This window comes from Vibrio intestinalis, assembly GCF_025195085.2.
GTDB classification, from domain to species: Bacteria; Pseudomonadota; Gammaproteobacteria; order Enterobacterales; family Vibrionaceae; genus Vibrio; species Vibrio intestinalis.
Genome location: NZ_JANAVY020000007.1, coordinates 57,672 through 150,477 on the forward strand (window position 1 = coordinate 57,672; position 92,806 = coordinate 150,477).

Sequence of the window (92,806 nt, forward strand, 5' to 3'; positions counted from 1 at the left end):
CTAAACTCAAATCGGGCGAGATTGATGCCATTAGCTTCAGCGCTGCAGCTCGTACCGGTGAAGATGCCTTGTTTAGTATCCCGTTTGCATACACTGGCGCTGCTTTGTATGAACGTATTGGTGATCGCCATAAAGGCCGACCAGTTGCTCTTGATATCCCTTCCTCTCTTCTTCCTAAAAACTTTAACTATTCTCAGCATCTGGTTTATCACAACAACGATCTCGATGGCACTTTAAGTAATGCGCGCTACGTGAACTACATTTACTCGTGGAGCACGGATCTGATCGCGCAAAAGCTTAAAGAGCGAGGCTTAGAAAATAGCTTCATTCTAGAACAGCAATATCACGGTGTTCCGCTACGAGTGAAAACACTGGCTAAGCAACGTTCGTTAATGCGTGATATTAACCGTGGTATCCGAATGACGTCACAATCGGTGGTGAGCGAAATTTGGCAAGGGGTGAATAAAGGCCAACACAACAGCATTCAAATGGTGATTGGTCACTACCACCAAAAACTGACAGAGGAACAAGAGTGGTTATTGGTCGATAAGCCGTTTCTAACTTATGCCTATATTGAAAACGGTGAAGAGCCATATTTCATTAGCGATAACTTTGAGCTAGAAGGTTACACCATTGATGTGCTTAACCTGATTTCAGACCGCTTGGGCATTACGTTTATTGGTCGGCCTTATCGCTCTTTCCAAGAAGCACTCGATGCAGTGAAAAACCACGAAGTGGATCTCTTCCCTGGCGTGTTCAAAACCGAATCCCGCTCGGTGGCGCTCGACTTTACCAGTGATATTGATAAAGCCTCAATCGGCATCATTAGTGAAACGGACTATTACGCGATCTCAGAACTGCTTGGCCTACGCATAGCGTTAGTACGCGGTTTGCATGAAAACGATATCGTTGCGCGTATCTTGCCAAGTAGCCCAATCATCTATGTTGATACGGCTGAAGAAGCGATTCAGGCGGTTGCCGAAGGGCGAGCGGATGCCTTTGTGGGTAAACTGCTCAATAGTATTTATCTGGTCGACAAGAAAAACCTTTATGGTTTGAAAATTCATATCGCCCAAGATGTGAAAGAAGAATTGTGGCCACGTATCGCTCTACCAAAAAACCAACAAAGCTGGCGCGATTTTCTTAATCTCGGCATTCATGTGCTTGGTGACAACTTTCAACAAGAAATTGGCCAAAAATGGCAACGAGCGGTGGAAGCCAATTATCAAGATCAACAAAGACAGCGTCTTGTGCGCCAGTCATTGTATGTGGGTGTTTCGTTCGCAATTCTAGTGATGATTGCGCTCGTGTTTTATCGCAATCAGTTAAAGAAAAGAGCCAAGGCGCAGGCCATTTTAGAAAAAGCGCTGCAAGAAGCAGAAGCTGCCAAACGCCAAGCGGAAGACATGGCATCAGCTAAATCAGACTTCCTTGCGCGCATGAGCCACGAGATTCGTACACCAATGAATGGTGTATTAGGTATGGCGGAAGCCTTGTCATTTACCAAGCTAGACCAAGAACAGGCGGATCTACTGCATACCTTGAATGGTTCGGCGCGTAACTTAATGGCGCTGCTGAACGACGTACTCGACTTCTCTAAAATGGACGCAGGTAAGCTGACGCTAGAAAGTATCACTTGTGACCTTACCACGCTGCTCTCTGGCGTTGAGGGTAACTTCCGCCATAAAGCGCAGGCGAAAGAGTTAGTGCTGCATAGCCGACTCGATTCTCAGCTCAACTCTAGCTACTACTGTGATTCCACCCGCTTGATGCAAGTGCTGAATAACTTAGTCTCCAACTCAATTAAGTTTACCGAGCAAGGTTATGTGGAGCTAAGTGCGCAGATGATTGCGGAGAACTACCGTCAAGACGAGTTTGGCAATCAATACGACTTACTTAGCTTCCAAGTTCGCGATAGCGGCATTGGTATTTCTAAAGAAAAGCTTGATAGCCTATTTGACCCATTTGTTCAGGCTGATGGTGATATTACCCGTCGTTTTGGTGGTACTGGTCTTGGTTTGAGTATCAGTAAAGAAATCGTCGATGAGATGGGCGGAGAAATCAAAGTCAGCTCGGTGCTTGGCCATGGCAGTTTGTTCAATATTATGCTGCCCGTGCAGCGAGTGGTGGTAGAGGCCGCCAATGGTGAAGAAGAAGTGCCTTCACCGCAAAACTTTGCTCGCAAAGACTTAACGACTCTTCGTGTGCTGTTCGCTGAAGATAACGAAGTAAACCGTAAAGTTATCGGCGGGCAGTTAAAACGTTTAGGGGTCGAGTTTGATAGCGCTGAAAATGGGGCAATCGCCTACAAGATGTATCAGTCGGGTACGCATTATGATGTCGTGCTCTCTGACTGTCACATGCCGGAGATGGATGGCTTTACCTTAGCTGGAAAGATTGCCGAACAGCGAATTGATGGTAAACCTCATCTTATTGCGATTACCGCAGATGCACTCAGTGGTGCGGCCAAGCGCTGTCTATCAGCAGGCTTTGATGACTACATTTCTAAGCCGTGTCCGTTGGATGTGTTAGAGGCCAAGCTTAATAGTGTTGCAGCGACATTAGATACTGCTGAAGTGGCTGATTTCGGCAAAATAGACTTAACCACAGAGCAAGATGATGACTTGAGTTGGTTAGATGAGTTTGAGTCTGTGACGCCACAAGTGAGTGAGCAGCAAGATGTTGAGCCAGCGGAGCAGATTGATATCGAGTGGCTTGATGGCGGAGAAGCGGTTAGCCCGCAAACTGACTATCAAACCGCCTCTCAGCAGCCGCTTGAAAACATTGAGTGGGATGACGAGTTCACAACTGACGATCAGTCGAGCAACGATACCGTTCCTGATAGTTCACTGGAAAGCTTGTTGGCTGAGTTGGAAAACATCAGTAGCGCTGCGCCTGATCCGTTAACTAATGACGTTAGCGACGTATTTGATGCGTTTGAAGAGTTTGAGGAATTAGAGAATCAGGCGCCGAGCCAGTTCCCAGAATACATAGCATTTACACCAACTGCGGTACTTGCCATGAGCGGCGAGGATATGGATATCGCCAAGGAAATATTGGAGTCTTTCTTGTCTAACTATCAAAAGGATATTGATGAGCTCAACGATGCTTGGCATAAACAAGATATTCCAGAGCTCAAAGATGTCGCGCATCGAATCAAAGGCAGTGCGCTTTATCTCGGGAGCGAGCCAATCGCAGAAGTTGCGAGGGATTTAGAACACGCCAGTGCTGACAACAACACAGAGCTTGCGGCCGAACGGGTGGAGTACATTTCACAGCATCTTGTCGTGCTTGCCAATGAGGTGGAGCAATACTGCGAGACGGTAGCAGTATGAAAATTCGCTCCTCACTCGATGTAACGATTCGCTGGGTTATCTACTCAGTAGCCGTGGTGGTGGCGTTTGTCGCAGGGGCAACGGCGTTAATGGCGCTAAATGGTGAGCGTGAATACTGGAAAAATCAAATTGCCGAAAACTACAAATACCAAGTGCTTGGCTTGGTTAAAGATGAGTTTTTTAAAATCAACGAGCAGAGCGAATTCTTACGTACCAGCAACACCGTGTATAGCTACACCAAGTACCGCAATCTCTATGGTTTAAGCCGTGTAATTGAAAGCCGCCATTTGGAGCAAAATGATATTACCGGTGTGCTAGTGCAAGACGTAGGTGGCAGAGAGGTGTACTCCAACTCTAAAACCGCCAACAACCTGTTTAAATCCATGGTCGATATGTTTGTACCGGTGATGGATAGCCCGTATGAAATGTCTCGCGACCATGGCTTTATTTTTGTCGATGGCCGAGTATTTCTCTATAGCTCGTACGAGTTAAGTGGTGTCAATCGAGACGGTCCATCAGGTCAACTAACCATGTTTAAAGAGGTGACTTCGCACCATGTCTCCAAGATTAGCCAAAAGCTAGGTCGCAGATTCGATATTCAATACACTTCGGCAAGTCGCCGTTTAATGCGCGTGAGTTATTCAAGCGGAGTAGAAATTTCGGTGCACGATATCGTCGCGACAACACGAGACATTAAAATTGAATACCGAGCCATATTGCCAAGTGGGGTGGTTCAACCAGCGAGTTTTGTGGTGTATTTCCCACTTGAAAAACAGATCAGCGATCATTGGATAGTGGCTGTCAGTGTCTGCTTGTTTATTTTCGCTACGATTCTGGTGGCGTGGGTGATGATCAGGCAATTTGTTATGATTCCGGCGTCAAAAGTGGCAGAAATGATCACTGATGAATCGGGATTCAAAAATGAAGAGTTGACCAATCTACCTACTGAGCTAGACGAGATTTATAAGCGCTTTAGGCTCCTTTATGACAACATTGAAAGGCAAAATCGATTTAGCGAACAATTGGTAGATGCGATTGGTGACGTGATCATCACAGTCAATATTGATGGTGAAATCGAATACTTAAACCCTGCAGCGTGCGAATGGCTAGGCTTTGAAGAGAAAAAGCTGCTCGGTGAGCCAATTGAAATGTACATCACCACACGCGATAAGCAGCATGAAACCTTCTCTAGCTGGCTATACAAAACCAATATTATGGGCCACCGCGTTGAGCGAACGTTAAGGTTGAATGTTTTGGGGCGGAAGAACGTTTGTTACTCGTGCGATATTATTTGCCAGCCAGTGGATTTGAATAAAGCTGGGGGCAGTGAATCGACTTCTGTAGTGGTCATCCGTATTAACAGCACTAAACGTTGTAACCGTGGTATGAAAGCGTGCAAGTTGTGTGATTGACTTGTTTGATTGACGTTTTCCAAACATTAAAAATCAAAAAGGGCGCTTAGCGCCCTTTTGCATGTCTGGAACATTCAGATTCCGACATTGAATATCGATTTATTCGCCCGCCATTGCTTGGCGTTTACCTTTGATGCTCGCAAGTAGCATGTAGATGCAAGTCGCCAGTAGTGCAGCAAATAAGTAACCTAGTAGGCCTTGAGTGCCGAGCATAAAGCCATCTGCAATCACTGGGCCTGCAACTGAGCCAATGCTGTAGCTAAATAGCATTACTTGAGTCACCGAAACAATGTAGCTCGGGTCAAGTTTGTCACAGCCTAGGTTGATCGCAACAGGGTAAATTGCGAATACCGCCATACCCAACACAAACAAGCTGATACCTAGTAGGTAGATGCTGCTGTCTGAAGCCGCTAAGCTAATCGAGCCAACGCCCAGTAGGCAGAATAGCGCCATGAGTAGTGTGCGACCTAGAAACTTAGACAACCAAGGCACAATAGGTTGTACCGCCATACCACCTAAGATAATCAATGCCATTAGACCGCCTAGGTCATCGTTAGCAATACCGCGATTGCTCAGTTCTACAGGCATTAGGCCGTAAATCGCACCTAAAGTTAAACCTGAAACAATACAGCCAATAATTGCAGCGTGGTTTAGCTTGGTCATTTGTTTTAGAGACAGTGAAGCGCTATGGCCTGATTCAGGTTGATCAGAACGGCCAAAAAACAACACCACAATCGCTAAGCTAAGTAGCAAGAAAATCGCGATGAATGGCACGCTACCTGTGATACCTAAGAACCCGATACCAAGTTGGCCTAGTGAGCTACCACCGTATAGAGAACCCATGTACAAACCCAAGCGTTTTGCTCGTGCGCTTTCGTCACCGTGAAGCAACCAAGATTCAACAATCACGAACACGCCTGCAACCGCAATACCCGCGATAAAACGAGCCACTAACCACGCCGATGCCGAAGCAATGGTAGGCAATACTAGAATGGTCGAAATAAACGCCAATAGGCAGTAGATGAACGCATTGCGGTGACCCACTTTATTTACTAAAGGTTCGATCACCATTGCTCCAACTAGAAGACCGGCATAGAACACACTGGCTAGCCAACTCGCTAAACTGCCGTCCAAACCGTAGTGTGGAAGCATTAGCGGAATCAAGCTCATTAAATAGCCAGATGCTACCGCATATAGAGCTAACGCGATAACAGGAACTGCGATGCGAGCTTTAGGTGCAGGAGCTAGAGTGTTTTCCAATGTCTTTGCCTCAAGTTGAATATAATTTAGGGGGGATTTGCGGCGACTATGGACAATTGAGAGGTTTTGGTAAAACGAAAAGTTTTACTCCTGACGATTAATGATTTTTATCGTAGGAATTGCTGAGTATTTATATGAAAAAGCCGACAAAATAAGCAATCTGTCGGCATTTATTTGTTTGATATGGGAGGTGGTTTATTTGGTCAAAGCATCATTTAGCCATTGATTAAACTGGCCTTTGGGTAGCGCGCCATTAATGACATCAACTCTTTTACCATTTTTGAATACCATAACGGTTGGAATGCTCCTAATTTGATGTTGCATCGCCAAATTCTGCTGGTTTTCAGTATTTATTTTTACGAATCGAACATTTCCTGTACGCTCGCTGGCGGTATCTTCAAACACGGGCGCAAATCCCACACAAGGGTTACACCACGGAGCCCAAAAATCGACCACAACAGGTTGGTCACTGTTTAGTAGAGCAGCAAAATTAGACTCTGTACCCTCGATAGGCGCACCGTCGAGCAGTGGCTGTTGGCATTTACCACAGTTAGGGCTTTCAGATACGCGTTCTAATGGAACTCGGTTAACCCCTGAACACGATGGGCATCGGGTGTTGAATGTTGACATGACTTCTCTCTTCTAATTGCTTATACGATGGTGTTGAGCATTACCATCTGTTGTTGAATATTGTTGTTAAGTTATTGTTTGTACTTATGTAGTAAATCTAGCGGGATATGGCAGTAATCGTTAGGGTGTAACGTCAAACGGTCTTGATGCTCAGGATCGCTCTTTACATAGTTGTTGAGTGATATGACTTCAACCGCAATCTGTTCGCTGTCTTTGCGATTGGCAATAAACTGCTTTGCGCTCTCTAAGTGCTGAGCGTTTTGGCTGTAAATACCTGTACGGTATTTTTCGCCGATATCATCACCTTGTTTGTTGATGCTATGAGGATCGATGATCTCGAAAAAGTAGCCGATCAGCTGTTCTAGTGTGACTAGGCTGGGGTCAAAAACGGTTCGTACACACTCCGCATAACCATCATAAGGCGTATTGGTTGCGGTGCTGCTTCCGTTTGCGCGGCCAGCTTCTGTCTCAACAACGCCAGGGACGTGGCGCATAAACTCTTGCACTCCCCAAAGGCAGCCGCCAGCAAAATACACTTCTTCCATTACCACTTCCTATTCTCTGTTTTAGTGACTACGCGAGCTTGTACTAATATTGCAGTAGCGGTGAATATTGCCATGCACCACGCGGATATATACTATTTGGGGATAAATGAAGAAAAATAAAGGCTCTCAATGACCAACTACTACGCTGAAATTACTGGTTGGGGGAAATGTGTTCCGCCAGCAACGCTCTCTAACGATGACCTAAGTACCTTCCTTGACACTTCTGATGAGTGGATTCGCACTCGAACGGGGATTGAAAATCGTCGTATTAGCCATGTAGAAACGTCAGATATGGCGACAGTTGCTGCTAAGCACGCGATTGCCTGTGCGGGAATTACCGCTCAAGACGTTGATGTAATTATCGTGGCGACCTGTTCACCAGATTCTCTTATCCCTAACATCGCGTCTAAAGTGTCGCAAAATCTTGGTATTCAAGGTGCGACGGCATTTGATTTGAACGCAGCTTGTACTGGCTTTGTGTATGCGCTAGAAACCGCGACACGTTTAATCCAAGCGGGTAACTACCAAAACGCACTGATTATCGGTGCTGAGCGTCTATCGTTTTATATTGATTGGACACAGCGTGATACCGCAGTTTTATTTGGTGATGGTGCAGGCGCAGCCATCTTAAGTAAGACAGAGCAGCCAGTTGGTCTGCAAAACGCGCAGCTAGGTTGTGATTCGCAAGGCCGTGATATTTTGGCCGTGCCCAAATTTGGTACTTCGATGGATCGCTTTGCCGCTGATAATGGCCATTGGGATTTCAACTTCGTAGGTAAAGAAATCTTCAAACGTGCGGTAAAAGGCATGGGTGCTGCGGCGCACAGCGTGTTGACTCGTAGCCAACTGACTACCGATCAAGTTGATGTTGTAATCCCGCATCAAGCGAACATTCGCATCATCCAAACTTTGTGTGACCTCGCGGGGATTGCTCAAGAGAAGGCGTTTGTAAACATCCAAAACTACGGCAACACTTCTGCGGCGACTGTGCCGATTGCACTGTGTGAAGCTTTAGAACAAGGTAAAGTAAAACCGGGTGATAACCTGCTTTTGGCTGCATTTGGCGCGGGTTTAACTTGGGGCGCGGGTCATGTTCGTTGGGGTCAACGTGTAACGCCGATTGAAATGAGCGACGCGCAGCTTCCACCATGTGAGCAAACCGCCTTAGAACTGCTAGAAAATGCGATTACTCAGTGTAAAAGCCGATAGTTAGCTCAATTCTACAATGTTATTATTGCGCCCTTAACGATAAGAATAAGGGCGCAAATGAAGTTCCTTCACACCTCAGATTGGCACCTAGGCCGTCAGTTTCATAACGTCTCACTGCTTGATGATCAGCGAGCCGTACTCGAACAGATTATCCAATACATTGATGAAAATCCGGTTGATGCGCTGGTCATCGCTGGTGATATTTATGATCGTTCAGTACCCCCAACCGCAGCCATTGAATTGCTTGACCAATTTGTTGAAAAGGTGTGCTCACAGCGCAACCTACCGATTATTCTTATCTCAGGTAACCATGATGGTGCGCAGCGCTTAGCGTTTGGCGCAGGGCAAATGAAAGGCGCAGGCCTGCACATCATTGCTAACTTTGACGATATGCTGAAACCCGTGGTGCTAAATAGTGAAATCGGCGAGGTAGCATTTTATGGCATGCCTTATAACGACCCTGAGTTAGTGCGTCATCACTACCAGCAAAGCGTGTCAGACCATGATCAAGCCCATCAATATCTAGCCAATTTGATCCTAGAGCAGCGAAATATCAAGCAAAAGAACGTACTCATTAGCCACTGCTTTATGGATGGCGCGATAGAATCTGAATCAGAACGTCCGCTCTCTATTGGCGGCTCTGAGCGCGTCAGCCATCAACATTTCGTTGATTTCGACTACGTCGCATTAGGTCATTTGCATCAGCCACAAAAAAAGGGTGAGGAGTATATCCGTTACTCTGGCTCTTTAATGAAATACAGTTTTTCTGAGCAACACCACAACAAGGGTATGAGCCTTGTAGAGCTGGATGAAAACGGCTTCAAATCGGTTACCCATATCCCGCTTGTCGCACCGCATCAAATGCGCATTGTTGAGGGGGAGATGGATGAGATCTTGCAACAAGGTAAAACCGACCCTAATGCCCACGATTATCTATTGGTTCGTTTACAAGACAAGCACGCCATCTTAGACCCAATGGAAAAATTGCGTAAGGTCTATCCAAATGTCCTGCATCTCGAGAAGCCGGGCATGCTGGTGGGCGTCGATCAAGATATTGGCAAGGCGAGGCTAGCGCGTGGTGAGCTCGATATGTTTAAAGACTTCTTCTTAGAAGCGAAAAAGGAGCCACTGACTGAGCAACAAGAAACGGCGATATCAGACATTATTCAGCAGCTTTCTGCTGACAAGGAGGCTAAGTAATGACGCCGCTAAAGTTAACCATTCAAGCGTTTGGCCCGTTTGCGGGTAAAGAAGAAATCGACTTTACCGCGCTTGGGCATGCTCCGCTATTTCTGATCAATGGCCCAACAGGGTCGGGTAAGAGCTCGATTCTTGATGCGATCTGTTTTGCCTTGTACGGCGAAACGACAGGCAGCGAACGTACTGGCGATCAAATGCGCTGTGACCACGCCAGCGCCGATGCAGTAGCTGAGGTGAGCTTCGATTTCAGCTTAGGACCAAACCAATATCGAGTGGTGCGCTCTCCTGAGCAGCAAGTGCCAAAAAAACGCGGTGAAGGGACAACCAAAAAAGCCCATAACGCCACCTTGTTTAAATTGGTCGACGGCGAAGAGCAGTTGATTGCCAATAAACCTACTCCCGTGGCGAAAGCCGTGGTGGAGTTGATTGGCCTAGATGTAAAACAGTTTCGTCAGGTGATGGTACTGCCACAAGGTAAGTTCCGTGAACTATTGATCGCCAACTCCAAAGAGCGAGAGCAGATTTTCGGTCAGCTTTTCCAAACTCACATTTATGTTGCGATTGAACGTGCGTTGTTTGATAAAGCCGCGCATATTCGCCGGTCTAAAGATGAGTTTGATAACCAGATTAAAGGCGCGCTTGATGTAGCAAGTGTGGCAACGGAAGATGCGCTCAAACAGCAACTGCAAGAGTTAGCTCCGCAGTTGGAGTCAGCGCAGCAAGCCACAGACAGCAAGGCTAAAGAGCTAGAGCAAGCGCAGGCAGCGCATAAATCAGCGAGCGATCTGCAAGCAAAATTCGTCCGCCGAGAACAACTGACTCAGCAAGTACAACAACTTCAGGCCAAGCAGCCTGAGATGGACAACTTAACATCCCAGCGTAAACAAGCTTTGGCCGCTCAAGAGTTAAAGCTACCTTATAATAATCAGTTGCAAGCTGCGCAAGGCGCTAATCAGCTCGCTCAGCAAGTAGAGCTGTCAGCGGCTAAAGTGGTTACCGCGCAACAAGCTCATCAAGTAGCGCACGCCAATCTAGAGCAAGCGACACAAGCCGCTCAAGCTGTCCCTGCTTTGCAGCAACAGTTGTTCAATTTACAGGAAGTGGCAAAGCGCTTGGCTGAGCGCGACAAGCAGCAAGCGCATTTAGTGGCGGCTGAAAGTGCCTGCCAGCAGTCAGAGTTGGCAGTAACACAAGGGCGTGGTCAACTTGAGCAATTAGAGCGGCAAATAAAAGTGCAGCAAACGAACTTACAAAGCAGTAAAGAGCAAATTGCTGCGTTGCCAGCCATGCAGCAACAGCGCCTAACGGTTGAAAAGCAGATTCAAGCATGTAACGAACTGGCCAACACCCAACAAGCGGCGCAGCAGTTACAGCAAATCCATCAGCAAAAACAAGGCGAACATCAGTTTGCGGTGCAGCAAACTGAATTGGCTAAGCGCAATGCTGATCAGCTCGAATATACATGGCACTCAGCGCAAGCGGCGGTGCTTGCTCAAACATTGCAGCTTGGTGAGCCTTGTCCTGTGTGTGGCAGTAAAGAACATCCCAAGCCTGCTGAGTTTGTGGGGCAAGCGATCACTAAACAAAAAGTTGATGATGCACGTGCTGAGCAGCAGCTTCGCCTAAATGAGCAAGAGCAAGCTAATCAAGCATTGCAGCAAGCGCAGATGGATGTGGCTAAAGTTGAGCAAGCCGTAAAAGGTTGGCAGCAACAGCTAAGCGATGTGAGTAAATCGGGCGAGCAATGGCAACAGGAGTTAGCAAAGCTATTAACGGAGATTGCCAAGTTAGAGCAGCTCAATATCGAGCAGCTTAACGCGCAGTTAAACAGCCTAGAACAGCAGTTTACACAGCTTAAGCAGCAGCTGGTTTTGATGGAGCAGAAACAGACTCAAGACAAACAGCAATTAGCCACTGTGCAATCTGCGTTGCATACCTTGATGCAAGATGTGGATTTAAGCCAGCAAGATAGCCAGTTTGTGCAAGCAGAGCAGCACAAAACTCAACAGCAGATTCACTCTTTGCAACAGGCAGAAGCGGCGGCGAAAACCACGTTTGAGCACACTCAAAGCCAACTGCTGACCAGCCAAACCCAAGCGGATGCCTTTAACAAACAGTTGGAAGAGGCGAAGCAAAAGCTCGAAGCGGTGCAACAAACGTGGCAGCAAGCCTTGAGTGCCAGCCAGTTTGCCGATGAAGCCGCATTCATTAGCGCCGAGCTTAGCCAAATTCAAGTAGAGCAGATAGAGCATCAGTTACAACAATATTCCGAGCAGCTATCTAGCTTAAGAGGCGCGCTTTCGGCACTAGAGCAAGATCTAGCCGAGCAGCCATTGCCAGATCTTGATGCTTTGGAGCAAATCTTACTTGGCGCTCAGCAAGCGCATCAAAAGGCGCTAAATGCGCTTAGCCAGCTAAAATCCCAGTACGACAACCTACATAAAGTAGAGCTGCGACTGACCGAACTCTACAAACAAAATCAAGCGCTTGAACAAGAGTATCAAGTGATTGGTACGTTAAGTGATATTGCTAATGGCCGAACGGGCGCCAAGGTAAGCCTGCATCGTTTTGTGCTTGGCGTACTGCTCGATGATGTCTTGATTCAAGCCTCTCAGCGTTTGCGCAAGATGAGTAAGGGGCGCTACGAATTACGCCGTAAGGAGGAGCGAGCAAAAGGTAATGCGGGTTCTGGCCTTGATTTGCTGGTGGAAGATGGCTATTCAGGTAAGTTGCGTGATGTTGCGACTTTATCAGGTGGTGAGTCTTTCATGGCTGCATTGGCGTTAGCGCTTGGCCTCTCAGACGTTGTGCAATCTTATAGCGGCGGTATTCGTCTTGATACCCTGTTTATTGATGAAGGTTTTGGTAGCTTAGACCCAGAGTCGCTCGATTTGGCCATCCAAACACTGATTGATTTACAGCAAGGTGGCCGAACCATAGGTTTGATCTCACACGTGAGTGAGCTTAAAGAGCAGATGTCACTTAGAGTGGATGTTACCGCTGATCGTAGCGGTAGCCGTGTCTCGCTGCATGGAATGGCTTAGAGTTAACGGTACATGATATCGGTTGTATAAAATTTCCCAAATATCCCATTATTAAGTAAAATGTAAATTATAAATAAGCCCTATTTTTATAGGGCTTTAAATTTTTAACGTGAGTATGGTTATGGATGCGGTACGCAAGGTTTACCAAAATGCGGAACCTAATTTGACATTAATTGGCTGGATGGGCTTCTTTGGCTTTCCGGTTTATTATTATGTCTGGACTTATATGTTCCCTCAGCCTTATGAGTCGCTCGGGCTGCGTATCTTTTGCTCATTGCTGTTCTTAGTTATTGCGTTACGTCATCACGTTCCTAGTTATATTAAGCGTTATTTACCGCTCTATTTCTCTATCAGTATATCTATCTGTTTGCCGTTCTTTTTCGCCTACATGATGTTCAAAAATGATTGGTCGACGGTATGGGTAATGTCGTTTATGGCCTCAACCCTAATTCATATATTACTGGTTTGCCGAACATCGATTGTGATAATGCAGGCAGTTATTGCGGTTTTGGTCGCTATGCTATTAGTCTACGGGCCACACGCAGAAACGTTGGAACAATCAGTACTTTGGCAATATGTGCCTATATTTATCTTTAACTACATGTTTGGCACTGTGTTTTATCGCCGTAATCAGAGTGAAAGTGAAAGCCGCGTATCTATTGCAAAATCGTTTGGTGCGGGCATTGCCCATGAGATGCGTAACCCGCTCAGTGCGTTAAAAGCGACCATCGATGTACTTGACTCTTTATTACCTGATCCAAAGGAAAAACATCAGCCAATTGCCTTGTCGAACGAGTCGGCGACGCTTGCAAAAGAGGTGATTGCCGATGCCAATGAAGCGATTCGAAGTGGTACAGAAACCATCGATTTGCTTCTGACATCGATTGATGAAAATCGCATTACCAATGCCAGTTACCGTAAACACTCGATGCGTGAAGTAGTACAGAAATCCCTCAACAGTTTTTCTTATCAAAGCCCACAACATCGCCAAAGTGTGCAAATGGATCTTAAACAAGATTTCTCGTTCTTTGGTAGTGATACACTGCTTAAGTACGCGTTATACAATTTGCTTAAGAATGCTTTTTACTACGGAAAACGCGATCAATTTAGAGTGGAAGTGGAGCTAAAACATTGTGGCCACTACAACGAGCTGATTTTCCGTGATAACGGAATCGGTATGAGTAGCGATGTTCGTAACCAAATATTCGAAGATTTCTATACCTATGGTAAAAGTGGAGGCTACGGGCTTGGCTTACCGTTTTGCTACAAGGTAATGCAAGCGATGGGCGGTAAGATCAGTTGCCGATCAGAGCTCAACCACTTTACCGAGTTTACCCTATGCTTCCCGCTGTATAGTTCTGATACCGTTGCTGGTATTAAGTCCGATCTGTTGAAATCTAAATCGGCACTTTATGTTGGCCGTTCGATGGCCATCTCTCGCGTGCTTGATGATACCGCTTTCTACAAAGGGTATAAGTTTATTCACTTAGAGGTAGAAGAGGCGCTAGAGCGAGGCGAGTATGAGTTTGAGTACGATATCATCTTCATCGACATTAACTGCGAGCTAGCGGATAACCAATACCTTGAGCAGTTAGAAGTAAAACTTGGTTTCACCGAAGCGAGAATTGTCTATCTGTTTGATAAGCAATGGTGTTACTACCATGGCCAAGAAAGGCCTATGGCTTTCTATCCTTTGGAAAAGCAACGCTTGATGAAGTATTGCAACCGAGTGATTGATGAGTTGTTCTTTGAATCGCCAATGATGAGTCGACAACTGGTTTCTGATGAGCGCCGCCAGAGCGATGAAATCACGTTTCAAGGTAAGCGCGTGTTGCTGGCTGATGATAACCACTCGTTTAGAGCTTACACCGCCATTTTATTGCAGCAACATGGCTTTGAAGTGGTACAAGCAAAAAATGGCCAAGAAGCCCTTGAATGTTTGTCAGAGCCAAATTTTGACTTGGTGCTGATGGATATTGAAATGCCAATATTAAATGGCTTAGAGGCAGCGACAGCGATTCGCGCGATGCAGACGCAGGTTAGCCAGTTGCCCATCATTGGCTATACCGGTGATTCAAGCACCGAGTTAGTTGCTTCGCTCTCAAATGCTGGATTCAACGACTATTTGGTTAAGCCTGCCAACACCGATACCATCTTACAGAAGATTCGTCAGTGGCTTTAATGCTGTTAATGTCTTGAACGGCCGTTATTGAGCTTTACGTCTTAAGCGTTGAGGCCAGTACATTTTTACATAGCCCGCCGATACCCATATCACCAAAATGGTAGCGATAGAAAGCTCAAACAGACCAAAATCATGCAGCCAATGCCAGCGAGGATGGTATTGCTCAAAAAACGTGGTCAGGCGATGCATTGCTACCGCGCTGATCACTGATGGAAAGGTGACTGCTGCAATGGATGGCTGAAACTTGAGTCGCATTAAGCGAAAGTAGCAGAGATAAATCATTAGCGTCATGGTGATGGCAATTCCCGCCAATGCACCGGTCAGAATTGGATCTGGTTGTTTAAAGTTAACTAGGTAGGTCGCAAGCGTCAGGTTTATCGGTGCCGCCATGATAGCCAATGTTGGTCTAGCGCGGCGCGGCAGCATCCCCTCAAATACTAAGCGGTACAACACCAAAGGCAACATAAAGAAATAGATCGTAATGCACACATTCACTAAGGTTTCAGAAAACAGTGTGTGGCCGAACTGCGTCCCCGCCAACGAGCTACTGATAAGCCCAACAGGGTATAAAAACCAACTCGGTACAATATTCGACATTTTAAAGTTGGAGAGCTGGAAAGTGAAAAACAGCACCATCATGGTGATGTGGAGAAAGAGTGCAGCAAACCAAATTGGATAAGCGATGATCGGCGAGATTACCGCTAGATAGTCACATAAAATCAGTAGCGCCATACTCATTGGCGCCATCAAACTGCCGCTTAATGGGTGACGCAAGTCGGCGATAAAGGTTTCTAAATTGGTGAGATATTTTATCAGTACAGGGGCGAGCAGTATGGCGCCAAGCCCAGCAAGATAAGGTCGAATAAGCACGCCAATTTCTGGAATGTAAAGTGACCATGCGTGTCCCAAGCCAATAATACCCAATGCGAGTGCAGCTTGTGATGGTGGTACATTTTGAAATTGCGTCAGTCTTCTCCAATTCAAGAAGGCGCTCCTTTTTGCCCTTAACAGTGTGAGTCGATAAGCGTTCATGAAGTGGTTAAGGTTGGAATTGCGACAATAAATGCAATTTCCGCCATAAATTCATGAAATTGGGCGCAAATGATAGCAAGTTGATCGGTTGCGTGGCAATTATCAATTTGCGTCTGGTGGTAAATCTTGCTGTCTTAATTTCTCATTTTTCAAGGTACGATGAAGGAGCTGACTGTATATGGGTTGTCCACCCAGCATTTGAGCGAAAATAACCGCACCGAGGCTAGTAATAATGAGTGGCAAGATCAGGTAATAATTATTGGTCATCTCGATCACCAATAAAATACCTGTGATAGGCGCGCGTACAGTGCCCGCAAATAACGCACCCATACCTGCAATGGCGAACATACCTGGGGTTATCGGCAAATCAGGGAAAAGTTGCTGCGCGATTAAGCCAAAAGCATATCCAAATAGGGTACCTAGCGCCAACATAGGGGCAAAGATACCACCTGGTGCACCAGAGCCAAAGCAGAGTAGCGTCGTGAAAATGCGCCCAGCAAATAACAGCAATAGGAAATCTGCGCCGTAGCCGCCATTGGTAATATTGGGGATAAGCCAAATGCCGCCGCCGGTAAGTTCTGGCATATAAAGCAGCATTAAACCAAAGCAGCCACCGATCATTGAACCTGTCAGCAAATAACGTTTACGGTCGTTTTTGTGCAGCTTAACAAACATGTCTTGTGCGAAAGTGACAAGGCGATTGAACACGACGCCAAAGATGCCAAATAGTGCGCCAAGTAATAGGAACAACCATAAGGTATTCAATTCTGGCGGCTGATATTGCGGCATGGTGATCACCGCATCTTGGCCATTGATGTAGCGAAACACGATGTTGGCTGAGATAGCAGAGATGATGACTGCTCGAATGGAAATCAGTGAGTAACGAAACTGCGGACGCATTTCTTCAACGACAAACATGATGCCTGCAAGTGGGGCATTGAAGGCAGCGGCCAAGCCACCGGCAGCGCCAGAAGCCAGTAATGAATGACGCGTGTCTTCACTTTTCACACGGAAAATATCCGTGACCATTCGGCCAATTGCACCACCCATTTGCACTGTTGGCCCTTCGCGGCCAAGCACCATGCCTGACCCAAGTGCGCCCATACCACCAAAAAATTTAACCGGTAAAACACGCCACCAACGAACGGGGCGAATACCATCCATTGCACCTTCTATTTCTGGAATACCAGAGCCTGCGGCTTCAGGTGCAAAGCGATGTACTAAGTAGTAACCAATAAAAGCCAACAGGGCGCTAATTAAGAATGCCGCGAGCCATAATGGCAGCACACTGCCAATCTCACTCTTCAGCCATTCGGTACGAGTTTCGGATACAAGGTGAACGGCGTGCTCAAAATAGGTGCCAACTAAACCAGCTAATACCCCAACAATAAGCGACATAAACAGCACAGATAGCGGTGTTTTGTCTTTGGAGAGAAATTGGTTAATCGCATCCTTAGGCATCTTGGCTAGGAAAGATTGTTTAATTTTCTCTCGTTTGGTCATGGGGATAGGGGCCTCTAAGTTAGTTGCGCGGAAGGCTGAAATTATACGCCCCTGCCTATTTAACTATAGCGACAAGAATGGAATATTGATTTTCATATTTGAGTAATTCAGTTTATCGGCTTTCTTATCTCGAACCGAGGTTAAATAGAGGGTCTCTTGATGGGTAAAGATAGAGTCGTCAGTGCTATGTTGAAATGTTGAAAACTGGCTCGAGGAATTTTTATCCAAAACTTGCACTTTTACTGTTTTGAGCCATATTTAAGTTGTAAGGCAATCTGAACCGACTCGCATGGAGGAATAACTGTCTTACCTACAATTTGGATGGAATCAAGTAATCATTTCCAAAGCCTCGTTTAATATCGAAATGCATCTATAGACATTTCGATTCGCAGACTCACGATTGAGTAACGAGGGATTAAGGCGCGCTCAAGTAGTGCGCCTTTTGTCGTTTATTGGCTTACCCCTCAAATAGGTACAGGTACTCTTCATATCCCTCTTTTGCCATGTTCTCTTTGGCGACAAAACGCATAGCGGCCGAGTTCATGCAGTAACGTAACCCAGTTGGCGCAGGGCCATCTTTAAACACGTGGCCTAAGTGTGAATCAGCAAATCGGCTTCGCACTTCGGTACGTGGGTAAATCAACTTGTAGTCAGTTTGTGTTACCACGTAGACATCGTTGATTGGCTGAGTGAAACTCGGCCATCCTGTGCCTGAACGGTACTTATCTGTTGAAGAAAACAGAGGCTCACCAGAGACAATATCCACATAAATACCGGCTTGTTTATTGTCCCAGTATTTGTTTTTGAATGGGCGTTCTGTGCCATCTTCTTGCGTTACGTAGTATTGCAATTCAGTCAGCTTTGATTTGATTTCCTTTTCTGAAGGCTTTGAATACGCTTTGCTTTGGCCTTGTGCTTTACTGTCATCAATCAGTTGGCGTAACGTTTTCGGGTTCTTTTCTCGATCGTCCCCAAAAATGTCATCCAAATACTGGTCACGTCCTGATGCATAGCGATAGTAGTTGTAACGAACTTTGCTGCGCTTGTAGTAGTCTTGGTGATAATTTTCTGCCGGCCAGAATTTCTCGAACTTAATCAATTCCGTCATCAGCGGCTTTTTGAAAACGCCCAACTGCTCAATCTCAGACATGAAGTTAGACGCAATCTGTTTTTGCTTCTGGTCGTGATAGAAGATGGCTGGTCTATATTGTGGCCCTCTATCCACAAACGAGCCTTTACTATCTGTTGGGTCAATATGACGGAAAAACTGATCCAGCACTTGCTCATAAGTCAGTTCATCGGTGTCATAAGTGACTTGAATGACTTCAATGTGGCCAGATTTACCGGAAGAGACTTGCTTGTAGGTTGGGTTTTCTTGCTCACCTCCAGAATAGCCAGAAATCACATCGATAACGCCTGGAAGTTTTTCAAGATCAGATTCTGTACACCAAAAGCAGCCGCCCGCTAATGTGGCGATAGCCGTATTGTCTGCGTTGATTGCGGTTTTCATATCACTATCGGCTTGGCCAACAAAAGATGCGGCAATTGCTGCAACAGCGGCGATAGGAGCGAACCATTTAAGCTTTACTTTCATTCCAACCTCTTTGAGTTGTGTTTGTGTTAAAGATAAGGAAAGATGATTGAGCTGAAAAATTGCATTCGATACAAAAAATATACGTTTATCAGGCTAAGGAGAGCACCGATGGTTAGAAAATTATCAGGTGGCTGTTGCTGCGGTGAAGTTCAGTTCGAAGTGAAAGACGAGTTCAAACACTTCTTTTTTTGTCATTGTGAACAGTGTCGTAAGTTAACGGGGGCGGCACATGCAACTAATCTGTTTACTGCACCTGACAATATTAAATGGCTTAAAGGAGAAGAGCATCTAGTACGCTTTGTCCATCCTGAGCGAGCATTCGTAAAAGTGTTTTGTAAGATGTGCGGCTCAGGCTTGCCTTACATAAACAAAAGTGGAAAGTTCTTAATTGTCCCAGCAGGTAGCCTTAACCAAGAGCCAACAAAGACCGTCGATGCGAGAATATTTATCAGTGAACAACCTGAGTGGCATAAGAATGGCTTAGAGGTTACGAAATTTGATGGGTTTCCTCATTAGCTGCGATAAAAAAGCGAGCATAGAGCTCGCTTTGATTGATAACTTGATTGGATGGCTTAGCTTAAGCCAATGATGTTGCCATCGTCATCTAGGTCTAAATTCATAAACGCTGGCTTTTCAGGTAGGCCCGGCATGGTCATTACATTTCCGCACAGAGCGTAAATAAAGCCTGCACCAGCGCATAATTTAAGCTCGCGGATAGGAACATTAAACTTGGTTGGTGCGCCTTTAATGCTGCCATCTGTGGAAATTGACAGCGGGGTCTTTGCCAGACATACCGCAAGGTTGTCATAGCCATGAGCAATAAAACGATCAAGCTGCTTACGTGCTTGATAACTTAATGTCACGTTGGATGCACCGTAACCGACTTCCGCAACAGCCATCAGCTTCTCTTCTGTGGTTTGATTTAAGCGGTAGAGAGGGGTGAATTGCGTCTCGTGCTGACACTGTTTAACCACTTTTTCTGCTAAGTCGATAGTACCTTCGCCACCCTTGCCAAAACCTTCGCTGATTGCCACTTCCACATTGTTTGGTAGTGCTTCGACCATGGCTTTGAGTTGCTCAAGTTCTTCTTGGCTATCTTGTGGGAAGCGGTTAATGGCCACAACAGCAGGTACGCCATATTTGTTGACGTTATTAATATGCCATTTAAGGTTTTCAAAGCCCGCAATCAGTGCTTTTTCGTCATTTTCGAACAGTGAGTCAGGGATCGGTTGTCCCGGTTTCAAATCATACAGGCCAGAGTTGGCCTTTAAGCCTCTGAGCGTTGCCACGATCACGGCGCAGTCAGGCGATTTTCCAGAAGCTTGCGCTTTGATATTGCACGCTTTTTCAAAACCCATATCTGAGCCGAAACCACCTTCGGTAACGGTGAATTCGGCCAGTTTGGTGGCGATGCTATCGGCAATAATCGAGGAGTTGCCATGAGCAATGTTAGCAAATGGACCTGCGTGTATCAGGGTAGGAACGCCTTCAAGTGTTTGCATTAAGGTTGGCTCAATGGCTTCTTTCATACTAACAGCCATTGCACCTGCAACTTGCAGATCTTCAGTTGTGACGGGCTCTCCATCTAAATTGTAGGCGACAACGATGCGTCCAATACGCTGACGTAAATCACTCAAGTCAGAGGCGAGTGCTAAAATTGCCATAAGCTCAGACGCCGCCGAAATATCGAAGCCATCTTCGCGCTCGTAGCCATTAATGGTTTTGCCGATGTCATTTTTACCCACGGTGACCATACGTAATGCGCGGTCGTTGTGGTCCATGACACGCTTCCAAACCACGTTCTTAGAATCAATTCTAAGCGCAGTTAATCCGCTGCGTTGTTCAAAGTCTTCATAGCCATTGCGCTGCTCATGGTAAATGCGAGCATCGATAGCCGCAGCGGCGAGGTTGTGTGCCGCAGTTACTGCGTGAATGTCACCGGTTAAGTGAAGATTGAGCTCTTCCATTGGCGCGACTTGTGAGTAGCCACCGCCTGCAGCACCGCCTTTGACACCAAAGACAGGACCCATAGAAGGTTGACGAATACACGCCATCACAGAGCGGTTTAACTTAGCAAGGCCTTGAGATAACCCAATGGTAGTAACGGTTTTACCTTCACCAAGCGGCGTAGGTGTAATCGCGGTAACGATAACCAACTTACCCGTAATGTTGTTCTCTAGACGTTTAAGGCTGTTAAGTGAAACTTTCGCTTTGTATTTGCCTTGGCTATGGAACTCATCGTGTTGTAGGCCGGCAGCGTGAGCAACTTGAGTTATTGGAGTTAGTTGCGTAGCGCGGCAAATGTCAATGTCCGACAGCATAATACCCTCATTTATGCGACCAAAATGGCTAGGAAAACGTTTGCGCAAGCATAATATCGTCAAAAAATGCTTTGTAAAGGATTAGTTTGCAGCATAACGTGCATTGTATATTAGCAATTGATGGTTAAAAAGATAAATATCTCGAGGAAGGAGAAAAGGGCAAATATTCTAAAAAGGACCTGCCTTTCGGCAGGTCAAATCCCTGTGGAGCAGAAAAAGTTGGGGGAACTTTTTAATTGGGAGAAACCTCGGAAGTAGACTAAGCGATGAATTATTGTTCGCTTAACTTATGTTCCGATAACAACCTACAAGTACATAGTGACCTATGCAGCCACTTCTGGCTTAGATGTCTTTGCTGAATCACTCAGTTTAAGCAATCGGCAGACATTTACATCACCACTGCCTTCTACCGATTCCAATTGAGTGATCAGCAAAGAGCTAATCGGCAATGCAGAGGTTCGGGTTTTCAAATGCTCTGCAATTAAAGTTGGTAGCTCTACGTTTGACTGATCTTTATGGCTAAAGAAAATAGGGGTCACACCACGTAGAATGGCCATTTTTGCCAATAGGCGAGAATCGTCACTCAGTGCCCAGATAGCCGCTTTACTTTGGCAGCGAGACATTAGTCGTGGGGTTTCGCCATGCTGAGTTAAAATTGCTACACCTAAGTCTTCGTGTACGCGAGAAGCTGAAATCATAGAAGATAGGGCAAAGCTTTTGCCGGGCTCTGAACATAGATGGCTTAATTCTTCCCAGCAGTTGTGCTGGCATTCAATTTCTGCTTCCGCACCTTTTGCAATGCGCACCATCGCCTCGACAGATTCGACAGGGAAGGCGCCTGCTGCTGATTCCGCAGAGAGCATGATTGCGTCTGTACCATCGATAATCGCGTTGGCGACATCCATCACTTCAGCACGGGTTGGCAATGGATTATCGATCATAGATTCCATCATTTGTGTGGCGGTGATGACAGGTTTGCCATGATGTTTAGCGCGCTCAATCAGCTTTTTCTGTGTGAAGGCCAGTCGCGCATCGCCGATCTCTACACCTAAATCGCCACGAGCGACCATGATGACATCTGATGCTTGAATCACCTCATCCATTGCCTGCTGGTTCGCAACCACTTCGGCACGTTCTACTTTCGCGACGATGTGAGCATCACTACCTGCTTGTTCTGCGAGGTGGCGTGCGTAATCCAGGTCTTCCCCGTTACGCGGGAATGAAACCGCAATGAAATCGGCTTTAATTTGAGCCGCAGTGACGATATCTTTTTTATCTTTTGCGGTCAGTGCCGGCGCAGATAGGCCGCCACCGAGAAGATTGATACCTTTACGGTCAGAGAGTTTGCCATTGTTCAGTGCTTCGGTACGAACCCATTGTTCCGCTTCATTGACCTCAAGCACTTTCAGTTGAACGCGGCCATCATCAAGTAGCAAAACATCGTCGATGTTTAGATCAGCGATAAGCTCTGGGTAGTCCAAGCCAACACGGTGCAGGTTACCTGCGCTGTTACCAAGCAGGCCATCTAAATAGAATTCATCCCCTTTTGTAAGCTGAATCGGACCATGTTTGAAGCAAGAAATACGAATTTTAGGGCCTTGTAAGTCGGCCAATATTGCGACTGTCGTATCCAGCTCTGACGCAATTGAACGGATATGAGCGGCACGCTCAACATGTTCGTCAGCGGTACCATGGGAGAAGTTTAAGCGAACAACGTTTACGCCCGCTTTGATTAATTTAGTCAGCGTTTCTCGTGATGAGCATGCTGGGCCAAGCGTTGCTACGATTTTTGTTTTACACATATTTGCACCTATAACGACAAAAAGGGTGATTAAAATGGGCTTCGTTATATTGTTAAGGGGATGCTCAGGTAAGAGCGCCGCAAAGACGCCCTTACTGAGCCGCTGGGTGAGCAGCGAGTTATGGATTAGTGGCTAGGGTTTACTTCCAGCTCTTTTTCTTCTGGTTGAACATCAACGACTTTCTTCGCGTTCCATACGGTCAACGCTAGGAATAGAGAGACCACTGCTGCGGCCAGCCAGAAGTATTGCGCTTGGCTGAAGTCGTACGTTTTTACGCCATCTACTTCAGTAATCGTGATAAGTGACGCCGAGATTACTTCTTGAGCTGATGCTGCGATGTAAGAGAATAGGCCGATGAAGCCTTTTACTGCACCTACAGCATTTTTAGGCATTAGGTCACAAGCGGTTAGGCCTGCAAGGAATACTACTAGACCACCGATAGCGAAGCCGATAAGACCAAGAGCAATAGCATCTACCATGCGATTATCTGGGCCAAAGAACATCAGACACATACCTGCAACGTTTGCAATGCCGTACATGAGAGTAGGAATGTGGCGGTTCGATTTGAACAGTTTGTCTGAAATAATGCCTGACAAGATAGCGCCTGCTAGACCCGCGATAGGGTAAGTAGACATAGCGAAACCAGCATCAATCAGTGAGTAGCCTTTCGCTTCTTGTAGGTACAGAACTGCCCAAGAAGACATGGCATAACGAGATACGTACATTGCCGCACACGCTGCTGCGATTAGCCATACTGCTGGTTGTTTTAGAATGAATAGCTGTGCACGACGAGTTTCTTTCGGGTCGTTGCTTTTTTTCATTTCTGGCTCTTCATCAAATGCTGTTGCAGCATCTGGTAGACCATAAGTTTGTGGGCGGTCTTTTAGTGCGAAGAACATGCATAGCGCAGCAGCAATCGCCGCAATGCCAGCACCAATAAAGCCAGCACGCCAGCCAAGGTAGCTCACTAGAGTTGCAGTTAGAATCCATGTGATACCTTCGCCGATGTTACGCGAACCACCCCAGATAGAGTAACGGCTACCACGTTGCTTAGGCGAGAACCATTGGAACAGTGACACACAAGAAGGTGCAGAGCCAACAGATTGGAACCAACCGTTTAAGCCCCATAGCAATACGAAGAATAGGCCGGCGGTGTTAAGACCCATAGCAATTGCAGTAACACCTGAAAGTACTAGAGAGAACGACATAAATCGGCCGATGTTGGCATAGTCAGAAAGGAAGCCGTTCGAGAACTTACCAATAGCGTAAGTGAAGAAAAACGCAGAACCCATTAGGCCGAGTTCTTCAATGGTTACGATTCCTGCATCAAGCATAGGCTTTTTAACCACACCTAAACTCATGCGTACTACGTAGAATACCGCGTAACCAAATACCAAACCTAAGAAGACTTGCCATTGGTAGCGTTTAAAGCGAGATTGCATCTCTTGTTTTGAACCGTCTGATAATGGCGCATCAGGACGGGTTTTGAAGAAGTTGAACATAAAGCTCTCCGTGTTCTATCAAATGTTGGAATGTGTTTTCACGGAGGCATCTTCATGATTTTCTTTTAATTGCTCAAAATGGCTGTTTTGGGGCATAACTGACTCAAATTAATCAGTTGGCCGAGTCAAAAGTGGGTATTTTGTCATTCTAGAAATTGGAGTTGCTGATAAAATTGCCATCAGTCGTTAAAAGGATGCGTCAGGAGTGACTCAAGTAGAGCAACAATGAATTTGTTGCTTTATAAAGGAGTTTTGAATTGGCGCACATTATTAAAGGTTTTTGTGAAGTGGAAAACAGGGCAGTTAAACAGTTTGCTAGTGCGATTCTAGCGATAGCCACGGTGCTTTTCCCTGCGGTTATTCAAGCAAAAGACAATGAACTGGTCATATTGACAACGTTTTCGCGGGAACCGCTCGGCGCGTTAATTGAGGAATTTGGCAAACAATATCCACAAGTAGAGGTGCGATTGATCCATCGTCGTACTCAATCGTCTATTCAATTACTTAACCGTAGTTATATCCAAGATATCGATTTGGTTCTGACTTCATCCCCATTTCTGATGCAAGAGTTGTCGAATCATGGCCGGTTGAAAGTATTAAATGCTGCAACGCCAACACCGGATTGGCTAACGTCTTTTGTTTTACCTCCCAATGACAAAGTTGCAGTGCTTGGGTATTCCGGCGCTGGCATTGTATGGAACCAAGATTATTTAAATGCCAATAAACTTCCAATACCGAAAACCTTTGTTGAACTTACAGACCCAATCTATTTCGGCCACATTACGATGAGTACGCCAAGCCGTTCAGGCACGACTCAGATGATGATAGAAAGCATGCTTACTCAGTATGGTTGGGAAAAGGGGTGGCAAATTATTCTTAATACTGGTGCCAACTTGGGGACGATTTCTGCCCGAAGTTTTGGTGTCAGTGATTATGTGGCGAAAGGCCAATTTGGAGTTGGGCCAACGATTGATAGTTACGCGCTATTGCTGAAGCAAGGCTTTGATCATCTTAGTTTTACTTATGACCGAGACTTAACCCTGATGCCTACGTATATGGCTGAGATTAAAGGAAAGTATCCCGATCAGTATGCTCAGAAATTTATCCAAATGTTGCAATCTGACCATGTTCAGTCTCGTTTGGTAACCAGCAGTATGGCAAAGCATGCTATTGCTGACAGTCGTTTGTTCTCAGAACAAAATCCAGTGTTAGATCTTAAACAAGTCATGATCCGAGAAAGCATTGTTAATCAGATTTTTGATATTGCCATTACCCAACGATTGCCTGTCTTAAAAGACACGTGGCTTTCGTTACTGACTCTTGAGAAAAAGCTAAAAGACGTGAAAACGCAGGAGCGCTTGAATAGTTTGAAGTTCAAGCTGTTTAGCTTGCCGTTAAATGAACGCGATGTAGAAATGTTGGGTAAAAGTATTGCGCAAATTAAAAGTAAAAACGACGAAGGGAATAATCAAACACAAGTATTGATGGCCGAGTTCAGCCACAAATTAAAAAACCAGTTAATGCAGACCCAAATTTTGATAGAAGACGAAATAAAAAACATTAAAGCAGAGGCTCATTTATGAGCCTTAAACAACGTCATACCATAGGTACAAAACTCATTGTCGCGTTCGGTTGCAGTACATTTATGCTCACCATAGTTTGTGTTGTGGCGGGGACGACATGGAATCAGCTCGATGGCCAAGTCAGTAACCTGCTTGAATCAAGCGTACCTAAATACAACTTGAGTTATGTGCTTGAAAGCCGCAGTAGCGAGATACGTCGAAGAGTTGACTTGTTGGTGGGCTCGAATAACAAAGTTGAGTTAGACCATCACTTACAAGCACTCAAGTCTGAGCTTGATAAAATTGACCAAACTTTATCTCAAAGCCGCCGCTCTCACGAGAATCCTGCTGATGAACTGCGCGTACTAGAGCAATTTTACAGCGACTTAAGGCGCTCTTTAGATGTGATTGCTGCTCAAGTATCGCAACGTATCGATCAACAGCGGACCATTGACCGTTATGAAGAACAATTAAGCTGGTTACATCAAGATATTGATACAGAGCTTAAGCCATTGCGTCAGGAGTATCATTGGCAGATTGAGCGTGGTGGAGAGAGTGAAACCACACATGAAATGCTCGCTATGCTGAACACGATTCAGCGAGTACTGGATCTAGAAAGTAAGATCTATGACATGGTGGCAGAGATTATTCAATCCTCACAAAAAGAACTGGTCAATAACGGTTTAAAGGTCGTTGCCTACCGATTAGATGAGCTCAACAGCTTAAGTAAACCCATTTACGATCACCCCGCGTCAATTGCATATCAGCAGTTGGTGAGTGAGCTTAATGCCTTATTGGCCTTGCAAGGAGACTTTCATCGGCAGCTACTTGAAAAGGTAAAACTGAATCAACAAATGCAAAACACCAATGATGATATTGACCGCCGTTTAGAAGCGGTGCATCAGCAAATAGCGCATTTGATTGTTAATGCAGATAAGGCATTTAGGGACGTAAAGAGCGAAACGACTCAGATGGTTTCTTATGGTAATCATGTGCTTATTGTCTGTTTTAGTCTCTCTATACTGACCAGTTTATTTTTGACCTACTACTTTATTAACCGTCGAATTGTGGCCAGATTGACTAATTTAAGCGCCAGTATCGATGCAATCATAAATGATGATTTGAGCCATCCCATCAAAGCGGATGGCAAAGATGAAATCGGTCGATTAAGTGAGAAGTTAATCGAGTATGGCGATAAAGTTCGCGAGATTCAGCGTACCAATGCGATCAGCTTGATTAACAATACCACCGCAAGCTTGGTGACCTGTGACAGCCAAGGTCATATTGAATCTGCGAACCTAAATGCTCGCCAGTTATTAGGGTTAAAGACTTTGTCTCAGCAACAAGCGCTATGGGCGAGCTTTAAACCTGATAATCAAATCAAGCTCCAACATGTGTTTGCTAATCATGGTCGTTTGAACATCTTTGATAAAGATGCGGTGACATTGGGGTTTGACTCTGAAACGGGGCAGCGTTATTTACACTTTGATTTTCGTCTGTTTAGCCATGCTAACTTACAAAAGGTGATTGTGACCATCACAGATGTCACTCAGCAAACGCTAACTGCGTTAGAGCTTGAGAAAATCGTCGCGGATAAAACGCAAGATCTGTTGGAGAAAAATCACCAACTCACCAATGAAATCGCAGAGCGTGAACGCGCTGAAGTGCATTTGAAAAACACTCAAAATGATTTAATTCAAGCAGCCAAGATGGCGGTGGTCGGGCAGACAATGACGAGCCTTGCTCATGAGCTAAATCAGCCACTCAATGCCATGTCGACGTACGTTTATAGCGCCAACATGTTTGCTGAAAAAGGTGATTTTGACAACACAAAAAGTTCGATAAGTCATATTGATGGCTTAGTTGCGAGGATGAGTAAAGTCATTAAGAACTTACGTCATTTCGCTCGAAAAAATGATGCTCAGCAAAGCAAGCAATCATATTCTCTGGCTGAAATTGTAGAGCAAGCAACGATTTTGGTTTCGACAAAATGTAAGCGACAACAAGTTAATATCGATAGTTCGATACCCGACGATGCGAGGGTACTAACCAACGATGTCAGTTTAGAGCAGGTATTTATTAATTTGATGGTCAACGGCTGTGATGCTGTGGTGGAAAGTGGTAATGAGTCAAAAAGTGTCGCGGTCAAGTATCTTGGCAAAAACACAGGTTTTCATAGACTTGCGATTGAGGATACTGGCAACGGTTTTGATGCCGCCATCATTGACAAGTTGTTCTCGCCATTTACCACCACAAAAGAAGTTGGTTTGGGGCTGGGTTTGAACATATGTCAGTCATTAATTGAAGCAAATGAAGGACAGATATTTCTAGCCTCTAACTTAAATAAAGGCGCAATGGTTGTAATGGAGTTGCCTTGTGAATAACACCCATTTTTCAGTACTCGTTATCGATGATGACAGAGACGTTTTAGATTCTTACGCTCACTTGATGTCGATATCAGGTTTGATGGCAAAATGTATAGATGATCCAACCCAAGCAATGAGGCAGATTAGTGTCGATTGGCCTGGGGTTATTTTACTGGATATGTACATGCCTCAAATGCATGGCATCGAGTTGCTAGAGCAAATAAAGCGTTTTGACCCACATATTCCGGTTATTGTTATTACTGGTCACGGTGATATTCCAATGGCGGTGGATGCGGTAAAAATGGGAGCATGTGAATTTGTCGAAAAGCCGATAAACCCTGCCGAGTTGCTTGAATTGGTAAAGCAGCATTTAGATCACCGCCGCGCTTTTATTGAGCAAAAGCAGAATATACATCAAAAGATTGATAAGACGCTGGTGGGTAATTCTGCCCAAATAGAATTGATTAGACAGCATGTCGCCCAATATGCATTGCTAGACTCTCACGTTGTGATTTATGGCGAGGCCGGTAGTGGGCGACATAGTATTGCGCAGTTAATCGTTGATATGAAATCACCAACTCGAGAACATATCGAGTGCCGTTTTGAACTCGGCGATGACTTTGATGTTTTGATTGGGGGATTAGAGCTTTCATTCAGTGGGAGTGTCATCATCAGTGGCCTAGAGTTCCTATCGGAGCAGCAACAAAGGCAACTGGTGCAGAAGCTGCTGGTTGTTGAAAGGGTAAGTGATCGACATATCTCACTTATCTCACTGTTTAATAGTGAGCCTGAGGGGCTAGTCGCTCAGCAGAAATTGGTACCAGAATTATTCTATCTGATTAATCAGGGTTCAATTAAAGTGCCACCGTTAAGACAACGACCTGATGATATCGCATCATTATTTCACTATTTTTTAAAACAGAGCTGCCGCAAGTTAGCCAAGCCTTTACCAAAAGTTGATGCTCATTATTTGTCTATTCTGCGTGCCCATGAGTGGCAGGGTAATATCCGTGAACTACGAAATGTTGCGGAGCTCTATGCGATAGGTATCGTCAAACTCACGGGCAAAGAGCGCTTGTATAGCCAAGAATCGATGAACTCACCATTGGATGAGTTGGTTGAGGATTACGAGCGTCAGTTAATCGAAGACGCGTTATATCTGCACTCGGGTAAAGTGTCAGAAGCGGCGAACTATTTACAAGTCCCACGCAAGAAGCTTTATCTAAGAATGAAAAAGCATGCCATTGAAAAGGATGCGTATAAAGCAAAATAAAAAAGCCCCAATTAGGGGCTTTCTGGTTAAACTATTGAGAGTGGAGGTCACCACTCATCATCAGGGAATATCTTTCCCTCTGGCGCATAAGGGTCGTCATCGAATGGATGCTCTGCTTTGCTGCGCAGCATCTCAAGTTGATGTTCAAGCATGTTTACTGTGTCGTAATCTCCTTCAGAGCACGCCACGTAAATTTGTTGTTCTATCGATTTCATTCGGTCTTGGCTGTTCATATCCACCTCCCTGAGAAGGTTAACGGTTTTACCTATTCTCAAATCTATTGTAGTCAAGTAAACCAAATTCGATAGGCTGATTGCGTTGGTACCAAGCATGTACTTTATCGCTGAATGCCCAAAATTCTGGGTGACTACGACGAATTGCAAACGCGTCCAACAACTTAACGTAGTCTGCCTCGGTTTCTATATTTGTGAGCATGTCGACCAGCTGCGGAATTTGATTTTCTTTGAGTGATAAATACGCAGCCGGATAGCTTCCGATCACTCCGCGAACAAGGGTGAGGTCGTCTTTTTGATAGTCACGATTACTCTCTTCATCGAATAAGCTTGAGATATTCGTATGGGCATTATTATGCAACAGGGTGAACAGTTCGTCGTTACCGCTTTCACTTTCGATAAGTAACATCATGATCTGAGGAACAACTTTTAAGCCTTCACCCTGAATGAGATCTATCTGCTGCAATCGTTGTTCATTACTAGGTTTAAAGCCAGTATTGGTGATTTGGTAGCGTTCGTTTAAAACGGGAGACAATTTGGTTTGCAAAATATCGAATAGTTCTGCTTTTGGATTGTCTGTAACGTAAGGCACTTGCGTTGGTTGATCGAACGGTTTTACGTTGCGCTGTAAAAAATCACTCAATTGTGAGCTTTGGTCTTGGTACCAGCTGGACTGTTCTACGTGTCTGATATCCCTTGGTAGAAGGGTGACAAAGTTACTTTCTCCTTCGAGACGTAAGAAATCCATAAACATTCGTGTGATTAGCTGGTGGCCAAAATTACCATATACATCAAACCCTGCTACTAATAGGTAGTGAATTCGTTCGAGCAAGGCATAGTCCATAACCCATGCAGTTTTTGGTGGTTGGCCTACTAACCCTTGCACAACGGAAGCACTGTCGAAATGTCGGAATACGGTCAAAGCGGCATTACCGTTTTCGCCGTTGCCATCCCAAATGACGTTGGTGTCTAAGTGTTTCCCATCTTTGAACCAATGGTTAATGAACTCTGATTTAGTTTCTAAATATTTTGCTTGCTGGCGTGCATAACTCACCCAGTTAGTCACAGGTAACGTGTTGCTCTCAAGCTCGCCTGGCAGTTTTAAGTTCTCCGCTTGTTGGCGGTAGAACTCATTCACTTCCGGTATGTCTGATTTTTCTGGGTCTAGGAAGAATACCCAAAAGCGATCATTGATGACATTGAGAGCGAGTTGACCGCGGCAAACAGGGCCTTTAATGAAAGCCATGATGCTGTTTTGTGAGTTTTCTAACATGAACTTGAATCGTGATTTTACCGGAATATCGATAAAAACAGTCATCGGGTTTGCCGCGATCTCTGGTTCATAACCCGGTAATTGAGTGACTTGGTACTCTTTGTTAATGAACAATTCTTGCCATTGCTCTAACCGTGCGTTGTTGAGCGCGAAAGGCATGTGGGTTTTATCCACGATAGTGCCCTGCTCAGGGATGATGCGGTAATAAACGCGTGGCGTGTTGGGGTCATCATACGGGCGACGGGTGGTAATACGCTCCACTGCCTTTCCTGGTGGAGTCGTAGAACGCACTAAGGTGAAAAAACGCGGTCTCTCTTGATTAATCTCATCAAAATAGAGGTGTGACAAAAACAGATGCTCGTAGATATATCGAGCAGATAACTGATGCTTCAAGCTATCACTGTTCAAGAAGGCTTCAAATTGATTGATTAAGGCTTGCTGTTCTAACGTCAACGGAATCGGCGCATTCATCTTAGCGCCAGCCGTTAGCCAATCCATCAGCACACTGTATTCATTTTCGCTTAAATTGGGCATTCCATAAGGCATTCCCCAAGTTGGATAATCTGCTTGGTATTGATCTAGCTCTTCGATAGTTGGGCAAACCTGATCGCGATCGACGGAAAAATCGAAACCCTCTAGCTGGTCAACTTGAGGTAGGGGATGTTGTTCTTTTTGCATCAAAAGCCGTGCGACCAAGCCCGCTTCTACGTTTGCTGTCGGGGTTTGGTTGCGCTCATTCAGCACAGGATGGAACCCAAAGTCGCGCCATTGCTCTGTGGTTTGCGCATCTTCAAATAGGCGAGTTGGCGTCGCGGCAGTAAGCCGTGTGCCTTGATAGACCAACTCTTTACTCGCACCGCGATCAATGCCTTCGACCGAGCTCATCTTGATCTGACATGGTGCATCGTAGCAGGCATGGCAAACCACACATCGGTTATCGATGATAGGCTTTACTTCCTCTAAAAACTTAATGCTTTCGGCGGAGTTAATTGCTGCTTTTCTGTGTTGTACCTCTGCTTGACCAAACATGCTGTCATAATTGAGTCCAGCGTAAGTCGCGCAGCCAGCAAAAATGACGACGCTGAGTAGTGCGATTAACTTAGATAATTTCATTACTATTTTTATTTTCCAATTGCTCAGTAGCAAGTATATCGTATCTCAGCCAACGAGCTGGAGAGATCTTTCACTTGGCCAGTCATTCAAGTTCTCCGATTGACCAATCTGGTCAGTTTCAAAAGCTGACAAATAACATAATTGACTGTGCTTTGAGCAGAAAACTGTGTATTTATGGTTCCAAACCCAAGTGATGTTACACGTACGTTAAGGTGGTATTGGATAATTATGCGTGTTTATTTCTTGTACAGATCACTAGATGAGTTTAATTATGGTGAATGCTCATTTATTAAGCAGAATTGACTGCTTTACGATCTATATCTCATTAAATTTGTCTGTGATCATTCGTTATATTTTTCTAAATAAAACCAAATATCGACCTAAAAATGTGACGTGACTCGCATTAGGCATCTTGTTATTGATAAATATGGCGTTTTGTTTGTCTGGTATATAATTTTGCAAAAATGATTCTTTACAGAGTTTGGTGAATTAAATTGCAAATAAATAATCAACATTAAGGAAAATGTGCTGCATTGATGAATTTTGTTAATATTTGGTAACAGCTGTAAAATTGCGCATTTAGATAATTTTTTCTTTCAATTCTAATCTATCTGTTTGATTTATAAGGTTTAAGTTGATTTGTCATTAGCAAAACTAATGAAATTGACAAAAAAAATATAATTCTGCAATCTACGCAACGAAATAAGTTTTTGTATCGATAAGTATATCAAAAACAAGGAAATTTCTATTTAAGTGGATTAGGGGACCATTGACGGACCCCGTAAATACAAGGTTGTAGATAATTATGAAAAAAACACTACTAGCGTTGGCAGTGACATCTGCCGCATCTATTGCAAGCACAGGCGCATTCGCAGATACAGGTCTAAACTCACTAACACATGAAGTGAAGGTGAATGATCACAGAGACGGTTACACGAAAACTGAGTGGACCCTTGGTAAGGGTTCTTACACTTTAAGTGAAAACGTTGACTTTCTTTTCGATGTCGATAAAGACTTCATCTCAAATCCAGGCGCAGAAAACCAAGAGGGTTGGGATACTCAATTTGGTTTGGCTCAATCAGCAGGCAGCTTCGGCAGCTTTGACCTAACGCTTTACTACCTATACCGTTACGATTCAGTTTACAAAGCGAATAATGGTGAGATTGACGCTCGTTATGACCAGTACATTATTGCGCCATTCTTTAGTACTGACGTAACCTTGTTTGATAATGATTTCTCATTTGGTATCGAACTATGGGCACAAGGCGGTAATACGCACTCAGACAGTAGTCTTCAAGCAATGAGCGGTGTAGAAACGAACTTTTACCTAAGTGGTGATCTTTCTGAACACTGGAACCTGAGCTTGGCATGGTACAACTTTGGTTACTATACAGATGAAACCATTGATGAATACCACTACCAAGTGGGTACTGAGGATTACCTAACGTATACTCTACCATTAACTGAAAAGTTAACGTTTAAGATAGAGAACTACATTGAAGCGTATCACACGCCTGAAACTGATGTGACAAAAGTATACTCGCACATCAAGCCATCGGTTACTTTCAGCCAAACTATCTCTGAAGGCGTTTCATTCCATGCTTCTGTAGCTTATGAAGTGGTTAGCTGGGACTACAAAGATGCTGGTGACGGCTCGGACGGTCAGTCAACTTCAAACAACAACGAATTTGAATTCGTAGTTGGCTTTAAGTTCTAATCTAAGTATTTAGAACTCGTAACAGGTGAACTTACACTGCCTTGTTCACCTGTTACCCATTCACTTTTATTTCTATTCTGTTCCAGCTAATTCTAGCTTTCGCCCATCTTCCCAAATACAAGCCAGTTTATTCCAATCGTATTCCAACATTAATGTTTTAAGACTTGTGATTAATATTGTTCTCGAGTAGTGATCTAATGCGCTTCTTTTTGAACTGTAGGCGTGCTCTCTTGGTAGGCCTTGATGAACATCGTCAGTGCGATTAACGCGCAGGTGATGGCCGCTAGGCTCAAAAGTAGGGTGGAACGGTAACCAAGGTATTGAGAAATAACCCCCATAGTGCTGGTTCCTATCATGGTTCCAACTAGCATTGCGTTGGTGTAAATGGCCGAGGCTTTACCAATATTGTTGGGCGCATAGTCTTGCATGATGGTCACACCAAGCCCGACAAAAATACCGAAGTAGACACCATTAAATAGTTGCAGGGCCAGGAAACTTGGCATGCTATCGCAGTAATACATGGCAATGTAAAAAAACGCGGCTGAGATAAAGCCCACTCTAAGAACACTCTCTTTTCCCCAGCGTCTGGCCCAGTTTACTGAAAGCAACATAATTGGGATCTCCACTGCTGCCGTTAGGCCAAGCAGGTAACCAGGGTATGAAGTTGGCATTCCAAGCTCTTGGGTAATCAGCAAAGGCATAGCGTTGATGTAAGTGCTATTACCAATGTTTGCCAGTAGCACGATGCCAGCAAGTAACCATATTTTAGTCGGTAAGGTATTGCTGCTTTGCTCACGTATAGGTTTTGCAATCGGCTGCGGCGCTTTAAATAGCAATCCGACGAAGCAAAATACTAACAGAGCTAAGAAGGTAGCTAAGTAATAGTTGGTGGTAAAGCCAAGATGCTCGACAGACAAAAAGGCCAGTGGTGGGCCTACTATCCATAAAAGAGAAACTGAAGAACGCATTTGAGAATTAAGCTTGGTACTATCTTGCCCGCTGTTATCGGCGTAGTTTCTGATGATGGTCAGAATTAACGGAATTGAAGATGAGGCAAATGGCATAACTAAGCAAGCAATGACAATTGCATGCCAAAACTCACTCGCAAGAGAAAAGCACACAGCGGCGACTGCGATGGCACTCAGCGAAAACATAAATAGCTTTTTGCTCGAAACGCCTCGGTCAACTAATCCTGTCAGCTTTTGACTGACGATGACTGTCATAAAAGAGCTGACAGTGGTGTAAATACCTAAATAGGCTGGTTCAGCATTCAGTCTCACGACTAGGAAAAGGCTCATTACAGGTAACACGAATGCAAAAGCGAGTGCCGTGATGCTGTTTGTTGCGAATAGCACCCCGTTTTGAACACGGGTTGAGGTTAGATCGATCAAGCTGTATTACCAAGAAGGTTAGGGTATAGATAATTGATTAGATACGATTTTAGGTTTGGATGAAATGTCAGTGGTACGCTATTAAATGAGAAATGGATCGCACAGTTAGGTAAGAAAGCCGCAATGCGATTCATTGCGGCTTTAAGGGACTATTTCAGTACAGAATTCATGTCTTCAATCATAATCTGCGTGGCGGTAATACCACTGGCTGAGATATACCAAGCTTGCGGATTGAGGTGGATAATTCGATCATTCTTTGCCGCATTAGTCTGGTTAATCAGCGCGTTATAAAACGTTTTCCGCGCTTCGCCAGATTCCTTACCGATAGCTCGGTCACGATCCATTACCAATAAGTAGTCAGGATTTGCCTGCGCGATGTATTCAAAGCTGACTAAATCACCATGGCTGAGGTTTTTGTCGTTAGCGATTGACTCTTTGAAACCGAAGATATCAAAGATTGCGCTATAGCGAGAGCCTGCACCAAAAGTAGCAACATTACCGCCGTTGGTCATGACCATCAGTGCATGCGCGTCTCGGCTTTTGGCCCTTGCATTGACGAGTTCGATATCGGCTTGGGTTTGGCTAATGATCTTCTCTATATCCGCTTCACGTTCAAAGATTTTGCCAATCATGCGCCATGCTGCCTGCGTCGATGGCCAATAGTTTTGGGCATTGACCATAAACACAACGGTAGGTGCGATTTTACTTAGCTCATCTATCGATTCCGAACTACGATTACTGGCGATAATCAAATCCGGTTTTAGCGTAAAAATGGCTTCAAAGTTCGGCTCGTGCAATGACCCAACAGCCGCGTACTCATCCGCTTGGTATTGACTCAAATAGTCAGGCATCGGGGCTTTGACCACACCAATAGGCTCTATATCAAGTTTGTTGAGAACGTCTAGCGTATCCATACCCAGTACAATAACCTGCTGTGGTTTAGTCTCCAAAGTCGTTTTACCAAGCGGGTGCTCAACCGTGATTTGCTTAGCAAATGACATGGCAGAGAATCCGACTAAAGCCGCAACTAAAATCCCTTTTATCGTTTTCATGGCTTACCTACTAAAATGCGTAACTGAGATTGAATCGGAAGTCACGGCCTGCGGCCGCATAACCTTGTGCAACGGGACTACCCACGTACTCGATGTAGGTACCGTGGTCAAAGTAGTATTTGTCGAACAGGTTTTTAACCGAGAGGGTTAACAAGAGTTCTTCATTAGGCACTGGTTGCCATTGCGCGTAAATGTCATGCACGCCGTAACCGGGTTTTTCTGGGTATTGAGTAACGTCATAGACATCTTCAAGGCGTTCAACAAAGGTGCCTGTCCAACCAAACTCCAATCCTTGCATTACACTGTAGTTGATATCCAGTACCCATGTATCACCAATAGAAGTACCCAAGTTCATGTGGCCGTCAGTGAGAGGGTCACCATTTAGCTCTGGGCGAGATTGGCTGTAGCTCAACTGACCAGATAACTCACCATAGTATGCGCCGATGTATGCGGTAATACCTTGGTTCTCAAACTTACCTATGTTCGTGAACGTACCGTCTTTGCCAACCACATCTTTAATTTCGCTGTCGAACAGCGTCACACCTGCGTACAGATTATCGCCTTGGAACTTCGCGCCAATTTCAGCATTCTTTGCAGTTTCAGGTTTACGATCTGGGTCGTTCTTTGCGTAATCAATCAAGAATAGTTCTTTGGCCGTTTGTCCACGAAATGCCTCTGCATAGGATGCAAACAGAGATAGGCCATTTTCAAATTGGTAATCAATGCCAACATTTGGACTAAAGCCTGATGAGTCGAAGTTTTGATTAATGTTATCGGTCAGTTCGTAAGAGTCGTAACGGGCCCCCGCGGTAATTAGCAATGCTTGGCTAACTTGCCAATCGTTCTGGAGGAAGAAACCGTAGATCTTGCCTTTTTCGTAATCGGTTTTATCTCCGTCCCATTGAGTCGAAAATTCGGATTGGTCATCGATATAGTCAACACCAATGACTAATGTGTGTTGACCAAGTTGCGCGGTGTTAAATAGTTTGGCACCGAAGGTTTCGATATTGCCGTCGCTAGTACCAAAACGAGGGTTATTTAGGTGGGCAATTCGATTTTTGGTGTTGTAGAGTGTTGCATCTAACTTAATATAGTCGCTATGGCTGAACACGTAATTTGCGGTTAGCGTTTCTCGGTCGGCTTCTTGTTCAAGAGGTTCATTCTTAAAGCTTGGTACAAAGTGAGGCTTGTTTAAGCGGGTGCCATTGTCGATACGAAAATCGTAACCCAAAGAGATATAGTGTTTTTCATTGATGTCGCCCGATAATTTAATTAGGCCAACTTGTTGTTCAGCTGCGGTGTAGGGCTGCTCTTCGCCTCGGCCATCTTCCAAGTTTTCTTGATCGACATAAGTATATGAAGCAAGTAAGCCTAAACCATCAGACACTTCGCCAAATAAGCTCACAGAACCTTTATAACCACTGGTATTGTAGTAGTAGCCGGCTTTTACTTTAGCGCCGAATTGATTGCCGTTATGCAGAAGGTCGTGGGCATCTTTGGTTTTAAATTGAATTGCACCACCTAATGCTCCAGGGCCATTAGTCGCTCGGCCCGCGCCCGCGGCTACTTCCACTTGTTTAATGAGTTCAGGTTCGATGGAGATCCGACCTTGGTGGTGGAACAAGCTACTGGTTTGCTGCGCACCGTCAATGGTAACATTGAGCATGGTATCTTCAAGGCCACGCACATAGAGTTTTTGTGTGATGCCAGCAGAACCACCGACAGTCACTTCAGGTGTTTTACGAAAGACATCTTGTAGATCGCTGGCTTGATGTTTGTCCAAATCATCTGAGCTAATGACTGCATCAATGCCTGCCATTTTTTGTCCAACAATTTCGACAACTTCCGGTTGTTGTTCTGCTAGTGTTGGGGTTGAAATAGCACATACGGCCAGTGCTAGTGGGCTGATTTTAAATACGGTATCCATTTTACCGTAACCTCCGCTTGAAATTAATGAGAATAATTATCAAGTGGATTCTGTCGGTTTAGATAATTTGAGTAAACGAACTTTACAACTGTTACATATCAGTGACAAAGGACATAGATGTGGCAATCGATATAGCACTCGAACTTAACGTTATTCTAAGCCGTTCTATAGGAATTAAGCACATTTTAATACATCGGTAGCGCCATCATTACTAGCGGTAATGGTATGGCGCTGTTGAAATGTAGAATTAGCTGATCAGTTTAAACGGGTAAGGTAATCACCATGTCTAAGCCGTGATTGGATCGGTTTTGAGCTAAAACAGTACCGTTGACTGCTTCAATATGACGCTTGGCGAGCGCAAGGCCCACACCAAAACCTTTGCGCGACCCTTTTTGCTTACCGGTTTTAAAGAATGGCCTGAATATAGTGGTGGTTAACTGCGGATCAATACCGGGGCCTGTATCAGAAATGGTGAGTTCAATTGCGCCTTGTTTCTCTGTAATTTGAATAAGCAATATATCTCCGGCAGGGGTATATCTTAAGCCGTTACGAATAATGTTCTCCAGCGCTTGCGCTAACGCTCTTTGATTAGAGTGCTGTAAGGGGAGCGTCGGTGGTAAGTGATAAGAGATTGCTCGGTCTGGGTACTCGAAACGGGCATCTTCGATAATACTTTCTAGTAGCTCAGTAAGGTCAAATGACTCTTTGCATAAGTTGGGTTGTTCATTTTCGAGCCAGGCTAATGTCAATGTGTCTTCTGCCATTTGTCGCATGGTGGTGACTTCTTTACGAATCCTCTCAAGCATGGTTTCAGTGTCGATGTGTTTTTCTACACAATCGGCCGCCATTTCGACTCTTGCTAGTGGCGTGCGGATTTCATGGGACATTTCGGCGATTAAGTTTCGGTTGTGATCAATTACGGTTGAGGTTCGCTCCGCCATAGCGTCAAATGTGCGCGCGACTTGGCTCAACTCATCTTCGCCTAAATGAATTTGATGCCCGACACGAGTTTGATAGTTACCTTGGCTAAATTCTTTAGTTGCTCTGTGCAGATATTTTATTGGGCGCATTACATGCCGATAGATATAAATGGTGAGAGAGAGCAATGTAATAAACGGAATAACAAATCTAAACAGCCAAAATGCATAGGACATGTAAGTACCTGGGCGCATTCGCTGTGGAAGAATGATTAAGAAATGATGGTTAGGTTGGGTAAATGCGACCTCCATAATGGGGTTTTCTGCAAAGTAGAGGTGGATTTTCCACTCTACACTCCTACCTAGGCCATACCCAGCCCAAAAACGTTCATTCAAATCATCGCCGGCGAGCACATTCACTTGGGTTTTTACCACCGTCGCCCATGTGTTTTCTCGCTCCGAAAGTTGTTTGAGCCAGGTTTCAAGCGCTTGTAGATCTCCTTGATTAAATAAAGATTGTGCTTGTGCGCCCCAATTAAGGATCTCTTGCCGATGCTCTTCTGCGATAAAACTCATCTTCTCGTCTGAGAGAATTGCCGCACTGTGCAGCAAAGAGAAAAAGCCCACACCACCCAAAGACAGGACAACAAACAATCGCCAGAAAAGATGCTTTTTCATTTTACTAGGTATCCCTTACCGTGCACGGTTTTGATTCTGTCTTGGCTCATCCCTAAATTGGTGAGTGTTTTGCGTATTCGGCTAAGGTGCATATCTAATGCGCGGTCGTATGGGCTAAAGTCACGCTCTAAAACCGCTTGATAGAGATAAGGTTTGCTCTGCACTTGGCCTGAATTTTGTACCAAGGTCCATAGCAACTTAAACTGAATTGGCGTCAACACGACATCTTGCTCGCCTTCATCGCTGCGAACGGTAACCGTGTGTTGTTGTCGGTCTAGTACGATTTCGTGATGGGACAAGTGTCGAGATGAAGAGGACAAGTGGTTGACTGCCTGAGTTCGGCGCAGCACTGCTTCGATTCTCAAACTGACTTCTTCAAAGTTGCAAGGTTTGCTTATGTAGTCGTCAGCGCCATAGCGTAACCCTTTAATGCGATGTTCCTCTGCGCCATAGGCGGTCAGCATGATAACAGGCGTTTTAGATTGCGTACGCACGGCATTGAGGATCTCAAATCCGTCGACATTAGGCAGGTTGATGTCTAAGAGCACCAAGTCAAAGCGGTGATGACTTAAAACACTGAGTGCTTTTTCACCACAGTCCAAACTGGTGACATGATAGTGTTGACTGCATAGGAGTGAAGAAAGTTGGTGGTTCAATGCAGGATCATCTTCAACAAGAAGAATTGTGGTGGCGGTTTGCGAACCGTGCTGCGCAGTCAACATGCTTGCACCGTGCGTTCCTTGGCTTAATGTATCAAACATAATCGCTTGGGCTTGGTTGATAATGGTTCGTATTATCAATAATTTTGAGGTGAGTTTCAATTCAAGCTTGTTGAGGTGACACGTATTTAAGCCAATCACTCAGGAGTGTCTTAGGTTTTAGACGAGTATTTCTGAGTGTCGTGACGTTAAGGACGAAGATTAAGTTTCGATTAATAATTTTTATAATGATTCTATTGTCACTTAACTGTTTGAGTTTATTGCTTATCTTAGAGGCCGATAGCTTATTTAGTAGAGGAGTGAAGTTTGAAGCGTCGTCAGTGGTTTCCTTTTTGTTGTGTATTGATGTTGGTTGCCGTGTTTGGAGGCGCAAAGTTTTACGATAATTGGCAAAAGCAGCAAGTCATGGAAAGGGAGCAAATTACACAGCGTCAGTTAGATAAGACAATGGCATCAATGCGGGAGTCTTTCCAGTTCCCTATGCCGAGTTCGGGTGTTATTCAAGATTACGGTGAGTTTGGCCAAGTGCCACAGTTTGCTAACTCATATCACTCGGCAATCGACTACTATGCGCTGCCTGGCGATCCGGTTTATGCGGTTGCAGGTGGTAATGTTTATTTTGTCGGTGAACAGGAGGCATATGGTGGATTGATCATCATCGACCATCCTCAAAATGGTCTGTACTCTTTATATGGGCATGTATCTAAACGTCGTTGGCTGATTGACCAACCCACCGTTAAAAAGGGCCAATTAATCGGTTATATCGCTGATGTTGATGAAGGGTATGGAATCGGAACTGTGCCGCACCTTCACTTTACAATGCGTATCGGCAGCCCAGATGACTACCCAGCATTAGGACAAGGTAATTGGATGGCAGGTTACACCGACAAACATCCGGTATTTTATGACTTTATCGACCCCGCTAAGTTTATTTCTCAATCAAAGCAGCGAGTTAGTGATTAACCAAGCAGAGCTTAAAAGGCAAGCCCAATCGTTGAAAGTGTTTAATCCAGCGGATTTGGTTGTCTTGCAATTTATCACCAGGGCCTTTGACTTCAATCCATTCGAACTGCTTTCCTTTAAAGGCGATTAAGTCTGGCATTCCCGCTTGATAAAGTTTTAAATCACTGATGAGTATTTCAAACAGTGCAATTAATTGATCGCGAGGAATCACCTCAATAGCTTGTTTAAGCAGTGGCTTGTCAAAGAGAGACCAGTGAACAAAAGGGTTACTGATGCCGTATTTTTCATCATACACATCCACTAAATAGTTCAGATCGTTTTGCTGTACACGCGTTAAGCAGGCTTGGTAGGTATCGGTTCTCTGAGCAATAAAGTCATTGTGATATAAATCGAGTGGACGATGTTGATAGCGGTTAATAAAAGCACCTTCGATAGGCGCGAATATCATCGGCCAAAACGCTAGGCCGAATAAGCCAGTCAGTAGCGCATTTTCGCTATAGTAAACTTGCCAACCTTGTTGTTCTAAATGCTGCTTGACCGCAAGCTCTACTCTTTGTTGGCTTAGATCGAGCTCCAATCGCAAAGTATCGACGACGGGCTTTTTGCTACGTGGGACTTTATGGCCAAGTTTTCGTTGTAAACGCTGGTTTAGCTTCTGTGCGGTTTCAAGCTCACTCATATCATAGGGGGAGGCATGCATTTTAGTTACAATGTCACTAAATCTTTCTATATCTTCGATCTTATCAAATATGCGGGCTTGTCTTTCTTTGCTAGGGGGAAGCTGGCTTTGCCTGAACAGTTCTAATGCAATATCCCATTGCTCTAACCTTTCAAAATCACGGGCTATCTCGTTAATCAGTCGCTGCCTTTTACGCTCCAAACGTGGATGTTTGATGATAGCCGGAAGCTGCTTCACAAGAAGGTGTAACTGATCGACATACTTTCTATCTGCTTGGTAAAACCGATTTTCGAGATGGCTTAATGCCATCAGTTGGTTAAGTTGTTCACGTGTTTGAAAATAGCGGGTCTTTTTACTCAGTTGATATTGTTCAAAGGTATGAAGACCGAGATCATCAAGTACAAACTGGCTTAGGTCTTGATGGGTGTTGGCGAAAAATAGTGCGAGGAGAATATCAATCATCTCACTGCGCTCTAGCTTAATTACTTTGAAGCTGAGCTGATGATATTGGTCAAATACCTTTTCTGGAAGTAGAGCAATAGCAGCTGATTTAGAGCAGGACTTGGCTATCTCTGGATAGAGGGCGGTGATTTCACTTTTTACCAGTATATTAGCTAATGTTGGATGATTAATTGCAGGATTAATTGAAACCAATGCTTGCTGCAAAAGCTCGTCTAATGCTGATGGTATTGAGCGGATTTCAACGTAGTTGAGTTTATCGGAGCGAAACAGCTCTCCTTTACGACTATACAGGCGTACCAGCAGACATTGGGCGTCTTTGCTCAAAGCGTTGAACTGGTTAAGCCAATCATGTTCTTCTTTACTTAGAAGATCGGGGTATTGGCTTTGAGCATGTTCGATAAGTTTGTAGAAGTTATCGAGGTAATAGTCGGCTGGTAGTTCTATTTTCATCGCAGGCAAAACAAAAAAGGCTTAACCATAGGTTAAGCCTTTTGAGATTTAATTGGTAGCGAGCAAATTACGCGTTTGCTTGAAGCGCTGCTGCTTTTGCGTCTGATACTGGCTTAGTTACCAATGCAAGTACGATACATACTGCCATCATTGCCGCTGATACTGTGTAAGCTAGGCCGTAACCTTCGCTGTTAGTCGTAGAGAAACCAACAATAGCAGCACCGATAGCGCCACCGATACCCCATGCTGTGTATAGCACGCCGTAGTTAGTACCGTAGTTTTTCAGGCCGTAGAACTCAGCAGTTAGCGTTGGGAATACAGCAAGTAGAGTACCGTAACCAACAGCAGCGATTGCAGTACCGATGATTAGAGTGAACTCTGAATCGAAAGTTGCAAACAGTGCCATGTTGATGCCTTGCAGCACAAACGCGAGAAGTAGAGTACGAACACCGCCAATCTTGTCAGCTAGCATACCCGCAGCAACACGGCCGCCAGAGTTGAAGATAGCTAGGATAGATGCAAGGTAAACCGCGTTTGGAAGGTTCGCTTGAACACTTGCGATAGTCGTGATGTTACCGATGATCATTAGACCAACAGACGCTGCAAATGCATACATGATCCATAGTGAGTAGAACTGTGGCGTTGTTAGCATTGCTTTCCAGCTGATGTCAGCTGATTTCTTAACCGCTTTTGGTGCTTGGCCTTCTTTAACTTTAGGCTCTGCTGGTGTGTAGTCTGCTGGTGGGTTGTTGATGGTTGCCGCTAGAGGAACAGCAATCGCAAGAATACCAACACCAAGTACTAGGAAGCTTGTTTGAATGCCCATGTTGTCGATCAGCGCAGAAGTAACTGGTGCTAGGTAAATAGCAGCAAGACCAAAGCCCGCAGCGATTAGGCCATTTACCATACCTTTCTTAGAAGGGTGGAACCATTTCATTGCAGAAGGAGAAAGACACGCGTAACCAAAGCCGATACCCGCGCCTGTAATCACACCAAAAGTGATGTTTAGCATCATTGGTGAGTTTACAAAGCCAGAAGCGATCATACCAAGGCCAGTAAGAACAGTACCAAGGATAAGGATCAGACGAGGACCCATACGGTCTTGAAGGATACCAGCAATAAGAAGACAGATAGAGAATGTGATAGTTGCTGTTGCGTAAGGAGCTGATGCTTCTGCCGCTGACCAGCCAGAATCAGTTACTAGCGCTTTGTTAAATACACTCCAAGCATACAGGATGCCAAGACAAAGGTTGATACAGAATCCTGCTAGCAGGATACGCATTGCTTTATCAATCTTGCTCATTTTCTTTCTCGTTTGTCCCCTTAAATCGAAATAAAAGAGGTGGGTTAAACATTCGATTTCTTAAAAATTAGTTTGCGTTTATCAACATAAAGCGCAATGGGCGCGAATTATAACCAATATAAATGTGATTGGAATCTCTTTTTCGTTATATCTTAAAAATAAACTTGTATGTTAAATGCTTGTTGTTAAAAGCTCTGGCTAATAAGTGACAATCACTTTAACAAATCATTGAAACTGGAAATTTCAATTGTTGACAGGAGAGGGGGAATCTGTATTTGCATTTAATGCTCAAATTGTAAGCAAGTGGCTGATTGGGCGAAACTTTTACATAGTTAGTTTTTTGTCAATTAACCGAGCCAAATCTTCTCTATACCAAAACTCAGGAGTAGCATGCGCGCCAAATTTTTATTAAAGGAACAAACAAAATGAAATTGAGCGCAGTGAAATTAGCCGTAGTAGCAGGTTTAGGTATGACAACGCTAACGGGCTGTATGGGTCAAATGGCGACAACGGGTCTAGTGTCGAAATTCAACTTAGAAATTGTTGATAACCGTTACGGTCGTGAAGGTATGTTCTTACTATTGTCTCCAGTATACGGCCTAGCAGGTACTGCTGACTTATTCATCTTTAACGCTATCGAGTTTTGGACTGGCAAAAACCCAATTACAGGTAAGTCACCTGCTGTGGTTGATACCCCAACTAAAAACTACATCAAAGTAAACGATCAGTTGGATTCTTCTCTAACAGAAGTACCGCTTGCTGCGAACAGCGACATTGAGAAAGCGACAATCGAGCAAATCAATGACACTACGCTTGAAATGCACGTGACTTACCTAGATGGTAAAACACAAACTCTACGTGGTGAGAAACAAGCTGATTCAGTCGCATTCTACGTTGAGGGTGATCTAATTACTCGCGTATCAAATCAAGAATTGACTGACTACATCGCGGCAGCGTCGCTGTAGTTACGTATTAGCCCCTAGTAAATTAGGGGCTTACTAGTACTTTTGTTTCTTGTGTTGGTACAAACGGACTGCACAAAGAACTAATTCACCCCTTCAATGCATACAGAGTGTGAAGTGCCTCTTATAAATGTATTTAGATAGCTATCGACCGCCAAAAATAGACTATACAAGTTAGTTATATTTATATAATTAACGCCATTTTTGTTTGGTATCTTTTGGGTTTCCGAGGTCGGTTGTGTTGCGCTTGATATGGATTTTGATCGTCATTGCTAGTGGTCAGGCTTTTTGCGCCCCAGAACCGCGCGACACGCTCATCGTCACTAACTCTAAAGCGTGGAAGCCGTTCTCTTTCATTAATGATCAAGGCCAACCTTCAGGCATTCTTATCGACTACTGGCAAGAGTATGGTCGTGTAAATAACGTCGATGTTCAGTTTCTACTTGTTGACTGGAGCGACTCGCTCAAAGCGGTAAAAGAAGGGGAAGCTGATGTACATGCCGGCTTGCTTTGGTCTATGGATAGAGACAAGTACCTCGATTTCAGCGCGCCTATTATTACTATCGACACACAATTGTTCGTCAATCACAGCCTTATAGGGATGGAAGTGGCGGAGTTCCTGTCAGGAGAGCATCCTTATATAGTGGGCGTAGTAAATAGTGGCTACGAACAAGAATTCACTCAAAAAAACTTTCCTCAACTTAAATTGCAAGCCTTTGCTAACAATGAAGAGATGATAGAGGCGGCCTTCGATGGCAAGATCCAAGCTTTTGTCGCTGACTTACAAGTCGCCAACTTTTACCTTCATAGCCCCAAGGCGGCCAAGCTGTTTACGGGTGTGTACCATATGTATTCGGGCATCATTCGCCCTGCGGTGCAGCAGAACAATAGCCAGCACCTGTTAGCGCTTTCAAAAGGCATGAATAAGATCTCCGAAGAAGAGAAACAGCGAATTTTCGGCCGATGGATGTACATCGAAACGGTATACCCAACATTTTTAGCACCGGTATTGGCATTAGTGTTTGTTTTAATCGCGATCACCTACCTTGTGGTTTTAAAGATGACTGTAAAGGCTAAAACGCGCGAGTTAGAAAAAGCCAACAGCGAGCTAAAATACCTTTCCGAAACCGATCCGCTAACAGGGCTGAGTAATCGTCGTCATTTCTATCAAGAATTTAGCTCTAGAGTGGGTGGTAAAAGCACGGTCGGCATTTTGTTGTTTGATATCGACGATTTCAAACACATTAATGACAACTATGGCCATCAGGTTGGTGATGTGGTCATACAGCAAGTAGGGCGAGTGATTGCCGAACTCTCTGAACCAAACTATCTTGTCGGGCGAGTTGGTGGCGAGGAGTTTGCCATTGTAATCAACAGGCTAAGTTACCAAGAAGTGGTCGCGCGCGCGCAAGCGGTGTGTGAGTTTATACGCAATCTACAGCTATCAGATGACGGTGATCTGAAGGTCACGGTGAGTTTAGGCTGTGCTTATTATCCGCATGGTAGTGATGATATCTGTTTATCGGATGCGGATGGTTTGATGTACCAAGCTAAAGCGCAAGGTAAAGACAGAGCAGTGAGTCATTATTTTGAAAGCTCGGTAAAAGAAGAACATGTTCAGTTTTCATAATTGTGGCGTTTAATGCAGCATAATGGTGAAACAGTCAGCAGTTAAGCGGTCAGTGATGAAAAATTACTTTTCTTTTCAGGATATTGTGGCATATTGGTTGGGCTTACCAAGATAAAGCGTACTTCGTATAATGGCTATTACCTCAGCCTTCCAAGCTGATGATACGGGTTCGATTCCCGTAGTACGCTCCAAGCCTCTTAATCGATAACAAACCAATTCAACTTCAAAATACACGCTTAATTGCGTTGTATGATGTTTATAGCATCCAAATTATTCTCAATCTTTCTCACTAAGTTGCTTAATAAACTAGCAAATGATTAGCACTGCCTATATTTAAGTCAGAACCTGGTTTGTGGCGTGTTAACCTTCTGCACATCAGCCCATCTGTAAAAAACTTGAATCGTAAAGAGTTTTCCATACTAAACGTGAGCTGTATTGTAAATTACAATCGTGTCATAAAATTACTTACAATTATTTTTAGATACTATTAAGACAGAATTCTGACATTTCCACTGGTTAATCGTTTTTTGTGGAATGTACAGGGTGGTGGATTTACTTTCAATAATACTAATTTATGTGCGTTTATGCCTGTTTTGGTGGTGATTTGGACATATTGAGAAATTTTTTAGCGCTCATATAATCGCAAAAAATTTTTTATTTGGTCAGTATGTTTGAGAATAAGTCAGTTGCAAGGTTATTGAGCTTAGGGATAGTTTCTATTGCGCTTAGCGCGTGCGGTGGTGGGGAAGGTGACTCAACTCCCCCTGCAAGAAACGTGGGCTCCATTTCAGGAAATGTATTTGATGCGCCAGTAAATGGAGCAACCATCCAAGTATGGGAATACGAAGATGGAAAAATCGGACGCAAGTTGGGATCCACTACATCAGACGCCTTTGGTGATTACAAGGTCAGTATTGAGTCTATTTCGCAGCCAGTACTAATCAGTGCTCAAGGCGGCAGCTATACTGATCCACTCACGAATGAAACTATATCGGTGAGTAACGGAAAAATTATCCGCCTTGATAGTGTGGTCAACTTTAGTGAAGGCAGCAATCACAAAGCTATGCTTACACCACTATCAAATATTGCCGCGGGTCTTGCAAAATATAAGATGGCTCAGGGGGTATCTAGTCGTGATGCTGTCTCTCAGTCAATATCTACCGTCAGCGATATGTATGGCTTCGATATCAATAAAACTGAGCCTGTTGATATTACGCGTGGAGGGCAAAGTAGCTATGCTTCTGATGGCCACAAATATGGTGCATTGCTAACCGCATACTCTTCTTTTTCTCATGATCTTATTAGTAAGTATGGTGATGACAACCATACTTATACCTCTATGCATTTGGCGGATATCCAATACCGCGACGTTGTTTCTGACGGCTACTTGAACGGAGAGGAAATTAGTGAGTTAAATGGCGCATTAACGCCATTATCTTTCGGACAAGTAAGTGTGACGAGTGATGTCTACACTAACCTTCTCGCTCAGCATGTTCTCATTGTTGTAAACGACCCAAACTTGAACGTATCAGGGACAAGTGCGGATGATTATGTTGAATTTAGTCAACAAATTAACGACTTAGGTACAGGGGGGGCAGATGGCGTTGTCCCGCCTCGTGATGTCATAGAAATAGATACAACTCCGCCAGATGTAAAACGCGTGAACACAGGAGTTTTAGCAGGTCTTGATAGTGTAGATATTTCACTGCACGATGAGATTGGTGTCAAAAGCGTTTCTGCATACATACAGTACCAACGTCATGGAACTTGGTCTGAAGAGTTAGTGTGTGATGATGGCGCAAATTATGGCAATGAGTATTGTTCAGTTGATTTTACGGATTTCGAACAAGGACTACGAGAAACTAGTGCTCGTATTATGATAAATACTACCGCTATGGATGGAATCTATGGCGATGAAGAACTCTACACTTCTGAAGCTCGGGTTATTCTGTATACATCTGATGTTCTTGGAAACCAGTTGAAGCCAGTGGATGGTCAAGGCCATATCATTAATTTTGAATGGGATAACGAATCTCCAGTAATTAAAGTTACATCGGCCAATACAATTAATAACGGCGTACCAGAGTACATATTAAAAGGTACTGTTAAAGAGGAATATCAAGATATTTCTTCTGTGACAGTGGCTTTCAATGGTGGGGTAAAAGAAGAAGTTAAGTGTACACCACTCCCTTCTGAAGTAGGAAATGCCTGCGAGTTTAGCAATCCTTATTTAACCGATGATTTTGTTTCAACTACCGTCTTTGACATAGAGGCATCAGACAGTAAAGGGAATGTAGGAAATCTTGTTCATACGGTGAGTCGAGATGATCAGCGTCCAACACAAGTGGTAACTTATCCTAGTAGCGGCACCTTGATGACATATGTAAAGGTTGGTGTCGATGGTGAGCGTACTATGTATGATGGTGCGTATACACAAAATACATATACTGAAGGTACAGTTCAAAGTAGTCGTGATTACTTGAAGATAGACTTCCTCTACGCAAGCAATGGTATCAAAAACAGCATTGAAGGCGTGGATTTTAAAAACTTTAACGTAAATTTACTGAAAGAAAAGAAAATCCCGTATCTAGAGGTTAAAGTTTCAGACAACAGTTATGATTCAGTGCTAGGGTCTAATGCCGATAAACTTACTCTTGTTGTAGAGTATTATGTTAGTCGAAACAACGATGGGAACTATTCATTACAAAACGTTACGAAAACTATCGGTTCTGACGAAAACTTCACCGCGAATATTCCTCACAAAACAATTTCAAAGGATGGAGATGGACGTGTTAATGAGGTGGTCTACTACATACCGTATGTTAAAGAGGTCTTGGGTGATAGTTTCAGTTCCACAGCTGAAGAAAGCAGTCAGAAACTTGTTATAAAGACCATTGATGAATCAGAAAACGAAAGTTCTATTCAAGAGGTCTTTTTCCGCAGCAGTTTTGACTTACCAACAATGAAAGTAGTTACTCCATTTATTGGGGCTCGGGTACAACTTGAAGGCTTGAGTGCCAATGGTGAGTTTACACCATTATCGAGCTGTGTCACTGCTCAGGAAAAAGAAGAAAACTCGGGTAATATCACCTTAGATGTAGCGTCATGTGAAACAATGACTGACCTGATGAACTACGAGTTTATGCGCATGAGATTGATCAGTGTAGCGACTCCCGTTTCTCATTATTATCAGTGGAAGAAAGATGCGAGTGAATGGCAAGCTGTTGATTTAAATAAAGCTAATATCGGTGCTTATTTTATTTTAAATGGTTCGCAAACATTCTACCTGACCGAGCTATCAGTATATCAAACGGGGTTGTTTGATAACCAATGGAATCAAGTTGCCGCTGGTGAGAAAACAGTCGCGCGAGCCAAACAAGTTCTTGATGATGTAACACGAGCACTAGCAGGTAGCAATAATGATTCCTTCTTTGGTTTTGATCCAACAATAGTATCGTATGCAACTAACGAGCTGCTTACCACAAAGCCTATCCCTAATAACCCTACAAATGACTATCTCCATCGTTTTCTTGTGGAGGGTATCGTTGAGTTGTCCAAAGACATGCCGCGTAGTAACTCATTAGACTTTGCATCAGCGATGTATGATGACTTTAGCTATGATGGCAAAGCCAATGGTATAGGAGAAGGAAACACTCAAATTACATTGGACACCTATGAGTTCAGTTCAAAGACTTATCGAACTCACTTAGCCCAAGCATATTTTGATGTTATGACCGGAGTCTATGGTGTTGCTGAAAATATAGCTCAACTTTATGCCGATGATATTTCAATGGCCAACCCAGAGAGCGGTGGCAAATCAATATTTGATGGTCCCGGAGAAAGTATCGATAAACTGCCTCCTCAGACGACATTGTCGATTGATTTGGGGCGTGAAGTCACAGTCAATAATAAACGCTTTGTTGCGGGCGAAATAGCCGCAAGAATATTGCTCAAAGATCCATCGGGTATTGTAACCGTAGAGGGAAGTCAACCGAAGTTTGCGACCATGTGGTATAACGCCACTGAGCCATCGTCGCCCAAACCAATTGATGTCAATATTACTGCAGGCTCAAACGGCGATAGTTACAGTAAAGAATATTTCTTTACCCTAGATACTCAGTTACCAGAACTCAAAGAGATGGTTGAATTTGCACTTAATACAAGCGCAAAAGATACACATGGAAACTCGTACGGTTATGATGGTAAAGAACCATACATCGAGTCTTTGTATATTGACAACGACTATCCTGTCGCTAGCTACACCCCACCCAACGATGTTCAGGGTAAACCTATTGACCCAAGTATTTATTTAAATGCTAAAAATGTTCACGAGCTAACATTTGCTATTTCTGACGTCGTCGGTGACAAGCGAGATGTCCGTGGTTTGGTGTTCTATAAACCCACAGGTGAAAAAGCCACATTTACTGCGCAGGACTTCTCAGCGAACTCTCAAGATTCGTTTAAGGTCAAACTGTGTACGGGGGATGTTTGTAACAACCAAGGAAATACAATCTATCCGGGTGATGGTAATTGGCTGGTGGTCGTAAGAGCAGAAGATAACTTGAACAACTCTGTTTCTGAACTTATCAGCACCGCACCTCGTTTTAATGTTTTGATTGACTCTGAAGCCCCGGTTGTTTCGGGAGGAGCAATTGAAGAAAAACTAGGAGGCAACTCAATTTGGACTCCTGTGATTAATTGGGGATCATTAAGTCAAGGGAGCGACGTTCAAATAGATCTTCGTCGTGGCTCAGGTCAGGCAGTTCGATTATCCCATTGTGACCCAGCTGCAGAAGTCTGCGATCTTCCTTATTTGATTGGTGAGCAGCCTGATGTAAAAGTTCAGCTAGTTGCTGGTGCCTTTGACTACTTAGCGTCGAATGAATTTTACGTAACAGCGACGGATAAAGCTTACCCTTCTAACGTGAGCACTCAGGGTATCTTTACATTTAAAGTTGATAACATTGGTCCAGAAATTCGATTGAATACCCCTTGGGTAGAAGATGCTTTATCAAAAGAAAGTTATGTATTGGGTAGAGAGTTTAGTGTACGGTTTACTTCGGTCACTGATGACTCGAAGATTGACCAAGTCTCCTTGTTCCAAGAAGGGTTCCCAAATCCAATCAAAACCATGACACCAGTCGACCCAAGTCAACCGTTCGTGATGTCTTTAAATAAGTCTGAAACAGACAGAATTGACACTACGGGACAAGAAAAAACAACTGCACTTTACGTTAAAACTACAGATGTTAATGGTTTCGAATCCCAAACGAATATTAATCACATAATCTTAGACCGTGAAGGTCCAGCATTGAGGTTAAGTGGGTACAATGAGAATGACTATTATCTAGGTAACTACGTGTTCAACCTTATCGCGCAAGATCTTAACTCCAATGGCAATGCGTCAGTTGAAGGTGTAGACAAAGAAAGCTTAGAGTACTGGACGTTCAGTAACACAGAACCCCAGCCAGGAACCCCTGGGTCTAATATTGGTAATGATTTTAAAGTGCCTCTGAATGATTTAAGTACAGGGATTTATAGTTTGCGACTAAAAGGTTCTGATGTTCGCGGTAACGAAACAATAACGACTAGCAACGATGACATAAAGATTAAAGTCAACAATGCGCTACCTCAAGTTACCCTTGCCATGAGCTATATCGATGGAACGCCAATAACCAACAATACAATTTATCAAGAAGGTAACATCATTCTGACACTTGATGTCGTTGATGAAAGTGGTGTGGATAAAATTGACTCTAGTTACAAACTGGTCGGCGAACAAAACGGAACCAGCTTAACTTTTGTTGAACAGGAACCGGGCAAATGGACGGCAACGCTGCTAGAGACACAAATTGCAGCGGATGGACGCTACGAGCTAGATATCAAAGTTTACAATAAGGTTCGCTATCTCAATGAAAGCGATCGTAAAGTCGGTGTGGTTAACCAAACATTAAGTGTTCAAAGACAAGGTGTAGTCTTGTCGATAGAGTCGCCCGCAGACTTCCAAAACTATAAAGCTAACAGCGCGTTGAATGTAACGTTTAATACACAAAGTGAGGTAAAAGCGAAAACTTTAGAGTGTTGGGTGAGGGAAGCATACAACTCTGAAGAGGCTCCGCCGACAAACGAAGCGCCATATTCCGGAGTGATTAATGTATCGCAAGAGCCGTACAGCTGTAGTTTAGCCTCGACGAAGAGTATGAGTCAGGCTCCGGTTACTTTGATTACGCGAACAGTCGCGACAAACGGACGCGAGACAGTTAGCAAGTTTAACTTTGCAATGATGGATGTTGATGCGCCAACTGTGGTTGATGGAAACTCATACAGTTTCAATCATAATGATGTGTGGTTTGATGAGGCGCAAAATAACAAAATGCTCACCTTTGATCTTACATACAATGATGAGCTTGCTGGAGTGAATACATCAGAGAAAGCGGCCTATCCGAAACTCGTAAGGCTTCAAGGTAATCGAGCCTTTACACCTACACAATGTACAACGGGTGTGGGTAATGTGAAATGTACTTATTCTGAGCTCTACTCAGACATTATCAATGGCTTAAGTGTTACGCAGGAGTACAAAATTACGCAGTTATCGGATGTAGCGGGTAACCTAACGCCAGATCACGATATATTGTTGCAGCTTCCACAAGGTAATGTAGAAGTTCTAATCACTGATCCAGTTGGTAATACGACGGTTAACGGTGAAAAGATGGTGGTTAAGTTTAGAATTAAACTGTACGAAAACTCGCGATTAGATAATTTAGTAGCGAGAGTTGGTTCAAAGTCGTACAACTACAAAGATAGCCGTAACAATTTTACTCAGCTTGAGGTTTGCTCGGATGCTCCAGAATATCAATGCTCAGAGTTTAACAGTGATTTGCCTGCAAATTCAGATGGGCAAACCCTCAAAACAACGATTACAGCAACCGATGTTTGGGCAAGAAGTGGTGAAGACTCAGTAGATATCAGGATTGATAATTCAGCCCCACTCATTGGTGATGAAGTTATCGTCACACCGTCTGATGCGAATCCAGGAAAAGTGCGTTTCCGATTCGATATTACGGATACAGGCAGTGGTGTAGATACCGTCAATTACGCGGTGTTGAATCCAAATCATCAGGAAGAAAAAGTTGAAGATGGTAATGGTTCCGCATCGTACTTTGAGCTTGATGCTACCCAGCTAGAAAACCGAGATTCCATTACCGTAGATATCATCGCGACGGATAAAGTAGGGCTTTACACTAGCATCCGAAAGATCATTGATGTGAGTTCACCGCAAGTCACCTTGGCTTTTGAAGCTGGGGCAAGTATCGAAAATGGTAAACTGTTGTTTAAAAACAACACGCAGGCATTTTCTATTTCAACGGTAGATTCCGCTGGTATCCAAGCGACAGCATACAGCATTGACTTTCAACCAACGGTAGGAGCCCCATTGAGTTACACGGGCAATATTGTTTCATCAAATGCTAGTGGCACAATGAACTTCACTGTAGACGAGCAAGCGGTCTATGACTTTACAGTAACGGTGACTGATTCAATTGGACGAAAGACGAAAACCTTCCAACTATTCGGGAAAAGTTACGATGCTAGAGGCCTAGCTTCAGTGGTAGATCATGAGCTACCGACCATAGCAAGTGTAACGGCGAGTCAAACATCTCCGATACCAACCAATGGAAAGTACCCAGTTGATGTCACGGTGTTTGCGAGCGATAAAAACCTCGAAACTTTAACCTCGACAGCAAATGGTAGTAAAGGGTTAGTGAACCCAGAATCGATGACATTACCTGTCAGCGCTTCTGACCCTTACATTATTCACTATCTGTTCGAGCCGGGAAGCTATACAGTGAACGTAAGTGCTGTAGACCTTGCGAATCAAACAGCCAATTCGACCGTCAATACGACCGTTACAGCTTCGTCAACACCAGCGTTGACTATCTCAAACAGCAAGGTTGGGGTGTTAGCAGGAGGAGAGCAAGTCACGTTGACTTTCGCATTTACTGAAGAAGTAGCGGGCTTCGACTCCTCAGATGTACTGATTACTGCCAATGGTGGAGATTCAGGTCAGCTAGTGAATGGTACTTGGAACACCGCCGATAACATTACTTGGACCACGAAGTATCAAGCACCAACAGGCACGCTCGACACCATAACGATTAAAGTGAACGATGGCAGCTTTAAGAGTTTGAACGACATTGCAGGCATTGGGGATATATTGACTGCCGAAGTTGATGGTGTTGCACCAACGCTGTTGTCTGTAGAGTTTAATCCTAAGTATCAAGCTGTTGGGCAGGGCGTTAATACCAAGTTGGTGTTTAGCGAAGAAGTAGAAGAGGTTTCGGCAGCACTTGGTGTCAACTCAATTACCAACTTGAGCGCCACCATTGACAAAACCGTGTGGGTTGGTGATGTCGTTGTTCCTAATACGTCGAGTAAAAGTATTGTCTTATCCGTTACTGGGTTAAAAGATAAGGTAGGTAATATTGGGCTAGATGATACCAGCCACACGTTACCGGTCACTCCTGTTGTATCGGTTGATTTTATTGCCGATATCGACCTCAACTCAGCAAGTACTTTACCAGTAACAGGGGCTAGTCAACGTTTTGATTTTGGCGAGCAGATTACCTTAAAAGCGGTCGATAAAAACATGCTTGAAGTGACGGGTAGTGCATCAGTTAAAATGGATGGTTCGTGGGAAACAACCTTAGATGTCTCTACTTTAGCGGAAGGCGCGATAACAGTTTATGTCAATGGTACTAACGATCTCTCGGCTAGCGCAGAAGAAGTCAATACAAGTTTTACTTTAAGTAGTGGCGTTGTATCCCTTTTAAAAAGCAACACAGAGTTAGAGCGTCAGGATAGCGCATGGGATCTCTCCTTCGCGGCATGATGTGAGCGTTATAGCGCTATTTCTTGAGCTTTGGTTCTATGGGTATGTTCTGCATACCCATTTTTCTATTTACGATGTATTTAACTACTCATCGACAATCCATCATTTATCAAACAAGAATTGGCGAGAATATTTCTTTGCTCACCTAACTCCTTATTATTAATCAAACTTTGTAAATCACCTTAGCCAAAACATGTCGCTGTGGAAACAAGAATTAGGAGTGTAAGTGATGAACAAAAAAGTTGTATCTGGCTTGACCGCATTGGCTATAGCAGGCGTTGGGGTAGGTAGTGCCTTTAGCTCACAAGTTCAGCAATGGTTAGAAGAAAGATCGGTTGCTCAGATTGAAAAAGAGCGGTACAACCGCGCTTTAGAACGGTTGATGCCAACAGTACATTTTAAAGATGGTGCGACCTCAAAAGAGGCCACATGGCTATTGGAAGTTGCAGACCCACGCACCGCACCGTTGGCTCAGTGGGATAACCCTGGAGATAAGCCGCAAATCATCACTCAGATTTATCGTGCAGAAAACCGCAAACAAGCTGGTTTATACACCATGAATTTAGACGGCAGTAACCTACAAACCTTGTTGACTCCAGAACAAGTTGGCAGCCTAGTTGGCTTTGCCAAAAACTTGCGCCCGCAGCGTTCACCAAATGGCCGCTTCTTGTTTTTTAACATGGGGTTATTTGTAACGATAAAAGGTTGTGCCGTTGCAGACCTTAAAACCCGCCACATCGAACGCTTCGGGGGGATTGTAACTTTGGTGGCTGGCTGCCTGACAGCAGTAAAGCCTACATGTCGAAACTTGGCAAAGCGTATGAATTTGATACCAACAGCATGGTTATGAGTGAGCTGCCGTTGACTTTACCTAACCCGGATTCTCCTGAACTGAGAAAGAAATGGCTGGATGGTAATGAGCATGCTTATGATGAACCTATAAGAGTACAACTTCTGAATCAAGGAAAACAGCTACTGGTAACAGCAAGAACTTCTCATAACAAAATTGTATTAGGTCGGGTCGATGAGGAAACCAACCTCATCTATCAAGTTGGCGAGCGGCAACATTACACTGTGGAGCGCTATTACCCTAAGGAATGTTATTTACTCGAAGAGCGGAGAAAGTACAATGCCGTTGCAGATTATATCTACTGGCGGGAGGATGGTGGTGCGTTTACTTGCAACACCAAGGATGGTTATCGTTCATTTAATACTCGAGCAGCCGACAAAGCCATACCTTTGGCTAGTAAAGACAGCCGTTACGCGTTGCAACTAGGCGTATTAAGTGGCAAGGATGCGCTTACACCACGACTGTATAGAGCGCGTCAGTCAGATGAGAGTTCGCCAATTGATGAACTCGCCTACCACTATAAGCCGCCTGTAAAAGGCGATAGTGTTAAAGGTTTCTCCCTTTTTGTTCCCGCGAGTTTGCAGCCTCATTTTTCTGATTATGATTTACGTCAGGAATTTCCAGCCTTACCAGACCACGCTCAATACAAACAAGCTTTCGCCCGTTATCAGGAAGCACAGGAAGAAAAATGTAAAGAAATAGACTACGGCAAGTGGACATCACTTGAAATCCGACGTTGTGAGCGCACATGCCAAATTGAAAGACAAGGCGATCATTTTGTGACAACACATTGCGACTCAAATCAGGTCAAATAAGGAGCAAACTTCGTGGCGAAATCAAACCTTAAAGTCAGTGGTGTTTATCTCCAGAGACTACTTTATAAGGGCTAGAGTTCTATACCACTCCCCATGCACTTTTTGAGAACGATTTATTTGTTGAACCTGAGAGCACTACAGAATTTCCATCTGAAGCTCGGCCAAACGAGAATAAAGGTATGACAACAGAAGAAAAACAACGTTTTGAGTCATTAATGCTGGATTGGTCGTTACAACAAAATTAGAAAATGGATTAACAATGAAAAAGAAAATATTACTCGGCTTGGGTTTGACGACTGTTGTTGTCGCAGGTATTGGTTACGTCGTCACTAAGCCCTATTTTGATGAGAAAGCTCGAATCGAGCTGTTAGCCGATTGGTTGGATACAAATCGAGGAGACACTGAGAGTTGGCTTCATGATTATGAATTTAAACTCCCAATAAATCCGAAAGTTGCGGATTGGAATACAGAGAATGTGAAACTCCCTCAGGTGCTGTTTACTATCGAAAACCGAGAAGATAAATCAAAGGTCAGTTACTGGGCATTAAACATTGATGGTACTGACCCTCAATTGCTGATCCCTGAGGGGGTATTCCCGCCGCCTGTTTATCGAAGCACGACTGATTATGCAAAATATATGTCACGCTCGCCTAACGGCCGCTATCTTGTTATCCCCCAGAAAAATAGCACCGTCTTGTACGATCTAGAAAATGGAGAAGTAACAAACATTAGTGAGGAGTCTGGTTCAACTCGTCACGATATTATGTGGGATAGAGACAGCACACAAGTTGTTGTGAAAAAAAGAGATGAGCTTTTGCTGGTTAAGCTAGACACCAAAGAGGTAGTGAAATTTACTGATGTAAATGGTTCATACGCCCGTTACATGACCTCTTTTGCCAAGCCTTATATGAACCAGTCAGAGCAAGCGATCTATTTGAGTTATAATCCGAGTTTAGCGTGGTTTGGCTGTGGGTGGGAGGATGATGAATACCTTGAAACTTTTGGGGGACAAGATGTTCCAAAATGCGGCAACACATTCGTGTTTGATGCCAAAACTTTAAAACTGGTCGATCGAGGAGATTTCACCCCTGTTAGCTACGATTGTAATGTTTGGGGCGGAAAGTATGGAGATGGCTTCTACTGCCTCGGTGGTGAGGGAGGTGGGAAGGTATACCATTCCGGAAGGCCATCTGAAAAAATGGGTAACTTTCGAGCTACAGTCGATTTGTTGGCTTTTAATGGTGGTGATATGTGGTTCGTCCCTGCGCATGGCCGAAATATTACCCGTGTATTACACCAACCGACCGAGAACAGCCCTACTACAGAAATGATATATACATATGGTGTGAACGGAGAAAGGCTATCTGCGTTTGGTTTGGGCTTTAGTCGTTATGTGATTGAACACAAAGAGACTGATGATTGGAGTGAATCACTCTACCCGCTACCAACCTACGCTGACATTGAAAAAGCGAAAGCGGTACTAGAGGAGCGTAATCATGGCTAGGGCTAAGATTGAACAGCACTCACTTTAATTGACAGGATCGCATCGGTGAAAATGAGCTCGATAGTTGCTGTATACGTTAAAGGCGATAACAAAAATTGATTTCAGGTAATGTGCACTTAAATATGGTGCGCTTTTTTATTTTAAACAGAAATTAAGGCTCCTGATCTTAAATTGAAATTTGTAACTTGAGTAATTAAATGGTGTGAGCGTCACAATGAGGTCAAGATTAGCTTTGGGTTGGTTGTTTTGCTGGTTTTTCTGGTCATTTTGACTCTTTTGGCTGTTATTTTGCCTGTATTTGTTAGTGATGCATCTGATTGAATTTAATAAAATAAATTAGTATTATTCTTCTACCAAATCGTACTTGTAAGCCTTATCAGCTTTAATATCACCGCAACCATACTTATGATGTCGGTTGTGGAGAATCCAAATGCAATTAGTTTGCAAATTTATACCTAGCTCGAAGCTATCTTCCAACGAGCTACCTTATGTTCTTACACCAGATGAGTGTATGGGGCAGCTCTCTCGTGTGCGGAACATAGATGACTTCTTAAGGAGCCTACCTAAAGAGTTGGCTCAAAATCTCTCCATATCAACCAAAAAGTCACACGATAGGTTACTAACCGCTGTTAGAAGTGAGTTAGTAAAAGGTAGTTGGGTTGCTCTATCACCTTTCTCTCGCAGAACACCGCTAACAAGCAGCCAGCTTCAAAGCTTTCCTAGACTAAAAACACTTGTCGATTCTGTTTCTTCTCTGAATGAAAAAAAAGTACTTAAAGCGGGATATAAGCAGGTCACAGATGACGTAGCTCTCGTTCGCAATTATACCTACGCACCTTGTGAGCCAAGTCCTGATCATAAAATTGTGGTGGAGTTCGCTGGGCAGTGGTCTAGCAACGCAGCATGTTTGATGTTAGGGAAAACAGAAGCGCAGAAAGAGAAGGTTACCGTAGGCAAGGCTGATTCAGAAAACAAGCATCGAAGCCTTGCTACGTTTAAAGACCTTGAAACTGAGGGCAAAACACTTTACATCAAAATCCCATGTGTTGATCAACCTCAACCGATATTGTTGAAATTGGCAGAGGACCTACAACCTGTGCATAAAGATACTCAGATGGATGAGTGGGATAATGTCTTGGTGCCAGTGAGGCCATTAGCATATTTGGATGAAAGCAACGACAAAACGAAAGCGTCAGAACTTCGTGGAGGTTATCTGTATGTTTTTTGGCAAGGTAAGCTTTGGCGCGAAATGGCCATAACTGAGAAAGGTTACTACCAAGATGTCGATGTTGAGTATTACCGAACACTAGAGCAAGAAGAAAAGAAAAAAAACACACCTCAGGTAATACAAAGAAGCGCAAGCGGGTTTGCGATGCCGCACTTCTGGGTACCTTATAAAATATCGGGTGAAGTCCAACAGGGGGAAAATGGACTCAAGATCATTTTTTCACCGAAGCAAAAGCGTTTTGCCCAAATAGAAGTATTAGAATCGGATGCGGCTTTACTAGATAAATCCAGCACGCCATTAGATGAATTAAGTAGTTACAGTGACGGGCAGTCTTTCAGTGCGCAAGAGTTCACTTCTGATGTAGACAGTGCTGCCATCCACAAAGTTACCGAAGATGACATGCCGTGGCTGAGTGACCAACAGGCCATCGTTCGAAGTTACGATCATAGCAATACCGTGATTGCCTATGTGGATGGAAAAAACAGTGGTCTATTATTCCGGGTTGATGTTGGTACCTCTGGCATCACCGCTTTGAACTCACTCTATGTGATAGATCACAATAGTGATTATAAAGACGTGTTTGATTTAGAGTTTTATGAAGGGGAAGACCACGACTGGCAACAAGCGTTACTCAGTGGGTTGCCATCGGATGGGGTATTTACTATGTCCCTTGTACATGACCAAGACCCAGACAGTCGTCACATACTTTTTGAACAGGTCGCTTATAACGATTTATTTGTTGAACCTGAAGTGTCTACTGAACCCACGCCAAAATCTCAGCCAAATGATAAGCCTAAAGGTATGACAGCAGCAGAAAAACAACGCTTCGAGTCATTAGTGCTGGATTGGTCGTTGTAACCCAACTAGAAAATGGAATAAGAATGAAAAAGAAAATATTACTCGGCTTAAGTTTGACGACGGTAGTTGCCGTAGGTATCGGTTACATCGTTACTAAACCCTATTTTGATGAAAAAGCTCGAATAGAATTATTGGCGGACCAATTAGAGTCACGTATAAATACACGATTTAATGATGGAAGTAAGTGGAGATACCGCTATTCTTTTGAAATCCCTAATAACCCAAAGGTAGCAGATTGGAATACTGAGAATGTTAAGCTCCCTCAGATATTGTTTACTATCGAAAACCGAGAAGATAAATCAAAAGTCAGTTATTGGGCATTGAAAATTGATGGTACTGACCCTCAATTGCTGATCCCTGAGGGGGTATTGCCACCCGCGCCTAATACAGGGATTGATTATGCTAAATATATGTCACGCTCGCCAAACGGCCGCTATCTTGTTATCCCTCAGGAAAATAGTACTGTGTTGTATGATCTAGATAATGGCGAAATAACAGACATTAGTGAGGAATATGGGGCTACTCGTCACGACATTATGTGGGATACAGACAGTACACAAGTCGTGGTGAAAAAAAGAGATGAGCTTCTTCTGGTTAAGCTAGGCACCAAAGAGGTAGTAAAATTTACTGATGTAAATGGTTCATACGCACGTTACATGACCTCTTTTGCCAAGCCCTATATGAGCCAGTCAGAGCAAGCGATCTATTTGAGTTTTAATTCGAGTTTGGCGGGGTTTGGCTGTGGGTGGGAGAATGATGAATACCTTGAAACTTTTGGGGAGAGCGATGTACCCAAATGCGGTAATACATTCGTGTTTGATGCCAAAACCTTAAAACTGGTTGATCGGGGTGATTTTACTCCGGATAGCTACGATTGTAATGTCTGGGGCGGCGTGTATGGAGATGGCTTCTACTGCCTCGGAGGTGAGGCATACCGTTCGGGAAGACCCTCTGAAAAAATGGGTAACTTCCCTGCTACGGTCAATTTGTTGGCTTTTAACGGTAGTGACATGTGGTTCTTACCTGTTAATGGTCGAAATATAACCCGCGTGTTACACCAGCCAAAAGAGAACAGTCCTACTACACAAATGTTATATCTCTACGGGGCTAAAGGCTTAAAAAAATCGGCGTTTGGTTTTGGCTTTAGTCGTTATGTAATTGAGCATAAAGAGGCGGAGAGTTGGAGCGAGTTACTTCATCCATTGCCAAGCTACGCTGATTTAGAAAAAGCGAAAGCGGTATTAGAGGAGCGTAATCATGGCTAGGGCTAAGATTGAACAGCATTCTCTCTATTTGATGGGGCAATTGGTTGGACCAGATGGCGGCACCATTCCTGGCAACGGGCTCTACCCGTTACCTGGTTTTGCTCTGGCCCTACCAGAACTAGCAGCGGGTCAAACTGCAGATGGTAGCAGTAGTAAGAATGACTCACCATTATACTTCAGTGATTCATCAGGTCGGTTACAAGGTTGGAATACCAAGGTCCAATCAGTTAAAGAGCTTGATGGGAATAAGCTTTCTTCTTCGCCATTAACGATTTCTAGTACGACTGATAAGCTAAAACCTGTCTTTATCCCACCTTACTTAATTCCCGCAGCGGTTATGTCTGAAGATACTGCTTGGACGGAACGCTTAGTAGCCTTGGCCAAGGATGTTGTAAGTTCTAGTGATGAAAGCATTGAAGTTAGCGTAGTAACTAACAGAGATATTAAACAGGACCAAAGGCTAAGCAAAGACCCTTCCGAGAGGCGATTTTTAGCGCCCGAATTAGCCGAGTTTTTTATCCATAAAGCTGAAGCAGCAGAGGCGCAGTTTGGGCAAAATAAAGGCGCGTATAAACGCCTGTATGAAAAAATATATCCCGAAAGCGAAAGCGATAAACATAATTTTCATTATCTGCGTATTCCTCAGGTTTGGACTATCAATTTATTCTTCTCAGCCGACTATTTTGAGGGGGCCGAAGTTACTTTGTCAGGACAACCAGAAAATTTAATCATACAAGGTGATGCTAAGGATATAGCCAATAAAATCACTAGCCGCGTAAGGCCGGTTACGTATTTTGATATTGCTAATCAAGCTACTGACTCTGACGTTGCAAAGAAAGTAACTCAATATGTAGCCACATTTTGGATCACGGGCGGCCATCTTGATGATGATGATCAAATTAAGCAATTAGTTCGCTTTGATATAGATTTAAATACGATTAATGGCTACTTGGAAGATAACCTAGAGCTCGAAGATGAAAATGAAAAACGCAAATTGGAAGAAAGGTTATCCCAAGTTGATGAACTAAGCCTCCCAAACAATTGTTACTCCTTGTCTGAGCAAGTATTACACTTACCTATCTATTCGATAGCTGGGCGCAGCATCATTGTATCTGGTGATCCTATTTCTGTTGAAGAGTCACTGTTTCAACATGCGCCGGATATGTTTAAAGGTTGGCTCGATTGGAGTAAAAATCTGCCAAATACTAGCGAAAATAAGCCTGCGAGTGGTGTGCAACCGTCGATTAATATTCTCAATTCTATTGGCAACTACAAAGGGGTTATCGAGGCTTCAGCGTCTGGCGTGATGGATCCATTCAGTATGACCACGGTTCATAAAGCGTTCAGCGCAGGTTTGAATGCAGACCAAGCCGATGGTATTTTGGAAGTATTAAAACTTGCGGTCGGTATTGATGCTAAAGCAAAGGGGTTCTTAGATTTTGCACAAAAACTCAAACCTCCAGCACAAGGTACAATTGAATCTATACCTGAATTGGCGAGAGCACTTAACTGGTCAAATCATCTTGGGAATGCCTTACCGAGCGTTTATACGATTCCACCAGCGTTACAGCACTTTTGGCATAAGGTTGATGATAAAATTTTAACCCCTTTAAAACCTGCTGTTCGTGCGGTTGAGTATGCACTCGATAAGCCTTTTGGTTATGCTCAGCTTGTTTCTAGCGGCCTTGAAATCCCGAAAGGTATCGAAAATTCTGAGACGGCGTTTAATGCCTATATTAATAAGTCGAAACAATATGGTCAGAAAACACAATCAGTAATATCAACTTTATTATTGAATGATGAAAAAGATCGGCAGGCACTGCTTGAGTCTGAAGCGGAACATAAAAAAGCGCTCCTTGAAGCATTCTCTGATGTTAGTGTGAATCATAAAGTGTTGCTAAACGGTAGTCCGTTACTAGAACAAAAGCAGGCAAAAGAGGGTGAGGCAAGCTATTTAACATTGTTTTTTGAATTTGACAGTGCCAATAGTGAACTTGCTATGTCCGACAAGAAGTTAGTTTCTAAAGTGGCCGAATATTTGCGTAACACTGAATCAGAAATGTTGCTGAACATTGAAGGATATACGTGTGATATTGGTTCAGTGGAATACAATACTAAACTGTCAAAAAAACGTGCAGCAGAGCTTAAATCTTCAATTTTAGAGTCACTCGGTGCAGATGCTGTTAAGTGGGAACATCGCATATCGGCGCTAGGTAGAGGTGTGTTTGCTGACAATGACACGAGCAATAGGCATTTAAGTCGTCGAGCGGAATTGAAGTTTTATCTCAATTCTGCGTTTGAATACCCAGCGTGTAGAAGCTGGTTGTTGGCTCTTGAGAAAAATCGCCAGAAGGCGGTTTTAGCCGAGGTGGAAGCCCATAAGGCCATTGGGAAGTTTTCCGGCCAAGCATTTGACATCGCACTTGGTTTAGCTGCCACAGTACTAGGTCCTGGCGCTGCTGTTGCATATGGGCTGTATTGGGCCGCTGACACTTTAGTTTCTACTATGAACGGTGCGGCTCAAATTCTTAACAAAGAAGTAGAAGAATACAAAGAAAAACAGAAACACTTTTCAGAGCTTGATGTGGTTGGACAAGCGTTACTCTATCGGGATTTTCCAGCGTTTAATGAATTGAGCGTATTAGGTAAGTCGTACATTAAACGTGCTATTGCACTCAATGGCCTACTTAGATTGCTTTTACTGGAAGCACAAATGGAAAAAGGTACTGACCAGGCCAATATTGTTTCGGAGTATCATGCGGCTCATAACATTAATCCCAAATCAAGAGAACTGGATATTGAAGGTTATATACAAACCTATCTCTTAAACGACAACTGGGAGTTAGGTGGCTCTTGGCTTCCTTCTTTTCATCTTGATGAGGTTTGGCTAGAAACAAAGCACAATTACCATAGCGCATCGGAAAGTGTGTTGAGTTTTTCTGCCATGACTGGTTATGTTTTTTATCGAGCAATGCAGTCTGCGGGTGGAGAAAAAGCACTCTCACAATCTCAAATTTATCAGAAATTCTGTCCAATACACGTTTTAGCAGATCCAAGCCTAACTAAACTTAGGTCTTTGTTGAAGGCGCCGGATTTATCTAAGCTTGATGACAACATTTATTCTAAACATCTGGTTTCAATTAAACTTGATGATCAATGGTATCCGCTTGAAGAGTTGGTCAATAAAGGAAAGACAATTTCGCCGACGATGCCCATTAGAGTTCTTGTTATTCTAGACATGAAACATAAGGTATTAAAAAAATTTAAAGAGGAGGGCTTGCTTACTCTTGTGCCTATTGGGGTTCGACCGGTAAGGCAAAATAAATTTTTAGATGATGTCGGCTCCTATACCACAGAATACGTTCGTGAAATTGTGTTGGAATCATTAGTTGATAGTGAGAAGGCATTTATAGAAAAACAAGGGATAATGGAGGCTAACTCTGAATTGTTTGGTGTTGTTGTCAAGCCAACCTATTACTTTGGGTGTAACTTAATCAATGGTATTAAGCCGATTGCTGACGATTATGGTAGTAAGAAGTGGAAGTCGGTTTTTGGTAAAGCGGATGAGCAGCAATCAGCTTCTTACCTGATGCGCTATGTTTTAGAAGTTGGTGTACCCAATGTTGACGATACTGAGTCAAACCTTACGTATAGAAGAGAGCTAGTTTTCGGGACTCAGGATGGTAAAAAGAAAATTGTTAGTACAGATAACGCATCAATTTTTAATTTAACTATGTCCAAAGAGCATGAATTCTTATATGAAAAAGCATTTCTAGCGAGAAAAGGTCAAAAAGCAAGGGAGTACCCTGAGCTGTTCTCATCAGATGCAAAGGTTAATTTATATATTCACGATGAAAGTGTTAAATATCTTGTGCCTGACGGTAGTTATCGAAATATGATGGAGCCACTGGGTTGGAGCAAGTCGCAGACATCTTATGATACTTCAGAACAAGAAACGAAATTGCTGCTCATTGTCAGTACAAAATCCGTTGAAAATGTCGAGGATAAACTTAAAAATGGCCGGTTCGACCCGCACCGCATTCCCGCCGATATAATAATAAAAGCAAATGACGCATGCGGGAACTATGATTTTGAACATCAAGACATGGATTTGCATCCTTTAGGGAAAATTAGCGTTGATAATGAAAAAAGAGAGATTTCGTTCACGCCTAAGGCTGTGCATGAAGGTATGCTTGAACTTGTCAACCATATTGCTGGCAATATGCCTGCATTTAAAGATGAGCTTACTGTAAAGGGCGGTATGTTCTCAGGCTTTGTTGACACTGATTTATACGCAGTTGAGATCCCCTTAAAGTACATGAATGCTGCGGGTAAAGAGATGCCGGGTTTACGTCCATTTGTCCCCCGCCCAAATGAAAAGCCATATATATGGGTAGACATCAATGGTAAGGAGAAGATGGATTTGAATGTTTCTTCGGGAAGATTGGCTGTTTTCCCAGTGAAGATTACAGAAGCAACTTTATTAAGTTCACGAGTTATCCATCATAAAGCGAAATGGTATGAGATGAACGAAGTAGAATTTAAAGCTATTTCGGAGTATTCATCGGGCGTAACAGATGATGCGGATCTGAATATACAACACTCAGTGGGAAGTAAGTTACCGCATAAGTCATCCTCTCTAAGCACATGGATGAATGCGGATCCCATTATGAGAGATTACTCCACTGCGAAAGCGCTTCCACTGTCTGAAGCGCGAAAAAGGATACTCAATAAGTGGTTGCTTGATGTAATCGTTGAATAACAAAACCGCCCTAGGGCGGTTTTTTGTTTATTAAAGTATTGGTTCTGACTTGGGGATTTAGAGCGGGTATTTAACCCATTGCTGATATATCGTATTTCTTCATCTTGTGGTTTAGGGTGCTAAGAGGGAGAGATAATTGCTCTGCTGCTCGCTTTGTGTGCCAGTTGCACGCGTTTAAGCTATCTATAATGACATTTCTTTCGTATTGGCTTACGACTTCTTTTAATCCTAAAGATGTGATATCCAGATTTTCATGTGACACTTCAGATGTAGACTCTGAGGGTGGGTTAGTATTTTCTGGTTGCTCTGAGCTATTGGTTGGGAGTTGCTCGGGCAGCTGTTCACCAAACTCGATATGAGTGATGGTTTCGAAATCTGATAGCAGTACCGAACGCTCTATAATGTTTTTGAGTTCTCGCACATTACCTGGATATGGGTATGATAGGAGTTGCTTTCGCACATTCGCACTTAACCCAGGCGCTTGTGGTAAACCCAATGTGTTGGTTGTATGTTGAACGAAGTGTTCTGCAAGAGGTATTATATCTGATTTACGATCTCTTAGCGGTGGTAGCGTAATTGGAAATACGTTTAAGCGATAGAACAAGTCGGCGCGAAACCCGCCATCTTTGATTTGCTGCATGAGATTACAGTGTGTCGCAGCAATAACGCGAACATCCACTTCTATTTCTTTGCTAGCACCGATAGGTCGAACTTTACGTTCTTGCAGGACACGCAACAGCTTTGCTTGCAATAGCATCGGCATGTCACCAATCTCATCTAAGAATAGTGTACCGCCATTGGCGGCTTCAAACAGGCCAATTTTGTCTTTATCTGCGCCTGTAAATGACCCTTTTTTATGACCAAACAGTTCAGATTCCAATAGTTGTTCTGGAATGGCGGCGCAGTTTTGCACAATTAATGCCTGCTGGGCTCGGTTAGAGTTATCGTGAATGTATTTGGCGATAACTTCTTTACCTGCACCGGTTTCACCACGCAACAAAACATCAACTGGAAGGGCTAAGACTTTATCAAGGCGGTTTAAGACATTTAGCATTTCTTCGCTTTTTGCTATTGGGCCCTGATAGGTTTTTTGTGAGCGTTGTTTCAACTGAGTGTTCTCACGCACTAAGGCTTGGTTGTCAGCATTCAGGCTTTTGATCATTTGTCCGTACTGCTCTAACCAAATGGCTTGGCGAATATTACTTGCAGCCATACGGCAGAACTCGGTTAATGCCGCTTCATTGTCAATAATGCTTAAGTTTAATAGGACTAACAAACCAATAGTTTTGCTTTCATTGTCTATCAGAGGCCATGCCAACAAGTTGTCGCTCTTTAATCCCAGTATTCGTTCGCTGTGGTAGATGCGCTCGCAATCATAGCCGTTGTATTTGTACAGTTCGTTAATCAACACAACTTCACCATTGCGAATGGCAAAGTTGAATGGATCTGTTTCGCTAGCGGAGTCAAGTTGAAGTGCCTCCCAAGGGTGGGAGGTTATCGCGTTGTCGTTGTAGTGTGCAGTGCTCGGAATCAACGCTTGTCCAGTCTGATCTAAAACATAAATAATACCGTGTTTTGCAAGAGTCATTTGTCTCGCAGCCGTTAACACTGCATCTAATGTTTGGGTTAGCTGGCTGCGATCAGCCAAAGATTGACTGATCGCAAGTAGCGCGTTGCTTAGCTCACTATGGTTAGCTGAACGCATAGGTTAAGGTTCCTTGCTCATCGACAGATACTTCGATTTGCGTATGTGAATCGTCCTTGTTATGGACAAGCAATTGAGTTGATAGCTGTGGAAGTAGTTGACGGTTGATTACAGCGTCAATGTTACGAGCGCCTGTTTCAGCAAGACGGCAGTTGCCCAATACGAACTCGACTAAACTTTCCTCATAACTGAGCGATAGCTTATGGTGGTTTTGTAAGCGTTGCGACACTTTGTTGAGTTTGTGGTGAATGATGGCTGTCATTGCTTCGTCAGAGAGAGGCAAGAAAGGAAGAACTGACATACGAGCCAATAATGCTGGCTTGAAGTGCTGGTTCAAGGTTGGGCGAATGGCTTCTGCCACGATGTGAGCATCAATGTCTTTTGATTGGTGAACCAAAGACTCAATCTCATGGGTTGCAAGGTTGCTTGTCATAATAATCAGCGTATTTTTGAAGTCGATAGTACGACCTTCACCGTCGTTGAGCGTACCTTTGTCGAATACTTGGTAGAACAAGTTCAGAACTTCTGGGTCGGCTTTTTCTACTTCATCAAGTAATACTACAGAATAAGGGCGTTGACGAACCGCTTCTGTCAGCATGCCGCCTTCCCCGTAACCAACGTAACCTGGTGGAGAGCCGATTAGGCGAGATACGGTATGTTTCTCTTGGAACTCTGACATGTTGATGGTGGTCATGAAGCGTTCACCACCAAACATTTGGTCGGCTATCGCGCGTGCGGTTTCTGTTTTACCAACACCACTTGGGCCAACTAGAAGGAATACACCTGTTGGAGCATCTGGATTACCTAAGCCCGCTTTAGCAGTTTGGATACCTTCCGACAGAGCTTCAATAGCGAACTCCTGGCCTTTAATGCTTTGTGTCAGGCTTTCTTTTAACTTGAGCGTCGTTTCAGATTCGTCTTGAAGCATTTTACCCATTGGGATGCCGGTCCAATCTGAGATCACATGGCTAACTTCGTCAGGGCCAACTTCAAAATGCACGAGAGGGTTGCCGCCACGAATCATATCTAGCTGTTCTTGGCATGCCGAAATAGCAATACGAACGGCTTCTTCATCCATGTCTAAGTATGGAGAATCCTCTTGTTCTGATTCTTCGTCGGCATCCTGTTCTTCTTGGTTCGTTTCATCAGATACTAGGTCGTGCAAACGAGAGCGTAGAGCTATCATCTCTTCAATTTGATGTTTCTCTTTGTGCCATTGGGCTTCTTGCTCTGCCAGCTGCTCCTTGGTTGTGTTTATCGCTTCTTTAAGCTCTGGAATATTAGCAAGGCTATGTTTGTCACCGGTTTGCTGTAGTTCGTCACGCTCAAGAGCTTCAAGTTCACGTTGCTGTGCTGCGAGGTTTTGTTGAAGTGTTTCAACAGAAGCAGGAATTGCGTTAAGGCTAATGTTGACACGAGCACATGCTGTATCTAGTACATCGATCGCTTTATCAGGTAGTTGACGACCGGAAATATAGCGCGCAGATAGGGCCGCAGCTGCGGTGATTGCATCGTCACGGACATAGACATTGTGTGACTTTTCGTAAGCAGGGCGTAAACCACGAATGATTAATGCAGCTTGTTCTGGAGACGGTTCATCTAATTTTACAAGCTGGAAACGACGCGCGAGAGCAGGATCTTTCTCAAAATATTTTTTGTACTCAGACCATGTAGTTGCGGCGATGGTTTTTACTTCACCACGCGCAAGAGCAGGTTTTAGCAAGTTAGCGGCATCACTTCCACCTGCTTGGTTACCACCACCAACTAGTGTGTGTGCTTCATCAATAAAGAGAATAATAGGTGTCGGAGAGTTTTTAACTTCGTCTAGAACTGCGTTTAGTCGTTTTTCAAACTCGCCTTTCACGCTAGCGCCTGCTTGTAGAAGCCCCATATCTAGGCCGTACAATTCAACACCTTTTAAATTGTCAGGTACATCGCCTTGAACGATTTTTAATGCTAAGCCTTCTACCACGGCTGTTTTACCAACACCAGGTTCACCAACTGCGATTGGGTTGTTCTTACGGCGTCTCGCTAGAATATCAACAATTTGGCGGATTTCTTGATCTCGACAGAACACTGGGTCAATTTCACCTTTGCGTGCTTTACCAGTGAAGTCAGTAGTAAATTTACTTAATGCAGAGCCTTCTTCGCGAGCTTGTGTTGTCTCCGAAGTAGCGATTTGTGCTTCGATGGAGTGGCTCGTTAATTCTGCGAAATTGCGTTTAAGACTGTCAGGATTTATGGCCTCTAAAATAGATGCGTAACCATGTTGCCCGTAACGCAGTGGATTGCTAACTAATGTAAGAAGTAGCGCCCCAGAGCGGATTTGAGTTTCGGATAGGTCTAAAGAAGAGACTAGCCAGCTCTCTTGTAACCATTCGATTAATAAAGCGGAAAAAACAGGTTTGCTACCATTTCCTTTGGCGTTTGTGTCAAGTGTAGAGCGAATAGATTGTCTTAATAAATTCTCAGAACAATCAAAATGACTTAATAATACGTCAAAATCACTATTTGGCCTTTCTAATAGACTCAATAAGTAGTGCTCAATTTGAACTTCGTTTGCTTTTTCAGATACTGCGAGAGCAGCTGCGTCTTCTAATGCTACTTTTGCGATTGGGTGTAGACGCTGGATTAATGAAGAAAGGTTTATATTTATCATGGCCATTTGTTTTTTAGAGAAAAATAGATGGCGACATTATACTAAAATTGGCAAGTCAATTTTTTAATTAAGATAATTTGCCTAGTGTTTATTAGTTGATTTAAAGGTGTTACGAGTGTAAATGTTTTATTTGTTTAATTGTATTTTGATGTTTTGAATTTATTCCTAGTAAAAATAACTAATACGCTAGTTGGAATAACTTTATTTTGTAATGAGTACCTGGTTATTTTTACTTTTTAGTAGCCTGACAATTTATTATTATTTGGTTCTGATTTTTTGGTTTTTAATCCAAAAAATTGTAATTAATAAATTGATTGATAGTGTTTGTTTTTTCTAAGTGATTGTATTTGTTTGACTTTTAAAGTTGGCATGAGATTTGATTATTACTGGTTAGTCGCGGTGATAAGCGATTTGGTGATTTAACAAATTTAGATTTTAAAAAAGGAAATAGTGATGCCAACTCCAGCATATATGTCTATCAATGGTGAAACTCAAGGTCACATTACTAAAGATGCTTACTCAGCGGATTCTGTGGGTAATACTTGGCAAGAAGCTCACGTTGATGAGTTTCTAGTACAAGAACTTGACCACGTACTTACGGTTCCTCGTGATCCACAAAGCGGTCAGCCAACAGGTCAGCGTGTACACCGTCCTGTAACAGTAACTAAAGCGCAAGATCGTTCTTCTTCGCTACTATTTAACGCACTAGTTTCTGGTGAAAAGCTTCCTGAGTGTGTGATTCGTTTCTACCGTACTTCAGTTCAAGGTAAGCAAGAGCATTACTACTCAATCAAATTGATCGATGCGTTGCTTGTAGATATGCAAACTCGTATGAACCACTGTCAAGATGCAGCAACAGCTGACCGCGTGACAGAAGAAGTTCTTAAGTTTACGTACCGCGCAATCGAAGTAACACACGAAATTTGCGGAACAGCGGGTAACGACGACTGGCGTGCTCCACGCGAAGCTTAATTGCTCTTTGCGTAGTGATTCAGGGCTAACAAATGTTAGCCCTAATTCAATTATTTGTATCAGGTAAAAGATATGGTGAATGACGTAGAATTTAAATTTGAACTACCTGGGTGTGGGTGCGAATTTCGAGTAGAGAGTTTCCAAGTAAACGAGGAGCTTTCGAAACCTTTTCAAATCAGTCTCTCATTACTTTCACTTGATCCAGATATCTCTTTTGATACGTTAATACGAAAAGCAGGTACGTTAACCCTTTTTGGACAAGGTACTGCAGCGGCTCGTGTGTTTAATGGTGTCGTTAACGAAGTCCGTTATTTGGGTACGGGCCGTCGATTCTCTCGTTATCAGTTGGTGTTGGTGCCTCAAGCTTGGTTTTTATCCCAGCGTCAGGACTGCCGTATTTTCCAACAGAAATCAGCGCAAGAAATCATTACCGAAGTGCTTGATGATGGTGCGGTAACCGACTATAGGTTCGAACTTTCAGGTGCTTACCCTCCAAAGGAATACGTACTGCAATATCGCGAGTCTGACTTACATTTCGTACAGCGTATGATGGCTGAGCATGGTATGTGGTATTACTTCGATCATACCAGTTCAAATCACACAATGGTGATTGTAGATAGCAATGACGCGATTGCACCTTTGGTGAGTTCTCCTCTCAATGCTTCTTACATTGGGCCTATCGTGTACCACTCAGACAGTGGTGGTGTACCTGACCGAGAGCATATTTCTGATTTAGAGTTAGTCAATCGGGTGAGAACTGGCCAGGTTACGTATACTGATTACAATTACGAGCACCCTAAAATCCCTCAAGAAATGACGCATTCTGGTGAGCTTGACCAAGATCTCAAGCAGTTTGATTATCCGGGTCGTTATGTTGATCCTGCAATGGGGCAAGTAAGAACCACTGAATGGATGTCCGAGTATATTGTTGATAACCAACAATTGGAAGCAAGTAGCGATGTGATGCGTTTGGCATCGGGTTATAGCTTTAATGTCAGCGATCACCCGCGTGCAGAAATTAACCGCGATTACATCATGTTGTCGGTCATGCATACGGGACAAGATCCTCAAGTACATGAAGATGAAGCTAGTGGTCAGCCAACCACTTACTACAATCAATTTTCTTGTATTCCACGAAATGTGGTTTTCAAAGCGCCGAAACTTGCGGACCCTGTGGTTGATGGCCCCCAAACAGCTGTAGTTGTTGGTCCTGCGGGTGAGGAAATTTATACCGATAAGCTTGGTCGAATCAAAGTTCAGTTTCATTGGGACCGTTATGGTGATGATGATGAACACTCAAGCTGCTGGATTCGTGTTAGTCAATCAATGGCGGCACCAACTTGGGGTGCGGTTTATTTGCCTCGTATCGGTCATGAGGTGGTAGTTACTTTCCTTGAAGGAGACCCAGACCGTCCGCTTGTTACAGGCGCGGTCTACAATGGGCTTCACTTCCCTCCTTACTCTTTACCTGAAAACAAAACTCGTACTACGTTCCGGACACAAACACATAAAGGAACAGGCTATAACGAGCTGAGTTTTGAAGATGAAGCGAACCAGGAAGAAGTCTACATTCATGCGCAGAAAGACATGTCTACTAAGGTGCTTAACAATCGCTATCGCGATATCGGGCAGGATGAGTTCTTAAAGGTTGCACGTCATCAGACCAATGAAATACACGGCGATCACAAAGAAACCATTGATGGCCATAAAACCACTCAGGTAAATAGCACATTTACAGAAACGGTAGAGCAAGACGTTACGGTTACATACAACGCAAACGAAACGCAGTATGTGAAAAATAATTCCAGTCTCGAGATTGGTGACAACCGTACAACGAAGATTGGTAAAAATGATGATTTAGATGTTGGTGAAAATAGTAATTTGACGGTTGGTGCGTCCAAGAGCTCGGACATTGGTGCAGATGATAATCAAACGGTTGGTGGCAACTTAACCGTGTCAGTAAAAGGTAACACGTCTTACAAAGCCGATGGTGCTACACAAATCATCAGTGGCGACAAGATTGTATTGAAAACCGGTGGCTCTTCTTTAGTTATGAATAGTGATGGTTCGATTAAAATGTCTGGTTCTTCAATCACCATTGAAGGTAGTGACAAAGTCATTGTGAAAGGTGGTAACGTAGCGATTAATTAATGATGGAAAAACATACTCTTATAACTAAAACCATCACGGAACAGCAAGCCGAAACAACGGCTTGCTTTTCGCGTTTTGGCACTATTGTCGCCATGAACGAATCTACTGGTAGTGTCCGAGTCGATTTTGATGGTAATTCATTCCAACAGCCGCTTATAGCAAGGCTAGGTCGCGGCTTTCGGCGTAGCGAATTGCAGATGGCGATCGATAATAAGCTGAGCTGCCGTATTGAATTTATAAATCAGGATTTAAGCTTACCCTTGGTTACTGATATCTTTTTTTCCATTTTGGATGACTCAGATGAATACGTTCTAAGAGCCAAGAAGATGGTGATTGAAGCCGAGCAAGAGCTCATTATCAAAAGTGGTGATACTGAAACTCGTTATAGCGGGCGAGATGGGCGCGTAACTACCAAAGCGAAATATGTCACTTCACAGGCTGAAAAAGCACAAAAGATTCAAGGTGGCACTATAGCTATTAATTAATAGCTATCGCACGTGAATGATGGAAATTAGATGAGACAAAGAATAGGTGTTGAGTACCTAAAAGCTCCAATAACCCAGAAAGATGTCGAAGGAGCGTTGGTGAAAGCAGAGCTTGCGGTTAATGACCTTGCTAGTTTGTCTGACAGTTGGCTGAGTTTCTGCAACGAAAAATTGGCAATTGCTTCAGAAAGTCTTAGCTTTTTACTAAGGCAACGGGTTCAAATTCATAAGCGCGGTTATCCAAGTCGAGATCTCGACTATTTGCGTTTGATAGAACGTCAAATGAAGCAGCTTAAGCAGGTTTACTTATCTTTCTATCGTCTTAATCCTGGGTTAATTCACCAATTACGTAACCAAGAAGCCAGTATCTATGCTTGGCTTATGCTGGAAAAAGAGTGGGGCTTAGAGTATGACAATTTGTTGTGTGGCTTGAGCTTGTTAGGGGAGCTAGATACTCCAACGGCAAAGGTTTTTGCGGCTCAATCTCCGGTGGAGATCATCGATAATGTGATGTCTGAGCTGATAGAAGGCAATGTGACGTCGAGTTCGTTTTACTTTGAATGCTTACGTGTTCGCCAAGCGCTGAGCATTGCCTTGATTAGACGTTGGCACAACGCCAATATCATTCCTTCTCATATCGCGTTTCCGATCCTTGCGTTACATGATGTTAAAGAAGGAATAGAGTGGCTTAATGACAACGCTGATGGTGAGCAATATTTGTTTGAACATCTAATTACCAAGCATGACCGAGGCACATGGTTCCGACAGTATTTCGGCGTAAATCCGAGCAGCTTGCCGTCTGAAGAAGTGTTGACCTATGCAAAACTGCTAGAGTTGAAAGAATTTGAAGCGTTTGACATTTTTTCTTCATTGGCTCCTGTTGATTTTGCTCTCGGCGGTGATTGTAAGCTAGTTCCCGATATTGTGGAGTATTTGGTTAGCTTGGATGAAGGTCAAGGTGAAATTTGGATTCAAGCTTTGTACGTTGTCTACGGAGACCTGTTGCCATTGAAACCTAACGAGGTTGGGGTGGAATACGAGTGGGAACAAGTTGTCAGCATACTGCAACAATGGGTTGCAGAATCAAAATACCAGCAGAATTTAGCGAGCCGTTTGGGGTATGCACTCAGCTTTGAGTCCACCTTAGCCGCGATGCAAGATCCCCATATCAATGTATTGTTTCGCTCATGGTTGTGGCGACAACTTTGTATTCAGTCCAGAGCTTATATCGCGTGGGATATGGCGATGCCCATTAGTCAGCAAGACTGGAACTTTAATAAGTTGAAAGTAACCTCTTCAGCAAGTGAACGATTCAATATGAGGAATAGCCATGCAGTTATGGGATATTGAACCACATCCTGAACTTTCACTGAAAGGGCGCTTTCAGCGAGATGAAAATGGTGATGAAGTTTGGGTCGTGGTTGCAAAGCGTTCGTGGCAATTTGATGGCGTAGCTTGGCAACCGCTGAGTGATAGTGAGATTTTTGATGACCCTCAGTATGAAGGAGATGAGGGGTGGTCAGCAATGAAAGTCGACCACGAATTTGCCTACTGTAAATCCAATACGGATGTCCTTGTATATGGCAAAGCTCGCAGTTATGCCAAGAAGCCTGTTACTCAGTTAGAGTGCCGGGTTTTGATTGATGAACATCTTGATAAGACATTGGTTGTTAAAGGTGAGCGAGCTTGGGTTGAACATGGTGGAAGTATTACTTTAAGTAACCCCATTCCATTTATTGAAAAAGAGATTGATTACACTTGTGCGATCGGGGGAGATATGCGAAACCGCATAGGGGGAGGGGTTGCTGATACTAATAAAGAGCTGCTTGAGCAGAAAGTGCCTTCTGTGTTTTATCTAAAAGAAGATTGGAGCTCTACCGCTAAGAATGTACGGGTCGCTGGCTTTGGCCCTCTACCACCTTTTTTTCAATCTCGTCAGGTGCTGGCCGGTACATTCGATGAAGAGTGGGTTGAGAATAGAAAACCAATGCTACCCGTCGATTTTGATCTTGGTTTTTACCAAAGTGCACCTTTGGATCAGCAATGCAAAGGGTATCTAATAGGGGGAGAGCGTTTAGTCATGAGTGGTTTTTGTCATGACGATACGATCTCATTTCGTATTCCTCATGACAGATATCGCGCAATTGCTACTTTTAACAACGAAGTTAGCCACGTTGATATGGCGATTTATACCTTGTTTGTTGATACGGAAAATAAAATAATTTCAATAAGTTATAATGCATCTTTTCCTTGTCAGGGGAAAGAGCACCTTTTGGTGTCCACTGCGATCACGAAGCAAGAGTAGGTCTGTGAATATGAATAAATCGACAGCTCGTTATGTATTAGGAATGGAAGTAATGACCCCAACGGGAATGAGCCTTGACATTGCTTCGACTGTTGCTCAATCTGATTTGGCAAGGTTTGAGCAAGTGGAAGGCAATGACGGAATTGAACGATTCACCTTCGCTAAAATAGGTTACACCAATGAAAGTAAAGTATTTGAAAAAACGTGTGAACTGACAGGCTATTTACTTAATTCTTTATTGGCTCAATTGCCGCGCTCTTTGAAGCCGATTCCATTACTTATCGCAGTTCCAAAGTCAGTCTCGCCAATGGAAGTGCAAGATTGGTTAGGTGAAAGCGAATATTCTGGTGCTTTATTGTCTGTGGAGGCGGTGCATGCTAGCGGACCTATTTTTCTTGCACAGTCGATTAAATGGCTCGATAAACATGATGCAATGATGTGTATTTCGCTAGATTCACTGGTGGAATCATTGCAAGAGTTTGTTGACTCTTCAATGGTCATGAGTACTCATAATCCATGGGGTATCATACCTAGTGAAGGCGGAGCAGGGTTAATCCTTTGCAGGAAAAATACTGTTGACACATTAAAGCTACAGGCAAAAGTTCAGTTGGGTTACTTCGATACAGAAAAGAGCACAACCGATAGACGAGGTATGTATCGTTTAGTTCAACGTGCAAGTAAGGCGCTAGATACGTTTGGACATGTTTATACTGATATGTCTAACTTTCGTGCGCATACTGAAGACTATGGCTTTGTACTTGGTGCAAAGGCACAACGTTTTGCTAATCCTACAGACCCTGTCCGTATTAATGATTTTTGGGGAACGATGGGAAGTTGCTCTTCCGTTGCACTATTAGCCTTTGCTGCTGCCAATCATTATTCTATTAACCAACCCGCGTCTCTTCTCATGTTTGATTACCACGGTGATAAGGGTTTAATGCAAATACTTGCTAATAATGAGTGATACATTTAAATCTTATCTTTAGTGAGTTCAATATTATTAATTGATTCATTAAATGGTAAAGCAATGACGATTATCTAGTTAAAGCGTAAGTTGTAGAGTTGGATTAATTAGTAATAATAACTAAAGTTATAGTCGTACTGTTCGTTTTGCTTATTCAGTATTGAATGGGATATAGCCGAGGAAATATCATTTTCTCTGGTCATATTTCTACGCAAAAGAGCACAAAGTGTCAGATAGTCAGGGAGCAACCAACGGATACATGGATCAGTTGGTGGCTAAAGCAATTGAAAAAAAGAAGTTGAATGAGCAAAGGCTGGCGAAGAAAAGTAAGCCAAAGCTTGAATACGTGCTTTTTTCACAATTTGATGTCTTAGACACTCTTCCTTCACAAAATGGTAAAACGACGATTTACCGTTTGTCGAAAAAGGCTCAGCCAGAAAAGCAGATTTGTTGCAAAGTGGTCAACAATGATGCTTCCGAATTGGCGGATAAGTTATTACTTAATGAAGCTAGTCGACTTGAAATGTCGCAACATCCGAGTGTCGCTGAATTTATCAAAGTCGGTAATGAGTTTGAACGCCCATATTTTATGTATGAGTGGGTTCAAGGCGAGTCTGTTGCAGAAAAGATGGCTCGTTATTCTAGCAAGGGTTTTCGACACGATCATATTGCTTGGTTAGTGTACCAACTCGCTGGTGCGTTGGAGTTTATGCATACCCGTGGTATCTGCCATTTGGACATTAAACCCTCTAATATCATGGTCAGCGAAGGTGATTTCGTTAAACTGATTGATTTTGGTGCAGCGCGCTATATTGGTGATGTTGATACCTACGCTGAAACAAGCTTGAATTACGCATCTCCACTCTACGTATCAACTGGTCAAGCTGAGCCACAAGACGATGTTTACTCGTTAGCAATGTTGGCGGGGCATTTATTCCTTGGCTATCTGTTTGGTGATGCGTGGCATAAACAGCTAAAAGAGCGCAAGTGTCCGGAACTGATTCCAGGGCATATTTGGAAACTGTTAAAAGAAGTTATCAATAACCCTAGAAGTCACGGATATACTGCAATTTCGTTTGCTCAGCAACTTGCGCGAATTGATACGCAAGAGCTCGATCCATTATCGAGTGCACCAATATTTAGCAGCTTACGCAATGCTGACCTATTGTTGACCCATTGCAAGCCTCAAGACAGGTTCAAGTTCAGACGTTTCAAGCTGCTCGAAACAGGGTTGGTTATATGCTTAGCAACAATAACAGGCACTCATTTGTATCAAAGTATTGTAGATAGCGGACAAGGTGGGCCTGTTTTGCAATATTCTTTAATGCAAGATCCTAACGTAAATACCGTCAATGCAACAGCTTCATTTCTATCTCAATCTCCTTGGAAGATGGAGAGTTTGATTAGTGAGATGGATCGACAAGATATGGATTCAGCACCTTACCAAAATGCATACGATATTCAGCAGGGTCAATTAAAAACTATTTATAATAAGAATAGTGGCCAGCTTCAGTCTTACCAATTGATTGCTGATGAATTACCTAAAGCACTTCGACAACTGCACAAAGAATTGGTCGTATTGCGTAAAGAATTAGACAATGAGCGTTCGCTCTCTCCGTCCGTCGAGCAGAGTTTATCTCAAGTTATGGTTGGTTTGAATGTTGCCGCCAGTGATTCTTTCAAGCTATCAGCGGCGGTTGGTAGTAAAAGTGAACAACTTGCTGAACTTATTCTCGATGGTGAAGTGGCATTAGCAAGCGATGAGATTAAAGCTGCCTGGTTACTAAACCAATCTAAGTCTTATTTTTACAGCCATGCTTTACCTGAGCAAATAATGGTTAATATCTATAAATCGATCGATGAGTTAGCTGGTAAAGATCGTTATACCGAGGCTATTTCTGAAGCTAAGTTAGCCAAATCTTATTTTGGTAATCAATACGGAATTGATGAAAAAATAAAGTCGTTAAGTATTGATAGAAGTAAATATATTCTATTTAGCACTGTTCAGGGTCAGGATATGTTTGAGAAAGATAAGCTTCGAGATTCATTAGCAGAGTTAGAGGCTAATGACCCAACAATATTCAATGATGTTGCGACCAAGTTGCAGGCCCTTGCTGCGGACTATAAAGAGAAAAGTCATCAATTTTCTCGACCTGGCCGAGGTGCTACGGCAATTGAGAAAGCGTTAGAAGAATACTTGTCAGAGGATCGAGGTTAAATATGACTGATATCGAACTTTTGCTCAAACCAATCTCTAATGATTCAGTTGTCGGTGAAGATGCTCGTTACGAGTATTGCTATGAAATGATGGAGGCCGAAGTCAAAAAATTTGGCTCTTTGTTCGGCGAAACAGTTGATTGGAATACTGTAAAAACGTTTTCTTGCGAAGTATTGGAACATCATAGCAAAGATTTAAAAGCTATTTGTTATTTGGCAAGAGCACTCACTGAAGAAAATGGACTTGCTGGCTTTGAGCAGGGGTTAATCCTGCTTAATAGGGCACTAAATACGTTTGGTAGCGCGCTTTATCCGAAAAGAAAACGGGGTCGTGATGGGGCGGTAGAATGGCTTAATGATCAATTTAAGTTAGTTAGTGCCAAATTGATGAGCGAGTCAATATCGTGGGAACAGGTATCCAGCTGTATATCGACTGTTGAAGAAGTTCAGCGTCAGTTTGATAGTATTTATCAAGATTCAGAAGCCGACTTTTTTGAAATTCGTACTCAACTCAATGTGTTGTCTCAGCAAGTGAGTGGAGATGGGCAAATTGAAAGTGCGGATAAAGTCGTCGAGTCCGTAGGATCTTCATCTGTACCTATGGCAGACGACAAATCAGAAGCGACTAATACGACCCCAAAGGTAACTGAACCTGTTGTGCATAGACCAACAGCGCCTTCTAAGAAGACTATCAAAGAGGTTGATGTCGATACCGACTTTTCTTCTCCCGCGGCATCGAAACGAACGTTAAAAAAAGTGGCCGAAGTAATGATTTACTCTGATCCGAGTGAACCTCTTGCTTATCGACTTTATCGTCATCTTACTTGGTGCGATATTGACGGCCTACCAGATCATAAAAGTAACTGTACTGAGTTAAGTTTAGCTGTTTCGGTTGATCAGCAAGCAGAGTATCGAGATAAAGCAAATCAAGAAAGCGATATCGACACTTTAAAGCGACTAGAGCGCACGCTCACGGATGCCCCTTTTTGGTTAACTGGCCACTACTACGTCTATTCAATGCTGGACAATCTCGGCCTCACTGATGCCGCTTTGGCAGTCAAGCAAGAAGTATCTCGCTTCGTCGAGTCATTAGAAGGCATCGAAAACCTACTATTTAAGAATTCTATACCATTTGCAGATGAAGAAACTTTGCGTTGGTTAAAAACGCAAGATACGACTGGATCTCGTTCGCCATCTGTCGTTCAGACGGTTGTTATCAACGAAGATGACTCACTGAAAATGGAGGATATTACCTTAGAGAATCTAGGGGAGTATGCCGCTGTTCTTGCCCAGAAACTCGAACTTGATCGTTCGGGACGTGGGCAGTTCATGCTGTATTTACAATTGATATCAGCTTACCAATCCTTGGGGTTATATTCTTTGTGCTTACCATATCTTGAGAAAGGTTGGGAAGTACAAAAAACATTTAATCTTTCGGTTTGGGAACCCCACTTATCGTCTCAGCTAGAGAGCCTCATTCGAAAAACACTTCATCAGTTGTTTCGTAGTAAGGAGCTTTTGCCTGAAAAGTATGACGAGTGGCAAGCATTTTTTAGCTAATCAAAGAATTAAATAAGGAACTAAATATGTCACGTGACGGCTCGGTGGCTCCTAAAGAGCGAATTAATATCCGTTATGTTCCAGCAACTGGTGATGCGCAAGAAGACGTAGAACTGCCGCTAAGTATGATGGTACTCGGGGATTTCACTTCACGCGCTGATGAAACACCGATTGAAGAACGCACGCCAGTAAATATCGATAAAGACAACTTTAACGAAGTGTTAGAGGGCATGTCTCCAAACGTTAAGGTGAATGTTGAGAACCGACTGTCTGATGAAGAAGGTGCTCAAATGGGGGTGGATCTGACGTTCCAACATATGAAGGACTTCACTCCGGAATCAATTGCTAAGAGCGTTCCAGAATTAAACAGCCTACTTGAACTGCGTGAAGCATTAGTAGCGTTGAAAGGGCCTCTAGGTAATGTCCCTGCGTTCCGTAAGAAAATTGCTTCTGTACTTCAAGACGAAGAAGCAAGAAAGAAACTTTTAGATGAATTAAGTATTGGCGATAAACAAGACGCTAAAGAAGAGTAAGGAATACCATGTCTGCAGAAGCACAAGCTCCAGAACAAGAAGCGGCCCTAGCGGAGTCCGGTTCATTGCTGGATAGCATTCTTAACGAAACTCGCTTGAAGCCGAGTGACGAAGGTTTTGATGTCGCAAAACGTGGCGTAGAAGCATTTATCAGTGAGCTACTAAGCAGCTCAACTACAGAGAAAGTGGATCAATCTTTAATTGATCTTATGATTTCAGAAATTGACCAGAAGCTTTCTAAACAAGTTGATGCGATTCTTCACTGTGAAGAAGTACAGGCGGTCGAATCGACTTGGCGTGGCCTTAAGTATTTAGTCGATCACACGGACTTCCGTGAGAACATTCAAATTGAGTTGATCTCTGCGAAGAAAGATGAAGTTCTAGATGACTTCGAAGATGCGCCTGAAGTAGTGAAGTCAGGTTTGTACAAGCAAATCTATACTCGTGAATATGGCCAATTTGGTGGTAAGCCAGTTGGTGCTGTCATTTGTGATTATGACTTGTCTGCATCATCGCCTGATATCAAATTGATGGAGTATATGGCAAACGTAGGTGCGATGTCGCATGCGCCATTTATTACTTCGGCATCGTCGAAGTTCTTTGGTATTGACACGTATGAAGAACTACCAAACCTGAAAGATCTTAAATCGGTATTTGAAGGCCCCCAATACACCAAATGGCGTGGTTTGCGAGAGCATGAAGATTCACGTTACCTTGGGCTATGTACGTCTCGCTTTATGCTACGTAATCCATATTCTGTTGAAGACAATCCAATCAAAGCATTTGACTATGATGAATTAGTAACAGATAACCACAATCACTACTTGTGGGGTAACTCTGCCTACGCAATGGCTTCAAAAATAAGTGAGTCATTCGCTAAATATCGCTGGTGTCCAAATATTATTGGCCCTCAAAGCGGTGGTGCGGTGTTTGATTTACCAGTCTACAACTTTGAATCTATGGGACAGATCGAAACGAAAATCCCAACAGAAATTTTGGTTTCTGACCGTCGAGAGTATGAATTAGCAGAAGAGGGCTTTATTGCTCTGACTATGCGTAAGGGCTCTGATAATGCAGCGTTTTTCTCTGCTAACTCAATTCAAAAGCCAAAAGTGTTTGCGAATACGCCGGAAGGTAAACAAGCAGAGATGAACTATAAGTTAGGCACTCAGTTACCTTATATGTTCATTATTAACCGCTTAGCTCACTATATTAAAGTACTTCAGCGTGAGCAGATCGGTTCATGGAAAGAGCGTTCTGACCTTGAAATCGAGCTGAACAAGTGGATTCGTCAATATGTATCTGATCAGGAAAACCCACCAGCAGAAGTACGTGGTCGCCGTCCACTCCGAGCTGCGAAAGTTGAGGTATCAGACGTAGAGGGCGATCCAGGTTGGTATAAAGTATCGATGTCAGTACGTCCTCACTTTAAGTACATGGGTGCAAGTTTTGACTTGTCTCTGGTTGGTAAGTTAGACCAGTAACACATTGCAATACTATTAAGCAGTCAGTGAATACTGGCTGCTTTTTTCGTAGGACCGAATATGGAAAAAGGATATCGTCTTCTTGAACGCATTGAACTGGGTGAGCCCAAAAATTGTTACGAAAAAGTGGTATCTCACAAGCATTTAATCGAGTCTATCCATTCACACCTCGCAGACTTGCTTAATACGCATTCTGGTAATGCTATGATTGATAACGAATATGGTTTGCCAGATTTCAATGATGTTCTGTCTAATAACACGAACCTGGTTCGCCACATTCAGCAAAATATAACAGCCACAATTGAACGCTTTGAGCCCCGGTTACTCAATGTCCACGTGCAGTACCGAGAAGATCACCATAATCCATTACAACTTGGCTTTGGTATTCGGGGGGAAGTGTCTCACAACGGTGGGAAAGTCCCTATGTCGATCGATGTCTATATGGGCACAGATGGCCAATTTAACGTTTAGTAGGTAGCACTTGAGTAACAGTAAATACTTTCAAGATGAACTCACGTATTTGCGTGAATCAGGTAGTGAGTTTGCCAAATATCATCCGAAGTTGACACATTTTCTCTCAGAAGGAACGTTCGATCCTGATGTCGAGCGATTATTGGAAGGTTTTGCCTTTTTAACGGGACGCATCCGAGAAAAGATCGATGATGAGTTACCAGAACTGACACAATCTCTCATGACGTTACTGTGGCCCCATTATATGCGATCCGTACCGTCTTTGTGTATCACAGAACTTAAGCCTCATACTGGTAGTGTTACTGAAAAAACGGTGGTGAAACGTGGTGTTGAGATGGCTAGTGAGCAAGTAGAAGGGACGCAGTGCTTGTTTCGTACTTGCTATGATGTTGATCTATACCCAGTTTCGATAACCAATATCGAGCAAACGAATAGTCGTACAAGTTCAACTATCGATGTCACGTTGTCGACAGAACATGGCCTTGAATTATCGCGCATCGGTCTGGATACGTTACGCATACATCTTCATGGTGAAATACATATCACACGAACCGTATTCTTATGGTTATTCCGTTATTTGGATTATGTCGAATTAGATGTTGGTGGCGGGTATAAGCATCGCCTTGGGCCAGAATATGTTAAACCGGTTGGACATGAAGAAGATGAAGCTTTGTTACCATACGGTAAGAATTCGTTCGCAGGCTATCGTTTATTGCAAGAGCTTTTCTCTCTACCTGATAAGTTCATGTTCTTTGATTTAAAAGGTTTAGATTGGCTAAGAGGCATTCCTCAACGTAGTAATGTAAGGGTTAAGTTCTTCTTCAAACGAGCTTTACCATCGGAGGTTGTTTTGAAAGATAAACACTTCCGTTTACATTGTACCCCGGCTGTTAATCTGTTTGAAAAAGATGGTGACCCTATACGATTGGAACATCGTCGGAATGAGTATAAAGTTCGCCCCCAAAGTAATGCTCAAGAGCATTACGAAGTGTATTCTATTGAACAGGTTGAGAGTTGGAGCAAAGATGAACGACGCAGTAAGCCGTTGATCGAGTTCGAATCGTTCGAGCACCAAATCAACCAACGTGATAAAAGAGAGTTTTATAAGTCCAAGGTCAACGAACGTGTCAACGGCCGAGGTCTTGAGCGATATATTTCTTTCCATACACATAACAGTGACATTGCAGACTTAGGTACGGAAACGGTGCTAATGAAGCTTCAATGTAGCAACGCTGATTTAGCGGAGCGTTTATCCGTTGGAGATATCACGTATGCAACGCACAAGTCTCCGACCTATGCGACGTTTAGAAATATTACAAAGCCAACTCAATCGGTTAGCCCACAAGTGAATGGGGAGCTTCAATGGCAATTGATTGCAAACATGTCTCTCAACTATTTGTCATTGGCGAATATCGACGTCTTGAAAGTTTTATTGTCCACTTATGATTTCCACTCACGAGTAGATAGGCAAGCACACAGAGCGTCGATTCATCGATTAGATGGTATTATCTCTTCAGAAATGAAGCCTATTGATCGTGTGTTTCGCGGAGTATCGGTAAGAGGTAATCAGTTTAAATTGGTTATGAACTCTAAGTTCTTTGTTAATGAAGGTGATATGTATCTTATGGCGACGGTGCTAAATGAGTTTATCCGTTTGTACTCAAGTGTGAATTCTTTTACTGAGTTAGAAGTATTTGATGAAGCGACAGGGGAGTTATACACCTGGGCAAGCCTTATCGGACAGCAAACGATCCTATGATTACGACATTAACAGACAGCAGCAATGAGTTCAGCTTTTATCAAGCTGTTCTATTGCTTGAGAAATACTATCAACTAGAGCCTGATTCTAATTTTGTTGCGGTGGGGGAGAATAAATACTTTCACCAAGAGCGTATAGCATTTAGTGTTTCGCCAAATTTATGTTTTCCTAAGAGTGATATGGAATTTATTACTCACATGGAAAGAAATGGCCAGCAGTATTCTCGAATTGAGACCAATTTTCTTGGTTTGCATGGCTCTAGTTCACCTTTGCCTGTTTCTTACACTGAAAAGCTGGCAGGCCGCGATCCAGATGATAACCCGGTTAAAGATTTCTTCGATTTCTTCCATAACCGATATACAAGCTTATTGTATCGCGTTTGGAAAAAATACCGATATCATGTGCAATATAAAAGCGGCGCAAGTGATGCTTTTTCGGGACGGATATTGCATTTGGCGGGGCTGTCGAGTGTCATGCAAGATTGTGAAGCAGCGGAGCTAGATAGAGCTAAGATTCTTTCATATGTTAATCAGCTGTCGACACGGACACGCTCACCAAAACTTATTTCTGGTATTGTTTCTCACTATTTCTCTCTACCGCACGTTCGTATCGAAGAGTGGATTTATCGACGTGTAAAAATTGCCGCGAGTCAACGTAATAAACTTAATCGTTCAAACTGTAATTTGGGCCGTACCTTACATTTAGGGCAAAGTATTCCAGATCTAAACGGTAAGTTTAATATGTGCATTGACAACATCGATTTCGATATGTTTAGGCGTTTTTCTTATGGTAGTGAGCTCCATAAGACACTCGTTGGTTTGATGCGTTTTATTTTACGCGACCCTATGTCATGGGACCTGATACTTACGGTAAATTTGGATTCTGTTCCAGAAAACAAATTAGGCAATGGGGAAGGGAATAGTCTGGGGCAGACTTGCTGGCTAGGAACTCCGACAGAAAGGGATGTGAGTATACGAGTTATAGGTAGTATATAAAGTTTAGCGGGTCACACCGACACGATTGATTACATACATTATTGATTGTGTACGTTTTTACTAAAAAGCCTCGGCCAGCAATGGCTGAGGCTTTTTAAGTATTTGCGGACTATCGATTAATTGGTTGGTGAAGTACAACCGTTGTCTCAAGTGCTCTGATGCCACTAAAGGACTCGATCTCATTGCACAAGTAGTGTATCGACTGAAGGTCTGGAGCCTCAATCAAAGCAATGATGTCAAAGTTTCCTCCAACAACACTAGTCAAACGGACTTCGGGAATCTCTTTAAGTGCATTGGTTACTTCGTCTTTCTTCCCTTTTTCACAGGAGATAAGTAAGTAACTTGCTGCAGAGCGTCCTTCGTTCTCAATTCGAATTTGAGCGGTATAACCTTTAATTATTCCCGTCTTTTCCAGTCGATTAATTCTTTCTGCTACCGCTGTGCGCGATAAACCAATATTTCGAGAAAGATTGGCAATAGACTCTCGTCCATTTGACAATAAGTTAGAAAGTATTTTTCGATCTAGTTTGTCTAAGCCTTGTACTGTCATGTTAGAAATCATGGGTTTTGCCTATTTCGTTGTTTTATTTTTATTTGATTGTTTTTGGTAAAGTAAAGTTATATAGCTCTGCTAATGTAAAGGGATTTCGAGGTGTTAATGGGGTAACTCTCAGGCTTAAATCTCGCCCAGATACCTTTGTATCACTAACAAAACTACCATTATGTTGGTTTGTTAGTGTTGATTCCCCAAGTAAGCGATAGATCGCCCATTGACCACTTTTACTTAACACATGCTGTTTACCTTCATCTGTAACATCTTGAATAGTGATGTTTATGTTGAAGTCCCCATTTTGAGGAGGCCATTCCATATCTCGAATTTGGCTTGGGCCGTGATAGTATTTAATGTCTGTGCCCGCGACCTGAAGAGTGGCTCTGATGGCACTTGAATCTAGGTCTATGACTTTCATACTAAATGGGATGTAGACGCGGTTGGTGCTCTTGTTGATGAGCGTATCTCGAATAACATTGTAGTTACGCAGTTGAACGAGCAGTTCTGGAGATAAATACAGTTCTTCTCCCTCTACCTGCTTCGGTATCCACAGGTTCGTATCGTAAAACGGTGCAAAGTTCTTTTGAATAAAACTATCTAACAATCCTCCTGTTGCAAAAATCCGCTCAAAGTCTTCAATCGAAATGTCTTCTTCTGATGTCAGATCGAAGGGGTACTTATTGAGGCCAATTTGCTGGAATTGGGTGTAGACCTCACTATGCCATTGAGCTTGAATGCCTTTTGAAGATTCCTTGATTATCACAGACCAACTTTGTTGCACCATTCCTAATAGCCAACTTCTTACTGGCTCAGGTGATTTTTGGGCGATCTGTTTTAGCTTAATTAGAGGATCTGCTTCTGTGCTACTCATTCGGTGTTGCGCAGCGGCTAGTGCAGCCATTTGCGGATCTGGAGCATCCGCTATTTCTTTCATATAGGTTCGCACACGGCTAAGGGCTGCGATCGTTTCGTCCCAAGGTGTCGGTGAGTTATTAGTTTCATTGACCTGCAGTTGATTTAGCAGGTGAAATGCTTGCTCTACACGAGTCATCAGAAGGTAATCTGGCTTCGTTACCTCGGTTACTTTATCTGCAATAGCTTCACCGGCTTCTAAGAGCGTTGGGTTAACTTTTGATACTAAAGTGTTTTGGTTACCAATTGGAGAGAACTGAGTATTCGCATATACCTGTTTTAATACAGTTGTCATTGGCGATGATGGGCCAGATATCAAATCAATAGCGTTGGTGAGATCCCCCACGTTGTCATAACGTTTAACCTTCAGCTCACTCAATGCATTACGCCAGTAGCTTATGTAGTCATCAGTGTATTTTTTACGGACTTGGTCTTTGAACGTTTCGTGTTCTTCTTCTGTTGGAACAATGTTATTAGTTAAACCAAGTACCCAGTTATCACTGATCACTTGCTCTGACATAGTGTCAACACTTGGTCTGTAGAAAGTATTAAAGCCAGAAGAGGTGAACAATTTTCCGATGACCAAACGGCTACTGTCAGTTGGTTCACTGAATACATTGTTGAATTCAAACCCTACGGCACGTTCTAGATCAAGTGTGCCCAAACCAGTTGAGTCAGCTTGGCCGAGAACGCTTGCGTAAACAAGATCAACATTTGAGTTTGCTAAAAGTGAACGTCTTGTGGCTCGAACGATATCCATATTTATGTTCACTGGAGCAAAATCAGTTTTAAAGTAGGTATCTAAATAACGCATTGTTTGTTCTACAACTTCAGGGTTCACGTTAAGTGAGTCCATCATTGTTAGGGTTTGATGACGTAAGAACTGAATATCGCGTTTAGATGGGTCGTTCAGCATTAAGTAGGCTTTTAATAGTGGCAGTGCTCGATTAAAGTTGTTTTGGTTTCGAGTCAGTTCCAGTCGGTAGCCTGTTTCAATGATTGGAATTAGTTTGTTATGTAAGTCATCTAACAGTGCCCCATAAGCGACTTTTGTACTTGATGTTAAGCGACTGATATTAAGTGGTAGAGCTTCATTATCGAGCGCAGTCGAGCCATCAAACCATGCACTATACAATGGTTGTAATGATTCACTGGTGTTTGTTAAAAGCTCTGCAAAGTCGCTTTGATGGTCATTTTGATGAATATTGTCAATGTTGAGTAGTTTATTAATAACCCTCAGGTTTGCATCAAGGGTTGTAGCAAAATAGTAGCCGCTACCAGCGAGCAATAGCAATGAAGCGATTATTGCTAAATTACTCTGCTTTCTGATTCGACGAAGGTAAGTTTGGTTTTCACCGGCAAAGTCGCTTTCGGGCAAGATTTGAGAATCCATTAAAAAGCGAACGAAGTATGGCGTTTCAGTTAGGTGGGTATGTTCAGATGCAATAATCGGAAGGTTAAAGTAGTTGCTGCAGCTTTTAGCAAGCAAGTTGTACTTTCGTCCACCTTGTAAGCTCGAGTTGAAGAAGATCTCGCGGATGTCAAAAGAGTATACTCCAGTATTCACCTCGCTTAGTTTTTCAAGTACGTAGCTTACTTGAGACTGGCACAGCTCAAACTGTTTAGGAAACGTTATGATGGCTTGCTTTTCATCCATGTTTGAGGCTTGTGCAGAGGCATCAAGGGCGCTTGTTTCTAAGACACTAACCAGATTCGCGTAACTTTCGTTAAAGTAAGATGAAGTTAGGCCTTTCGCTTCTTTTAAAGGAATAGATAGGAATTCAATGTGTGTTTTCAACGAGCTGAATTGGATATATTCCTTAAAACCGTCAAGTTTATCTAACTTTGCCATCATAATATAAACTGGTAGCGCAGAAGCAGTTTGCTCAACAATAGAACTGAGGCGTTTTGTTAATGATGTAATAACAAATTCTTTCTGCTCGGTTTCTGAAACGATGAGAAATTCGTAATCAATAAAGAACATGCAACCAGCGAAAGGTTTTCTCGGTCTATGTGCGATCACCTCACGTGTGAAACGTTCCCATAAAGCGGCATCATTACTTGATATTTCTTGAAACAACAGTCGCGGATTAGGTTTTATATAAACGGCCTTTTCAGACTCGTACCAGCTGAAAAAGTCATTTTTAGTTGTCTTACTATGGTCAACAGATTTGATTGCACCAGAGTTAACCAAAAATTGACTTCTACCAGACTGTTTGTTGCCGATCATCAGGTAAATTGGTTTAGTCGCTGTTTTGGACAGGAGAGGTCGCATTATCATCGATAACGCATCTTCTTCCGTTTCCAATGCTAATGAGTCTGAGCCTCTTTTTTTCTTCATCCACAAAATGGCGAGGAAAGATACATAGAGTACGGCAATAACAGCCAATACTATATACAAATAAAGCAACTCAAACGTTTGAGCATAGAAAAAGATCGCGATAAACAATATCGCGAGACTAATTGCTAATATGGTTGAAACCGCAATTGGGTTTCGCATCATCTTTTTAAGAAACATAAGCCGTTATTTTTTGTTACTGTACGTTGTTTGATTCAGTTTTTAACTGATTGATTTTGTATAAGTAGGTGTTCAGCAATTGAAGAGAACGCTCTACATCTTTTTGTTGTTTGTGTTTTTCTGAGTATTCAATTCGACCTAATAAAGGAAACAGAGAGTTACTGTACTTATAAGCCTGTACAGATTTCTTATCTGTTTGATGTAAAGTCGCATTTGCAATAGCTGTTCTTGCGATAGAAAATCTTTGATAGATCATTTCGAATTCTTTGTCGAAGCTTGCTTTCTTCAGTTGAAAGTCCTGTTGAAGCTTTGAAGCATAATTTGAATCTGGATAAAGTAGCAGCAGTTGGTTCGTCAAGTGCTCAAGCTTATCTAGATTGTTTACTCTAACCGGATCTAATGTCCATCCATCCATAAGTTGATCAAGTCTAGTGATGGTTGGTTGTCGTAAATCGCTCAATGTATCCCGATTATTCTGAGAGTTAAGTTCATCGACTATACTTGCAAGTTCGGGAATAGAAGCTTGATTCACCTGCGCTATAAGTTGCTTCTTTTGATAGTGGGGATAGAAGAAAAATAAGGTAATAGCGATAACCATAGCGAAACTAGCTGCCACCAAGTATTTCTTAGGATTATTTGGAGAATGCTGAAGTTCTTCTGGTTTAGATTGTTCCTGCTTTGGCGGTGATATCTCTAGGGTAAACTCATGAGGAGCTGGCACCTTTTTAGTTTCAACTGTACTTGCTTGTTGATTGCTTTCCCTTATCTCACCGACCCAAAGGCTAAGTCTTCGGCGTACTCGGCCTAAAGAAGGAGCTGCCAAGCCGTAGTGAAGGCGAAGTTCCTCTTCTATTCGCAAACATGTTTGATGTGCCATCTCAATAAGTCGAAGGTCTTCTGATTGCGGGTTAATGTGTTTAAGGCGACGTTCAGTATTTTCTACCATCCACTCTATAGCGTTAACTCGAGCATTGGTTTTAGAGCAATCAGGGAAAGCGCTATACCAGTAGATGACGCATAGGTCCAACAGAGAAGTAAGGGTGGGATCGAACTTTAACCACTGAAAATAAAAGACTTTATTTTATTGGGAACTTTTCAAGGTAATCACGATCTGATCATGAAGTTAAAAATATGAGAAACTCGTGCATGATTATCA

55 protein-coding genes, 1 tRNA gene and 3 pseudogenes (1 of these 59 running past the window's edge) are annotated in these 92,806 nt (G+C 43.3%); 35 read left to right on the forward strand and 24 right to left on the reverse strand.

All coding sequences use genetic code 11. From position 1 onward, the window contains the following. Both MU515_RS11730 and MU515_RS11735 read left to right on the forward strand, forming a co-directional pair. Positions 1 to 3,335, forward strand: partial view of an ATP-binding protein gene (locus MU515_RS11730; RefSeq protein ID WP_260260611.1) — the 3' portion only. The gene continues 265 nt to the left of window position 1, outside the view; the window shows 3,335 of its 3,600 coding nt (coding positions 266-3,600); its start codon lies beyond the left edge, outside the window; the stop codon is at positions 3,333 to 3,335. After that, positions 3,332 to 4,747, forward strand: coding sequence for a PAS domain-containing protein (locus MU515_RS11735; RefSeq protein WP_260260612.1), 1,416 nt, complete (start codon positions 3,332 to 3,334; stop codon positions 4,745 to 4,747). Before MU515_RS11730 ends, MU515_RS11735 begins: the two co-directional genes overlap by 4 nt. A 99-nt stretch (positions 4,748 to 4,846) precedes the next feature. On the opposite strand, the gene MU515_RS11740 is transcribed toward MU515_RS11735, so the two are convergent. The 3 genes from MU515_RS11740 to MU515_RS11750 form a co-directional block, all read right to left on the reverse strand. Continuing rightward, positions 4,847 to 6,007 carry an MFS transporter gene (locus MU515_RS11740; protein WP_260260613.1) on the reverse strand — a complete coding sequence of 387 codons (1,161 nt, stop codon included), beginning with the start codon at positions 6,005 to 6,007 and terminating at the stop codon, positions 4,847 to 4,849. A 195-nt stretch (positions 6,008 to 6,202) separates the two neighbouring features. Continuing rightward, positions 6,203 to 6,637, reverse strand: a complete 435-nt coding sequence (gene trxC / locus MU515_RS11745) for a thioredoxin TrxC (RefSeq protein ID WP_260260614.1) — start codon at positions 6,635 to 6,637, stop codon at positions 6,203 to 6,205. A 71-nt stretch (positions 6,638 to 6,708) separates the two neighbouring features. Then, the gene (locus tag MU515_RS11750; RefSeq protein WP_260260615.1) at positions 6,709 to 7,182 is read right to left on the reverse strand and encodes a peptide-methionine (S)-S-oxide reductase; all 474 of its coding nucleotides are present in this window, start codon (positions 7,180 to 7,182) and stop codon (positions 6,709 to 6,711) included. A 129-nt stretch (positions 7,183 to 7,311) separates the two neighbouring features. Between MU515_RS11750 and MU515_RS11755 the strand changes: the two genes are divergently transcribed. The 4 genes from MU515_RS11755 (at position 7,312) to MU515_RS11770 (ending at position 14,817) form a co-directional block, all read left to right on the forward strand. Further along, positions 7,312 to 8,391 carry a ketoacyl-ACP synthase III gene (locus MU515_RS11755; RefSeq protein WP_260260616.1) on the forward strand — a complete coding sequence of 360 codons (1,080 nt, stop codon included), beginning with the start codon at positions 7,312 to 7,314 and terminating at the stop codon, positions 8,389 to 8,391. Positions 8,392 to 8,448: 57 nt separating this feature from the next. After that, on the forward strand, positions 8,449 to 9,591 hold the full coding sequence (locus tag MU515_RS11760) for an exonuclease SbcCD subunit D (protein ID WP_260260617.1): 1,143 nt from the start codon (positions 8,449 to 8,451) through the stop codon (positions 9,589 to 9,591). Next, positions 9,591 to 12,635: an AAA family ATPase gene (locus MU515_RS11765; RefSeq protein WP_260260618.1), complete on the forward strand. Its 3,045-nt coding sequence runs from the start codon at positions 9,591 to 9,593 to the stop codon at positions 12,633 to 12,635. The genes MU515_RS11760 and MU515_RS11765 overlap by 1 nt, the downstream gene beginning before the upstream one ends. A gap of 121 nt (positions 12,636 to 12,756) precedes the next feature. Then, complete coding sequence (locus MU515_RS11770; protein WP_260260619.1) at positions 12,757 to 14,817, forward strand: ATP-binding response regulator; 2,061 nt, start codon at positions 12,757 to 12,759, stop codon at positions 14,815 to 14,817. A 24-nt stretch (positions 14,818 to 14,841) separates the two neighbouring features. Here MU515_RS11770 and MU515_RS11775 read toward each other — a convergent pair whose 3' ends face one another. The 3 genes from MU515_RS11775 to msrB all read right to left on the reverse strand — a co-directional run bounded on the left by MU515_RS11775 (position 14,842) and on the right by msrB (position 18,946). Beyond that, the gene (locus MU515_RS11775; RefSeq protein ID WP_490723100.1) at positions 14,842 to 15,801 is read right to left on the reverse strand and encodes a TDT family transporter; all 960 of its coding nucleotides are present in this window, start codon (positions 15,799 to 15,801) and stop codon (positions 14,842 to 14,844) included. A gap of 150 nt (positions 15,802 to 15,951) precedes the next feature. Then, complete coding sequence (clcA, locus tag MU515_RS11780; protein ID WP_260260621.1) at positions 15,952 to 17,352, reverse strand: H(+)/Cl(-) exchange transporter ClcA; 1,401 nt, start codon at positions 17,350 to 17,352, stop codon at positions 15,952 to 15,954. 457 nt (positions 17,353 to 17,809) lie between these two features. Next, on the reverse strand, positions 17,810 to 18,946 hold the full coding sequence (gene msrB, locus MU515_RS11785) for a peptide-methionine (R)-S-oxide reductase MsrB (RefSeq protein WP_260260622.1): 1,137 nt from the start codon (positions 18,944 to 18,946) through the stop codon (positions 17,810 to 17,812). Between the two features lie 108 nt (positions 18,947 to 19,054). Between msrB and MU515_RS11790 the strand changes: the two genes are divergently transcribed. Then, complete coding sequence (locus MU515_RS11790) at positions 19,055 to 19,462, forward strand: GFA family protein (protein ID WP_260260623.1); 408 nt, start codon at positions 19,055 to 19,057, stop codon at positions 19,460 to 19,462. Positions 19,463 to 19,518: 56 nt separating this feature from the next. Here MU515_RS11790 and MU515_RS11795 read toward each other — a convergent pair whose 3' ends face one another. From MU515_RS11795 to MU515_RS11805, 3 genes and pseudogenes are all read right to left on the reverse strand, one after another. Further along, entirely contained in the window at positions 19,519 to 21,267 is a 1,749-nt protein-coding gene (locus MU515_RS11795; protein ID WP_260260624.1) for a formate--tetrahydrofolate ligase, read from the reverse strand. 425 nt (positions 21,268 to 21,692) lie between these two features. After that, positions 21,693 to 23,069: pseudogene (pyk, locus tag MU515_RS11800) on the reverse strand (pyruvate kinase); the annotation flags it as partial. Positions 23,070 to 23,194: 125 nt separating this feature from the next. After that, positions 23,195 to 24,571 (reverse strand): MFS transporter, encoded by a 1,377-nt coding sequence (locus tag MU515_RS11805; protein WP_260260626.1) that lies wholly within the window; start codon positions 24,569 to 24,571, stop codon positions 23,195 to 23,197. A gap of 257 nt (positions 24,572 to 24,828) precedes the next feature. Here MU515_RS11805 and MU515_RS11810 point away from each other — a divergent pair, with 257 nt between their 5' ends. The 3 genes from MU515_RS11810 to MU515_RS11820 are packed head-to-tail and all read left to right on the forward strand — an operon-like array spanning position 24,829 to position 29,772. After that, positions 24,829 to 26,154 carry an ABC transporter substrate-binding protein gene (locus tag MU515_RS11810; RefSeq protein WP_260260627.1) on the forward strand — a complete coding sequence of 442 codons (1,326 nt, stop codon included), beginning with the start codon at positions 24,829 to 24,831 and terminating at the stop codon, positions 26,152 to 26,154. Next, on the forward strand, positions 26,151 to 28,517 hold the full coding sequence (locus MU515_RS11815) for an ATP-binding protein (protein WP_260260628.1): 2,367 nt from the start codon (positions 26,151 to 26,153) through the stop codon (positions 28,515 to 28,517). The genes MU515_RS11810 and MU515_RS11815 overlap by 4 nt, the downstream gene beginning before the upstream one ends. Beyond that, the gene (locus MU515_RS11820; RefSeq protein ID WP_260260629.1) at positions 28,510 to 29,772 is read left to right on the forward strand and encodes a sigma-54-dependent transcriptional regulator; all 1,263 of its coding nucleotides are present in this window, start codon (positions 28,510 to 28,512) and stop codon (positions 29,770 to 29,772) included. The genes MU515_RS11815 and MU515_RS11820 overlap by 8 nt, the downstream gene beginning before the upstream one ends. A 47-nt stretch (positions 29,773 to 29,819) precedes the next feature. On the opposite strand, the gene MU515_RS11825 is transcribed toward MU515_RS11820, so the two are convergent. Beyond that, positions 29,820 to 30,005, reverse strand: coding sequence for a hypothetical protein (locus tag MU515_RS11825; protein WP_260260630.1), 186 nt, complete (start codon positions 30,003 to 30,005; stop codon positions 29,820 to 29,822). 28 nt (positions 30,006 to 30,033) lie between these two features. Continuing rightward, complete coding sequence (locus tag MU515_RS11830) at positions 30,034 to 32,391, reverse strand: fatty acid cis/trans isomerase (RefSeq protein ID WP_260260631.1); 2,358 nt, start codon at positions 32,389 to 32,391, stop codon at positions 30,034 to 30,036. 805 nt (positions 32,392 to 33,196) lie between these two features. Here MU515_RS11830 and MU515_RS11835 point away from each other — a divergent pair. Beyond that, positions 33,197 to 34,108, forward strand: coding sequence for a hypothetical protein (locus MU515_RS11835; protein WP_260260632.1), 912 nt, complete (start codon positions 33,197 to 33,199; stop codon positions 34,106 to 34,108). 194 nt (positions 34,109 to 34,302) lie between these two features. Here MU515_RS11835 and MU515_RS11840 read toward each other — a convergent pair whose 3' ends face one another. The 5 genes from MU515_RS11840 to MU515_RS11860 all read right to left on the reverse strand — a co-directional run bounded on the left by MU515_RS11840 (position 34,303) and on the right by MU515_RS11860 (position 40,795). Then, positions 34,303 to 35,499, reverse strand: coding sequence for a sugar efflux transporter (locus MU515_RS11840; RefSeq protein WP_260260633.1), 1,197 nt, complete (start codon positions 35,497 to 35,499; stop codon positions 34,303 to 34,305). Between the two features lie 149 nt (positions 35,500 to 35,648). Further along, complete coding sequence (locus tag MU515_RS11845; RefSeq protein ID WP_260260634.1) at positions 35,649 to 36,551, reverse strand: siderophore ABC transporter substrate-binding protein; 903 nt, start codon at positions 36,549 to 36,551, stop codon at positions 35,649 to 35,651. 10 nt (positions 36,552 to 36,561) lie between these two features. Further along, the gene (locus tag MU515_RS11850) at positions 36,562 to 38,478 is read right to left on the reverse strand and encodes a TonB-dependent receptor domain-containing protein (RefSeq protein WP_260260635.1); all 1,917 of its coding nucleotides are present in this window, start codon (positions 38,476 to 38,478) and stop codon (positions 36,562 to 36,564) included. 260 nt (positions 38,479 to 38,738) lie between these two features. Next, positions 38,739 to 40,073: a sensor histidine kinase gene (locus MU515_RS11855; RefSeq protein ID WP_260260636.1), complete on the reverse strand. Its 1,335-nt coding sequence runs from the start codon at positions 40,071 to 40,073 to the stop codon at positions 38,739 to 38,741. Next, positions 40,070 to 40,795, reverse strand: coding sequence for a response regulator transcription factor (locus MU515_RS11860; RefSeq protein WP_349775446.1), 726 nt, complete (start codon positions 40,793 to 40,795; stop codon positions 40,070 to 40,072). The genes MU515_RS11855 and MU515_RS11860 overlap by 4 nt, the downstream gene beginning before the upstream one ends. Before the next feature lie 303 nt (positions 40,796 to 41,098). Between MU515_RS11860 and MU515_RS11865 the strand changes: the two genes are divergently transcribed. Continuing rightward, complete coding sequence (locus MU515_RS11865; RefSeq protein ID WP_260260638.1) at positions 41,099 to 41,755, forward strand: M23 family metallopeptidase; 657 nt, start codon at positions 41,099 to 41,101, stop codon at positions 41,753 to 41,755. On the opposite strand, the gene MU515_RS11870 is transcribed toward MU515_RS11865, so the two are convergent. Both MU515_RS11870 and MU515_RS11875 read right to left on the reverse strand, forming a co-directional pair. Further along, complete coding sequence (locus MU515_RS11870) at positions 41,745 to 43,346, reverse strand: VRR-NUC domain-containing protein (RefSeq protein ID WP_260260639.1); 1,602 nt, start codon at positions 43,344 to 43,346, stop codon at positions 41,745 to 41,747. The genes MU515_RS11865 and MU515_RS11870 overlap by 11 nt on opposite strands. 67 nt (positions 43,347 to 43,413) lie before the next feature. Further along, positions 43,414 to 44,649 carry an L-lactate MFS transporter gene (locus MU515_RS11875; RefSeq protein WP_260260640.1) on the reverse strand — a complete coding sequence of 412 codons (1,236 nt, stop codon included), beginning with the start codon at positions 44,647 to 44,649 and terminating at the stop codon, positions 43,414 to 43,416. A gap of 425 nt (positions 44,650 to 45,074) precedes the next feature. On the opposite strand from MU515_RS11875, the gene MU515_RS11880 reads away from it, so the two are divergent. From MU515_RS11880 to MU515_RS11925, 10 genes are all read left to right on the forward strand, one after another. Continuing rightward, positions 45,075 to 45,614, forward strand: a complete 540-nt coding sequence (locus MU515_RS11880; RefSeq protein ID WP_260260641.1) for a DUF3332 domain-containing protein — start codon at positions 45,075 to 45,077, stop codon at positions 45,612 to 45,614. A gap of 235 nt (positions 45,615 to 45,849) precedes the next feature. Continuing rightward, complete coding sequence (locus MU515_RS11885) at positions 45,850 to 47,241, forward strand: transporter substrate-binding domain-containing diguanylate cyclase (protein ID WP_260260642.1); 1,392 nt, start codon at positions 45,850 to 45,852, stop codon at positions 47,239 to 47,241. Between the two features lie 116 nt (positions 47,242 to 47,357). Further along, positions 47,358 to 47,432, forward strand: a tRNA-Gly gene (locus tag MU515_RS11890). A 476-nt stretch (positions 47,433 to 47,908) separates the two neighbouring features. After that, the gene (locus MU515_RS11895; protein WP_260260643.1) at positions 47,909 to 56,128 is read left to right on the forward strand and encodes a hypothetical protein; all 8,220 of its coding nucleotides are present in this window, start codon (positions 47,909 to 47,911) and stop codon (positions 56,126 to 56,128) included. Positions 56,129 to 56,357: 229 nt separating this feature from the next. Next, on the forward strand, positions 56,358 to 56,978 hold the full coding sequence (locus MU515_RS11900) for a hypothetical protein (protein ID WP_260260644.1): 621 nt from the start codon (positions 56,358 to 56,360) through the stop codon (positions 56,976 to 56,978). Continuing rightward, positions 56,927 to 57,793: a hypothetical protein gene (locus MU515_RS11905; protein ID WP_260260645.1), complete on the forward strand. Its 867-nt coding sequence runs from the start codon at positions 56,927 to 56,929 to the stop codon at positions 57,791 to 57,793. The genes MU515_RS11900 and MU515_RS11905 overlap by 52 nt, the downstream gene beginning before the upstream one ends. Before the next feature lie 259 nt (positions 57,794 to 58,052). Continuing rightward, entirely contained in the window at positions 58,053 to 59,297 is a 1,245-nt protein-coding gene (locus tag MU515_RS11910; protein WP_260260646.1) for a hypothetical protein, read from the forward strand. A 430-nt stretch (positions 59,298 to 59,727) separates the two neighbouring features. Beyond that, positions 59,728 to 61,383 carry a hypothetical protein gene (locus MU515_RS11915; RefSeq protein ID WP_260260647.1) on the forward strand — a complete coding sequence of 552 codons (1,656 nt, stop codon included), beginning with the start codon at positions 59,728 to 59,730 and terminating at the stop codon, positions 61,381 to 61,383. A 23-nt stretch (positions 61,384 to 61,406) separates the two neighbouring features. Beyond that, positions 61,407 to 62,648, forward strand: a complete 1,242-nt coding sequence (locus MU515_RS11920; protein WP_260260648.1) for a hypothetical protein — start codon at positions 61,407 to 61,409, stop codon at positions 62,646 to 62,648. Further along, positions 62,641 to 67,410, forward strand: coding sequence for an OmpA family protein (locus MU515_RS11925; protein WP_260260649.1), 4,770 nt, complete (start codon positions 62,641 to 62,643; stop codon positions 67,408 to 67,410). The genes MU515_RS11920 and MU515_RS11925 overlap by 8 nt, the downstream gene beginning before the upstream one ends. A 70-nt stretch (positions 67,411 to 67,480) precedes the next feature. Here MU515_RS11925 and MU515_RS20080 read toward each other — a convergent pair. The 3 genes and pseudogenes from MU515_RS20080 to tssH all read right to left on the reverse strand — a co-directional run. Beyond that, positions 67,481 to 67,642, reverse strand: a pseudogene (locus MU515_RS20080) (helix-turn-helix domain-containing protein); the annotation flags it as partial. A gap of 87 nt (positions 67,643 to 67,729) precedes the next feature. Beyond that, positions 67,730 to 69,115: pseudogene (locus MU515_RS11930) on the reverse strand (sigma-54-dependent Fis family transcriptional regulator); the annotation flags it as partial. Continuing rightward, on the reverse strand, positions 69,102 to 71,774 hold the full coding sequence (gene tssH, locus MU515_RS11935; protein ID WP_260260651.1) for a type VI secretion system ATPase TssH: 2,673 nt from the start codon (positions 71,772 to 71,774) through the stop codon (positions 69,102 to 69,104). The pseudogene MU515_RS11930 and the gene tssH, both read right to left, overlap by 14 nt. Before the next feature lie 453 nt (positions 71,775 to 72,227). Between tssH and MU515_RS11940 the strand changes: the two genes are divergently transcribed. The 13 genes from MU515_RS11940 (at position 72,228) to tssG (ending at position 87,670) form a co-directional block, all read left to right on the forward strand. After that, complete coding sequence (locus tag MU515_RS11940; RefSeq protein ID WP_260260652.1) at positions 72,228 to 72,746, forward strand: Hcp family type VI secretion system effector; 519 nt, start codon at positions 72,228 to 72,230, stop codon at positions 72,744 to 72,746. Between the two features lie 72 nt (positions 72,747 to 72,818). Then, entirely contained in the window at positions 72,819 to 74,897 is a 2,079-nt protein-coding gene (locus tag MU515_RS11945; protein ID WP_260260653.1) for a type VI secretion system Vgr family protein, read from the forward strand. Further along, positions 74,897 to 75,382: a hypothetical protein gene (locus MU515_RS11950; protein ID WP_260260654.1), complete on the forward strand. Its 486-nt coding sequence runs from the start codon at positions 74,897 to 74,899 to the stop codon at positions 75,380 to 75,382. Before MU515_RS11945 ends, MU515_RS11950 begins: the two co-directional genes overlap by 1 nt. A 30-nt stretch (positions 75,383 to 75,412) precedes the next feature. Next, entirely contained in the window at positions 75,413 to 76,732 is a 1,320-nt protein-coding gene (locus tag MU515_RS11955) for a hypothetical protein (protein ID WP_260260655.1), read from the forward strand. After that, positions 76,713 to 77,687, forward strand: a complete 975-nt coding sequence (locus MU515_RS11960; protein ID WP_260260656.1) for a DUF2169 family type VI secretion system accessory protein — start codon at positions 76,713 to 76,715, stop codon at positions 77,685 to 77,687. Before MU515_RS11955 ends, MU515_RS11960 begins: the two co-directional genes overlap by 20 nt. A gap of 10 nt (positions 77,688 to 77,697) precedes the next feature. Further along, complete coding sequence (locus MU515_RS11965) at positions 77,698 to 78,651, forward strand: hypothetical protein (protein WP_260260668.1); 954 nt, start codon at positions 77,698 to 77,700, stop codon at positions 78,649 to 78,651. 226 nt (positions 78,652 to 78,877) lie between these two features. Further along, positions 78,878 to 80,869, forward strand: a complete 1,992-nt coding sequence (locus MU515_RS11970) for a protein kinase domain-containing protein (RefSeq protein WP_260260657.1) — start codon at positions 78,878 to 78,880, stop codon at positions 80,867 to 80,869. A 2-nt stretch (positions 80,870 to 80,871) separates the two neighbouring features. Then, on the forward strand, positions 80,872 to 82,428 hold the full coding sequence (gene tssA, locus MU515_RS11975; RefSeq protein WP_260260658.1) for a type VI secretion system protein TssA: 1,557 nt from the start codon (positions 80,872 to 80,874) through the stop codon (positions 82,426 to 82,428). A gap of 26 nt (positions 82,429 to 82,454) precedes the next feature. Further along, the gene (gene tssB, locus MU515_RS11980) at positions 82,455 to 82,961 is read left to right on the forward strand and encodes a type VI secretion system contractile sheath small subunit (protein WP_260260659.1); all 507 of its coding nucleotides are present in this window, start codon (positions 82,455 to 82,457) and stop codon (positions 82,959 to 82,961) included. Positions 82,962 to 82,969: 8 nt separating this feature from the next. Next, entirely contained in the window at positions 82,970 to 84,445 is a 1,476-nt protein-coding gene (gene tssC, locus MU515_RS11985) for a type VI secretion system contractile sheath large subunit (RefSeq protein ID WP_260260660.1), read from the forward strand. 60 nt (positions 84,446 to 84,505) lie between these two features. Then, positions 84,506 to 84,916 carry a type VI secretion system baseplate subunit TssE gene (gene tssE / locus MU515_RS11990; protein WP_260260661.1) on the forward strand — a complete coding sequence of 137 codons (411 nt, stop codon included), beginning with the start codon at positions 84,506 to 84,508 and terminating at the stop codon, positions 84,914 to 84,916. A gap of 10 nt (positions 84,917 to 84,926) precedes the next feature. Then, the gene (gene tssF, locus MU515_RS11995; protein WP_260260662.1) at positions 84,927 to 86,675 is read left to right on the forward strand and encodes a type VI secretion system baseplate subunit TssF; all 1,749 of its coding nucleotides are present in this window, start codon (positions 84,927 to 84,929) and stop codon (positions 86,673 to 86,675) included. Then, entirely contained in the window at positions 86,672 to 87,670 is a 999-nt protein-coding gene (gene tssG, locus MU515_RS12000; RefSeq protein WP_260260663.1) for a type VI secretion system baseplate subunit TssG, read from the forward strand. The genes tssF and tssG overlap by 4 nt, the downstream gene beginning before the upstream one ends. Before the next feature lie 109 nt (positions 87,671 to 87,779). Here tssG and MU515_RS12005 read toward each other — a convergent pair whose 3' ends face one another. Genes MU515_RS12005 through MU515_RS12015 form a run of 3 tightly spaced genes read right to left on the reverse strand, consistent with a single transcriptional unit; the run spans position 87,780 to position 92,596 of the window. Beyond that, positions 87,780 to 88,232: an Lrp/AsnC family transcriptional regulator gene (locus MU515_RS12005; RefSeq protein ID WP_260260664.1), complete on the reverse strand. Its 453-nt coding sequence runs from the start codon at positions 88,230 to 88,232 to the stop codon at positions 87,780 to 87,782. Between the two features lie 28 nt (positions 88,233 to 88,260). Next, on the reverse strand, positions 88,261 to 91,650 hold the full coding sequence (gene tssM / locus MU515_RS12010; protein WP_260260665.1) for a type VI secretion system membrane subunit TssM: 3,390 nt from the start codon (positions 91,648 to 91,650) through the stop codon (positions 88,261 to 88,263). Between the two features lie 16 nt (positions 91,651 to 91,666). Further along, positions 91,667 to 92,596 (reverse strand): type VI secretion protein, encoded by a 930-nt coding sequence (locus MU515_RS12015; protein ID WP_260260666.1) that lies wholly within the window; start codon positions 92,594 to 92,596, stop codon positions 91,667 to 91,669. Between the last annotated feature and the right edge of the window lie 210 nt (positions 92,597 to 92,806).

What these genes read in the sequence shown, in the direction of transcription:
- MU515_RS11755 (WP_260260616.1), top strand. Translation starts at nt 7,312, where the DNA reads ATGACCAACTACTACGCTGAAATTACTGGTTGGGGGAAATGTGTTCCG.
- MU515_RS11905 (WP_260260645.1), top strand. Translation starts at nt 56,927, where the DNA reads ATGTCGAAACTTGGCAAAGCGTATGAATTTGATACCAACAGCATGGTT.
- MU515_RS11925 (WP_260260649.1), top strand. Translation starts at nt 62,641, where the DNA reads ATGGCTAGGGCTAAGATTGAACAGCATTCTCTCTATTTGATGGGGCAA.
- MU515_RS12005 (WP_260260664.1), bottom strand. Translation starts at nt 88,232, where the DNA reads ATGATTTCTAACATGACAGTACAAGGCTTAGACAAACTAGATCGAAAA.
- MU515_RS11825 (WP_260260630.1), bottom strand. Translation starts at nt 30,005, where the DNA reads ATGAACAGCCAAGACCGAATGAAATCGATAGAACAACAAATTTACGTG.
- tssH (WP_260260651.1), bottom strand. Translation starts at nt 71,774, where the DNA reads ATGATAAATATAAACCTTTCTTCATTAATCCAGCGTCTACACCCAATC.
- MU515_RS11795 (WP_260260624.1), bottom strand. Translation starts at nt 21,267, where the DNA reads ATGCTGTCGGACATTGACATTTGCCGCGCTACGCAACTAACTCCAATA.
- MU515_RS11870 (WP_260260639.1), bottom strand. Translation starts at nt 43,346, where the DNA reads ATGAAAATAGAACTACCAGCCGACTATTACCTCGATAACTTCTACAAA.
- trxC (WP_260260614.1), bottom strand. Translation starts at nt 6,637, where the DNA reads ATGTCAACATTCAACACCCGATGCCCATCGTGTTCAGGGGTTAACCGA.
- tssM (WP_260260665.1), bottom strand. Translation starts at nt 91,650, where the DNA reads ATGTTTCTTAAAAAGATGATGCGAAACCCAATTGCGGTTTCAACCATA.
- MU515_RS11940 (WP_260260652.1), top strand. Translation starts at nt 72,228, where the DNA reads ATGCCAACTCCAGCATATATGTCTATCAATGGTGAAACTCAAGGTCAC.
- MU515_RS11920 (WP_260260648.1), top strand. Translation starts at nt 61,407, where the DNA reads ATGAAAAAGAAAATATTACTCGGCTTAAGTTTGACGACGGTAGTTGCC.
- tssC (WP_260260660.1), top strand. Translation starts at nt 82,970, where the DNA reads ATGTCTGCAGAAGCACAAGCTCCAGAACAAGAAGCGGCCCTAGCGGAG.
- MU515_RS11860 (WP_349775446.1), bottom strand. Translation starts at nt 40,795, where the DNA reads ATGTTGACTGCGCAGCACGGTTCGCAAACCGCCACCACAATTCTTCTT.
- MU515_RS11830 (WP_260260631.1), bottom strand. Translation starts at nt 32,391, where the DNA reads ATGAAATTATCTAAGTTAATCGCACTACTCAGCGTCGTCATTTTTGCT.
- MU515_RS11895 (WP_260260643.1), top strand. Translation starts at nt 47,909, where the DNA reads ATGTTTGAGAATAAGTCAGTTGCAAGGTTATTGAGCTTAGGGATAGTT.
- MU515_RS11835 (WP_260260632.1), top strand. Translation starts at nt 33,197, where the DNA reads ATGAAAAAAACACTACTAGCGTTGGCAGTGACATCTGCCGCATCTATT.
- MU515_RS11855 (WP_260260636.1), bottom strand. Translation starts at nt 40,073, where the DNA reads ATGAAAAAGCATCTTTTCTGGCGATTGTTTGTTGTCCTGTCTTTGGGT.
- MU515_RS11750 (WP_260260615.1), bottom strand. Translation starts at nt 7,182, where the DNA reads ATGGAAGAAGTGTATTTTGCTGGCGGCTGCCTTTGGGGAGTGCAAGAG.
- MU515_RS11950 (WP_260260654.1), top strand. Translation starts at nt 74,897, where the DNA reads ATGATGGAAAAACATACTCTTATAACTAAAACCATCACGGAACAGCAA.
- MU515_RS11965 (WP_260260668.1), top strand. Translation starts at nt 77,698, where the DNA reads ATGAATAAATCGACAGCTCGTTATGTATTAGGAATGGAAGTAATGACC.
- tssB (WP_260260659.1), top strand. Translation starts at nt 82,455, where the DNA reads ATGTCACGTGACGGCTCGGTGGCTCCTAAAGAGCGAATTAATATCCGT.
- tssE (WP_260260661.1), top strand. Translation starts at nt 84,506, where the DNA reads ATGGAAAAAGGATATCGTCTTCTTGAACGCATTGAACTGGGTGAGCCC.
- msrB (WP_260260622.1), bottom strand. Translation starts at nt 18,946, where the DNA reads ATGAAAGTAAAGCTTAAATGGTTCGCTCCTATCGCCGCTGTTGCAGCA.
- MU515_RS11850 (WP_260260635.1), bottom strand. Translation starts at nt 38,478, where the DNA reads ATGGATACCGTATTTAAAATCAGCCCACTAGCACTGGCCGTATGTGCT.
- MU515_RS11915 (WP_260260647.1), top strand. Translation starts at nt 59,728, where the DNA reads ATGCAATTAGTTTGCAAATTTATACCTAGCTCGAAGCTATCTTCCAAC.
- MU515_RS11875 (WP_260260640.1), bottom strand. Translation starts at nt 44,649, where the DNA reads ATGAGCAAGATTGATAAAGCAATGCGTATCCTGCTAGCAGGATTCTGT.
- clcA (WP_260260621.1), bottom strand. Translation starts at nt 17,352, where the DNA reads ATGACCAAACGAGAGAAAATTAAACAATCTTTCCTAGCCAAGATGCCT.
- MU515_RS11790 (WP_260260623.1), top strand. Translation starts at nt 19,055, where the DNA reads ATGGTTAGAAAATTATCAGGTGGCTGTTGCTGCGGTGAAGTTCAGTTC.
- MU515_RS11945 (WP_260260653.1), top strand. Translation starts at nt 72,819, where the DNA reads ATGGTGAATGACGTAGAATTTAAATTTGAACTACCTGGGTGTGGGTGC.
- MU515_RS11880 (WP_260260641.1), top strand. Translation starts at nt 45,075, where the DNA reads ATGAAATTGAGCGCAGTGAAATTAGCCGTAGTAGCAGGTTTAGGTATG.
- MU515_RS11765 (WP_260260618.1), top strand. Translation starts at nt 9,591, where the DNA reads ATGACGCCGCTAAAGTTAACCATTCAAGCGTTTGGCCCGTTTGCGGGT.
- MU515_RS11815 (WP_260260628.1), top strand. Translation starts at nt 26,151, where the DNA reads ATGAGCCTTAAACAACGTCATACCATAGGTACAAAACTCATTGTCGCG.
- tssA (WP_260260658.1), top strand. Translation starts at nt 80,872, where the DNA reads ATGACTGATATCGAACTTTTGCTCAAACCAATCTCTAATGATTCAGTT.
- MU515_RS11760 (WP_260260617.1), top strand. Translation starts at nt 8,449, where the DNA reads ATGAAGTTCCTTCACACCTCAGATTGGCACCTAGGCCGTCAGTTTCAT.
- tssG (WP_260260663.1), top strand. Translation starts at nt 86,672, where the DNA reads ATGATTACGACATTAACAGACAGCAGCAATGAGTTCAGCTTTTATCAA.
- MU515_RS11735 (WP_260260612.1), top strand. Translation starts at nt 3,332, where the DNA reads ATGAAAATTCGCTCCTCACTCGATGTAACGATTCGCTGGGTTATCTAC.
- MU515_RS11955 (WP_260260655.1), top strand. Translation starts at nt 75,413, where the DNA reads ATGAGACAAAGAATAGGTGTTGAGTACCTAAAAGCTCCAATAACCCAG.
- MU515_RS11960 (WP_260260656.1), top strand. Translation starts at nt 76,713, where the DNA reads ATGCAGTTATGGGATATTGAACCACATCCTGAACTTTCACTGAAAGGG.
- MU515_RS11805 (WP_260260626.1), bottom strand. Translation starts at nt 24,571, where the DNA reads ATGTTCAACTTCTTCAAAACCCGTCCTGATGCGCCATTATCAGACGGT.
- MU515_RS12015 (WP_260260666.1), bottom strand. Translation starts at nt 92,596, where the DNA reads ATGGTAGAAAATACTGAACGTCGCCTTAAACACATTAACCCGCAATCA.
- MU515_RS11910 (WP_260260646.1), top strand. Translation starts at nt 58,053, where the DNA reads ATGAAAAAGAAAATATTACTCGGCTTGGGTTTGACGACTGTTGTTGTC.
- MU515_RS11845 (WP_260260634.1), bottom strand. Translation starts at nt 36,551, where the DNA reads ATGAAAACGATAAAAGGGATTTTAGTTGCGGCTTTAGTCGGATTCTCT.
- MU515_RS11900 (WP_260260644.1), top strand. Translation starts at nt 56,358, where the DNA reads ATGAACAAAAAAGTTGTATCTGGCTTGACCGCATTGGCTATAGCAGGC.
- MU515_RS11770 (WP_260260619.1), top strand. Translation starts at nt 12,757, where the DNA reads ATGGATGCGGTACGCAAGGTTTACCAAAATGCGGAACCTAATTTGACA.